This is a genomic window from Prolixibacter sp. NT017, from assembly GCF_009617875.1.
Classification (GTDB): domain Bacteria; phylum Bacteroidota; class Bacteroidia; order Bacteroidales; family Prolixibacteraceae; genus Prolixibacter.
The window spans coordinates 1,384,117-1,499,459 of record NZ_BLAV01000001.1 but is presented as its reverse complement, the minus strand read 5'-3'; the positions used below and the strand labels follow the sequence as shown (position 1 = coordinate 1,499,459).

Sequence of the window (115,343 nt, the reverse complement as noted above, 5' to 3'; positions counted from 1 at the left end):
AAATTCGGGAGGTTGTACAATCGCTCGAAGATGAAGCTTTCCACATGTCCGCTATAAAGAGCCAGGAGATGGAGCAAATGCGGGGAAAAACCTTCAACCAACTGATTTACCTGGGAATTTCAGCGTTAATCATTTTTGCCTTATTCATTCTTTGGGTCAACCGCGATATTTTGCGCAGCCGCCGCTTAAACGATCAGTTACGCTCGTCGAAGGACAAGGTAGACGAATTGCTGAAAGTAAAAGAGCAATTCCTGGCTAACATGAGCCACGAAATCCGCACACCGCTTACCTCTGTCATTGGCTTCGCGGAATTACTTTCTGAAGGATTAGCCGACAAACCTCAGGCTGAAATGGCCAAAACACTACTTAGCTCAGCTCGTCACCTTCACCGGATGGTAAATGAGATTCTCGACTTTTCGAGAATTGAAGCCAACATGGTCAACCTGAGTGAAGATGAGATTGAAGCGAACGAGTTGATGAAAGAAGTCTTCGAAGAGATGAAGCTGGCTGCCCAAAACAAGAAAATTGGTTTCAGTTTCGAAGTCGAAGAAGGATTGCCCGATTTCAGTACCGACCGGATGCGATTAAAACAAGTGCTCATCAACCTGGTTGGAAACGCCATTAAGTTTACACAGGAAGGATACGTCAAATTCGTTGTCAGACGGGAAGATCATAAACTTGCCTTTGCCGTTACCGACACAGGTATTGGTATTCCGGAAGATCAAAAAGAGGAAATTTTCGAAGAATTCTCGCAAGTCGATAACTCGAAAACAAAACAAACCGGAGGCACAGGCTTGGGACTCTCGATTAGCCGCAGACTAATTAAATTAATGGGAGGCGCTATTTGGCTGGAAGGCGAAGAAGGCAAAGGAAGTACGTTCCATTTTACCATTCCGCTGAAAGAAGGTACCGGCAATGAACTGAAGGATGAAGTCATAACGCCCGATTTCCTTACCGGGAAGAAAGTGCTTTGTATTGATGATGACCCATTAGTGCACCAACTGCTGGAAGCACTCATTCGTGATATGAACGGTGAAAAAACTTCGGCCTACACACCTGTTGAAGCCCTGAATTACCTGAAAAAAGAGACTTTCGACCTGATTGTTTCCGACGTACAAATGCCGGATACCGATGGGATTTCGTTAGCCAGAACTATCCGCAAAGAATTCAGTTCGTACACGCCGGTTTTGATTCTTACTGCCAACCTGAGCGAAAGCCGCATGGAAGAGATTTCTCAGATAGAAAATGTGTGGGCCATGCCGAAACCATTTACCCGTATTTCTCTGGCCCAAAAATTCCATTCCATCCTCAACGGAAAAGATATAGAAGACCTTGAGCAAAAAGAGAGGGCGCAAGCAAGTTTCAGCCTCGATGAGATCAAAACCTTTTCAGGCGATGACGATGGATTATTGCGTACCGTAACCGAAACGTTCATCCTCAACGCAGACGAGAGCATTGCATCGCTGAAAAAAATGGAGAAAGAAAATGATGTTCCGGGAATCAGGAAAACAGCTCATAAGATGTTGACCGGCTTCCGGCAATTTGCCATTTCAGATGGAGTCGTTATTTTGAAGCACTTGGAAACAGCGGAAGATGATCCATCCAAGCGGGATACCATACGCGCATCCATTATTGCACTGAGCCAGTTATGGAATGATGTCAGGACAAAGATCAACGAAGAAGTATTGTCTTAGAGCTCGATATCGTACAAATGAAGTTTATTGTACAGCGTTTTTCTGTCAATACCCAGCAATTTGGCTGTCTTGGTTTTGTTGTAACGTGTTTTCTCTAACGCCTGTAAAATCGCCTCTTTCTCGGAAATATTCTTAATCTCTTTCAGGTCGTTAACCGGTTGAGCATTTTCCGGATAGCTTTTCACAGAGTTGTTGCGGTAGATCTCTTCAGGAAGTACTTCGCGGTTGATTCTCTCGTGCTTACAAAGAAGAACAGCTCGTCGAATAACATTCCTCATTTCGCGCAGGTTGCCCGGCCAATCGTATTGATTAAAAATACGTCGAACCTCATCGTCAAATCCAATTATCGACTTCCCGAATTCTGCTACTGCATCTTCCAGGAAGAATGCTGCAAACATCATCAGGTCACCGTCTCTTTCATGCAAAGGCGCTAAAGTCAACGTAAACTCATTCAAACGATGGTATAAATCTTCGCGAAAGCGACCGTCGTCGACAGCTTGTTTCAGATTCTCGTTCGTTGCTGCAATTATCCGTGCCTTTATCGGGAATTCGTTATTTCCACCTACTTTCCGCCCCATTCGTTCCTGAATAGCCCGCAAAAGTTTCATTTGTACATCGTAGGAAAGATTTCCAATCTCATCGAGAAAAATAGTTCCCTCTCCCACTGCTTCGAAGTGACCGGTCTTATCGTTCACAGCCCCTGTAAACGAGCCTTTCACGTGACCAAACAATTCGCTGGCAGCAATATCGGGATGCAATGCTCCACAATCGACCGCTACAAACGGTGCTTTTTTCCGTTTACTCAACTCGTGAATCCGGCGGGCAACATATTCTTTACCTGTGCCACTATCGCCAATAATCAAAACAGAAATGTCGGTCGGCGCAACCACACGGATATGCTCTTCTGTTCTTTTGGATTCTTCACTGCTTCCTACCAGGAATTTTCGCCCATTCTGTACAGGTTCTTTTGTTTTCTTTTCCTGTGTTTCACGCTTTTTCAGTCCCTCTTTAATAACGTGAAAAAGCTCGTCGGAATTAACAGGCTTGGTCACATATTCAAACGCCCCCAGCTTAACAGCTTCGACTGCCACACGTATATCTGAATAGGCAGTAATGAGGATAACGACCGTGGAAGGCGCTAATTTCTTGCTCTCTTTTAACACATCAATGCCAGTTCCATCAGGCAAGCGATAATCGGTTAAAACCAAATCATAAGAATTCTTTGCCAATGATTGACTGGCTTTTTCATAGTCATGTGCTGTATCGGCATCGAAGCCTTTTCGCTTTAAAAACCCCTGCAATAACATGCAGAAGGAGGTATCGTCATCAACAATCAGTAATCGGGGCATGTCCATCAATATCAGGCAAAGATTATCGGTAAAAAAAATCGGTTCTCGAATAAAGATAAAATTTTTAGCTCGAAACCCTTCTATTCAACGCTCAAAAGGTAAATGATAATATACAATTAAAAAATAAAAAAGCGGATTGTTCAAACAACCCGCTTTTATGTGAAAAACTTTAAATCGGTAGGATTCCTGACCTACCTTAGTGAATTCTCTCAAAACCTAATTTATAAGAACGCTTGACGTTACTCTGTTTAAACAATGGGAGCAGAATCGGCAGCCATCCCCCTTTTTTATGGCTGCCTTCATCTTTTCCCGGTCTTTCATGAGCAGTCAATAAACAATTTTGTGCCGTTAGTACCAGGATGAACAACCGGGTAATATCCCACCATTACACCGGAAGTTTTTATATTCCTGTTATTTCCGACACATCTTGCGATAATAAACCTAAACCTAAATTCTGAATGTGTCGTCAATAGAAGCTGCCCCACAGCGGCCAACCGTGCCAGGAAAACCACCCGGGAACAGCTTTGACTAAACAATACAAGTATGAACGGTATTTAGAAATCTACGATTTAAAGTTTGTTCTTGAACAGTAAATGTCCGTCGTGTCTTCACAATTGGTTTTTTATTTATTATTGGAATTTACTGTTCTAAAGCTTACCGGGTTATGATTCCGGCTCATACTTACTACCATCCTCATTGTACATGGCAGTCATGCTCTCTCCATTTAACTGGAGAACAACTTTATATACTTTTGATCCATCTTCAGTGGTTGCAACGAACCCCTGACTGATTTTGGCATCTTTGTAGTCGCTGGCAACAGCTTTAGTCACCGCTTCGGGCAAATCTGCTACATCGACCGAAATAAATTTGAGGTCGGATTGCATTACAAAAGATGAATTCGTCGTTTTTGAGACTGAATTGGCAGCATTAGCAACATAACCAGTGCCAAGCGCAAAAACTAAAACCAATGGAATTAATACTTTTTTCATAACTAACTCGTTTTTAATACAATTGTTAATATTTAGAAATTTGCTGGTGATTTGAGTCTTTTTATTTAATTGATTTGATAACGTGAGCCATCTGCATTAAACATAATCGATTCTTCCTGGCCTTCCACGTTCAAAATCACTTTGTACATTTTTGTTCCATCACTCAAATTAGCTACATAAGCCCCGGTAATCGTTGCATCTTTAAACTGGTCACTTACCGATTCCTTAATTGCCTGAGGCAGTTCGCTGACGCTAATTTGCCTGAAGTCGGGCTTTGCCCAAACATTTGTTATTTCCAGACTACCCGAAAAAACCGGGCTGGCATTTACTGCATATATTGTGGCCATGGAAAAAAGTATGGCTACGGTAAAAAATAACTTCTTCATATCCCCTTTTTAAAATCAATCTCCTCCTCAAAAATTATTTTCTATTGCCCTCATCAAAATTCAACCGTCCCTACCTGGAATATATTTACTTCCATCTTCCTTGTAGTAATTAACTTTAGTGCTTCCTTCTACATTCAGGAACAGCTTGTAAATAACCATTCCGCAGGGAAGACGACTTTTGTATGCCTGTGATATCGACACCTGGCGATATTCACTCTTAACAGCCAGACTGACAAACGCCGGAACGTCTGATAATTCAATACGGCTAAAATCAATTTTGAACTCCATTGCCATTTGCCTTCCGGCAGAATCATTCTGCGCGAAAACCGGCTTACCAGGCATCAGCGAAAAAACAGCAATCAATCCTATGGCGGACAACAATCGCATATTCCTCCTTTTTTATTTAATTCTGCAATTGAGCAACATACCTTTCGCCATCAGCTTTGTAAACTACATTGTTGATGCCTGACGTCGACCTGAAGGTCAATCGGTAAACCAGCATTCCGTTTATTGTTCCTGTAATTACCTGATTTGATAAACGGTATCCGGTCAACTCTTCAGCAACCGATTCCTTCACAGCCATCGGCAAGTCACTCAACCGGATAACCTCAAAAACCACTTGTTCCACCGAAGAGTCATTCGTCGAATGCTCATTTTCTATTTGTCCGGTAATACCAGCTGAGGAAACCGGGAGCAAAAGAAACTCTATGGAAGAGTGATTTTTCATGTTAATTCATTTATTAATTCAAAGTATCTGCTTGTCTTCGGTACTACTTATAGAAAAGGTTGTGCCAAAGTCAGAGAGACAGGAACCATAAATTCTGTAAAACACATTATACTTGTGGATTACACTGAATACATTTTTTTAAGGAAACAATTATGATAACACAAGCTCAAATCAACATGTAGAATCAATTCCACAGTTTGAGTACACAGCTTGTGGATTTAAACTGGTTTGTAAAGGAAGGATATAGTCAAAATAACAGTAAGAGAATAATACACAGCCTTATACATGATTAAAATCAGACTTTTATGCTGCCGTAAAACAGAAATGTTAAAAAACATCTATACGATTCACTTATAACCAGTTAAACACATATCGTTTTGAAAAACTGTCATTTGAAGGCATTAAATCGAAAACTACACCCGTTACATCAACATATATTGATAACTGGAGCCGTATGCTGTATAACCTGTTTGCTTTTTTCTGTTCAGAGTAACATGTAAATTGGCATTACTGAATACCGAATAACACGATGATATTACAAATAAAGTGAACCACCAAACAACAAATTTAAACCCAACTAGAATGAGTAGAACTACAGAATTACAAACAGTTAAATCTTTTCAGGAACAAAAGAGAAGATTTAAGAGCAGGATTGTGAAAGAGATCATCAGTAAAGATGAAAGATTGACGGAAATCAGAGATTTCTGGGGAAAGAGTCCGAAGGCGTTGACCGAAATACTGATTGTCCATGAACTGGATGAGGGAATAACTTTCGACTACACGGATCATTATAAGATCCCGCCGTCAGTCGACGCTGAAATTGAAATGATTTTCAAAGAGATCTTTTTATCATAGGCCGGAATTATCCGGCTTTTTTTGTACTTACACCTACTGAATAGTTTTCAGTTCCGGGAAGATATGCGTCCATCTATTGCCTTTTCATATTAACAGCCCACTAGTGGCCAACTACTTCGTTTGTCCAGTGCTCTTATAAGGTTTCGATAAAAGGTGACGTATCGCCACTCCTGGACGATAAAACAACATCCTGGGGCCCGACCAACGCATTACTTCACGAATTTTTTCGCGCATTGCAAGTTTGTAGCAATGGACCAGACATTGTTTGCAAGCAGGCTTTTCGTCACTAAACACACAATTATCCAATCGTTTTTCTGCATAATCGAGCAGTTCTTGGCAATCAGAACAAATTCCTCCCACTCTATGATTTTTTCGACAATACAATTCAACCATGAGGGTCACAATCTGCTTTTCTTTCACACGTTTTCCGGTCATTAACAAAGCTATTGCTGAAAAGTAAATTCCCACCGAACCAAGTCCGGCGGGAATAAAAACGAATTAACCTCTTAACTACTTCTTGTACTTATAAATTGGTTTTGATCATGGTCAACAGCATTTTAAATGATTCAGTTGCTTCAACGGCATGAGTAATATTGGAAGGAAGAATGATGGCTTCCCCCGTTTCCAACTCTGAATTCTCACCACCAATAGTAATTGTAGCTTTCCCTTCTACAACCTGTACCAGTGCATCGAAAGGTGCAGTATGAGGACTCAGCCCCTGCCCCTTCTCGAAAGCAAATAGCGTAATGGTACCGGTCGGTTCTTTGATGATGGTTTTACTGACCACCGCTCCTTCAGCGTACTCAATGCCGGAAGCAACGTTAAACTGTTTTCCCTTTTCCATAATTTACAAACTCATTTTGATGAGCCCGACCGGCCCCGATTTCTCCGCTATCCAACTCACTATCCATTCCGGGAAACCGATTGAGTCATCATCTTCACTTTTCAATCCAAAAACTGCAGTCCAACCTGCTTTGCTATGCTAAACCAATCAAAAATTGAATATTTCTTTAAAAGGCTTGGTTTTTATAGGCCGGCCGGAGAAAGAATACTCCGACCGGCTTTTATTAGCCAATCAACCTAAACTTAACCCATGAAAACCTCAATATCTTCGTCGACTGTTTTAATTCCTGCAATTCCAAAGTTTTCTACCAGTACATTTGCCACGTTTGGTGAGAGGAATGCCGGAAGTGTCGGGCCGAGATGAATATTCTTTACACCGAGATAGAGCAGCGCCAGCAACACAATCACAGCCTTCTGTTCGTACCACGCTATGTTGTATGCAATCGGCAACTCATTGATGTCATTCAGTTCAAAAACTTCTTTCAGTTTCAACGCGATTACTGCCAATGAATAGGAGTCGTTGCACTGTCCTGCATCCAACACACGAGGAATACCACCGATATCACCCAAAGGCAGCTTGTTATAACGATATTTGGCACAACCGGCAGTCAGAATGACGGTTCCTTCCGGAAGTTTATCGGCAAATTCGGTGTAGTAATCGCGGCTTTTCATGCGACCGTCGCAACCAGCCATTACAAAAAATTTCTTAATAGCACCGGTCTTAACTGCATCAACTACTTTATCAGCCAGCTGCATCACCTGGTTATGCGCAAATCCGCCTACAATCGTTCCGGTTTCCAACTCTGTCGGTGCAGCACATTTTTTCGCATGTTCGATAATTTCAGAAAAATCTTTCGGTTCACCATCTTTCCGGGGTGCAATATGTTTTACTCCGTCGAAACCAGCTGCTCCGGTAGTATAAACCCGGTCTTTGTACGAATCAGCAGGAGGAACCAAACAGTTAGTTGTCAGCAACACCGGTCCGTTGAACGCTTCAAATTCCTCTTTTTGCTTCCACCATGCGTTACCGTAGTTACCGACAAAGTGTTCATACTTCTTGAAAGCCGGATAATAGTTAGCAGGCAACATTTCGCTGTGCGTATAAATATCCACGCCGGTTCCTTCAGTTTGCTTCAACAATTCTTCAAAATCTTTCAAATCGTGACCGCTGACCAAAATGCCGGGATTCTTTTTTACGCCAAGATTTACCTCTGTAATTTCAGGGTTACCATAGCTCTCTGTATTTGCCTGGTCGAGCAATGCCATCACGTCCACTCCGTACTTTCCGGTCTCCATCGTCAGGGCAACTAAATCGTCAGCCGAAAGAGTATCATCGGTAGTTGCGGCCAACGCCTTTTGCATGAAAGCATAGAGCTCTTTTTTCTCGTAACCGAGATTAAAAGCGTGCTCAGCATAAGCGGCCATTCCTTTCACACCATAAACAATCAACTCACGCAACGAACGAACATCAGGATTAGCAGTTGAGAGGATTCCCACATTAGCTGCTTTTTCCTCGAAAGCTTCCAGTGTATCAGCTTCCCATGTTAGTGATTCATGATTCGAAGAAAGTTTTCCACCTTCTGTTTCGAAGCGGTTTTTCAATTCGGCACGCAATTTTAACCCTTCCCGAATTTTCTCTTCGATCTTATTCTTGTCGAAATTAGCGTTGGTAATCGTCATAAACAGGGCATCAAATACAAATCGATTCGCCGGTTCCCATTCAATTCCCATTTGGCGTGCTTCGTGAGCGTATATCGATAATCCTTTGGTAACAAAGACCAGTAAGTCCTGCAAGTTGGCTACATCATCGGTTTTTCCGCAAACACCTTTGATGGTACAACCTTCGCCTTTAGCGGCTTCCTGACATTGAAAACAAAACATACTCATGATAATTCGTTTTAAAGATTAAGTTTTATGATTAACTGTTGATTTAAAATCACTTTTACGTTCTTCTATACCCACTCTTCTTCGAGAACTTCGCCCCGAATACTTACCGTAATGGCTTTTACCGGAACCTTTCGGCTGGCTCGAAGCGTAGCCATTTGAACCAGCTGCTGTAAGCCACCGCAGCAAGGCACCTCCATCATCAGTACAGTGATAGTGTTCACTTTCGCTTCATTAATGAGAGTGATTAACTTCTCCAGATAAATCTCCTTTCCGGAATCCAGTTTGGGACAAGCAATAACCAACGATTTATCTTTCAAATAATTTTGATGGAAATCACCCAGTGTAAAAGCTGTACAATCTGCTGCCACCAGCAAATCGGCACCACGGAAGTAAGGAGCTACCGGGTTGATAAGATGCATCTGCACCGGCCATTGACGGAGTTGAGAAGCCAATGAACCATTCTCGCCTTTAGGTGCCAATTTCAACTCTTCCGGATTAAAAACAACGGTTTGAGAGCTTGGACATCCTCCTCCACAACTGCTTCCGTTTGCCGGCTTCGGCTCGGCGTGAACAGCATCCTTCACCGCCTGAACAGAAAAAGGTAAATTCTCCTCGTTTTCCACCAAATACCCCATTCCCTGTTTCAGAAATCCTGTCTCATTGTGTTCACGCAAATGCTTCAGATGAGCCACCACCGTATTAAAACCTTTGCTCACCATAATCTCTATCACCTTCACCTCATCGTACGGTTGCGCTTCTCGATTTTCAATCGTAATAGCTCCTTCCGGACAGTGTCCGATACAAGCTCCCAAACCATCGCACATCAAATCGCTGATTAGAACTGCCTTCCCGTCAATAATCTGCAATGCACCTTCGTGGCAATTAGGAACACAAAGACCACAACCAGTACATTTCTCTTCGTCTATATGGATGATGTCGCGTTTCATATTTCGTTTTCTTTATTGCTGTTGTTTAAATTTTACACTACAAATGTAGATGGGCCCTTACCGGGAAAGTGTAACAGCTGTTACAAATCGGTATATTTGTATAAAAACTTTTTGAGATGAATACAATCCTGGCGCAATCACCCATATTCAAAGGGCTTCAACCAACAGAAGTAGAAAATCTTTTGGGCGAGGTTCCACATCAGATACGACATTTCCACAAAGATGATTTACTGGCCGTAGCCGGAGAAGAAGTGAAAGCAGCGATGATTCTTTTGGAAGGAAAACTTCAGGGTGAAATGGTTGACTTTAGCGGAAACAGCCTGAAAATAGAAGAACTGCTGCCCCCACAGATGGTTGCAGCCGGTTTCCTTTTTGGAAAAAACAGCCGCTTCCCGGTTAACCTATCGGCCATGGATGATGGCAAAATGCTCATCATTCTGAAGCCCAATTTTACGCGACTACTGAGCCTTGACAATCGAGTATTGAATAACTTCCTGAACATTATCAGCGATAAAGCCCAGTTTCTTTCGAGAAAAATCAGTTTTCTTAATTTTAAAACCATTCGTGAGAAAATCGCCTTCTTCCTGTTACAACATTATAAACCAGGATTCCGGAATATTCCACTGAAGCAAAACCAGCAAAGTCTGGCCGAAATGTTTGGTGTAACCCGACCATCGCTGGCCCGAACCATCGGAGAACTTCAACGTGAAGGGATACTGGAATGGCGGCGTGGTGAAATTGAAATAAAAGATGTAGAAGCACTAAAAAAAATACTGCAGTAAAATCCGACCTCATTATTAGCATATTCACCGATAAACACCATTTATTAGCATATATACCGATAAAAAATTTTTATTGGTGAATTTACCGATATTATATATTTATCAGTATATTTACCAATAAATTGATTAATTAGAACTGAAGAATGCATTAACGAGATGAAAAACAGAGCAACCATTTCATGCGATATCATCTCTTCAACAGCTTTGTCTGCAACGAATCGCGATTTGCTTTCAACAAAGTTGAAGGAGCTAATGACTGACCTTACACAGCACTTCGCAAACCAGGGATTCTATGGTCGAATTCTGAAAGGTGATTACATCGAATGCGCGTTGGATGCTCCGGAAACAGCCCTGCGTGTGGCCCTACTCATCAAGACGTTCATACGGGCAATCGAGTTACCAACATCTAAAGAAGAAAACAAGCGCATAAAATACTTTAAAGAACATGGCGTGCGTGTAGCCATTGCTGTGGCTCCGTTGGAGAACTATCAGCCCCTGAAAGGTATCATGGACGGGGAAGCCATTTACCTGTCGGGAAGAGCGCTAAACCGGAAAGACACACACGACAAGCAAAAGATCATCATCAAACGGACACTATATTTTCTTTCAACCGATTTGGCAGTTCAACGTTTATATGAAACCATGCTCGAGATGCTGGATGTCATTCTGGCGCGTTGCTCGGCCAAACAGTGTGAAGTAGTATTTTATAAATTGCTAAACAAATCAGAAGTGGAAATCGCCAAAATTCTACAAAAGAATCAGTCGACCATCAATCAACATTCTACAGCTGCCGGCTGGAATGCAATTGACCGGGCGGTTTCGTACTTCGAAGAAAACATACACTGACATGATGATTACCCTCCTATTCCTTCAGCTAACAGCACACCTGGTAGCCGATTTCCTTCTTCAGAGCGAACACTGGAGTTTGCAAAAGGAAAAGAAAATAATCAGCAAAATTCATATCTGGCACATTCTCATTGTCTTTGCCTCATCCTGGCTTTTTTCATTGCAATTAGCCTTCTGGTCAGCTGCACTTGCACTTACGGCATTGCATTTCTTTACAGATGTGACGAAGAGTTTTATCAGAATTAAGTGGAACAAAGATTGGTTCTTTATCGACCAGTTTACTCATATCATAATCATTACAGCAATCGTCTGGTTCTATGTTGATTCGGACATAAACCAACTACCAGTTCTCATCACTCCGCGAATAGCTGCCATCATATTTGCTTACACGCTCTGCGTTAAACCATCCAATATTATTATCCGGTATATCTTCAAATACTTTTCGGTGAAAGCGCCTGTTGAAACAGAAGAAGAAAACGGAGGCGGCTTACCCAATGCTGGCAAACTGATCGGTATCACCGAACGTCTTCTTGTACTCACACTAGTCTTATTGCAGCAATATTCAGTAGTTGGATTTATCATTGCTGCCAAATCCATTCTGCGCTTTAGCGATGCTCAAAAGACAGAGTATGTATTAGTCGGAACCTTGTTAAGTTTTGGAATCGCCATATTGATGGGGGTAATGGTCAGTTACTTTTAGCCCCGCGATAGCCCTTCCAGCCAATTTTCAATCATCTGGCGGCCATCCGGCGTCATGATAGATTCAGGATGAAACTGAATACCCCACACAGGATAACTACGATGACGCAAAGCCATAATATTTCCGGTTTCGCCCCGGGCTGTAATTTCCAGTTCTTCCGGGAAACCAACATCATCCACCGCCCATGAATGATAAAGCCCGGTTTCAAAAACAGATGGGATATTCCTAAAAAGCAAATCCGGAATCAATCTTTCTGTCCGGATAACTGTACCGTGATAAATAGCATCTAGATGTTTTAGCTTTCCTCCAAAAGCTTCGGCAATAGCCTGATGCCCCAAACATACACCCAATATTGGAATTCGTGGTCCCAGTTCACGAATAATTTCACTCATCAACGGCGCGTCTTCAGGTAATCCGGGCCCGGGCGAAAAGATGATACCATCAAAGTCAGCTGCCTCGCAAAGGGAAATTTCATCATTTTTTCGGACAACCACATCAGTTCCTCCCGACTGCTTCACCAACTGCGCCAGGTTATAGGTAAACGAATCGTAGTTATCTAAAATCAGCACCAGCATCGGGAAAAGTATTAGTTTTGATACGCAAAACTACACCATTCTTTGGCATGAGTGAACACTTCGCAGAAAAAATGAACAGACTGGCTGTACAACATAAGCCATTTTTATTCGTACACGACTTCGACCTCAAAGCTCCACTAATACTTACACTTCCTGAAGCTGAAAATCGGGGTGTTTTGTTCGAAATTAATGGACAACGCAATTTTCAGCCAGTTTTTCCCGCGAAAAAAGCAGTACAGTTCGAGAAACATCCAATTTCGTTTTCGGATTACCGAAAAGGCTTCGACAATGTAATGCGTCATATCCGGCATGGTAATTCATTTCTCACCAACCTCACCTTTCCCACTTCAGTGGAAACTAATTTGTCTTTCGAAGATATCTTTCACCGGAGTAAAGCGCCTTACAAATTGCTACTTCCCGGGAAATGTGTGGTGTTTTCACCAGAGACTTTTGTCAAAGTCACCAACGGAAAGATTTCCTCTTACCCAATGAAAGGAACCATCGATGCGAGCATTCCCAATGCAGCCAGCCAAATTCTGAACGACAAGAAAGAGACAGCTGAACATAACACCATCGTCGATTTGATTCGAAACGATTTATCGATGGTCGCAAAAAATGTGTATGTTTCCCGCTTTCGATACATCGATGAGGTAAAGACCCACGAAAAAACGCTGCTCCAGGTTAGTTCGGAGATTTCAGGTGAACTCAGTTCTGACTATCATTCCAACATTGGAAACATCATATCTACATTGCTGCCTGCAGGCTCCATATCCGGTGCTCCAAAACAAAAGACAATCGAAATCATTAAGGAATCGGAAATTGATGAGCGCGGATACTACACCGGCGTATTTGGTATTTTTGATGGACAAAATCTGGATTCCGCTGTGATGATTCGTTATATTGAACAAAAAAATAATCAAATGATATTCCGTAGTGGCGGAGGCATCACCGTTTTTAGCGAGCCGGAAAAAGAATACCAGGAAATGATTGACAAAGTGTATGTGCCGATTCATTGAAACCATATGTATCCGAAACGGGGAGCCCGAAAGACTTTCGTGGCACAACACCCGGTTGAACCGAACTCGCAAGGAGGTATTCAACCTGGACGCGGAAATCGATTTAACCAACAATCTGAATATTCCTGCGGAAGCGAAAAATGGCCTGTTCAAATGCCGCGTTACCTACCGGGAAACTATCGAGAAAGTAGAGTTTGAGCCTTATTCAATTCGCCCGGTGCATTCTCTTCGCCTGGAGAATGCCGATGATATTAATTACAGATACAAATATGCTAATCGCGAAAAGCTGCAAGAATTATTTTCTCAGCGCGGTAATGCAGATGACGTACTGTTAGTCAAAAATGGCTTCATTACCGACACGTCATATGCCAATATCATTTTCCGGAAAGGAGACAAATGGTTCACTCCTGATACGCCGCTGCTTCGAGGCACTCGTAGGGCCTGTTACCTAAAAGAAAGTAAAATTGAAGCGATTCCTATTCAGCCGGAAATGTTATCGGAATTTAACGAAGCACGCATCATCAACGCAATGATTTCGATAGAAGAATCGCCCACAATTCCCATGGAAAATATAAAGTGGTAAGTATTTAGCGAAGAATAATTTCACGGATAACCTTACGACCTACGTGGTTGTTCATCGCATCTACAATCTGGTGCCGCATCATGAAGAGTTCGTTGCGCACAATCGAAGAACGGAGATGCACATACAACACGCCATTTTTGATATAAATGTTGGTGGTCGCACGCGCAATCGTTTTTCCAATAATGGTTTCCCAGGAATTAACGGCTTCCACCTCGGCGAGCTTGCCATCCATCCGCGATTCCTTCAGGTATTCCTTAATTACACTACCTAACGATTGTGTCTCACTTCTGCGCATCTGGTTTTCTGTTTTTTTGCAGATATTCTTTATTTCAAAAGTATAAAGGGAAAATCACAATAGCACCTTCGGTCGCTAATTGTTTTCAACAACTTTGGGTTCACCGCCATTATTCCCATTCTCGGTTACGGCTCCATCGGTTACCCTGAAAATACGATAATCGGCTCCTACACGGGGAATAATCTGGTCGAGATGTTCGCGGTTGGTATCGGTAATAAAAATTTGTCCAAATGTGTTTCCGGAAACCAATTTGACAATCTTCTCCACTCGGTCGCCATCGAGTTTATCAAAAATATCATCGAGAAGAAGAATCGGCATGGCTTCATTTACCGAACGAATAAAATCGAATTGTGCGAGCTTCAAAGCGACCAGATACGTCTTTTTCTGGCCCTGCGACCCCATCTTCTTCATGGGAAAATCGCCCAACTTCAGCTCCAAATCGTCTTTATGAATTCCCACGGAAGTGAATTGCAATACTCTATCGCGCTGAAGCGTTTCCTTCAGTTGCCCTTCAAAATTGCCTTCATTCAACTGTGACTGATAATCTAAAGTCACCTGCTCATGCCCGTCCGATATGAAGTCATAATATCTCTGGAAAATAGGTTGCAACTCTCCCAGAAATTCTTGCCGGCGCTTATTAATCTTTTCACCTAACATCACCAGTTGTGCATCCCATACTTCCAGGTTATCAGGCTCAAATACACGATTGGCAGCAAAGTATTTCAGCAAGTTATTACGCTGCAACAATGCCCGGTTGTACCGAATCAACTGATCGAGATACTGGCGATCGTTTTGCGAAATCACACTGTCCATGAACTTACGACGTTCGTCGCTTCCGCCCATAATCAAACTCGTGTCCGATGGAGAAATCATTACCAACGGCAACAAGCCAATGTGCTCTGACAGTCGTTTGTACTCTTTTTTATTGCGACGGAATTTCTTCTTCTGCCCCTTCTGAAATCCACAATAAATATTCTCATCCTCATCCAGACGACTGTACTGTCCCTGCAATACAAAAAACTCTTCCTCGTGACGGATATTCTGCGAATCGACAGAGTTGAAATAGCTTTTGCAGAAGGAAAGATAATAGATCCCATCCAACAGGTTGGTTTTCCCCACACCGTTGTTCCCGATGAAACAATTCAGTTTGTGTGAAAACTCCAACTCTACCTGCTCGAGGTTCTTAAAATTGATGACAGATAATTCCTTTATGTACATGAATGAGTGTGATTGAGGGAAATAATCCGGCTACAAAACTAATAAATAATCGTCCGGAACAGTTGTTTGCCGATTCCGAATTAATATTCAATCTGTTTTTCAATTACTTAATCAGAAATGTCCCAATGAATTTCTTTTGGCACCGACATTATATTTTTATGATCAAAAATATCAATGGTTCCTGAAAAAAATTTATTTTTGCCTTCACGTTTACACGACCTGAAAATAAAGACATAATAAATAAGATGAGTAAAGGAAAAAACAAACACACCGGCGAAAACCTGCAGGAAGTTGAACACGCGTTGACCTCAACTGAACAATTTTTTGAAAAGAATCAGAAAATCATCACTTACATTTTTGGTGCGGGCGTAGTTCTAGCCATTCTCTTTCTGGCTTTCCACCGGTATTATAAAATTCCGCGTGAGAAAAAGGCACAGTCTCAGATGTTTGTTGCCGAACAATATTTCCAGAAAGATTCGTTCAACCTGGCTCTTAACGGCGATGGTAACTATCCCGGATTTCTCGACATTTTAGATGAATATGGAAGTACCTCTTCAGGTCATCTGGCACGTTATTATACCGGAATCTCTTACCTACATCTTGGTAAATACGAGCAGGCCATTGAATATCTTGATGATTTCAGCACCGACGATCCGCTGATTGGCCCGATTGCCAAAGGAGCTACCGGTGATGCATATGCCGAACTGGGTAATAACGACAAAGCAGTTAGCCGCTACATGGACGCTGCCAATATGAACGACAATCAATTCACCACACCTATTTACCTCATGAAAGCAGGCAATCTGTATGAAACCATGGGTAAATATGATGATGCATTGAACGTTTACAAAACGGTAAAAGAAAAGTACCCGGAAAGCAACGAGGGACGTCAGATTGACAAATATATTGCCCGCGTTGAAATCCTGGCGAAAAAATAAAACGAATTAGTTTTCGATAAAGCAATCCCCTTCGTTTGGAACGGAGGGGATTTTTTATCTTTGCAAAAATCCTGAAAAAATGGCTACAAAAGATTTATCTGCATACGACATGGAAAAAGTTCCATCGGCCGAAAATATGAAATTCGGTATCGTAGTATCGGAATGGAACTATGAAGTAACCGGAGCGCTGGCTCGTGGTGCTGTTGAGACATTGAAAAAGCACGGGGCAAAAGACGATAATATTCGGGTAAAACACGTCCCCGGAAGTTTTGAACTAACCCTGGGCGGTCAGCTTTTTGCTGAAAATACCGACGTAGATGCTGTTCTGTTGCTCGGTTGTGTGATACAGGGAGAAACCCGACACTTCGATTTTATTTGCCATGGCGTTTCGCAAGGTGCGACTCATTTGAACATGAAATTCAATTTGCCGGTAATTTTCGGCGTTTTAACCACCGAGAATCAGCAGCAGGCCCTGGACCGTGCCGGCGGCAAACATGGCAATAAAGGCGACGAAGCAGCCGTTACTGCCATTAAGATGGTTGCCTTGCAGCGTGACTTCGAAAATGGCGAATAACAAAACTCAAAAAGATATTGCATTAAAGCTGTTCAGATTGAGCAGCTTTTTTTGTGACATATATTCTGCGTAAGCATAAAGAAAAAAGAGCAGCCCGCTTGGACTGCTCTTGCTATTTTATTGAGAATATCTTCGATTATTTCTTCGGTGCTTCCATACCACGCTGGCGAGCCATATCTTCCAAACGTTTCTGGAATTTCGACTTCTTCGCTGGTTTCTTCTGCTTAGCTGTAATCTGCTTGCGAATCTTATCTTCATCGATAGCCTTCTTGAAGATGAACATCTGCAGGAAGGTCAGCAACAGCGACAGGAAGTAATACAAACTCAAACCTGCTGCGTAGTTGTTGAAGATGAACAGGAACATCACAGGCATCAAGTACATCATTGTTTTCATTCCCGGCATCTGCTGTGTTCCGGCCGCGTTCATCTCGTTATTCATCTTAATGTAGAAGACGTTGGTAACGGTCATCAACAGACAGAACAGACTCACGTGATCACCATAGAATGGAATGGTAAACGGCAAATGGAAAATTGAATCGTACGATGAAAGGTCGTGAGCCCACAAAAAGCTCTGTTGACGTAACTCGATCGATACCGGGAAGAACCGGAACATGGCAATCAGAATCGGGAACTGAAATACCATGGGCAAACAACCTCCCATGGGATTCACCCCGGCTTTCTTGTAAAGCGCCATCGTAGCCTGCTGCGATTCCATCGCCTTATCTTTGCCATACTTGGCCTTGATCTCGTCAATCTCCGGTTTCAATGCACGCATTTTTGCCTGCGATAAGTACGACTTGTATGTAAACGGAGAAATGATGAGCTTGATGTAAATGGTCAGCAACAGAATGATAATTCCAAAATTGTTGATGTATCTGCGAAGGAAATCAAACGCCGGAATCACAATAAATTTGTTAACCCAACCAATAATTGTCCAACCCAGGTTCATCTCCTGATCAAGCTGAAGCTTGTACTGTTTAAGGACATTGTACTGGTTCGGACCAAAGAACATCTTCATCGGAACGTTCTGCGTCTTGGCATTGTCAACCGGAATGGTTACATCGGCCGAGAAATCTGCCAGGTAGTTCGGATTATCTTCAGTTTTGTTGCTTTTAATTTTTGCACTGGTGAAGCTGTTATCGGCAATCAGAATGGAAGAGAAAAACAGCTGCTTAAATCCGATCCACTTCACACTGGTCGTCAAATCCTTACTGTCAGACTTGGAGGAGCTCAGGCTGTTCACCTCATCTTGATGATATTTGTAATAGATAGTGGTGTAACGATCCTCTCCATATTTTGACTTTTTCTCCTGGCGAGGAACGTCAATAGCCCAGTTAAAGCTCATATAAGCATTACCGCCGATCAATTGACTAAGTCCCTGCGAGCGAATATTGAAATCCATCATGTACGAGTTGTACTTGATGGTATAAACATATTCGATGAATTTGCCATTTCCAGCGTTTACACGCATCGTCAATGTTTTCGAACCTCCCGGATGGTCTTCGTTAAAATTGATACGCCCTTCTTTTCCTTTCGGAACTTTCGGGCCGGATGCAACTAAGCTATCAGAGCTTACTGAAGGTGTAAAATACAGTTTGTCAGTTTCAATGCTTCTGTTTTGTGAGAAGAAATTCAAACCGAAACGGTTGGCATCACCACTAAACAATACCAATGGTTTGCCGTCGTATCTTTTATAATTTTTTAATTCTACCGAATAAATCCGTCCCCCTTTCGTGGAGACCTTTACTTTCATCAGGTTATTTTCCAGCGTAACGAACTTCTCAGTTCCGACAGCTGCATCGCCAAAGGCGCCATACTCGTCTTTCCGGTTTTCACTTGCCGGTACAGTCTTCGCTGCTGTTGTTGAATCAGCTTTTTCCTGTGGCTGTTGAGTGGTCGTAGCTTCCTGAGCTTTTTTCTCAGCAATACGTTGTTGTTCGGCCTGAACCTGCTCAATTGAGTCGCGCTTGCGCTTGGCAGCCTCGACTTCTTCCTTCGAAGGTTTATTAAAATAACTGAATGTAATCAGTATGACAAAAATGAGAACAAGTCCGCTAATGGTATTTCTATCCATAGGAGTCTTTTACAACTATTTAATTATTTACTTCTTATTTTTCAATACAGCTGAAACAAACGCAACAAACAACGGGTGCGGTTTCAGAACCGTACTGCTGTATTCAGGATGGAACTGTACACCAACAAACCATGGATGTTCCGGGATTTCCATAACCTCGACCAAACGGGTTTCCGGATTAGTTCCAACAGCCTTCATACCGGCACTTTCAAAATCTTTTAAATATTTATCATTGAACTCATAGCGATGGCGATGACGTTCATGAACTTTTCCTTTATTGTACGCAGCAAAAGCTTTAGAATCTTTTTTTAATTGACAGGAGTAAGCACCGAGTCGCATGGTTCCACCTTTCTCGATAATGCCCTTCTGCTCTTCCATCAGGTCTATAACCGGATACTTGGTGGAAGGGTTCATTTCGCTTGAATCGGCGCCACACATATTGAGTACATTCTGTGCAAACTCAATTACCGCGATTTGCATTCCTAAACAAATACCGAAGAATGGAATTTTGTTTTCCCGTGCATATTGAGTGGCCAGTATTTTTCCTTCAATACCACGATGTCCAAATCCAGGTGCCACCAAAATTCCGTCACATCCTTTCAGCTTACGTTCCAGATTCTCCTGCGTAACGCGCTCCGAATGAATCCAGGCTATATCCACTTCAGCTTCATTTGCAGCGCCTGCATGTATTAATGCTTCGGAAATGGATTTATAGGCGTCATGCAACTCCACGTACTTTCCAACTAGGCCAATCTTTATTTTTTGTTTTGGATTTTTGCAGCGATGCAGAAAATCATTCCAGGCTTCCAGCTGAGGAGAAACACCAAGAGGCAGTCCCAGTTTCTTCAACACGATTTCATCGAGCTGCTCTTCCTTCATCTTAATCGGCACCTCATAAATCGTAGGTACATCAATCGATTCAATCACAGCTTCTTTTTCAACGTTACAGAAGAGTGCCACCTTACGCTTAATATCTGGTGTCAACTGATGTTCTGTACGCAACACCAGCACATCGGGCTGTACTCCGTTTTCAAGCAACATTTTCACAGAGTGTTGAGTGGGCTTTGTTTTCAGCTCGCCAGAAGCAGATAAATAAGGAACGAGCGTAAGATGAACGAAAAGCGCATTCTCACCCAACTCCCATTTCAACTGCCGAACAGCTTCGATATAGGGCAGCGATTCAATGTCACCAACCGTTCCACCAATCTCCGAAATCACAACATCAAATTTCCGCTTCGAGCCGAGATATTTGATATAGCGCTTAATTTCGTCTGTAATATGAGGAATAATCTGAACAGTCTTACCCAAATAATCGCCCCGGCGCTCTTTGTTGATTACTGATTGGTATATACGGCCGGTAGTAACGTTATTGGCTTGCGAAGTAGGTGTATTCAGAAAACGTTCATAATGTCCCAGATCCAAATCGGTTTCTGCACCGTCTTCTGTTACAAAACACTCTCCATGCTCGTACGGATTCAATGTTCCGGGATCGACGTTAATGTATGGATCAAGCTTTTGAATGGTTACCTTGTATCCTCTGGATTGCAATAACTTAGCCAAAGAAGAAGCTATGATCCCTTTCCCCAGCGAAGAGGTTACACCGCCGGTCACAAAAATATACTTCGTTGCTGCCACGTTCCTATGATTTTTTGAGCTTTTTTGAAAGTATGCAAAGTAACGAATAAAATCTGAAGAGGTGAAGTCTAAAATTAAATTTAGGGTAAATCTGAGCATGAAAAAGCCCGTTGCCATTCAGTAACGGGCTCTCTTATACTTTATGTAAATCTACCGGGATTCTTCTTCCAGTCCGTCAATGATTTCAATTTTCGATTTCAGGTAATTGATTTGAGAGGTTATGCGATCAATTTTCGACTGGACATTGTCGGCCAGCGACTGAGCGCCTTCCGAGTCACCAAAGAAGCCAATGTTATTTTGCAATGTTCCCAAATCGCTTTCCAGCTGCTTGATGCGCGAAACATTACGGTCGCGTTCGGTATTGATGCGACTCCATCCGCGCGGAATGGTCATCCAGTGTGCCATCTTGTTCCGGAACTTGTACAGGTTACGTTCCTGTTCGTCCATTTCAATTTTATCGAATTGCTCGTTGATGGCGTCCCGGAACTTCGATTCCACATCATCTTTTCTCCGGAAAGGTACGCGGCCGGTCACCTTCCAGCGTTCCTGAAATTCCGCTAATTTAGCAACATCCGCCTCAACATCTCCGGAAGGCTTGAAATTACCAACCTCCTCGAGCAACGCTTTCTTAGCTTTAAGGTGCTCTTCCTGCTCATCCGTCATGCCAGAGAAATGCGAACCTTTTCGGTTGAAAAACTCGTCACAAGCTGCGCGAAACCGCTTCCAGACAATGTCACTCTGCTTTCTTGGTACCGGTCCAACTGCCTTCCATTTCTTCTGCAAAGCAATCAACTTATCGGTTGTGCCCTTCCAATCAGTACTGTCTTTTATTTCCTCTGCCTGTTCACATATCTCGATTTTCTTCGCCAGGTTCTCGTGAAGTTTTTCCTTGCTCTTGGCCCAGAATTCACGTTTTTTCCTGAAGAAGGTATCGTTGGCAGCACGGAAACGTTCCCAAACTAAGGTGTTATCTTTTCTGGGAGCAAATCCAATGGTTTTCCATTCTTTCTGAAGAGCAATAATTTTCTCAGTCATCTCATTCCATTCACGCGGATTGGTCGAATCGAAAATCGCAAACTCCTCGGCCCTCTCGCAGAGCTCAACCTTTTTCTCCAGATTCTCTTTTTGTTTGCTCCGCTCCTCTTCAAAATATTCCTGATATCGTTTGTTGATAACAGTCGTTGCTGCTTTGAATCGCTCCCACAACTCTTGCTTATTTTCCCGTGGCACAGGTCCAATCTCACGCCACATTTCGTGCAGTTTCTGAAGCTGACGGAACGTTTTTACCGCATTGGATTCGTCTTCAGCTAACAGTTCAGCCTTTTCACATAATCCAATCTTCTTATCCATGTTCTTTTTCAAATCAAGATCACGGAGTTCGCGGTTTATCTTAATGTAGTCGTAAAAATTCTCTACATGATGATGGTAATTCTCCCACAGGTCTTTCACTCTTCCCTGTGGAACCTGGCCCAGCTCACGCCAGCGGGCCTGCAGTGCATTAAATTCCTGAAAAGTCGCATTTATCGACTCTTCCTTATTAATCAACGCTTTCAGCTCTTCTATAATCTCCAACTTCTTCTGATAATTTTCCTCTTTCTGAACCTCTTGCCTGCGATGATATTCGGTTCTAAGATTTTTAAATTCTTTCAGAAGATCTTTCAAGTCGTTCTCATACGGCTCGGACTCAGGATGAAAATCTGATTCATTTCCTCCTTCAGCAATAAAAGCTTTCTTCTGCTCTTCCAGTTCCGTATTATGCAGCTTGTAAAAATTGGCTTTGATAGCTTCTACCTGGGGGCGAATATCCTCACTGATACCATTGGGAAGAATTTTCCGGAAAGTATTGATCAGTTGAACCTTGTTATATCCCGAATAATCGACAGAGGCCTTATCGACAGCCTCTTCGTCACTTTCATCCTCCTCTTCGTCTTCATCAACGTCGTCAGGGTCTTTCTCCAGATCCATCGACTCATCCTCTGAAATACTTTCCGTTTTTTCAGTGCTCTCTTCTTCTTTTGAGGTATTTTCTTCCGACTTTTCTACAACAGGCTCTTCATCTTTTTTGACAGCCTCTCCCTCCTCTTTATTTTCGTCGACCTCGTTCGGCTCCTTCTCCAACTCCATGGATTCATTCTCTGAATTATCCGCAGGCTTTTCGGGAGCTTCTTCCTCATTGGGAGCACCTTCATCCGAGATATCTGCAACAGTTTCGTCGTCAGAGGCTTTTTCATCGATATTTTCCGATGAAGACACAACTTCCTCTTCTGCAAGCTGCTCTTCCGGATCGTCTACCTGCTTCTTCTTTTCGGGTTGCTGTTCATCTGCGTGTTGCTCATTGTCAACCGGCGTTTGTCCCTCTTTCGAGACTTCTTCATTTTCTACCCTCTCGTTCAAATTACGAGATTCGTCGTTGTGCTCTGGCATAGCCGAGTTTTTTAGTTCGTTGGACTCCATCAATAATCGAATTTGACCCAAAACACAAAAGCACTTAAGCCTTTGTTATTCTTACGAAAATATAGAATTGGGGGTTAATCCTCAAAGAAAATAAACATATATTTTGAATTTAGCAAAAAGAAGGGGGCTGCGTGATTATTTCGCAGCCCCCATAATTCAAAACCTAACTTGCTATATTACTGTTAACCAATCTTAATTGTTCGAGGTCCCTTATCAATATTCTCTTCACGTTTCGGCAATCTGATTTCGAGAATACCGTTGTTAAAGCCTGCAGTGATGTTTTCAGTATCAACCGAATCAGGCATCGAGAAACGGCGAACGAAGTCTCCTGCTACAAACTCGCGGGTGGTATAACGTGCCGCTTCCTGTTCTTTTTTTGCAGATCCGCCTTTAATGGTGAGAATTTCTTTCTCAAGATTTATATCGATTTGTTCTTTGGTAAAACCAGGAGCCACCAATTCGATGACAAACTGATCTTTTTCTTCTTTCACATTTGCTTTCGGACGACTTGAAGCAAAGCTGTCGTTCCAAACCGAATCGTTAAACAATCTGTCCAACAAATCATTATTTGATTTCATTTTCGAATGTGCGTTCGGGTAAGTCATTAAGTTCAACATGATATTTTCCTCCTTATTACGTTAATTTTTTCAATGTTTTTTCAATTTCTGACCTACTTTATTCAAACGATATACCATTCCATAAATCTTATCAATTTCAAAACAAACAATGCCACATTGACATCCCTATCGGATTTATTGCGCCATTATGACACAACTACACAAAATCAAGCAGACAAAAAGGGTAATTGAAAAGGAGTATTGAGATACTCAAAGGGGAAATTCTACATTTGTAGAAATTTTTGAGATAATGCGCATAGATATCATCACCGTTTTGCCCGAATTGCTGGAAAGCCCGTTCGGTCACTCTATTCTCAAACGAGCTCAGGACAAGGGATTGGCTGAGATTTACATCCACAACCTGAGAGATTGGTCGACGGATAAGCACCGCCGGGTTGACGATTATGCCTTCAGCAAGGAAGCCGGCATGGTCATGATGGTGGAGCCCATCGAAAAAGCAATTAACGAGTTAAAAAGCCAACGCGAGTACGACGAAATAATTTTCACTTCGCCCGATGGCAAACGTTTCAAGCAAAACGATGCCAACCAGCTTTCGCTGAAAAAGAATATCATCATTCTTTGCGGGCACTACAAAGGCGTCGATCAACGGGTGCGGGACAACTTGATTACCCGTGAAATATCAGTTGGCGATTTTGTCCTTACGGGAGGCGAGCTGGCCGCAGCTATTATTGCAGATGCAGTTGTTCGACTAATTCCCGGCGTACTTTCCGACGAAACTTCCGCCTTAACCGATTCTTTTCAGGACGGATTGCTTAGCCCGCCGGTTTATACGAGACCAGCCGATTATAAAGGTTGGAAAGTTCCGGATGTGCTCTTGTCAGGAAACGACCAGCTGATTGAAGACTGGAAAATGGAGCAGGCTTACGAGAGAACGAAAAAACTCCGCCCCGATTTACTCGAGAAACACGACGACGAATAAAGATTTTCTCCACAGCATCCCGGTTCTAATTCCCTGAACCGGGATTTTTTATCCACGCCGGCAAATATTTTTATAAGGACAATAACGGCAGGTCTCTTCCTTCTCGGTCTGAACAAACGGAATGCTTGTATCGAAGATTTCTTCAAGAAGACCAACTAACTTTTCTTTAAATACATCCTGATGCTCGACATAGTTGACCGGCAAATTCCCCAACTCTTTGCTTGTGACCGTTGGCTGAAAATCTTTTTCAAATATTCTGCGCAAAGCATAAATACCAGTTTGAATAATCCCTTCCGATTTCCTGTTGGCATAAACAACCGAAGCATAAATCAAAGTCTGCAGGGCAGCTTTGTTCCGGTTCGACTTTTCCCGATCGAATAAATCATCCAGCATAGTGAAACTGAGATCGGCCTTTCCTGTTTTGTAATCCAGAATTTCGAGAACTCCATCCCGCTTATCCATCCGGTCAACTTTTCCTCCGACAAGAACCATTCTCTCTCCATCAGTTAAAGGGAAATCAGCTTTGACCTTGTTCTCCAGACCTTCAATGGTAAATGGTGCTCTCTCTTTATCCAACGCAAGCACCTGCCTCACATATTTCTTTACAATTTCTCCTACCAGCCAGTTGCGTCCGCGAAGAACAACGGCCTCGGTATTGTCCCCTCCTTTGAAATAGTTTTTCCGAAACGACTGAAGCAGTAAATCCTGAATTCTCAGTTCATCGTCTATCAAGCCCTGAATATCATCGGCACTCAATTCCTTTCCGAGAAATGGAGTATACAAGGCCTCCATCGTATCGTGAAACAGATTCCCAAAAATCCGGGCGTCAACTTCTTCGGTTACTTCATCCGGTTCCTCCAAACCCGCACTGTAGCGAAAATAGAACTGCAACGAACATGTCAGATACTTATCGATCGCGCTCGGTGAAAGCGCCCTTTCGCCTTTAAGATAAGGCTTCAGTGGAGCCATTACATCTTCTGTCTTCTGAACAACAATCGGCACAGGCGAAAGCGAGGAAACCTCCATCGAAACACTCGTTTCCTTAATATCCAGCGGAGTTTCCATCTGCAACTGGTACAAATATCGGCTCTTCTCACCGACAAAAAGTCCTTCGGTACCCGAATGATAAACGAACGTCACATTCTCAGCCCGTTGAAGCAGCCGGTAAAAATAATAGGCATACATAGCGTTCATTTCTTCAACGGACGGCAGACCAAAACCACGCCTCAGGTTGTAAGGAATGAAAGAAGCTTTCGCTGAAGTTTTGGGCATAACGCCGTCATTCATCGACAGAATGACCAGATTACGGAAATCCAGCGTTCGCGTTTCCAGGATTCCCATCACCTGAAGTCCCTGAAGCGGTTCTCCCTCGAAAGGAACCGTAATGCCTCCCAGATATTGTCCCAGAAAACGGAAATAGGTTTCTCTTGTTAAAAAGTTCTCATCCCCGAGAATTTTCTTACCACCGGTTTCCAGCACATCCTTCAGGCGGTTGACGGCCAAATAGAGCTGGAACAAATATTCTTTATGTAACTGATGCCGGTTTTCGCTTTCATCAGAGGGCAGCTTTGTAAACACCGAGCGAAGAATTTCCAGAAAGTAATCCGAATAGTCATCAATCGTTCGCGGAATTTGAAATATCAATCGCAAGAACGGGGATTGCTGTAACCTCTTCGCCGTAAGGTAAACCATGTTTTGCGAAATAATCTCCTCTGTCAACTTTCGGCTTAATTCCGGCTCGATTCCCGAAACCAACTGGTGGCCCAAAAGCGCCAATACATTTTTATAATAGAAAACCGACTCTTCGTGACGCCGGATATTTCGCTGTAGTTCGATCAACTGATTTACCAAACTATAGGCCGGACTGGCATTCACCGGAAATCCCATTGTCACATTCACCTTGCCAATTTGCTCCGGCAAGGCCCCTAACACGGGTAAAAGCAAACCTTCGTCGCACAACACAACCGCTGCATCATCAAATTGCCGGTCAGGTGTCGGCACTTTCATTAACTGGTTCGACGCTACCTGGGCCTGTCCAACCTGTGAAGGGACGTTGATGATTTCGATTTTGGGCGGATGCTGCATAAAATCAGACTCGCCACCTAACGAGGCCGCCTGCGGGAACTTCTTCAGGTTTTTCCTCATAAACAAACCAGCCTCCTGCTGCGGATCATCCAGATAATAACGGTCGTAGTCCCAAAAAAACTTTGCTTTCCCGGTTTCACGGAAGAAGGAAAACAAGATCTCTTCGCATCGGTTCAGCGCGTTGAAACCGGCCAGAATAATGTCTCCAGCTTGCGCTATCTCCAGCTTCTTTTCCTGAATCTGCCTGGCCGTTTCACGGTAAACCATGCCTTCGTAAGCAATTCCCTCATTCAAAAGCCGCTCTCTGAATTTCTCATAAATAGGGAAAAGCGATTGCCAGATTTGCAGAAATTCCTCTTGATTCGGTGTCTTATCGCGGTTGCTCAAGCTCCGCCAAAATCCGGTGATATGTTCCCGGCTCTCATCATCAAAGTCCTGAAAAAGCAGGTCAATCTCTTTCAAATCGGAAATGTTCTGAAAAAGACCGGCCGCATCGACATTGTACTTGTCAATATCGTCGAAATCGTTCACGAGCATATCGCCCCAGAAATAAAAGTCATCGAATGATTCACTGGAACCTGTAACTTCGCGGTAAATTTCATACAGATGAAACACGAGTGTAAGCGGATCGGCCACGTACCAATCGGTCTGACTGGCGAAGAAATCGCTGATGGTAACAATCTCCGGACTGAAAATCGGTTCGGAGACCAATCTATTCAGATAACTATTGAAAAAAATACCGGCTCTCCGGTTTGGAAAAATGATTGTTTGCTCCGAAATTTTGTCTCCGTAAACCTCATATAAATGGGCAGCCAAACGCGCTAAAAATCCCTGCATAAAATTTTTATCAATTAATTCAGAACTATTTAAATCTTTATTGGTTTTCACTGGGAAAATAAGATGTGGAAGTGTAAAGTTGATACTTTTTTATCAATCCTCACACCTTCCTTAAAAATCATCAACGAAAGTTTAAAATTTTACTGAACATATGTCGGTACATCTTTGTATTATTTTTATCATCAACTTATGAATAACACTAACATGGACAAATTCTCACAGGTTGGCAACCAAGAGATTGGGGCGATAGAGGACCTATACAAAGCGTACCTTGAAGATCCGGAGAATGTGGATGCAAGCTGGAAAGCATTTTTCAAAGGTTTCGAATTCGCCCGGCAATCTTGGGCAGAAGCCGAAACACCTGAGGATTGCAAACACCTGGACAAAGAGTTTAAGATTCTGAACCTTATTCACAATTACCGACAACGAGGACACCTGTTTACCCGAACCAACCCTGTACGGACACGCCGGACTTACTCACCAACATTAGATATTGAAAATTTTGGGTTAAGTGAAGCTGATCTGGACATTGTTTTCCAGGCGGGAAATGAAATTGGCATTGGGCCGGCATCGCTGCGTGATATTGTAGCGCATCTCGAAACAACGTACTGTGAATCAATCGGTGTGGAGTACCTTTTTATGCGAAAACCAGAAGTGGTTAAGTGGCTTCGCGAACGCATGGAAGGGACCAAAAATCAGCAGGAGTTTACCGACGAGAACCGGAAACACATTTTCTACCACCTAAAACTGGCAGTTGGTTTCGAGAACTTCATTCACAAAAAGTTTGTCGGTCAGAAGCGCTTCTCTCTCGAGGGAACCGAAACTCTGATTCCGGCCATGGACGCCATCATCGAGCGCGGCGCAGAGCTGGGAATCGAGGAGTTTGTGATTGGAATGTCGCACCGCGGCCGGTTAAACGTGCTGGCCAATATCGTTGAAAAACCTTACAAGAATATCTTCAAGGAATTTTACGGGACCGAATTCGAAGAAGGAATTGCCCTTGGTGATGTGAAATATCACCTGGGTTACGAAAACGAAGTTACCACTGACCAGGGGCATAAAGTGAAGTTAAATCTTCTTCCCAACCCATCGCATCTGGAAGCGGTGGCACCATTGGTCGAAGGCGTTGCCAGAGCTAAGCTGGATCATGAATATGGTAAAGACTTCAAAAAACTGGCTCCGATTGTCATCCACGGTGATGCCGCGATTGCCGGTCAGGGAGTCGTTTACGAAACGGTACAGATGTCACAGCTTAAAGGCTACAAGACCGGAGGTACCATTCACATGGTACTCAACAACCAGGTTGGTTTTACTACCAACTACCTCGATGCCCGTTCAAGCACATACAGCACCGACGTAGCCAAGGTTACCCGTTCTCCGGTATTCCATGTTAACGGCGATGATGTGGAAGCCCTCATCTTTACCATTAAGCTCGCCATGGAGTTCCGGCAGCAATTTGAATCCGATATTTTCATCGATATACTTTCCTACCGGAAGTACGGACACAACGAAGGTGACGAACCACGTTTTACACAGCCTACACTGTACAAAGCCATTGCCAGTCATCCCAATCCACGTGATCTCTACGCTGAAAAACTGATACAGAAAGGTATCATGACCAAAGAAGAGATCAAGAAGGAAATTGATGATTTCAACCAGGCGCTGGAGGTAAAGTACGAAGAGAGTCAGCACATACAAAAACTTCGTATCGAGCGATTCCTGCTCGATGAATACAAGAATTACCGTTTACCGGAACCGTCCGAATCGGATCACGATACCGACACCGGTTACGATATTGACCAACTGAAGGCGGTTGCCGAAAAGATGAATACCCTTCCGGACGACAAGAGCTTTTTCAGAAAAATTATCAAACTTCTCAACGACCGGAAGAAAGCAGCATCCGAAAACCGGCTCGACTGGGCCATGGGTGAATTGCTCGCCTACGCAGCATTGTTGTTGGAAGGTCATCCCGTTCGCATGGGCGGACAAGACAGCGAACGCGGTACATTTGCCCATCGGCACGCAGCTCTGGTGATGGAAGCAACCGACGAAAAATACTTCCCACTCAAACACATTGGTGAAAATCAGGCTCCATTCCATATTTACAATTCCCCGCTAAACGAATATGCAGCGATGGGATTCGAATATGGCTATGCTCTCGCCTGTCCAAAAGGATTAACCATTTGGGAAGCGCAATTTGGTGATTTCAGCAACGTAGCACAAGTAATCATCGACCAATACATCAGCTCTGCCGGTGAAAAATGGGGAATGATGAATGGTTTGGTACTCATGTTACCACACGGTTACGAAGGTCAGGGCCCGGAACACTCCAGCGGTCGTATTGAGCGTATGCTAGCGCAGGCTGCCGGTAATAACATGCAGGTGATGGTCCCAACCACTCCTGCCAGTTTATTCCATATGTTACGACGCCATGTCAAGTGGGATTTCCGTATACCAATGGTAATTTTCACGCCGAAAAGCCTGTTACGTCATCCCAAAGTCATATCTTCTTTCGAAGATTTGGCAAACGGAAGATTCCAGCCGCTTATCCCGGATGATACGGTTAAACCCGGAAAAGCTTCCAAGCTGGTATTTACTTCCGGAAAGATTTATTACGAGTTGCTGGAACGACGGGAAGAACTGAAGAAAAATGATGTGGCGATTATCCGCATCGAACAACTGTACCCGTTTCCGGCCGAAGCCGTCAGGAGTATCATCTATGAAAATAAAAATGCCAAAGGCAAACTTTGGGTTCAGGATGAACCTGAAAACATGGGAGCCTGGCCATACATTGCCCGCAAATATCCGGGCCTGAATCTTGACGTGATTTCCCGGCCCGAGAGTGCCAGTCCGGCCGGCGGATTGATGGAACAACATAAACGACGCCTCGAACGAATCCTGGAAGCCGTTTTTAAATAAAACCCCAAAACAATCACAATTCATCAAAAAAGTACCAAAAAGATGATCATCGAAATAAAAGTACCGAGTCCGGGTGAATCCATCACCGAAGTGGAAATAGGAAGTTGGCTTGTTTCTGACGGTGATATAGTTGAGAAGGACCAGGAAATAGCAGAGATTGAATCAGATAAAGCCACCCTATCTCTCATTGCAAGCGAAGCGGGAGCAGTGAATATTAAAGCAGAGGAGGGCGATTCCATCGAAGTCGGCGCCGTTGCTTGTACCATCGATACGGACAAAGCGGGAGAAGCTCCGGCTAAGCCAAAAGAAGAACCTAAGGCTGAGGAGAAGAAAGAAGCTCCTGTAAAGGAAAAGAAACCCGAAGCAGAAACGAAGAAACCGGAACCACCCAAAACTGAGAAAAAGTCTGAAACGCCGAAGTCTTCCGGAGACGATGTATCTCATGTGAAAACGACTCCAGCAGCCAAAGCCGTTATGGAAGCCGAAGGTTTATCCGTCGAAGAAGTACTCGAAGGTTTGCGTCGTCTTTCCCGTAAGGATGTGGAAACCGCCGCCGATGCCTTAAAAAACCATCCGGCAATGCAAAAGCCCGAAGCGAGTCGCGAAGAGGACCGGCAAACAATGAGCTCACTGCGTAAAAAGCTCAGTCAGCGTCTCGTTTCCGTTAAAAACGAAACGGCCATGTTGACCACGTTCAACGAGCTGGACATGACTAACGTGATGCAGTTGCGCAAGACTTACCAGGAAAGATTTGTTGAAAAGCACGGCTTCAAGCTGGGATTCATGTCCTTCTTCACCAAAGCGGTCAGCGAAGCGCTGAAGCAGCATCCGGGTGTTAATTCCATGATTGAAGGAGACGAAATTGTCACGCCCCGTTACCACGACGTAGGTATTGCTGTGATGACGCCCAAAGGGTTAATGGTTCCGATTGTCCGCAATGTGGAAACCAAGTCGATTCCGGAAATTGAGCTGGAGATAAAAGAGCTGGCTGCCAAAGCCCGTAACCGGAAACTGACCATCGAAGAAATGACCGGTGGAACGTTTACCATTACCAATGGTGGTGTATTTGGTTCGCTCATGTCTACGCCCATTATCAATCCGCCGCAAAGCGGAATACTGGGAATGCATGCCATTAAAGAGCGGCCTATTGCTGTAAACGGCAAGGTGGAAATCCGTTCAATGATGTACACCGCCCTTTCGTATGACCACCGTGTTATCGATGGAAAAGACTCCGTGGGCTTCCTTGTTCACCTGAAGGAATTCATCGAGAATCCGGAGAAATTGCTCTTCGGCGGAAGCTCGCCCGAAGAATTACTGCTGGACTTGTAAATATTGCAACCACTATATGATGCAAAAAGCGGAACCACAAAATGGCTCCGCTTTTTTATTTGCTGAATCCTTTTTCTATCGGGTAATCGTAATTGGCACACACCTTTCGGACACTTTTCCTTCTATCGTTACCGAAGTCAGCCAAACTTCAAAATCGCCTGTTTCATCACCTGTATCGAACGAAACGTGAACCTTATTGTCTTCATCCGCCGTCAAATCAGAGTTCCAATACAACGTATTTCCCATCATTGGAATATTAGGTGAGCCAGCTCCTTTCACATCAGTTAGCACATGTGAACTGTCAGCTTGATCGAGCGTTTGAAACTCAAGGAAGAAAGAACTTTCCGGCAAATCAATCCCCGCCAAATCGTCTTGTCGCGATTTCATACTGATAATCCCTCCGTAAATCAAATTACCACGCTGGTAGGTAGCATTAACCACATCAATGGATTTGATTCGCTCCGGAGGAATGGAGAGAATATTATTCATATCCGACAAGGGCACTCTATCGAGCAGTACCAGTGGCGGATAGAGGCGCAAATCGGAATGGTCGCCCGCAACGAAGAACCGGGGCACTCCGTGATGACGAACCACTACAACGCTGGGAACCAACTCGTAGAAAACCTCTTCAAGCGTTGGCAGCTTGATGTATTTATCCAGATCAGTATGAAAAACCGGCTTTCCAAAGAAATATTCTTCATTCTTCTTAGCTTTCATTGAATCAGGCTTGGTTCTTAACCTAAAATTATTGGCCAACTGCTGACTGATCATCATCCGCTCCGCCATCTTCCTCTCAGCCGGAGTCAACCGAAATTTCATATTAGGAACCGCCAACCTCCGCTGAATAAAATCATTATCAACCAATAACTTGCAGGGAACACTGTCTTTTTCGACCGACATAAATAATTCCCGGTTACCATACTCATCCAAAATAGCGAAGTGGAAAGTCCCGTCTGAACGACTGTAGGTTCCATGAAATTTGCCTTCGCCACCTAAAACTGAGAGGTTAATCCGGGCGTAAGCCACAGGTTTTCCAGTATTTCGATTTACAACCCTGCCGTTTACACTCACTCCTCGTGTTTCCGGAATGAAGACAATCGTATCCCCGGCTACTTTATCGTAATCCGGATCGCGAACGGCCATCTGTTGATGATAGGGCACGTGACTCCCCTTCCGAACGACGGAAACGGTTGTTGTACAAGTTGGATCATTTGCATCAGGGAGCGACAAAGCAAGCGAAACATCTTGCCTCCTTTTAAATGTTTGATGGGCGGTCGAATCTCTTTCCACCTCCCAATTTCCACCGGCATCGCTCTTCAGGGAATCGTTTCCCGAAACCACTTCTTCTGAATAGGGATTCAGAATTTTCACCATCTTCCAGGCAAATCCGGAAGCAGGAAAATTACGCATCCAGCGAGTATAAGCCATTACGTAATAGTACCCTGAAGGAATTACCTCGGGAATGGTTATTCGACCGTCTGCTCCATTCTCTCCGAATGTAAACTTCTCTCGAACAACCGGATTGGCATTCCCATCGATCAACTCCACATACAAAACCTTGCTCCATTCCAATGCCGCCATCTCCGGATTTGACAAATTGCACGCTTTGAAATACAGGTCCTCGCCGGCCACATAAAAATCGCGATCTGTAACGAAAGCAACCTTTTCATTCTGGGCAGGTTCGTCAGCAGCGCGAAGATACCCGGGAAGAGCAATAACCAAAAGTGCAACGGATATTACCAACTGTTTTATAAAAGTTTTTGTATTCATATTCCCTTTATTTTATTGCCAATAAGAAGGTCTGACATTGGTGCCCCCGCGCTTCAAACAATCAAAACACTGTTGATCCGAAGCCACTTTAATGATTGCTCCCGACGGAAGAATAAAGTTATACATATATACTGGATAAGAAGAAGGTGGGTATGGCATCAGATCATCCCTGATTGATTTAATGGTATCGGAACTACAAGAAATCTGTCTCGCCGGATCAGGTGCAGGACCAACAAAAATTCGCTTCTTGCTAACGCCACTGGCAGCAAAAAACCCGAGCACTATTTTACCCGGATTGGACACGCAGGTTATATTTCCCCGAATCATATATGGTTGACTTTCAAACAGCCCACCTGTTTGCTGCGTTTGTTTTTCCAATCCATTCCAAAACTCATAAGCCTCTGCGGATAGAGAGTATTCTCTGACCAGCAGACTATATCTCCACATCAACCGATCCGATTGCGTTGACACATAGTTCAGCTTATAATTTTTCAATACATCTTCAGCCAAATCGCGTGTCGTAGCAGCGTATATTCCCGGTACTTCCTTTGTCATCCAACAAGTGGACCGGTTGTTCTCAAAATGATAATTCAAATGTAATGTACCATCCCACATGGCTGCGACGGTATAGGGAGAATGATACTCCCAGGTTTCCTGCATACTCCAGCGATAATATTGAGTTTTGCCACTGGGATCACTGGTATTCACATAAAATTGATACCCTTTTAAGCCGTCCGGATTTTCCGCAGTACTTTTCGGCTGATAACTGGCTGTCAAACTATCAATAGGAGGAGCTGGTTGCAGTGTCTGGTAATCGGACTCATATACATCGCCCTTGTTATCGATCACCCGCAACATATAGCTGGTTCCATATCCCAAATCACTATTGGTTATATTGGCAACATATTTGCCTCCTCCTTTCCCTGTGTAACGAATTATGTTGCCCTTATCATCGACAACAGTCACCGAACATCCATTCTCGGGAACGTAGGTAGAGTCGGTGTAGGGAGTCGTCCTGGAAACAGTAATCGTTTGGTCACCCGGCTCATCCGTCAACGTCCCACTGATAACCAATAAATCAGTGTAATTGGTTACCGGTGGATTAAATGGCTCCACACAACGCTGCACAATCACCCCAACTATAGCCACAGCAATCAACATCACATATCTTTTTTTTACCACCATTATCATCTGTTTAAAACCTGTTTTTACATTTCTTAGCAGGAATTGCGCCTTAATTGATTTATTTACCACTAGTTAATCTCGCCAAAAATCCGGTTTCACGTTTGTGCCTCCACGAACCAAACAATCGAAGCAACGCTGATTGGAAGCTATTCTCACTACTCCACCGGAAGGTAAAATAAAGTAATACATATAAATAGGGTAAGCTGTTTGCGGATAAAGCATCAAATCACCCGTTCCTTTTATCGTATCAGAAGAACATACAATATCTGTTACCGGATAGGCAGAAGAACCGACAAAAACTCGTTTTTTACTGACTCCACTCGCGGAAAAAAATCCAAGTGCAATCCTATCCGGATTTGAAATACAAGTAATATTTCCGGTAATCATGTACGGTTGCGTTTCGTATAATCCCCCCGTCTGTTGCGTCTGTTTTTCAAGCCCATTCCAAAACTCATAAGCTTCAGCCGAAAGCGAATATTCCCTTACTAAAAGACTATAACGGAATTTTAGTCGATCGCTCAGCGTGGAAACATAGTTCAACTTAAAATTCCTCAACACATCTCCCTCCATGTCGCGAGTGGTGGCAGTGAAAATACCGGGGACTTCTTTCGTCATCCAGCAAGTTGTTCTATTATCCTTGAAAAAGTAATTATCGTGTAAGACACCGTCCCACATGGCTCCAACTTTGTATATCGAATGGTACTCCCAGGTTTCTTGCATACTCCATCGATAATATCTTGTTTTGCCACTGTGATCGCTTGTATTCACATAAAACTGGCACCCATTCAATCCATCAGGAAATTCAGCCGAATATTTAGGCTCATATCGAGCTGTCACACTATCAATTGTTGGAGGTTGCGTTAATTTTTGGAAATCTGATTCAAATACATCACCACGATTATCGATTACCCTCAACATATAGGACGTTCCAGTTTGTAACTGTTCCTTATTAAGCTCAGCTATATAGTTTCCATTTCCAGCGTCGCTCAAATCATAAATATTTCCTGCATCATCCAAAATGGTTACAGTACAACCGATTTCAGGTATAAATGCCGAATCATTAAGACTCGATGTTCGGGATACCATCACCCTCTGAATCCCGGGTTCATCCGTTAGTGTACCATCGATAACAATCAGATCGGTATACTTTTCTACAGACGGATTAAATGGTTCGACACAATAATGCAATCCTCCCATCATCATAAAGATGACAAGCGCTCCTATCAGGTATTTCTTTCCGGATTGCATCATTTACTATACCACAATTATTTATTATCCATTGGTTTTCTAATACTTCCAAAAATCAGGTTTCACATTCGTCCCTCCTCTTTCGAGACAATCGAAACAGCGTCTTTCGCCTGCTGCCATGTGATACTGACCATTCGGCAAAAGAGTACCTTGAAGATAAACAGGAAAAGAGGAAGCGGGATAACTTTCGATCGGATTTCTTGGGGTTATTTCATCCAAATTGCAAACCATTTCAACAACTGGATCAGGGGCTGGTCCCACAAAAATCCTTTTCTTACTGACTCCACTTACAGAAAAAAAACCCAATGCAACTTGGTTTGGATTAGAAACACAGTTAATATTTCCCCGAATCATGTATGGTTGCGTTTCATAAAAACTACCGGTCTTTTGAGTTTGTTTTTCCAAACCACTCCAAAAATCGTATGCTTCCGCCGAAAGGGAATACTCCGTGACCAATACACTATATCGCCACTTTAATCGTTCACTTTCAGTGGAAACAAAACTTAACTTGACATTCTTTAATATATCCCCAGACATATCACGAGTTGTCCCGGTAAAAATGCCTGGAACTTCCAGCGTTTTCCAACATTTGCTTCTGTCGTTAGGAAAAGAAAAGAAATGCAAAGCTCCATCCCACATAAACGTAACTTCATATGGCGCATGATATTCCCAGGTTTCTTCCATACTCCAGCGATAATAGCGTGTATTGTTGGTCGGGTCACTAGCATTCACATAGAACTGGTATCCTTTCAGGCCGTCATAATTCTCAATGGTAATCTTTGTCTCGTATCGGGCGGTTACACTATCAATTTTGGGTGCCGGTTTCAGCTTCTGGTAATCCGATTCAAAAACTTCTCCATCATTCGCGATTACTCGCAACATATAAGCTCTTCCATATTGCAGATCGCCTTGGTAAAACTCAGCTTCATATTTACCATTACCTTTCCCGGCATAAGAATAGATGTTTCCCTCGTCATCCTGAACCGTGACAGTACATCCATTCTCTGCGATAAACTCAGCATCATTATAGTTAAAACTACGCGAAACAGAAATTACCTGTGTTCCCACCTCATCAGTCAATGTACCATCGACGACTAACAAGTCGGAGTATTTTTTTATTTCAGGGGTAAAAGGCTCCACACATCGCTGAAACAAAGCCCCTCCAACCAATACTGCCAGTAACAATACGTATACCTTATTCACTCGCATAGTTACCCAATTTAAAGTTCCAGGTAAGTGTCAGAATCGGCACACCGAAAATAGATTGTTTGTATCCCTGAATGTTGCCATCCACATTTTTAAAGTACACTGAGTAAGCATTTTTTCTTCCCGTAAGATTATATACACCGACCATCCAGGAACTGTGAGCCAGTTTTTTAGCGACCAGGTTTCCTTCAATATTCAACGAGAGGTCAACACGGAAATAATCGGGTAACCTATATTCGTTCCTGAGAGAGTAGTTCAACACTTTTTTTCCGTCGATGTAATAAATAGCACTCGGGTAGGTTATTGGACGACCGGTGTAATACACCATGTTGCCGGAGAAACTCACGCGGCGGCTCAAGCGGTAATTGGTAACCACATTCACCGAGTGAGGAATATCGTAATTAGCCGGATATTCTTTTCCTGAATTAATCTGATCTTCAGGGAACTTACTATCTACTTTTACCCGGGCATGCGAATAGGTATAGCTGATCCAGCCATTCAGTTTTCCGGCTGTTTTACGCAGCATCAACTCCAATCCGTAAGCATCCTGTTTTCCCTGAACCACGTCGGTTTCAACCCAGCGGTTTCCAATTAAATCAGCACCGTTTTTATATTCAACCAAATGATTCGCCTTCTTGTAATAAGCTTCGATAGAGGTTTCCAAATGCTTATCGGGAAAGTTCCGGTAAAAACCGGCACTAAACTGATCTCCGATCTGAGGACTAATGTGCGAATCAGTCAGCTTCCACTGATCGTTCGGAGATAACGCAACCGTGTTGCTCAGCATGAAAAGATACTGACGCATCCGGTTGTAGGACAGCTTCACTGAGCTGTTTTGTCCCACCAAATAATTCAACGCCAGTCGCCATTCGGGGCCATGATACGATTGAATAATATCACCTGATTTGTAACCTACTGTGTCGACAACCGTGTTCTCATCCAAAGGAGCATCGGGATAATAGTTACGAACTTTATTGGGCCCTAGATAAGCGTAATAGCTGTATCGGATTCCGGCATCCACAGTCAGGTTCGCTCCAATTTTCCATTCATCACTTAGGTAAAGAGCATCCTCTGTTCCATATTCCCTTCCAAGGTTGGTATAATAACGCAGCGATTCATTTCCATAAGGATTCAACGCCCCCCTGTCGAGATCGTAATAAATAGCAGAAAGACCAAAACGTAGCAAATGGTTCGGAGCCACATTGTAATCAAAGTCGCTCTTCATCTCATAATGCCCTATCGAATAGTTCTTCGTATAAGCATTCAACGGATCTTGCTCCTCAGTATTAGCATAGGAATATTCTCCGAAAGCACCACTGAATGTGCCCGTAAAACGTTCGTTGAAAAGGTGTCTCCAAAGTAGTGAGCCTCCTTTATTGCTGTACTTGAAGTGACTGTTGGTAGAAAGCGTAAACCTATCGTGACTATAGTAACCGAAGAGTTGGATATGGTTGTTCCGGTTTGCCTCAAGGCTGAAGTTGGTCGCAATATCGTAAAAACCGGCATTGCTGTTTTTCAAATCAGGGTCTTTCAGCCGTCTTAAAATCCAGTCGGAATAGGTCGAACGCCCACCGATGACAAATGAACCTTTGTTTTTAACCAGCGGCCCCTCCACCGAAAGCCTTCCGGTAATCGGGCTGATTCCGCCACGTGCAGTAAATTTCTTACTGTTGCCTTCGCGGGTCGAAATATCGAAAATGGAAGCCAGACGACCACCAAAACGGGCCGGGATATTACTTTTGTAGAAAGAAAAATCCCTTACTATATCCGGGTTAAACGCCGAGAAAAAACCAAACAAGTGCGAGGTATTAAACACCGGAACCCGGTTAATGTAGAACAGGTTCTGGTCGGCAGGACTTCCACGCACATTCAACCCGGAACTACCTTCACCAACCGATTGAACCCCCGGCAACATACGAGCAACCTCCAGCAAATCGCTTTCGCCCATTACTACCGGAATTTCCTTGATTGCTTTCACATCCAAACGCTGAAATCCCATCTGGGTGCCGCGCACGTTGTGAAATTTATTGGCTTCAATTACCACTTCTTTCAAAGGAATAATGTCCTTCTCGAACTGGAAGTTATAATGGGCATTTTGCCAAATCTGCAGGTTATAAACCTGTTTCTGCATTCCCATGCTACCCAACTGAAGCGTATATTTTCCGGGGGGCACCACCAGACGATAATACCCCTGGGCATCACTGACGACGCCGTCTTTCAATTGTTCCACGTAAAAAGTTGCCCCAACCAATGGTTCTCCACTTTCAGCGTTGGTTACACGTCCGGTAAGATACACCCGCTCGTTTGGCTTTTTAATGTGTTCCCGCCCAAAAACAATCGTCTTATTCTTTTTCTCCTTGCGCCCCTCCAGGTAGCGCTTTTCAACTTCCGTAATGCCTCCTTTTTGGCTTTTACCGCCAGAAGCTTCTATCAACTTGTCGGGTAAAGCTGTAACCATGTCCCTACCTTTCATCACATAAATGTCGCGATAGGCATCGATATAAAAACGAAGATCCGTACCCAGAAAAGCACGGTGCAAAACTTCCCTCATCGACAAGTCCGAACCCGAAGCGTGCTCCAGTTGGATATTCTGCACCCAATCTTTGCGATAATAGAAGTGAACCTCTTGTTGAGATTCAACCTTGGAAACAAATTGTTCAAACGTTAATCCGTTATAATCTCCGGAAAATACGATATCGTTATCCTGGTTTTGCGCCCTGAGTTCAGGCACCAGCATACACATTATTACGATTCCCCAGATAATGCTGGTAATTCTCATGCGTCTTTCAGGATATTAAGCAGGTTATTAAAGTCTTCGTTAGAAATAGCTGAGAATGATTTCCTGTGTGCACGGAAATACTTCTTCAGCTCTTTTTTCTTATCAGGAAAAAGTTTTTTTATGGCTCCCCGGTTCCGGATATCAAATACCTTTCCATCGCGTTCGAAGTAATATTTGCGGTAAGCTTTTGTATAGGCATAGTGATTGGTTTGTGTTCCCTGGGGGATCTTCAGGTATTTAATATACTTGATTAACCAGCGAAATCCTTTGTTCCCGACCACCTGATAAAATGATGCAGGCAACCGATCGTTGTCAATCCACTCAAAAGAATAACCACCTTCAAGAGTAAAACTATGAATAAACTCTCGCCGCAAAACAATCTGACTCACGCCTCCAAATGAATTAATTACTTTCAGCACGAGCTGCTGATCAGCGATATCATATTTCAATTCAACCGGAGAAAAATTATCGTTTTTTACCTTTACGGAACCACGGCGAAATGTATTTTCTCCCATGAACGGGTATCCCGTAGCATTATAATGCAGGTTGATGTACAAAACTCCGTTGACCAGCAGATCATTTAAGCCATACATCTGGTCATACTGCTCATACTGCTTTTTCAGATTATCAACCGAAGCCTTCTGGGCCATTAAATAAAACGGCAGACAAAGCAATAAGAGAGGCAGTACTCTCCTTAAAGAATAAAACAACATTTAGAATCTTTAAATCAGTTAGTTACAATACACACAATATAAAACCTCAGTGGTACAGATTCTCTCCGCTTCCGCTAATTCAATTTATGCGGGAAAAATCGTTTCAGTGTCTGAAATGCTTTTGATAGGCGCATTTTGGATTTATGAAATTAGTGAAACAATTCGTTTAAACAAAGAATTTTCAAAACATAACTAACATAAAATTAAACATAAGGAAAAGATGAATAAAATGGCCGCATACGTTTTATTTATACGGCCATCTTCTAGATATCTCCAAACAATTATTTTATTTCCAACGCACCATCCATTTCTTTATCAATGGCAGGACGACCTGTTTTCATCCATTTCGGTTCTGCAGTTCCTTTCAGGTAATGGTCGAAGAATTGTTTCATCCGGATAGACAAATCCATTCTGTCGCCCCAGCTATCAGCTTTCAGGTTATGCGGCTCGTCATTGTAGCTCAGCATCCAAACCGGCTTATTCAGTCTGCGCAGTGCCACAAAATATTCAATACCTTGATACCACGGAACTGCCGTATCATGATCATTGTGCATCATTAGCAGCGGCGTTTGAACCCTGTCGGCATAGAACAACGGCGAATTCTCGAGGTAGCGCCACGGTTTATCCCACAACGTTCCTCCCAAGCGACTCTGGGTATGCTCGTACTGGAACATTCGGCTTAAACCGCTTCCCCAGCGAATACCGCCATAGGCACTCGTCATGTTGGCCACCGGAGCACCCGCCATGGCAGCAGCAAACAGGTTGGTCTGCGTCACCAGGTAAGCCGTTTGATAACCACCCCAGCTTTGTCCCTGCAAAGCCATGTGCTTCGCATCCACAAACGGGTATCTATCCATCAACGCTTCTACCCCACTCATAATGCAGTTGTAAGCGCTTTGTCCCGGATAACCGACGGTATAAACGATATCGGGAACAAAAACAAGGTAATCGTTGCTGGTGTAAAACGGCTTATTAATGATGGAACGGCTCGGCCCGGGAGTCCAGTAACGATGGAACGAGTCGGAACTCCGTTCATAGAAATAAATCATCATAGGATACTTTTTCGACGGATCGAAATTTTCGGGCTTATACAATATTCCCTGCAACTTCACTCCATTCAGATTGGTCCAACTCACCAGTTCTGCGGAGCCCCACAGATAATTCTTCTGCTGCGGCTCGCCATCCGTTTCTTTCTGGTAGCTGGCAAACCGGTCATCTGTTTTCCAAACATCGGGGTAGTCGGTGAACGATTCCCGCGTGAATATGATTTGCGGGGCATTTTTTGCTTTCTCGGTTTTCCGGAACATGTAATCATCCCAAACCAACATATCGGGCACAGCCTCCTTATTCATCCGTAAGGAAGCATAACCAGCCTGCTTGGTTTCTTCCTGGAAAACCGAAAGCAATGCCGGAATTTTCGTCGAAATATATTCTTCATCCGGATTCAGTTTCACATACCGGAATTCCATCTGATGCTTGCGTCCGTATCCTTCGGTTAGATTAACCGGTTTTTCCTTTCCCGATGGATCAAGACGCCAAATGTCATATCGATCATACACGAAAACATACTTATCATCTTTGCCCCATCCGGCAATCCCATAAGGATAAGCCGGTGTTGGCATATCGTTCAGTTCGTCGTACATCGGCACCTTTACCGACTTCGTCAGCGCCAGTGTTTCCAACGTTTTCGTATTCACTGAATAGTAAGTACTATCCTGGTAATTGTAGTAAACAAAGTAATGCTGAGCCGGTCCCAGGCGTCCCCGCCTAACACCTTTTACCAATAACTTCCTCTCTCCGTTCGCGATATTAACCAGGTAAAAATCCGAGCGCTCCAGGCCAGTCCAGGACATCGCTCTTTCGTAAGGTACAGGGTCGATACCGACCGCATACGCCTCTTCTCCGGTTCTTTTTGTCCGAACCGTTTTCAGCTTTTTGTCCGCCAGCTGGGTAATTGTTTTTTTCTCTACATCGTACACGGCCAGATAGGTGCGCTTCTTCTCGCTTTTCAGCTTAATCTTCTGACGGGGCTGCAATTGCTTATCAGTCCATGACCAGATATCCAGACGGGCCTTTTCGCTTTTCATCAACGTGTCCTTTGGCTCCGGTTCCGGTTTCGGTGCCGAACCAAAATACAGGCGCTTCCCGTCTTTTGAGAAATCCAACTTCCCATTTCCCGAAGGAGCCCAGCCTTCTGGCAAAGTCGCGGTCAACGTATCAGCAATTATCGATGGGGCTGCATCAACTTCTGACAGGTACAAACTATAAGTTTTGTTTTCAACCGTATCTTTCGATAACAGGAAAGCTCCGCGGTCACCGACCTCACTGATGGCAATCTCGCCCGGGAATCCTTTCCCTGAAAAGGCAATGCGCCTTTCTCCACTTTTGGTATCAAAATAGTTAACGGATGCCAGGTTTGCTGTCGAATCTTTCTTTTCTGTCGTAAACATCAGCGTATTTCCGTTTTTCGACCAGGCATACTCTTTTACATCGCGAAAGACCAACGTATCAGTCAGGCCCGGCTTGACAACCACCAGATTGCCCGATTCCTTTTTGTCCTTCTTCTTCTTTTTGTCCCCGTCGGGTTGATCTGCCTTCGTTGAATCAGCCGGACTTTCAATCTTTCCATCCGACATAAATGCCACCCAACCGGCTCCTTCTTCGGGAATTTTAAACGATTCAGCCTTGGGATACTTTACCACCTGATGGGTTTTAAAGGAATAAATCCCGATGGAATCCTGCGGCTGCTTATCCTTCTTGAACTTCTCCACTTCCGCCTCGCGACGGAGCGCCAGCTGAGGTTTAATTTTAAACGTCACGATGGAACTGTTTCCGGACAACTTAGCATCGTATCCCCGGGCAATGGTGTCAATGCGGCCGCTTGTCATATCCTTCACAACGAGATTGCCATCCCCGTGGCCCGGGTTCAGTTCGTAAACCAGGTACTGCCCATTCTCCGATATTTGCGGCTCACGAATGTGCTTCCAGGTATTAAAATTAGCGGTGGTCAATGGTTTCTTCTCTTGCTGAGCATATACGCCGGCAGCAAACCACACGAGAAACAAAGAAAGAAGTAATTTTTTCACAAGTAAAGATTTTTCCAGTTTCAAATTCGAATACACACGTTTCCTTCCCTGCAAGGGAAACAATAAAAATATAAAAATTAGCAGAATCAGGCAGCATACCAACACCCACGCTCTTCACGGATCTCCGGATACAACAAGAGAACCGTCATTTAGATTGATTATGTTATAAAACAATCCTTTTCACCTTAAGCACTTCAAATTAAGCAAGTACCCCTATGCTTCAAATTGATATCTCTCTTTATGCATACAAAACATGCTATAAAACGTATAAAACAATGAACATTATGTGGCTTTACACACTTCTAAGTTTATATAATTCTACGTATCTTGAAGAGAAAAGGCCTCTGTTAGATTCAATTTAAAACAGGCCGCCATAGCGGGATTCACAATAGCATGTAAAACAATACTGAGCTACAACAGAATTGCATTGTATAAACACTTAACCTGACATAACATGAAAAACTATCTTCTCATATCCATCATGGCCCTGGTCGTTTTTGCTGCCTGCAAGCCTGGTCATAAAAAGGAAGCACAGCGAAAAGTTGCCATGGAGACCGACACCGTTATTTCGATTCCGGCCCATACGGTGAATGTATACTACTTTCACGGCGACAAGCCCTGTACAACTTGTCAAACTGTAGGTAACGCTACGAAAGAAACGGTGATGAAATATTTTGCCGATTCGGTAAACGTACATTTCATCGATGTGAACATTAACCGCAGGCCCAACCGAAAACTGGCCCGTTATTACCACATTACGAATACGTCTATCGTTATTGCCGGGCGCGAAGGTTATGACAACCTGACGAAAGAGGCTTTCGATTACGCAGTTAAAGAGCCCGAAAAATTTCAGGGACTTTTAAAAGAAACTATTATGCAACGGGAAGAGTATAACAGATAATAATCGTAACCATACCCATTCATTCCCCTATTGTTTGTTCACAACAAACGGCAGGGGAATTTTTTGAGAAAGACTACAGCCAGCCCTTGCGATGGAAATACCAAAGGGTTAAAACAGAGGATGCCAGCATCAACACAATGGCAAACGGATAACCAAAACTCCAGCTCAGTTCCGGCATAATCCGGAAGTTCATGCCATACATACTGGCAATTAAAGTTGGCGGCATAAATACCACGGCCACCACCGAGAACATCTTGATGATTTTGTTCTGCTCGATGTCAATCAATCCCATCAGGGTGTCCTGCAAAAACTCGAGACGTTCGAAGCTGAACGCCGTGTGTTCCAGCAACGACCCTGTATCCTTCAGCATGATGCGCAAACGTCCCTCCTTCTTGTTCACAAAACGCTCGCTCTTCAGGATAGCCGACATCACCCGCTGCTTGTCCATAATATTCTCACGCAGCAACATGGTAGCTTCCTGCAACTGGGTAATTTGCAGGATGCTCTCTTCGTCCAAATCCCGGTCGATACGGATCTTTTTACTGATTTGATTGATGCTTCGTCCCACGGCCTCCAACAGATCGGCATCATAGTCGATACGCACATCCAACACGAGCAGAAACAAGTCGTATCCGTCCATATCGGTGACCGATTGTGCCTGAAGACGACTGTACACATTCTTGAAAGAGTCGACCTTATCGTAGTGATAGGAAAAGAGGATCTGGTGCTTGATGATGAAGGAAACCGGCATGTAATCGTATCGTCCGTTTTCCATTTTCATGTAATTGGAGTTGGCAATAATGGTATCATCCGTTTCGAAGTAGCGGGAACTACTCTCGATCTCTTCGGCTTTTTGCCAACTCAGCAGCTTGATGTTGTATTGGCTTTCGACTTGTTTTCGTTCCTCAGGAGTCGGGCTTTCCAGATCAATTCCGATAATCTCTTTATCGCCAAAATCCGAAATCGAATCCCGGACTTTCTCCATATGAACTCTTCCATTTTCCTTATACAGGAATGTAATCATAAGCTGCAGGATTTGTTTATTAGACAAATACCCCTTTACATGCCGGCCATCAATCTCCGGAAAAAAACGACATCATAAAACATCATTTTACAGATTCACAGCAGGTCTGAACCGGGCTACACAAAATTAATAAATTCGGCGGGGCGAGCACTACCCTGCCTCTTCCTTTTTCCGTAACCGAAAAAGGTTTACTCGTTGGCAAACCCGTATAACATCGCGATATCTTCGGCCCAGGCTTCCGTGTTAGGCGTCTCCAAAATAATGGGAATATCGTCGAAACGGTCGTCCTGCATCATCCGGCGAAAAGCCTCCTTCCCGATAAAACCTTTGCCGATAGCGTCATGCCGGTCCACACGGCTCCCCAGTTCTGTCTTCGAATCGTTCAGGTGAATGCCTTTCAGATATTTCAATCCGACAGCCTCGTCCAACTTTCGGAAAGTCTCTTCATAGCCTTCATCGGTAATCAAATCGTAGCCGGCAGTAAAGGCATGACAGGTATCAATGCAGACGCCCACGCGGCTTTTGTCTTCCACCTGGTCGATGATTTCCGCCAGCTGCTCAAACGAAAAACCGAGGTTCGTTCCCTGTCCGGCCGTGTTCTCGATTACCGCCGTCACACCCTTCGTTTTCTCCAGCGCCAGGTTAACCGAGCCCGCAATCTTCGACAAACATTCTTTCTCAGAAATCTTTTTCAGGTGACTTCCCGGATGGAAATTCAACAACGACAAGCCCAACTGTTCGCAACGCTGCATCTCGTCCAGAAAGGCATCCTGCGACTTTTTCAAACCTTCCTTTTCGGGATGCCCCAGGTTAATCAGGTAACTATCGTGCGGCAGGATGTGCTTCGGATCGTAGCCGTACTTCTTACAGTTGGCTTTGAAACCGTCGATGTTTTCCTGCGTTAACGGTTTGGCCACCCATTGCCGCTGGTTTTTGGTGAACAAAGCAAAGGCTTTCGCCCCGATGGCATGCGCATTCGCCGGTGTATTCTCCACGCCTCCTGCTGCACTCACATGTGCTCCAATGTATTTCATCAGTTTATCATTTATTTTCAATTGCCTGATGGAACTAGTCCCGACGTTTCGGGACTCGTTTCATATTCTTAATTTTCTCCTTTAACGAAAAACAAAAGACAGCCCACAAGCTATCGTCAAATCTGTTTTTCTTTCATCCTGATAAAGGATTAACAAAATAAAAAGTTCGTTTCTGTTAAACAAAATAATTAACAATGTATGTAAGGTCTTCGCCTGTTGTCTGCTTTACAAAGGCCAGAGACACTCTCGATTTTGTAAATAAAAAGGAAAACACCATCTTGGCGTCATCAAATGATTATTTGAGCAAACCAAGATGAAAAAGAATCTATTCCTGCTTATCCTGCTGACTGCTATTCCGTTTTGGAGCAGTGCACAGCAAAACAATCAACAAAACAACCAGAAAAAAGAGATAAAAACCGGATGGAATATGGGCGCACTACCGGCCATTTCGTTCGACAGCGACCTGGGCTTCCAGTACGGAGCGGTCGTCAACTTCTTCAATTACGGCGACGGCAGCAATTACCCCAACTACAACCATTCGTTGTATTTCGAAGTTTCGCATTATACCAAAGGCAGCGGAACTTACCGTTTCTACTACGATTCGGAAGCATTGATTCCGGGCATCGAGCTGACCACCGACCTGAGTTACCTTCCTGACCAGGCATACGATTTTTACGGCTTCAACGGCTACGAGGCTGTGTACAATAAAAACTGGACCGACGACAAATCACCTGATTACCGTACCCGGATGTTTTACAAATTCCATCAGAAACTCTTCCGGTTCAAAACCGATATCCAGGGCGACTGGGGCGATTCGAATTTCCGCTGGCTGGTCGGTTTCAACCTGCTCAACTTCAACATCAGCTCGGTGGATGTCGATAAACTGAACAAGGGAAAAAAGGAAGCCGACAAACTGCCGCCGGTGAGCGAGCAGCCCGGACTGTACGAAAAATACCAGCAATGGGGAATCATTTCGGCAAAAGAAGCCAACGGAGGATTTGTTCCGATTGTGAAAGCCGGACTGGTGTACGATACCCGCGACAATAAACCGAACCCCATGCACGGCATCTGGGCGGAAGCCGAACTGGCCACCGCACAAAAATTCATGGGTGCCGAAAGCAGCTTTACCAAACTATCGATTACGCAACGCCAATATTTCACTATCGTGAAAAATGACCTGTCGTTTGCCTACCGCATCCAATGGCAGCAAACCATTGGCGGTCACGCGCCCTTTTACTACCAGCCACAAATTATTGCTTCTGCACTCCGTGGCTCATCCTCATCGGGATTAGGAGGTGCCAAAACACTGCGGGGTATACTGAGGAACCGCATCGTGGGCGACGGGTTTGTGATGGGTAATACCGAACTGCGCTGGAAATTCGCCCGGATGGAGAAATTCAAGCAACATTTCTACTGGGGCCTGAACGGATTCCTCGACTTCGGCCGCGTGGTGAAGAAGATGGACATCCAAAACAAGATTTCCAACATGAACGAGCCGATGAACCAGTATTTCAATTTCGGTGCTGAGAAGATGCATTACAGTGTCGGTGGCGGACTGCGCCTGGCCATGAACCAAAACTTCATTGCAGCGCTGGACTACGGTATTGCCCTCGACAAACAGGATGGTGATTCGGGTATTTACATCGGTCTGAATTACCTCTTTTAGAAAAAGCATTTTTACTACGACATACCATGATTGGGTTCGACAACGGCTTGTTCAGGGAACTACGGGTTATCTCGGTTCCGGTCACCAGCATCTCCATTAACCGGGGATACGGGGCCTTTGAGTTTTTTGAAGTCATTAACGGAAAACCGTTTTACGGGGAGCGGCACGTCGAGCGCTTCAAACATTCCCTCCGACTGTTGAAGCTGACAATTGATTTCCTGCCCCGTCTGCCGAAGACTATAGAGGAGATAATCCTGCACAACCGCATGGAACACGGTTACATCAAGATGTTTGCGCTGCCCCATACACCACGCACCGGAGACTTTTATCAGGCTGCCCTGTACATCTTCCCAACGGAAATGCCACAGTACGCACCATCGCTCTATGAGCAGGGAGCCCATCTGGCGTTGAAAGAGTTCAGCCGTTTTCTGCCGGAAGCCAAATCGACCAACTACCTGGCCGGGCAATTCTGGGCCGATGAAGCGACCGACTCCAGAACAGCAGACATTTTGTACCACAATGGTAAAACGGTTCAGGAAACTTCGCGTGGAAATATCTTCACAGTGAAAAACGGAAAGGTTATCACACCCAAAGAGAACATTTTAAAAGGAGTAACCCGAAGCATTGTTTTGGACATTCTCCGGGGACGCAAACTTAGTTATCAGGAGACTGAAATCAGTTTAGAAAATCTGATGACAGCCGATGAAGTGTTTCTGACCAGCACCACCAAACGAATCATGCCCATTGTGCAGATTGACGGAGGAACCATCGGCAACGGGCAGCCGGGAGCCATCACCCGCCAAATCATGGATGAATTTCAGCGGATTAGGAAAGATTACTGATAACCGCGAATGCCGTTTTATGAATACACTGCTATAAGCCGTGCGTTCATGGAGACGCAAAGCATTGCGTCTCTACCATATGCCGATATCACTAGCCGGCTTTCGGTTGAAACGACAACTTTTTCTGCAAAGACGTATACGCAGCCAACTTGTGGCGATACCCCAGATTCAATGGCAATAAAGCCCGGAGAACGGTTCCCGTATGCAGATATCCGGATGCTCTTCTCACCCGCTGGATAATGCGATCGTACCGGTAAAATTGCTGTTGGAGCCAGGCCGTCCCGTTATGCAGCTCCCTCACACTCATGTTCAGTGGCTGGTGTACCACATGGAAGAAATCGTAGTGACTCCAATCCTTGTCGAAGATGCGGCCTTCACTGTCCAGCTGTTCAAAAAGCGGCGTACCCGGAAAAGGTGTCAAACGGGTAGCCTGAAGGACCTCGATATTGGCTTCCAACAGAAAATCGAGGGTATCGGCAAATACATCAGGCCCCTCGTGGTCGCTGCCGAAGATGAACCCTGCAAAAATGCCAATACCGGCCCCATGAAGTTTCTTCACTGCTTCGAGGTAATCCACACGTTTATTGCCCAATTTTCTCCAGCTTTCCAGGCTCTGCCGCGAAAGCGACTCAAAGCCGATAAACAGTCCCCGACAACCGCTCTGAGCCGCCAAACGAATTAATTCCTCGTCTTCGGCAATGCTGATGCCACATTGGCTATGCCACCGCTTTTTCAAAGGAATCATGGCTTTGAATAATTCCCGGGCATATTCCTTGTCGAGCGCAATGTTATCGTCCATGAACAGCACTTCGCGGCCCAGGCCTTTCAACTCTTCCACCACTTCGCCTACCGGCCGGGTACGCAGCTTGTATTGGTTAAAACGTGCCACCGAACAGAACCCGCACCGGTTAAAACATCCGCGTGTGGCCTGCAATGTATTGGTGGTAATGTAGGCCCGCTGGCGGAGCAGGTTCCGGTCGGGTACCGGCAGGCCTGTCAAATCGACCAGCGGACTTCGGTAGAATCGCTTCAACCGGCCATTCATGTAATCTTTCATCATGTGGGGCACGTTGCTTTCGGCTTCACCAATACAAACAGCATCGGCATGCTGAATTGCCTCGTCCGGCATGAACGTAGGATGATAACCACCGAAAATAACGGTCTTGCCTTTTGCCCGGAACCGATCGGCAATTTCGTAAGCCCGGGGTGCATTATAGGTCATGAACGAGATGCCGATGATATCTGCATCGTCATTAAAATCGACCGGCTCCACATCTTCGTCAACAATCTTTGTTTCAACGTACGAAGGCATGGAAGCAGCCACATACAAACTGGCCAGCATGGAAAATCGGAACACGCCGGAATTAGCCGGACGTTGATGGACGCCAATGCGCCACAACGGAGAGGTGGGATTAATCAGGGTAAACTTTATTTGGGATCCCCGATGCATGGCTGTAGGTTTCGTTTCTGTAAAGTTACGGGACTTTCCGACAGGAACAGATACGGGATTCATAAATATTCAGGGTCCATCCAATCGCACGGTCGAATGAGCATGGTCACCTGTCAACCATGCAGCAGAAGAGGCGCAAAGCATTGTGTCTCTACGATGAAGACATTCGGTTTTTTTGTATCTTTCCTCTCTGACAAATAAAGACTAACTCAACTCACCAACCTGTTCTTATGAAAAAGACGTACCGATTCAAGAAAGCGTTTGGTCCGGTAGCCTCCACTTCCGGCATCATTGTTTTTTGGGCGGGAGTAGTGGCCAGTTATTTTTCCCTTACCGGATTAGCCCTGGTATTTATCGGCGCCTTCCTGGGGTTCACCAACACCAGCACCACCATCGATTATTACAACCGGAGAGTAAAATTCAGCAACAACCTGTTTGGACTGATACGCCTGGGAAAATGGCACGACATTTACTGGGACATGCAACTCCACCTTGTAACATCGCGGGAAGTGTTTACCTCATACAGCCGGGGAAACCGCTCGCTGGATACCGAAGTAAAACAGACTTTTGTCGAGCTGTACGACGCCAAAGGGCACTCCCTCCTACCACTGAAAAGCATCGGTAAAAACGAAGACCCGGAGAAGGAACTGGAACGGTTGCGCCTGAGCCTCGGATTAACGACGGAACCAGTGTGACCAGGAAAAAGAAAAATAATGGGTAAACCCAATAAAAGAAACGGCGCCCGAACCAAATTCAGGAATTTCCTGAAAAGGTTAGTTTGGCCCGTCACCCCGATGACGCTAATAACCGTTGGTGCCTTACTGATTACAGCCTGGGCGTGGGTTCTCTATTTTATCGACAAACCATCCGAAGCCATCGTGGTTGCCGTCACCACTACCCTAATGTTTTTGGTTGTGACATTATATGTGGCCGACCGACTATTAACCAGGATTCTCCCCTACAAGAGCCTTGTATTTGGCGAAGTCATACTCGCAGTCATCATTTTCTTCTTCTACTCATTCCAGGGCAGAACCGTCGATATCAACTTTCACACGGACAAAGATTTCATTGTGGTCCTGTTCGATTCGAAAGAAAAGTCCCTTTCGGATTTCCAACGCAGCGGAATTTTCAGCAAAGAGCTGAATGTGCACGACACCCACATTGTGCACCTCGACAGCTCATTGGCTTCCATCAACAACCTGCGCATCAACGAACCGGCCCAATGGAATACTTTTTCACAACATGAAGGCCGAATCGAAATAGGCGGTCAATCCATCCGATACATTTTAAGCTCAGACAATCGCACCAATCCATATCTGCACCGGAACCCGCAACCGCATATCGACAGCCTGCTGAACCTGGCAATTCATGAACTGAAACCGGCTGGAGAAAAAGATTAACCGGTTCTTATACGATGCATTGCAAAAACATGCCGAAGACGCAAAGCATTGCATCTTTACCACATACCACTGTCGCCAACGCAGCAATCGGGGCCGTCCGGGCAGTATTCATCTAACTCTGATACTCATCTTAAAAACTGCAAAACCGCCCCAAATGAAACGCCATCCCTGACAATTTTTTCGCTAACTTAATGGTTGCTAACAGCCTACAAAATGAAAGCAGAAAAAACAATCCTTCATCATCCGATTACCCACGTAAGAGAACAGCCGCAAGTAAATAATTCGGCCGAGTCATCAACATTATTTTTTGACGAATCAACCGAACAGATGCTCTTTCGTCAACCTATTGGAATTGGAAGAACGCCGGCTCATGGAACTGAACGGAAAATAAAAACACCAACCTATGAGCAAAGTCCGGAAAGGTGAGAAGGTCAGAAAGTCTAAATAACGATAAATGCATTTTAATACTCTAACCGGATAGAAAACAAATAGCAATGGACACCATCATTCTAATCGCTTTTTGCTTTGGTTATGCATTAATTGCCCTTGAAAACAAGGTGAAAATCAACAAAGCAGCTATCGCCCTGTTAACAGGAGGCTTCATTTGGACAGCGTATATTCTATTTAATTCTAATTCAGAAAGCATTGTTCAACAGTTGGTTGAACACATTGGGAATATATCACAAATTATTTTTTACCTGATTGGTGCCATGACCATCGTTGAATTAATTGACTCTTATAACGGGTTTGATGTCATCACAAAGCAAATTAAAACAAGTAACGAGAGGCAACTTCTTCTGACCTTAAGCGTTCTTACCTTTTTTCTTTCTTCCGTTCTTGATAACCTAACCACTACGATTGTCATGGTTACCCTTATCCGAAGACTACTAAGCGACCAGAAGGACAGATTGTTGTTTGTTGTCATGATTATCGTCGCGGCAAATTCCGGAGGAGCCTGGACTCCTATCGGTGATGTAACGACAACCATGCTTTGGATTGGTGGTCAGATTACAACCGTTAATATCATGCGCGAATTATTTGTCCCCAGCCTGGTCAGTATGCTCGTCCCGCTATTATTAATCTCGCTTATGGTTAAGGGGCAGTTTAAAAGAATGGATAATACAAATCAACAATCAAGTATTCTGAACTTTGAGAAACGAATCGTCTTTTTTACCGGAATTGCAGCTCTAATTTTTGTCCCCGTTTTTAAATTCATCACCAATTTACCACCATTCATGGGAATGCTGACAGGGCTTTCTGTGTTATGGATTGTAACAGAACTCTTAAACAAAGACAGATCGTATGAACATAAAATAACCGTAACAAATGCATTACGCAAAATAGACATCCCGAGTGTTTTATTCTTTTTGGGAATTCTGCTGGCTGTTGCAGCACTTGAATCGACTGGTTTGCTCTCCAATTTAGCTGCAGCACTTAGTAAATCAATTGGAAATCTTAAAACCATCGCCATTTCCATTGGCATGCTTTCATCTCTGATAGACAACGTCCCCCTGGTAGCAGCATCGATGGGGATGTACGATTTACATTCATTTCCAACCGACCATTATTTTTGGAAACTGATTGCCTACTGTGCCGGTACCGGAGGTAGTATTCTTGTTATTGGCTCAGCAGCTGGTGTTGCTGCCATGGGAATAGAGAAAATTGACTTCTTCTGGTATCTCAAAAAAATAAGTTGGATTGCCCTTATTGGATATTTATCAGGCGCTTTCCTGTATATATTCATGCTTTAATCACAAATGTTATCCTACGCCATTGCTCACAGGGTTGATAACGATTCGGAGGGTAACCTATAACATAGTCTGACCAATACAACTGCTACAATTTTACCACCCCAAAAAAAACGATGCATGATGTTTCTGTCATGATCCCTCATTGTAGTAGCAGCAGCATTTTTTGTGCAGGGCAGAGACGTCATGCAAAGTCTCTACGGCCGAACTTCCGGCTTTTTCGTACCTTCCCTATTCAATTCCGAAAAAACATGCAACCGGGTGTAATAATCCGCGATGTAAGCCACTAAACAAAGAAAAGAGAAAATTTGAGCAGCGATTTTTATACAGCCTACATTCTTCCCTATTCGGCTTTGATCATCAAGATTTGCCGGGCGTATACGAATACGCAGGAAGATTTTGAAGATTATTACCAGGAGGTATGCCTGCAAATCTGGAGGACGCGGGAAAAATTCCGCAGGGAGTCGGAATGGAGCACCTGGGTCTACCGGATATCGCTGAATGTTTGTTTGACTTTGCTGAAGAAGAAGAAAAACAACACGCAGCATTTTGCTTCCGATTATGTACCCGAAGAACAGACAGAGGATAGCCGCGCTTTTGCTGACGAGAATCTGAATGTGCTGTACGATGCCATCAGGCGGTTCTCGGAAGTGGATCGAGGCGTTATTTTACTCTACCTGGAGGAAAAATCTTACCAGGAAATCGCGGATATCATGGGTACGAATACCAACAACATTGGCGTACGCATTAACCGGATTAAAGAACGATTAAAAAAATTGTTAGATGGAAAAGTCAATTGAAACCATTTGGAAAGAAGGCTTTTTAGAAGCCAATGCGTTGGTGGCCCCCAAATTAAATAACCTGTACACGCAGAAATCGATACACATCGTCGAGAAGTTCAAACGTATGTTTCAAACCAACTTACGGGCCATTGTGATTGGGGGCGTTGTCATTTTGGGCGCTTCTTTTGTTGTCGGGATACCCGTCATGGGCATCATGGTGTTTTTGATTGCCGGTGCCGTCGTATTGGTCAACCGCATCTTACAGAAAAGGCTTATGGAAATCGAGCCGAATGTGAGCAGCTACGAGTACGTCAAATCGTTTGACCATTGGTTGAAAGAGCAGATTGACATCAACGCCAGGATGGCCCGGTTTTACTACCCATTCTTCTTCCTGTCGATGGTTTTGGGCTTTTGGTTCTCCGACTACCTTCCGTTGGTAACGAGACATCTTCCTTCCATTTATTTCGTGAACGGAATCCCGGTATTTTGGTTGTTGGGTGTGCTCATCATCATGGGGATACTCTACGCTGTTGGCGGACGGCTTTACAAATGGGACCTGCAGATTGTGTATGGCCGGGTATTGAAAAAACTGGACGAAATCCTTTCGGATATGGATAAACTGAGGGAGTAATTTTGTCGGGTTAAACGCTACCTCAGAAGCGCTCAAGCCTACCAGAGAAGTCATCAACGCTACTTCAGAAATGCTCAAGCCTACCGGATAAGTCGTCAACACAAACCCGGAAACGCTCAACACTGCCTAAGAAGTGCTCAACACTGGTCAGGAACTCGTCAACACCACTTCGGAAACGCTCAACGCTACCTGAAAAATGCTCAACACTAATCAAAAAGCGCTCAACACCGATTGGGAAGCCGTCAACGCTACTTAAGAAGAGCTCAACACTAGTCAAAAAGTGTTCAACACTGCCGGCGCAGCCTTTGTTGTTTGCCTTGAAGGCTGCTACCGGCGTGTTGACGACTTTTTCGCTTATCATGACAACTTCTCTCCCAGCCTTTAGCATTTCTTTACCTTCCTTGAAAGCTTCTGATGTTGTGTTGACGATTTCTCCGGTAGCCTTGAAGTCTTTCCAACCTCTCCTAACGACTTTCCCTCCTGCCCTGACGGTTTCGCTTCCGCTCCCAAACGCTTTTTAGGTTGTCCTTAAACCTTCGCATGTTCTCCTGAAGACTTCTCCAGGTGTCCTGACGAGTTCCCGGGTACTCCTAAATGCTTCGGAAGTTGTCCCAACCAATTACCCGGTTGCACCAAGAACATATTCATGACTGAATAATTTTTTGTTAACTTGGGTGAGCCATAACAACAACTCATCAATTGATATGAGAGAATCAAAAACGATATCGATACATATTAATAAGCTGCAAATGTAAAATAGCGACGACATTCCAAGATAACAGTTAATTAGGATAAATGGACTTTAGAAAAACAGAAGATGTAATAAACGAGATTAAATCACTCATATATTCCAAGGGATACATTTATACCCTTTGCATGATAATATATGAGGACTTCCATATTATTCTGCAAGAAATTCACAAAGTAGATTTTAGGTCTCGACTAAATAAAAATGAGGTTTCTTTACTAATTGGCTTTTTAATACAGAAGCAAATTGATTTTACCTTACCTGATAGCCCTCTTGATGTAATAAAATTGAAAGAAAAGACATATGAACTTATGAACGAACTTCATATGTCCCTTATGACTCCATTCTTTGAGAAAATGCAAAATGCTCCTCAAGAAAAATCAGAAAACATAAATCTTAGAGCAGCAATGAAATCATTTTACGGTGATGACAACATGTTCATTGAGCCTATTTTTTATGCAAATGATGGAGTGTACGATTTCCAATATACAGATTTCTTAGAGAGAAAATATCGCTATGATAAGCAATGGCTAATAGAAAATAGAAGCTTTGATTTTAATAAAACCAAAGTAATACTGCAAAGAATAAAAGATGTACTTCAAAAGAAATCCAAAAAAGTTAATTTTTTCAGTTTAAAAGAAAATCTGCCTGAGATAATAGAAAAAATAAAAGAAGATAATCCATCCGAAAATATAGAAGAGCATTTAAAACAAGTATTACCTGCATATGAATTTTATCAATATGTCAACTTGTTTTTTGATTCGTCCGAACATGATTCATCAGTTGATTTTAGCTCTTTACCAGATGATGCGTGGAAGACATTTTATGAAAACCTAATTGAGTTATTTGTTATTCGTAGAGAAGACTTTGACCACGAAGTAAATATCAATTCATTTTTAAATAACTTTTCTATTAAAATTAATAAAGAAAAGACAAACACTCAATTTAAGCAAATAGGCGATTTCAATCTTTTTAATGCTCAGCCAATTCTACAAATAGATAGTGAAAGATTTTTTGTTCCAATAACCTTTAGTGTATTCGAGGCATGTTATGAAAGTCCTTACTATTGGATGCTCCAAGACAAAACTTATAAGGACATTCTTGCGGAAAACAGAGGGAAAAGTGGTGAGGAGATTTCATTTGAATTCTTGTCAAACGTATTTGGGAAAGAAAGAACTTATAAGTCTGTTAAGATAATTACGAAAAAAGGGAACGATGATACAGATATTGATGTGCTATGTATTCTTGGAAGTAAAGCTTTATGCGTACAAGTAAAATCAAAAAAACTAACGGAGTTTTCGAAAAAAGGAAGCTTTGCACATTTACAAAAAGATTTTAAAGGAGCTGTACAAGATGCCTATGAACAAGGTATTGTTTCGCGTAGCAAAATTTTGGCAAGGGAATCAAAATTTTACGACGAAAATGGGTCGGTAATCGAATTATCTGAGAGCATTGATGAAGTTTATATCATGGGTGTTACATCTGAGAATTATCCTTCACTAACTCATCAAGCCCATACTCTTCTAGAAAAAAAAGATGATGAACCTTTCCCTTTATTCTTGACTGTTTTTGACCTAGAATTAGTCACACATTATCTAAGTAATCCATATGACCTTCTTTATTACGTTAGACAAAGAATTGACCTAATGGATTATTTTAGAGCTGAAAGCGAAATGATTTATTTGGGTTACCATTTAGAGAATAAACTATGGAAATTACCAAATAATGATTTTGTATCGCTTGATGCCGATTTTGGTGGTGCAATTGATAGAAACTATTATCCTTTAAGATTAGGTGTTGATATCACAGACGAAGGTGATTCTATAAAAAATAGATGGAAAAATAAGGATTTTGAAATATTGTGTAATCTGCTTGCTAAAGCAAATGAGCCTAAGGTAACCGATATTATTTTTGCATTGTTAGATTGGGATGGACCATCAAGAGATAATTTAACGAAATATATTCGCCAAATTAAATCGAAAACAATTCAAGACAATAGATGGCATAATTTTTCAATGCTTTCAAATAATAAAAATGGAGCAAATTCTGGAGTCACATATGTATCTTGGGAAAATGACAATCCCGATGAACTGTTTGACCGTCTATTAACACTTAGCAAAGCTCGAAAATATAAAAGTAAAGGAGATATATGGATCGGATTTGGAAGTCTAAGAAACAGCCCACAAATAATTGATACATTTATCTTTAACAACTACAAATGGCAATTTGACAAAGACCTAGAAGAGGCAACAAATATTTTATTTAAGGAAAAAGGACAAGGGACTGTATTTAACCTTGACAAGAAAATAGGTAGAAATGATAAATGTTATTGCGGAAGTGGATTAAAGTATAAAAAATGCTGTGGTAAACTTAAACAATAGTGTCCCAATAGATAACATTTTATATTTGCAATGGCAGGAAAAGTAATAAATTTTAAAATTTATAGCCCACTCAAACATCATCACCTTTTAACAACTGAATCTTCACACGCATGAAAAACTTCGAAGGAAAAACAGCATTGATTACTGGTGGAGCATCCGGTATCGGGAAGCTGATGGCGGGCATCCTGTTGGAACAAAAGGCCAGGGTCATCATCTGGGACCTCAACCCCGAAGGAATTGATGAAACCATTGGGGAGTTGTCTGCCCGCGGTTCCATTACCGGCTACCGGGTGGATGTGGCCAACGTGGAGCAGGTAAAAGAGACCGCTCAAAAGGTTAAGCAGGAACACGGTGTGGTGGATGTACTCATCAACAATGCCGGTATCGTTGTCGGGAAGTATTTTCATGAACACACCACCAGCGACATCCTGAAAACCATGGAGGTCAATACCAACGCCCCCATGCTGGTTACCCGTGAGTTCCTGGGTGATATGATGAAGCAAAACTCGGGACACATCTGCAACATTGCCTCTTCGGCCGGGATTGTCTCCAACCCCAAAATGGCCGTGTATGCCGCCAGTAAATGGGCCGTTACCGGTTGGTCCGACAGTCTGCGCCTGGAAATGAAACAGCTCAAAAAGAATATCGGCGTGACCACCATTATGCCCTACTACATCAACACCGGCATGTTCGACGGAGTGCAATCGAGAATCCCGATTCTGAAGCCCGAACCGACGGCCCGCCGAATTATCAAAGCCATGAGAAAAGGGAAAAAGATGGTTACCTTCCCGCGTTACATTTACCCGCTCACCCGCGTCAGTCAGGGGCTGTTTTCGACCAACGGCTTTGACTGGCTGGCCAGCCATGTATTTGGAATTTATACAACCATGGAACATTTTAAGGGACGCAAATCATAACGTTTTGAGTAAAACACGATGAACGATACAGCTGAACAGATCATTGTTGAGAAACTGGAGAGCCAGCGGGCTTATTTCTCCACCCACGAAACGCGGGATATCCGTTTCCGGTTAACGCAGTTACGCAAGCTCAGGCAAGCCATCGGGCAATACCGGGAGAAAATAGAACAGGCATTGTGGGACGATTTGCACAAGTCGCCCGAGGAAGCCTTTCTGACCGAAATCAGCATTGTGACGGGCGAAATCGATAACCACATCAGGCACTTGAAGAAGTGGGCCAAACCGAAAAGGGTTCCCACACCTATTCAGTTGTTACCATCGTCGGGTAAAATCATTTACGAACCGCTGGGAGTAGCCTTAATCGTGGCCCCGTGGAACTACCCGTTTCAGTTGTTGATCAATTCGCTGGTGGGCGCCATTTCAGCCGGCTGTTGCAGTATATTAAAGCCATCGCCCGATGCGCCAACCATTGCCCGCGTGATGGAAGAGATGATTCACGAGCATTTTGCCCCGGAATATGTGAGTGTTGTTCAGGGAGGAAGAGAAACCAACACCCGCCTGTTTGCCCAACGATTCGACATCATCTTCTTCACCGGCAGTCCCAAAGTGGGGAAAGTGGTGATGGAAGCCGCGGCCAAACACTTAACGCCGGTGGTGCTGGAACTGGGCGGCAAAAGTCCCTGCATCGTTGACGCCGACGCGAATATTGATATCGCCGCCAAACGCATCGCCTGGGGAAAGTTGATCAATGCCGGGCAAACCTGTATCGCTCCTGATTACCTGCTGGCCCACCAATCGGTGAAAGACGAGTTGATGGACAAGATAGCCGAAAACATCCGGTCGATGTATGGCCCCGACATTCAACAGAGCCGGTTCTATCCCCGCATCGTCAGCCAACGGGCCATGGAACGGCTGACCGGACTATTGGAGCAGGGAACCATTCATACCGGCGGCGAAGTGGATGCCAGCGAAAAATACATCGCTCCCACCATCATCGATGATGTGTCGCCTGATTTCATGGTGATGCAGGATGAAATCTTCGGCCCCATCCTTCCGGTGATGACATTCGAACACATCGACGAAGCCATCGGATACGTGAATAAAAACGAAAAGCCCCTCGCCTTCTACTATTTCGGCAAGAATAAACAGGCCAAAGAAGTTTTGTCCAAAACCACGTCCGGCGGAGGCTGCATCAACGACACCCTGCTGCACATTGCCAATCATCATATGCCCTTTGGCGGCGTTGGCAACAGCGGTACCGGTAACTACCACGGCCGGGAGAGCTTTTTAGCATTCAGTAATCAGCGGTCCATCGTCACCTCGCCTACGTGGATTGACTTGCCCTTCAAATATGTGCCATTCAAATACTTCTGGGTGCTGAAGAGGATATTGAAGTGAGAACTTTTACTGAGTAAATAAAAAAGCACCAAAGAGGCTCTTTGAAAACCCGTTTGGTGCTTTTCCCGCAACTGATGTTGCCTATTATTTTTTGGGCGCCAGCAATTTCTTCGAGAGAGGTTTTACCCAGAGCGTTTCGAGCAGTACCGAAATCAACACGGTCATAATCGTGGCCGAGAGAATTATGTCGCCCCAGTAAATCAGCGTTTGGTCATGACTCATAAATCCGATATTGAGGGGAATTGCCGCCAAAGCTGCCGGAACCACTCCCCTGGGGCCTTCCAGTGAAATAAACAAATATTCTTTCCAGTTCCATTTTTTCAACGGCACGATAGCTAAGGCAGCAATGGGACGGGCAATAAAAACAACCCCTAAAGCAATGATAGCGCCTTTTAGCAAGGTTTCGTTGAGAACGGAAATATTAACAGTGGCACCAAACAAAATAAAGATAAACACACTGGCCAGGTCCGAGATAATTTCGTTAAAGTGCATCTCCTCATCAACGAATTTATTGAATCCTTCGTGTTCGTTCCATTTCTTAAACAGGATGGCGTGGTTTCCGAAGACAATCCCTATGATGGTGGCCACCAGGTATCCCGATGACTGAGCAGCTTCACCGACCAGGAAACCTCCGAATGCGATGGAAATACCAAAAATCTGAGGAAACAGTCCCGGTTTCAGCCAACGGATGAGCCAGTATCCGAGCACTCCCATTCCCAGTCCCAGCGCCAGGGATGAAATAATCACATAGAGGAAGTAAATCACTCCGGCCGGATAAATGGAGGTGTACTGTGCGATATTTTCGATGAGATGCGCCTGGTCGGCATGCGGAGCCACCATGGCAATGGCCAGGGTACTCAACACAATCGCCAGCGGATCGTTGAAAATGGATTCGGTGACAATCACGGTTTTGATGTTCTCATCCACCTTGTTCTGCTTGAACAGGGGAATCAACGTAGCCGGGTCGGTGGCCGCCACAACGGTTCCGAAAAGCATTCCGGCTCCAAAAGGAAGGTTGAACAGATAAGAGAACAAGAAGCCACTGACGGCGGCTGTTAGAATCATCCCGACGGTAGCCATTATCCCAATGGTTGCAATGTGCTTTTTAATCATGGACCACTTCAGGTTATGCCCCTCTGTATATAAGATGAGGACCAATCCTAACACACGGGCATAGTTAAAAATGGTGTGTCCCTGGTCGTTCGGTATCAATCCAAAAACAGGTCCAAATAAGAAGCCCAGAACAATCAGTATCGGAATAGAGGAAATATGCACTTTTTCACTCAGCAAAAACGCAAAAAATCCGAGCGTCATGACGGAGATAATGGTTAAGTCAATAAGATCTGTATGCGACATTTTATGGTTCTTTAATCTGGTTATTTTACAATTATAGAATCATCCGATTCCGGTATTTGTTATAACAATTGTCAACTCAAAAAATCAGGGTACAAATATAAAAAAGCTCGTAGATTGTTTCTAAATAAGATGGCTATTTTAAGCAAAAATGTTTTTAAGCACAGTGCATACTCCCCAACCTACAGGTTTGTTAACCGAAATACATTAAATTTTAGGTTTCTGAATTGAATAGCGAACCTTACTTGAAACAAAAAAAAGTGTTTCCCTAAAAAAATGGTTCCCAATATTATCAGGCAAGTGGTAGCGTAAACCAGAACTCCGAGCCCTTGCCTTCTACACTGCTTACATGAATTTCGCCACCATGCATTTCCACGAACTCTTTGCACAGGAACAGTCCCAGGCCGGTTCCTTTTTCGTTACCAGTACCAGGAAGGCTATCGATGGTCCGGCTTTTGAAGAGCTCGGCCATTCGTTCCGGAGAAATACCAACACCGTTGTCTTTCACCGAAACTTTCACCTGCTTCTCCTTCATTTCGATTGACAGATCGATGGTTCCGTTGGGGTTGGTAAACTTCAATGCATTGTTCAGCAAATTGACCAGCACGATCTGGAGCAGATTCTTATCGGCATTTACCATCACCTCTGCACCGGCGTTAACGCGGAATTGAATCTCTTTCATCCGGGCCTGGTTGTCGAACATCGATTTCACATCGGTCAGCAATCCGCTCAAATCGAACTCTTCCTTGTACAATCGAATGGTATGTTGCTGTGAGCGGGCCCAGGTCAGCAAATTGGAGATGAAACGATAGGTCTCTTCCGAGGTTCGGCGAATCAATCGTCCGTTACTCTTAGCTCGTGCCACATCTCCTTCGTCCAGGTCCTCTATCAACAGTTCGCTTGTTCCCAACAGCGCATTGAACGAACTGACCAGATCATGTGAAACAATGGAGAGGATTTTATCTTTCGATTGGTTCGACTGCAACAGCTCGGCGCTTAACCGGGAGACGGTCCGGTGCCGCAGAACGAGAACAAGCGAAAGTACCAACAACAATACGATGATTATTATGGCATAAATCTGGTCCTTCTGTTTTGCCTTTAAATCCTGATGAACACGATTTAGCTGCTCTGTCATCTGAAAACGGTCCTTAATTTCGGACAAAGTTTGATACTGCAAAGCCGAAAACAACGAATCGTACGTGGCAACATAGTTTTGATAGTTCCCCGATGACTTACGAAACTCTTTTAACTGATGATAGAATTCGCCCTTGGCTTTGTATACCTTCAGAATATTTGGGGTAAGTTTCGATTTCCGGGCATTGACCAGGGCCTCATCCAGAATTTGTTCCCCTTCTTTCTCTTTTCCGGTTTTCGCCAACACCTTCGCCATTCCCAATTGGCTATCAATCTCACCCGTTGGATTTTTCCTTTCCCGGCATAACTTCAATGCCTCCTTAAAATAAACATAGGCCGAATCGTACTGAGCTTTGCGCAGAAAAACATCGCCCATTCCCTGCATGGAATAAGCCATGTAGTTCTTGTTCTTAATTTGCTCGTGCTTTTCCAGCGACCGGCGGAAATAATACATGGCCGAATCGGTCTGCCCTTTCAGGAACAATGTCCGCGCAATCTCCAGGTTGGCTGAGGCAATCCCGGTGGAATCGTTAAAGGTTTGCCGAAGAGCAATTGCCTTCCGGAAGTAATCAAGCGCCGTATTGTATTTCTCGTTAATACGGCTCAACTCCCCCATGTTGATGTAGCTGTATGCAATACCGGGTGCATTATGCAAACGCTCGAATATGGCCATCGATTTCTTGGCATACTCGAACGCCAGCGGAATATTTCCAATCTTGTAAAACGCATCGCCCAGGTTGTTGTACACATAAGCAATTTCCACCGAATCCTTCACCTGCAAACTAAGAGGCAATCCCAGATCGTAATACGATATCCCTTTCTGAATTTCGTACTTGTAATGCTGATACAGAACACCGAGGTAATTGTAGAGCGTGGCCAACTCTTTATCGTAGCCTTCCGCTTTGGCAATCTTTATCGCCTTCAGTCCATACTGAATAGCCTCGTCGGTATTCTTTTCCCGGTTCTTCCAACACCACGCCGAAAGCATCTTCACCTGTTCCAGCTTGGGCAGAGAATCAAGTTTTTTCAATTCACCGGACGAAATGGTTTGCCCGTAAAGTTGCGCACTAAATGCAAATGCCAGAATGTATATAGTGAAATACAACAGTTTCCTGTTCATAATCATGCTCCTAATTTACGGTAAAGATAAAAATTAAAGTTGTTCAATTAAACGGGATTCCTCTTAGCTATATTGCTGAATGAAAGTCTTTATACTAAAAAAACTTTCATCCGGATAAGGGTACAAAAAAAGGGATTATTGCTGTATTATCAGAATAATCCCTTTTAATCAACTACTTAAAGTTTCTTACCGATATAAAAAACATAGCCGTAATAGGCTTTGTATTTGTGGTACAACTGAATCTCGTGCCGTTGGTTGGCAATGAATTCTTCTGCCGCCTTATTTCCAGCGTTTTTCGTCAGAAAAGTTTCATGCGCTGTCTCCTGCGGCCGATAGAAATGTTCCGTCCAACAGCTTTCCGGAAGAATAAAGGTAGCTACCGGAACGTACCCGGCTTGTTGCATTTGGGCCACCTTACGGGGAATCGTGTCAATCTCCGGGTATGCATCCTGCCAGAATTCATCAATCTCAGTTGGACGTTCGTCGGTAAACCACGACGCCTCGGAAACGGCAAGGTATCCACCTTTCTTTAGAAATTGCCGCCATTCATTCAGTCCGCGCTCGAAGCCGATGTTATAGATAGCGCCTTCCGACCAAATCAAATCCAGTTCTTCTTCCTGAAAAGGAAGATCATCCATGGAACCAACGATGCCTTTTACCCGATTCTGAAGATTCAGTTTACGTGCATTGGCATTGAACAAGTCCACAAACCCTGGAAACAGGTCGATACCGGTAATTTGTCCGGGGGCATACTGTGCCAATACCATCGTCTGGCCGCCTGTTCCACAACCAAGGTCCACAATGCGGGATTCGTCCGTCAGATTGTCGACAAAGCTCAACGCCTTTGTTGTTATTTCAGGACTGCCGGGTCCTTGTCGTTCAACGGTGGCAAAATACTCGCAGATTAAATTCACGTCGAATTCGTGAATGGATTTATTTTCGTTACTCATGATGTTTAAATTTAAGATACCTGAAACCTCCGCACAAGAGAACAAATCTCATCTGCAGAGCATCAGAAAATGATTTATTATACAGACATGAAAATAACTCCGGCAGGAATGTGCCTGAGTCGTTTAAGGGATAACCCCGGCAGAACGCCTAAGGTTATTTACTTCACCAAATCCGTTTTTAGTTTAAACATCCAATGGTTTTAGACGAGATAAAGGTAAGGATTTTCCAACTATTGATTATCAACTCGATGTAGTTTATTCCCTCTTTTTCCCGGGAAAATGTAACGATTCGCCAATTGTAAGTCTAATCAAACAGAAACCGTGATTTAAAAAGTAAACTGATGAAAAAACCGATACGCTTCCTGCTCTTCCTAACCTTTGGTGTTGGCAACCTGCTTCTTCTTTTTAGCCGAATATTCAGTGACAACCTGAATGATTTTCTGTTGGGATTTTTAGAGGGGATTTCCATTGTACTCATTATCAATGGAGCAATATACCTTACCCGTTGTGCCATCAAGCGGAAACATCCGCTGAAGACCGACAAATGAGGTAAAACGAGAAGAAGGTTACCAGTTCTTCAGCAACTCGGCAATTACAAAGCCGAGGTAGTTACCTATGGCGTAGCCGATAATACCAACGGTCAGGCCGGGAACCACAATGCGGCGGTTGTGAAGCGCTCCGGCGACAACCGGAACAAAGGGCGGACTGCAAATCAATGCCGTGCTGGTGATGATTACTGTATCGGTGTCGATTTTGAAAATGCGTGACAGGATGACCTGCAAAACGAGCGAACCGAAAATTACCATCGAGACGTAGTAAAAAAGCGTTGGTGCGCCGTTAATCAGGTCGGGGATACTCACCATGGAAGCGACCACCACGCTAAACACCAGCACCAGGTACATGCCCAGCTCAAACGATTTCTCGATGCGGTTAAACGCTGGCACAAACGAAGCAGCCAGTCCCAACGTCGTAATCAGCAACATCACCACCGGCACCTGGTAGCTCTCCGGAAACAGGAAAGACGCACCTCCTGCTACCGCGAAAATAGCAACAGCCAACGCAAATGCCTTCAGCAACGGAATGTACTTATCACGCTTCAGCATGCCCCAGTAAGGGTCGGTTCCATCCAAATCGTTGAAATCACCATCGATAGCAGCGACTTTCGGGGTAACCGGCAACACCCAGTTAAAAACACGCTGCCCAACCGAAATCAGGAAAAAGAAATAGGCTCCCGAAATAATCAAGTCGCTGGTGTGCGTAATGAGATAATGCGTATCGTCTACTCCCAACATAAATTTCAGGGAAGCGAGGTTCGGCGTGCCCCCGGTATAAACGCCAATCAACATGCCGGCAATCTTCCACAAATCGTCCTCTTGTCCCCGTAACGTCAGGTAACCAATGACCACAACCACCGTCACGCTGAAAATACCAATTATCATCGCAATCATGGTACGCCGGGCCAAATGCATTGCATCCCTCAAATTGGAGGAAAAAAGCATCAGCGGAATGGCCAGCGGAATAACGATAGCTGTGATGGTATCCTGAATCGCATGGCTTCCTTCAGGTAAAATCGGCAGGTTACCCAGTAACAATCCGACGAGGTAAGCCACGACCACCGCACCAAGCTTATTGACAAACTTGTATCGATGATTCAGGTGCAGAACCAACAGCGGAGAAAATAAATAAAAGATAACCAACAGAATTTGTTTCAGGAGCAACATAAGCTTAAGTTTATGTACAGCAAAGTGGCCGTAAAAATAGGATAATATCCGCACTTCGCCTATTTCAAAAAGTCGCCGGGGAGTTGGCAGTGAACCTCCGGAGACATTTTCTGTTTATGGGAAGCACCTGGATATTATCGGTTATCAATTCTTTATCAGCAAAAAATTAACGTTCAAACCATCATGAGAACAGCAGTTATTGCCGGAGCATCCGGCCTGGTAGGTAAAGAACTTGTTTATTATCTTTCCGGTTCGCCGGAATATAGCCGTATTCATTTATTGGTTCGTCGCCAAATGGAAACTCCGGGCGATAAAATCATCGAACACCTGATTGATTTTGAACAGCTGGTGGATTTCTCCCTGGAAGAGCGCATCGACGACGTGTATTGTGCGCTGGGCACGACTATGAAAAAAGCCGGCAGCAAAGACGCTTTCCGGAGAGTGGACCTCGAATACGTCGTCACGCTGGCCAAAAGAGCCAAAGAACTGGGTGCACACCGCTTCCTGGTCGTCAGTTCCATGGGAGCCGATCCTAAATCGATGTTTTTCTACAACCGCATTAAAGGAAAAATGGAGAAGGCCATCCGGAAAGTCGGAATGGAGACCACGGTTATCGTCCGTCCTTCCCTTTTATTAGGCGACCGTAAGGAGAAACGGTTTGGCGAAGAGTTCAGTGCCGTGTTGATGAAAATTCTTCGCCCGCTCATTCCGAAGAAATACCGTGCCGTATCAGCCGGGAAAGTAGCCGGAAGCATGTATCACATGGCGCTAACTGCCAGTCCGGGATTGCACATTCTGGAATCGAACGAAATTCAGGATATGGAATAAGTTTCCAACGAAAAGAATCAGAAAGAATCAGGTTTTATAGAAAGACGGTGTGAAGATGGCCAGTACCGAAAGAATCTCCAGACGGCCCAGTATCATATTAAACGAAAGGTAGTATTTCCCAAAATCGGTTATTCCGGAAAAGTTGTTGGCGGGTCCCACCTTGCCCAGTCCCGGACCAATTCCGCCCAGCGTGGTAATCACACTACTTAACGCCGATTTATAGTCGAGGCCTGTGCTCATCATGATGATGGAACCAATCAGGAAGGTCAGGAAATAAATGAAAACAAAGGAATAGATGCTCAGGATCACACGCTCGCTAACCACCTGTTTATTGTACCGAACCTGGACTACGGAGTGGCGGCTTATCATTTTATGAAAGATACGTCGCGCATTCTTAAACATGATCAAATGTCGTGCGACCTTAATTCCTCCACCGGTCGACCCCACGCTGGCCCCGATAAACATGATAAAGAAGATCACCAGGATGGCCATGGGCGGCCACTGACTGTAATCAGCCGACGAAAATCCGGTTGCGGTAATGATGGAGACTACCTGGAAGAGCGATTGCCGGAAAGCTTCTTCCAGGTCGCCATGGTAAAAATGACGTACTTCATTCGCCAGAAAAAGAGAAACCAGGATGAGAATTCCCCAGTACAAGCGGAACTCTTCGTTTTTAAACACGGCTTTCCACTTTTTATGGAAGAAGAAATAGTGCAGTGAGAAATTCATTCCCGAAAGGGCCATAAAAACAATCAGCACATACTGAATGTACGGCGAAAACTGCATGGCACTGGTGTTCTTCGTAGAAAAACCACCGGTAGCCACCGTCGCAAAAGAGTGGCACACCGAATCGAACCAATCCATGCCGCCTGCCATTAGTAAAATGGTTTCGGCCACCGTCAGCACGAGGTAGATAAACCACAAACGCTTGGCCACATCGATGAAGCGGGGCTTGATTTTGTCGACACCGAAAAAGGAACCTTCAGCAATCATCAAATGCTGTCCTCCCACCCTGAAATAAGGCATGATGGCAATTACCAGCACAATAATTCCCATACCACCAATCCAGTGCGTTTCGGCACGCCAGAACAGAATGCCTTTCGACAATCCTTCGATGTCGACCAGAATAGATGAACCAGTTGTGGTGAATCCCGAAACCGTCTCGAAAAATGCATCGACAAAGCGGGGAATCGACTGACTCAGCAGGTAGGGCAATGTTCCAAACAATGCAATGAAAATCCAAACCAGCACCACCACCAGGAAGCTGTCCCGCAAACCGGGCTCTTTCACAAGGTTACGATAGGTCGACAGCACCATTGTACCGCCTGCTGCCAGCGTAATCAGAAATGACCAGGCAATAGCATACACATTGGTACCTCCATACAAAAGCGAGATGGGAATATCGACAAGCATGAACATGCTTTCAAAAATCAAAGCAATGCCCAGCGTATTGGTTACCAGTTTAAAGTTTATATCCTTCATTCAAATGTTTGCGATGAGTTGCCTGCCCGCTTAAATCAGCTTACTCCGATTAAAACAAAATTGATTAGAAAAAGCTTAATATTCTTGTTTTAACAATCGGGAGGCGATGAATCGGATAAATGCAAAGGGATATAATGATCTTTCCGGGGGCGAGAAGAGGCGAAACAAAACACACGATCGAACGCCAAACATCGCTCTGCCCCGACGGGAAGTGCAAAAGCGAGAGCATGCTGCTTCACTTCCTGAGTCACTTCGGTTGGGTTACCTGCGGTATCACCCAACAGCGCCCAAACCATAGCAGATTTCGCAGACTCTTTTTTTCCGTCAGATTGTCCTGAAAATTGAACATACATTTTAACTGTCACCTGCAAAACACAGATAAACATGACGAAAACAATACTATGTCGAATGAGCCTGCTTTTCATTTTAACGGCGCAAAAATAGAATATTTCCTTCCTATTCAAAGCCATCCATCTGCCTAATTTAACACTTAAATGGGTAAGATAAGATTAATTAAACATTGATTTAAGATTCAACTTCGTCAACACAATAAGCATAATGTTCGTTGCCTCCGAAAGAAATAACGAAGATATCCGCTCAATTTGTTCCGCGCATCAATAATTGGTAACTTCAAGGTTTATGTGAAACATGGATAAATGGAAAGAGCATGTTGTTCCATTTGCTGTTTTGTATCGACCATCTGATAATGAACGAATTTAATTTCCACATATGACAACAGAAACGGGTGAATCATTTGCCCTTTTGACCGGTGCCAGTCAAGGACTGGGGAAACACATGGCTTTAGAGCTGGCCAAAAGACAATTTAATACCATTCTGGTAGCATTACCCAACGAAAACATCCAAAGCATTGCCAAACAGTGCAGAGCTCTTGGGGTGAAAGCTTATTATTATGAAACAGACCTGACGAAGAAGGAGAATCTTTTGGCGCTCACCCACTGGCTTAATGAAAATTTCAACATCAGTATTCTCATCAACAATGCTGGTTTGGGAGGAACGGAAAGTTTCCATGAAACCAACGTCGATTTTGTCGACCGCATCATTCAGCTGAATATTCGCGCCACCGCCATGATTACCCACCAGTTGCTACCCAATATGATGCAGCAAAAGCAAGCCTATATCCTCAACGTCTCCAGTATGGCTTCGTTTTGTCCGATGGCTTACAAAGCCGTTTATTCAGCATCCAAACGCTTCATTCAACACTTTTCCCGCAGCCTCCATCAGGAGCTAAAACATAGTCATGTATTCGTCAGTGTTGTTCACCCCGGCCCGATGAAAACCAACAACGACGTCACGCAACGTATCAAACGACAAGGAATACTGGGAAAAATCGGACTGCTTTCGCCGGAAGAAGTTGCCAGAAGAAGCATTCATCAGTTGCTGAAGAAGAAATCGTTTATTCTGTTGGGCTGGAGCAATCGTCTGAGCTGGCTTTTCATGCGCTTTGTCCCGACGTGGATCAAGTTTCCCATGCTGAACCGGGCTTTCCGGCGCGAATCGAAATTTCAAATTGAATAGGAAGATGTATGCCAACCATATTAGTCACCGGTGCCAATGGTCTGTTGGCCACCCACATTATCATCGAATTACTTGAGAACGGGTACCAGGTAAAAGGCTTGTTGCGTAACCGCCGAAAGTTTCAATACCCCGCTCACCCGAATCTCGAGCTCATCGAGAGCGATATCACCGACTCTCCTTCCGTAAGAAATGCTTTAGCAGGATGCGAGTCAGTCATTCATGTGGCAGCGCTAACGGCTCAAAACTTCCTCCGTTATGATGCTTATGAAAAAGTGAATGTTCAGGCTTCCGAAGAGCTCGTCAAGCTGGCAATCGAAGCAAAAATCAAACGGTTCGTTTACGTCAGTTCAGCCAATGCGTTTGGTTACGGAAGCAAGGAAAATCCCGGAAACGAAACGACTCCCATGAAAGCCCCATTTACTTCCTCTTTCTACGCAAAAAGCAAACAGGAAGCACAAATGCGGGTTTTGACCTACCGGGATCAAATGGAAGTTGTAGTCGTCAACCCGACATTTATGCTAGGCGCTTACGACGGAAAACCCAGCTCCGGACAAATCATTTTCATGGGCTACCACAAACCGGTCATTTTTTATCCGCCGGGAGGGAAAAACTTCGTACATGTAGCCGACGTGTCCGAAGGAACCGTACGGGCACTGGAAAATGGAATTGCCGGCGAAGCATACCTCCTGGCCAATGAAAACCTCTCCTACCGGGAATTCTTTCGTCAACTGGCAGAACTCACCGAACGCAACCCAGTTCTGATACCGATTCCCAAATTCATGTTAATCGCAGCAGGATATCTTGGCGATCTGCTTCGTTTTGTCAACTACCCGGTCAGTTTCTCGTCCGTCAATATGCGGAGCCTTTGCTTACACAATTACTACAACAACGAGAAAGCGAGCAAACAACTGGGCATGACCTTTCGTCCGGTTAAGCAGGCAATAAAAGAAGCGGTCCAATGGTTCCGGAGTAAGGACATGCTCAGTTAATCCATTCAAATCCCAAACTGACCGGTTTCCACCCAGGCCATATTCAGTAACGACCAGAAATCGGTGGCCAGTTTATTCGTCACATAATCATAGGGCATCCAGCCGTAGCCTTGCTCACCCCAGGTTGCTCCCCACGAGTTCCGGATGAGTAGCGCACCCGTCGTGGTTTTATTGCACTTTGTATTCTTCAGTTTCTTGCTGTCGTCGTAACCAACCGCTACAATGGCATGTCCCCATTCTGCCTGTTCTCCCGGACACGGATATGGAATTCCACCAACTACATCACACGAATCAAACGAGGCAAATCCCCAGAAGCCAAACATCGAAGGGATTCCCGCCGCCAGGTATTTCTTCACACCAAGCAAGACATCATCCCCCTGAATATTAGCACCCTGCGGATCGTGGCAGAAATATTTCATCGCTTTGTAATCATCGGCAATGGCATACACAAAACTACCCGGCTCTTTATCGAACTCCGGTTTAGCATCCGTATAAGGCCAGAATTTCTCGTCCGGGACACCGCAAAGAACCAGCGCCCCCATGGTGTTTCGCAACCAGGCTCCGGTATCGCCCGTTACTTGCATCAGGTTTCGCGTAGTTTTATAAATAAACAGCCTCGATGCGTCGATATATTTATTGTTCGCTTTTTTCTCGAAATATTCAATAATTCCGGCTGCCGCATGTGCCGTGCATGCCCCCAGATTTTTCTGGTTTTCCACCGGAGAGCACCATTCCCGCAAATCAACTTTAGCAGGAAGCGCTTTCAACTCTTTTCCTTTCGGCAGTTTCAGCTTTTTAGCCATAGCAGCTATTTCCGGTTTCTTTTCGGTATAGTCCCGCAGATCGGGCAACGGCGGCAACCATCCGGTGCCAACCAACTGATTGGTCTCAGCTAATTTCACTTGTTTGTACGTTGCATACATTTTTCCTTCCTCCTCTTATCTGGTTATTTAATAGGGTGGATATAAACAGCTTAAAAAAAATCAGACTGTCCTCTGGTAAAAGGTTGAGAGAATGGAAAAGAATGTGGGATGAACAGTAAATATACAATTTATCGTACCCGATACCAATAAGATACAAAACAAACGATCGATATTCACTTATCCTTTATACTTTTATTCCAGACAAAAAGTTAACTGATGCTTCGATTCAAAACGGCCCGATTAAACATTCGCGATGTAGAAGAAAGTGACTTCAACGACCTTCTTCGCATCTACAACCGGAAGGAAAACATGCAATATGTTTCCGATGGCAACTATCGCTGGTCGAAAGAACAGCTTTCCAGGAAGTATCGAAAATTCAACCAACACATAAAAAATGGCTACGGCATATTCGCGGTAGAATTAAAAGATACCAACCAAATCATCGGTGAGGCTGGTCTGTTTAATTCCTTCGACAATTTATCGGTACTGGAGCTGGGCTACATCATCGACTTCGCTTTTTGGCAACAAGGTTACGGGACGGAGATTTGCCAGGGCTTAATCGATTATGCTTTTAGTACCCTGAAAACAGAACGCTTAATTGCCCGGATGTATGCAGCCAATCAAGCTTCGGTTCTCGTTTCCGAGAAATGTGGCATGAAGAGGGTCAAAATCGGGTTTACTTCGGATGGACAGGAGTTTCTAGAGTATGCTATCAAATGTTAGTTCAGTTTGAAACTCATTTCCCGCCTGTAATTTCACTCATCACATCCTGGCGGTGTTCAAGTCCCCACTCCACCATTACATCCAACACATTTTTAAAGCGGCGGCCCGATTCAGTCAATTCATACTCCACCGTTACCGGGATGGTGTTGTGCACTGTTCGTTTCACAATGCTGTTCATCTCCAGATCCTTTAACTCTTTCGAAAGCATGCGGGGTGTTATTTTTGCGATATCCCGCTCCAACTCTTTGAATCGTTTTTTTCCATAAAGCAATGAACCGATAATCGGCAGTTTCCATTTGCCACTGATGACATTCATCGTGTCGTTCACTGCCATCACATAGTTGCCGGAACACAATTTCACCTCGGCTAATACTGATGCATCACATGCCATAACCACTGAATTTATTGACACTATACTTCGGTATACCGGTATACTTTAGTATAGTAGTTACTTTTCGATAGCAAACATAGTGTATTTTTGCCTTTGTTTTTAATTGGTCTAAAAAAAATTACCATGAATTTAAATGATAACCTGAAATGGCGTTATGCCACCAAGAAAATGAATGGCAAAGCCGTTCCTGAAGAAAAACTACAATATATCCTGGAAGCCGCCCAGTTGGCGCCGTCTTCCTCAGGGCTGCAACCCTACTCGGTTTTGGTGATTAGCAATAAAGAACTGAAAGAGAAGATGAAACCGATTGCCTGGGACCAAAGTCAACTTACCGATGCATCACATGTTTTGGTTTTTGCCGCCTGGGAAAATTATACCGAAGAGAAAATCAAAGAGGTATTCAGCCGTACGATTAAAGAACGTGGTTTGCCCGAGACAGCGATGGATGCCTACCGGGAACGGCTGTGGGGCATGTACTCACAAATGCCGGAAGAGTGGCACTTCCACCACGCTGCCAAGCAGGCATATATCGCCTTTGGATTGGCCATTGCTGCTGCCGCTGAACAAAAAGTAGATGCCACTCCGATGGAAGGTTTCGACGCTGCTGCCATGGATGAGTTGCTCAACCTGAAAGAAAAAGGATTGCGCAGTGTAACAATTCTGCCGCTGGGTTACCGCGACGAAAACAACGACTGGCTGGTGAATATGAAAAAGGTACGTACGCCGAAAGACCAGCTATTTATCGAGCTGAATTAGAAAAACTTCGGGATGGTCGGATTATTTGCCAAACAGAATTATTCATCTTAATCCTTTGTATAGATATGAAAACAAACAAGATTATTTACTGGATTTCGACGGCTTTTTTGAGTCTGTTCATGCTCTTTAGTGCATACAGTTATTTGACCAACCCAGATATGAAAGCCGCGTTTGTGCACCTCGGTTTTCCTGGTTATTTCCGTGTGGAATTAGCAATTGCCAAGATTCTCGGTTCACTCGTACTACTTGTCCCGATGATTCCCGCATTGTTCAAGCAATTTGCCTACGCCGGATTTACCATCACGTTCGTGTCGGCTTTTGTCGCTCACACATCCAGTGGTGACCCGAGCTCGGTAGCCATTATGCCGGTTATTGCGTTGGCTATTCTGGCGGTTTCCTATTTGTTCTACCGGAAAACGCAGTTAAAAACTGCATTGAGCTAGTATCTTTTCGCAACATACGTTCAACCTTACAGGTTAGTACCTGAGGATTATTCATGTTACGGATGGAAAGCTTCGGCTTTTCATCCGTTTTTTATGACAGATGCACAAAAGAAGTAGCCACCATTCGTAATTTAAGACATTACAATATTGCATTTTGTTCCTTCGCTGTAGCTTCGTCGTTCCTTCGTTCTAGCTCCGTCCAAGCATTACGAGGCTGTCCCAAAAGTAAAATTGGACAGCCTCTTTTAATCTCTTAAAAACGTCACTATTTCAGAGTCATTATCCCGTCGTTCCCAATGCATTGGCAATGGCATTCACACACTGAAGGAGCGCGAAGAGGTACTGGTCTTCATCCGGAAGGTTGTCCTTTTTAGCAGCCCGCCATTTGCTGAGCAGCTCAATCTGCGCATCATGTAGGTGTGCCAGGGCTTCTGCACGAAGCATGGTGGAATAATAGTGATTCTTCCGGCGTTCATGAATGGGGATTTTCAACAGATCAGAAAGCATATTTTGGGTCAACTCGAACTCGGTTACCATCTTAGTCATCATCCGTTCCCGGACATCGGCATCTTCTACCAGGGCAGCATATTTCGCCATGATACGTTCATCGGTCGAGGCCAGACTCGAGTCGAGATTGGTCATTACATACCGCACGAAGGGATCGTATTTTACTAACTCACACAGTTTCGCATACTCCTCCTTATCGTTGGTCTGCATCTCTTTCAGCGTAGAGCCCACCCCAAACCAGCTGGTAATATTGAATCGCGACTGCGCCCAGCTGAATACCCACGGGATGGCCCGCAAATCCTCGATGGAACGCTTACCCGTACGACGGGCCGGTCGCGAGCCAATCTTACTCGATTCAATCACATCAATGGGAGTAGCCTGCGAGAAGAATTGAATGAAATCAGGATCCGAAATCAACTCATGGTAATAATACTGTCCGCGCTCTCCCAACTTGCGGAACAAACCGGCCACATCTCCATTCCCGGAAGGAAGAAACTTGTGCAACGCTGTCTGTGCAGTGACACTCGCCAGCATCAACTCGAGGTTGTAAGCCGCGTTAACCAGGTTGGCATATTTCCGCTCGATGGTCTCGCCCTGTTCGGTTACCCGGAATTGTCCGTTAATGGAACCGTATGGCAAGGTTTTGATGAACCAGTGCAACGGCCCTGAACCACGACTGATACTTCCTCCCTTACCGTGGAAAAACCGGACGATCACTCCATGCTTCTTTCCCACTTCTGTGAGATGGCGCTGGGCTTCATTCAAAAACCACGAGCTGGCCAAAATACCACCATCTTTGTTACTGTCGCTGTACCCGACCATCACGTCCTGATAGAGGGCATTGGCTTTAGTACGTTCGCGCTGCAGCTCCAGACTGTTCTTCACCACCGGATGGCTCAGATAGTCGTCCAGAATCTGCGGGCTGGCCTTCAGGTCACCGATGGTTTCGAAAAGCGGTACCACCGGCAGTTTGGCTGCCAGCGCATTGTTGTATTCAATCGTGAGTCCAGCTTCGCGCATGAAGAGGTAAACCGTGAGCAAATCTTCGGCATTTCGGGTCATACTGATGATGAGCTTACCAATGGAGCGTGAGCTATAGCGACCGATGTGATTCTTCACGACCTGTAGTGTCTCGACGACATTGCGTGCCTCGTTGCCGGTTCCAGAATGTTCCAGCAAAAACGGGCGATTCATCTTCAATTCTGCATCCAAAAACTGACGTTTGTCTTTTTGTTCAGCAAGTGATTCTGACCCGACATCCACGCCCAAAGACGCAGCAACTAACTGTTCCAGCGCTTTTTCATGGTACTGACTATTCTGACGAATATCGAGCTGCGCCAGATGAAAACCGAATACATTGAGCAGTCGCTTGCATCGTCCTACATCGACGTGTGCAATTTCGGGAATGCCGAAACTTTCCAGTTCCTGTGAGAGAATGTCTAAATCAACGACCAGTTGTTCGGAGGAGCGATACCGGTTTTCAGCATCTTCCAGTGCCATGTTGTATTCCTGTGTAACATCGATAGGCAACTTGTGCAGCAACAACATGACGTATGCTTTGAATATCTCGTTTTGGTTTTCCTTCAGCACCTTTTCTCCTGACGCCCCCAAATCTGAAACCAACTGCCCTAACCGTGTGGCAAACACTTCGCCGGCTCCGTGCAAACTGATATAAATACTCAGCTTTTGGGCCAGTGTGAGCAGCTCTTTCTTGACAATCACAAAGGCATGAATACGCAGTTTATTCAGCGTCATCCGGGTAATTTCGGGCGTTACCAGCGGATGGCCGTCACGGTCACCTCCTACCCAGTTTCCAAACGACAATCCCGGAAACAAATCAGTATCATTCAGCTTAGCTACATCAAATCCGGATTCTCGCCAGGCCTGCCGCAACCGCTTATCCAGAAATACCACGACGTCTGGGAAAACATTCGTGAAGTAGTGCAGAATATTATCGAGCTCCGACTCCAACCGGGGCTTTTCGATATAAATCTCATCGATGTTCCACAACCGGTGCAGAATTTGTTTGATCTCATCGCGGATATCCTCCCGTTCGATGTGGGTGTACATCTTGTTTTCACGACGAACCAACAACAGGTACAACCGGCGGTATTCCTGTAACACTACGGTCCGTTTTGCCTCAGTAGGATGTGCTGTCAATACAGGCTCGACCAGCACATTGGGCAATACTTCCAGAATTTGGTCTTCCGTGACTCCTTTTTCCTTCAGCAATTTGAAATTCGCTGACCATAATCCGTTAACCGAACTCATATCCCGATCTTCCCTGGCTCGCCGGCTTTGAACAGCTCCATTCACTTCAACCAGGTTAACCAGTTGAAAGCTCATTGAAAGCATGTGAATGTAATCGTTACTCAGAAGTACTTCTTCGGGAGGTTGTTCATCGGAACTAATCCAGGGAATGTAAGGAACAATATCCTGTTTGCCGCTCTCTTCGAGCACTTCGCGAAAGCAAATCAGCAAAAAATCCAAATCTTCATAAGGCCTTCCCAGCGCGTTCCTCACTTCGGTGAATACAGTTTTCATAGTCATCACAATTTACTACCGAACTAAACATCCGAAATAATGAACAGTTCAATACAAATTGAAAATAGAGTCTACAAAAAGCTGAATTAATGTAAGCAATATCACCACGACAGGTTCAATTTATCACTTATTTACAGCTAATTCGGTGTTTCAGGGTATGACAATAAAAGCAGGACACCAAAAACATTCGTTTTAGCAAAACATAAAAATGAATACCTTTGGTATTACTGAAAAAACAGACCATGGAGAGTCGTATTTACATCTGGCTAAACCGAAGATTTCCGCAAAATTATATTCTGAAATATCCTCTCAGAGGATTTCTGATACTCGTTTTATTTACGTTCCTTTTTGCACTCATTTATCAGCCACTTCGCTCCCACGGCACAGGAAATTTGACCTATGGGGAGACCATGGCCATTTACAGCGTGGTGGCAGCCCTGGGAGCCACACTGTGCATATGGCTACTAAAGGTTTTTCGGTATTTTTCAGGTATCGAAGAGTGGACACTCTTCAAAGAGTTGGTAGCCATTTTCCTAGTTGTGCTGGGCATGGGTGTCAGCATCTATTTGTTTGCCTTTGTCATTGAGCCAGCTGCTCCCCGATGGAATTTGGCCACCTTCTGGAATTCAGTAAAAAGTGCTTTTCTGGTGGGCATTCTACCCTTCTCCTTTTTCACGATCATTCACCTGAACCAGCTTCCCGGAAGAAAATCATCCCTGTATGGCTCCCCCACCGAAACATCCAAGCCTGAAACAACGGAGGAGCAAATTGAAATTGAATCGAAATTGAAAAAAGAAAAACTGGCTTTTTATCCCAGTCAGTTTTTGTATGCCGAAGCAGATGGTAATTATGTAGTTTTCTATCTTCAGGATGAAAAGGAAATTCGGAAAAAGATCATCCGTAATTCTATTGGCCAGATAGAAGAACAGTTGGCCAATCAACCTCGTTTCTTCCGTACACATCGCTCGTTCATTGTTCATCTGGATAAAGTATTCCAGAAGCAGGGAAATGCTTCGGGTTACCGACTAAAGTTCCATGGCGTAAAAGATGAAATACCGGTATCCAGACAAAACACGGCCCGGTTTGATGAAGTCTGGAAAAGCCCGAATGAGTGAGCCATCTTTGGTCTAAAACAAAATTCAATATCTTTGGGAGCAGAAGAAATCCGACGAATCCCTGTTTGAATGGAAAGGCGCTTTTATCATCGGCTCACTGGAAAATTTCCGAAGAATTACCTCATAAAATATCCACTCAGTGGAGCCATTGTCCTTGCGAGCTTCTCCTTCCTTTTTACCCTGATGTATGATCCACTTGAATTCCACGGCACACAACTCTATACATATCCTCAATTAATGGGACTCTACTGTGCTACAGCTGGTTTTGCCGATTTCTCGTTTGTCAGACTGATTCGATTGTTTCCCTATTTTAGTAATGAACAGGAATGGACACTCATCAAGGAGTTTACCGCGGTGGTATTCATATTACTGGGCGTCAGCATTGGAATTTTCGTTATTCAGTTTTTTATTGACCCCCAAATTCCGCAGTGGACATTCAGAAATTTTCTTGGTTCTGTGAAAAACGCTTATCTAATTGGCAGCCTCCCCTTCCTGTTTTCTATGATTATCAACATTTCAAATAAAATTCATCACGATAGTGAGATAAGTTTTTCTGCTTCCGGAACAAGTACTCCCTCACCTGACGCAGCGGAAGAGCTGATTCAAATTGAATCAAAACTGAAAAAAGAAACACTGGAATTTTATCCCAGCCAGTTTCTGTATGCCGAATCGGATGGTAATTACGTAGTGTTTTACCTACAGGAAAAAAATGAAATAAAGAAGAAAATCATTCGTAACTCAATTAGTCAGATAGAAAACCAGTTAACATCTCAAACGCGTTTCTTCCGGACACACCGATCTTTCATCGTCAATCTGGAAAAGGTTACCGGGAAGGATGGAAACACCTCGGGCTACCGCATAACTGTCGAAGGCCTTTCCACTGAAATCCCGGTATCGCGTCAGAATGTGGCCAAATTCGATGAACTTTACCCGTTCAAAGGCTAATTCAACTGTTTCCATTGGTCACAAAATTTTGTCACTCATCACACATTTCAACTGATTTAACAGGCCTTTCCGACCACTTGTCACAAATTCTTGCTGTGTACCCCAACTCTTTGGAAGGTGAAAAGGAGTTTCCTCAATTTGCATGAAGAATAACACGCAAAATTTCAAAAACCAGGAAACCATGACACAATTCATTATCTCCGAAAAGAGCAAAAAAGTCGTCTATCTTATGCTCATCCTGATGATCAGTTTTCAGAACCTATGGGCCCATTCCATCACTGGTCAGGTGAAGGATGGCAAAAGCGAGCAATCGATACCGTATGCTACCATATCGCTCTACACCACCAGCGATTCATCATTAATAACCGGAACCGTGAGCGGAACCGATGGGCACTTTGCACTCAGGCAGGTAGCTTCGGGCAAATACAACCTTCGCGTTAGCTTCATGGGGTATCAAACCGTAAACCGTACGATTGTTCTAACGAACCAGGAAGACTATCACGCGGGAACCATTCTCTTGCGGGAAATCGCCGTCAAATTAGGAGAAGGAGAAGCAGTAGCAATCGGCGAACGCATCAAAGCCAAAACCGAACCGGATAAAACGACCTATTTCATCAATAAGAAGATGGAAGATGCATCGAACACCGGCCTTGATGTGCTGAAATATGTTCCGGGCGTACAACTTGATTTCAGTCAAAATCTTTCTCTTGAAGGAAACCAGAACATTCTGTTGCTTGTCGACGGCAAAGAGCGCGATACGGGATTCATCCGGCAACTCGACGCCAGCCAGATCGATAAAGTTGAAGTAACCACCATGCCCGGCTCGAAGTATGATGCCAGCGTCTCCGGCGTCATCAACATCATTTTGAAACACAGGGAAACCGGCATTAATGGTTACGTGCACGGCGAAATACCGACTTCCCAAAATGTCGTCTATATCTTCCCGGGATACGGACTCAATTACGGTGGCAAAAAATTCAGCCTGCAAACATCTTACAGCGGACAGGTCAGTAATTTCCCCATCGTTAATAACAGCTACCGTGAAATTAGTAAGCCACAGCAAACAACTACCATTACCTCGCAGCAGGACGTAATGCAAAACAACTGGTCGCACCGGTTTAATTTCGGCATCGACTATTTCATGAACAAACAAAACCAGTTCAACCTCTATACCTTTTACAACCCCTATTCCAGTGAGCACAACGGCACAATGACCTTACAGTCGCAGATAAACCAAACACAGGATCGTTACTGGCAAGCGAAGAAAACCGACAACGACCGGAATCATAAGCTGTTTGGCTCCCTTTATTACAAACACCTGTTCCATCAGCCCAACCAGGAACTGACTGTTGATGCCAGCTATTACTACCTCACGGCACACAACGCCACGACCTACGCTTATGATTCATCTTCCGAAGGTGGTGCCTCAAAGCAAACCAATATCGTCAGGCCCCGGCAGCAGAACGCCAGCATAAAAATAGATTTCACCACTCCGCTTACCGAATATTTTAAGCTGGAAACCGGAATGAAAGATATATTAAAATCGATGACCGACCGGCAATCTGACTCGTTCCGCTACCGCGAAAACATTCTTGCAGGATACGGCTCGCTTTCTTTCGCGAAAAATAACGTTCAACTTAACGCCGGGTTGCGTGCCGAACACTCGACCAATGATTTCATCGACCATTTCACGCGTCACTTCTGGGCGTGGTTGCCTTCAGCTTCATTGAACTATCAACTCTCAAAAACAAAGAGTCTCAAAATCTCTTACCGGCGCTCCATTTATCGCCCCAATATCTATCAGCTGAATCCATATGTGTCACAAAACGATCCCTTTAGTTTACAGAGTGGAAATCCCTGGTTGAAACCGCAATTCAGTCAGGATCTCTTCCTCGATTATTCGATGAGGTTGGGAAATAATTTCCTTTCGACCCGCCTGTTTTACAACCAATCAACTCGTGTCATCAATTCACTGACTTTCGTGAATGATTCGAATCTGTTTGAAACAAACATTTACAACGCGGGAGAAGTCGAACAACTCGGGCTACAAATCAGCAGCGCACTAAAGCTGGGCAAGACCTTCGCACTTAATCCCTACCTGAAGGTATTCAGTAATTGGACGCACCCCAATGTAATTGCCAGGCAATACCAAACCGTAGCCAAACAGGAACTTAGCTATGAGGTGGGGTTATCAGCCATCGCATCCTTCAAACACGACTGGACTGCAGCTTTCCGGATGCAGTATTACCATCCCACCACCGATATCCAGACAATTCGTAACATGTCCGATGCTCTCTACTTTATTTCGGTTGAGAAAACCATCAAAAAGAAGATTAAGTTAGGTATCGTTAGTGGTTTGCCCTTCAAACGCTCCTTCGCCTATCACGGAGAGAAAACCCAGGGACCAAATTTCTATCAACGTTCTGTAGGAAGTGTTATTCTTCCGTCTGTTCCGGTTTGGTTTTCCATCCGCTACCAGTTTAGTTCCGGCAAAAAAGTACACACCATTCAACGGGAAACAGAAAAACTTGACCAGATTCCGAAGAAAGGATTCTAATTAACTGAAACGTTAAGAATTGAAAAATCATCCGGGAGGCAACGAATATTAGAAAAAGATAACTCTGCCTTCCGGGCCACTTTCCCCTAAACAATCCTTTCATTCCATTCGTTACCTTTACGCCAATCCAAACCAAAACCTGTCAAGCTTAAATCCATATTTTACAAAAACTAATAAACACCATAAACAAGAAAGCCACAGGTAATGAAAAAAATCTTGCTTCTCCCGATGCTGATTGCAGGCATCGTATTGACCTTAAAAGGACAACCTCCAACAGAACAACTCACGTCATTTGTCGATCCGTTTATTGGAACGGAAGGTGCGGGTAATGTATTCCCGGGCGCTTCGCTGCCGTTCGGAATGGTCAAGCTAGGCCCTGATTGCGGCGATAAAAGTTCCAATTCCGGTTATGTTCCCGGAGGCGTGATTCATGGTTTCAGCCATGTTCACGTAAGTGGAACCGGCGGAGGTCCGAAATACGGAAACATTCTGGTAATGCCCTTCACCGGGCCGTTTCAACCAGAAAAAATTCAATCACAACCAGCCAATGAACAGGCCAGTCCGGGTTATTTTGCCGTTGATCTGACTAATTATGACATCAAAGCCGAGATGACCGTCAGCAGGCGCGTCGGTTTTAACCGGTACACGTTCAGTGACACAAACGAACGCGGTATTCTCGTCGATGCTGGCAGCATGCTGGGCGAACACCATTGTTGCGGTGAAGCCCAACAGCTTATTGGCTCAGAAATCAATGTCGTTTCCGATACACTGATTCAGGGGTACACCCGCGTAAGAGGCGGATGGAACAAAGGTGGGGAATACACCGTTTTCTTCTCCGCCGTTTTCGATACGCCAGCCAAATCATACGGGACATGGAAAGGAGACGTGGCGTCCCCTGAAAAGGCATCAGAATACGATAGCGGAGAAAAAACGGGTGCCTGGTTCTTTTTTGGGAATGGAAGTAAAAAAGCCATTCAGGTGAAAGTAGGCATCTCTTTCATCAGTTGCGGAAAAGCACTGGCCAATCTGCGACAAGAAGTTCCGGGATGGGATTTTGAAAAAGTACATCAGGATGCTGTTCAAACCTGGAATAAGGTGTTGAATACAATTCATGTGGAAGGCGCTTCGGATGATATGAAAAAAGTTTTCTACACTGCAATGTACCACGCGATGCTGATGCCGGTTGACCGGACCGGAGAGAATCCGAAATGGCACTCCGATGAGCCATATTACGACGATTTCTACGCCATCTGGGATACCTTCAGAGCAACGAATCCCTTGCTGACACTCATTCAACCCAACCGGGAGAGAGATATCGTTCGCTCGCTGATTGACATTTACCGTTACGAAGGCTACATGCCCGATTCGCGAAGCGGCAATCAGACCGGACGTACCCAGGGCGGTAGCAACTGCGACATGGTTGTTGCTGATGCGTTCCTAAAAGGACTGAAAGGCATCGACTATCAAACAGGTTACGAAGCGATGGTAGAAGATGCTGAAATTCCACCCGGTGGCGACCAGCAAACCGATGGTCGCGGCGGCATTAACGAATATATCAAGTTGGGGTATGTACCCGCCGAATACGAACCGAAAGGGAAATCTCCGACACTACATACGCCCAAACTCTATGATCGGGCCGGAACGCGTACTGTAGAATATTCTGCTAACGATTGGGCCATTGCCCAAGTGGCTAAAGGACTTGGCAAAGAAGCCGACTATGAAAAATACCGTAAACGGGCGTCCAACTGGGCCAATTTATGGCAACGACAAGTGAACGATAGCGGCGTAAGCGGTTTCATCTGGCCCAGGCGAAGAGACGGTTCGTGGGTCGAGAATTTCTCTACAACGAAAGCTGGCAGCTGGGGCAATTTCTTCTATGAAGCCGATGCATGGGAATATTCTTTTTACGTCCCACAAGACGCACAGGCACTGATTGACAGTTGCGGTGGCCCGGAAACGTTCGTCAAAAGGCTGGATACTTTCTTTACCGGCCCAAACTACCGCGTCGACAACGAACCAAGTTTCTTTACTCCCTGCTTGTACACCTATGCCGGTTACCAATACAAAAGCAGCGACCGCATTCGCGATATCATCCAAAAGCATTACACTTCTGCTCGCGATGGGATTCCCGGTAATGACGACTCCGGTTCCATGTCTGCCTGGCTGGTTTTCAACGCCGTTGGTTTCTACCCTAACGCAGGACAGGATGTATACCTCATCACAGCTCCACATTTTCATCGTGCTGTACTTGATTTAGGTGATGGCAAACAACTGGAAATCATTGCCTCCAACCTTTCGGAGAAGAACCGTTACATCCAATCGGCAACACTGAACGGTCAACCGCTCAAAAGAGCCTGGTTCCGCCACAGTGAAATTGCCGACGGAGGAAAACTTCGGTTTGTTATGGGGCCCCAACCTTCGGACTTTGGGAAAGAACATTTACCTCCTTCCCTTTCCGATCCGGAATAGGCAAAAACTCTGACAACAATGCATAAAAAAGTCCCGCCAAAAGCGGGACTTTAAAATTTTAAATGTCTGAAATTTTCAGACTATGCTAGTTTCACATTGACTGCATTTAAACCTTTTTTGCCCTCCTGCAATTCAAACGTTACTTCATCATCCTCGCGAATCTGGTCAATCAATCCGGTTGAATGCACGAAATATTCTTTTGACGAATTTTCGTCTTTAATGAACCCAAAACCTTTGGCTTCATTAAAAAATTTTACTGTTCCTTTGTTCATGATAATTAAATTAATTCGGTGTAAGTTACGGCTAATAGTTGAGCCCACGCCCAATTTGGATATCAATCTCGAAACTTATTTTCCTGACATCATACAATCAGCTGGTTCACAAATTATTTTACACCCATTACCAATCAAAAAAAACATCAAAGCGAGGCAATCATTTTCTCCAGCTCTTTGCGGGTAAGTTTCAACTTCACCGCCAGAATTTTAAAAAAGTCATCCTTGGTCTCATGCCTCCACATAAGGTCTGCATTGGTCAATTGAGGATATTTCCTTTTCAGATCCATCTGAATGCTATTCCACTTATTGATATCAAAATCTTTACTCATTATTGTTCTTGTTTAAATAAATAAATTCCTGAAGGGATAAATCATGAAGGTTTTTCCGATGAGATTTAATAGAATCTGCCTCTTTCGGTAGGCAGATTCTGTTGACGGAAGCTGATCAAACAAATGATTTGATTTGCAAAGATACGTTAATCAGCCCAGAAATGTGATATCTATCCCACGTTATTCATTGATTCATCTCAACTTGCCAGTGAACATCAGCAAAAAAATTCCAGAGAATGAGCGCCTTCAATGCCAACTTATTGCTCCAGGGCTTTATTTATTTTTTCCACATCTTCGTTGGCCGGAATGAAGTTCCAGCTCATAAAATCAATTAACCAGCCATGATGAGAGTGGGTGCATTGTGAAATCAGCCTCAACTGCATGTGTGCACTGAATTGTTTAATAACAAATTGCTCTAGTACCAGAGCAGACTGACCATTTTGTCCAATTCTTACTTCCCGCCTCTGAATCGGGTATTCAAGAATATTCATTTCTTCAACGGTCTGATTCACCATATCGCCAAATTCCTTCTTGCCCATAAACTCGCCAGGGTCCGTACCACAGTAGAGTCCATCTTCCGCCATCAATTTCATCATGGCCTTTATGTTCTTCGCCATCAGTTCTGCATGGAAATTTTCCATCAAACGGGTGACATCATGCTTAATAACTGCCACATCCGCAGTTGTCAGTTCCTTAGTTTTCATTTCACCATTTTTAAATACCAGTTGAAAATGTCTTGTCTTTCAGCAATCCGGTTAGTACCCAACTATAGGTGGTGAGATTTGCTCCTTCTTTGTTCAATAAATCAGAAAAAGAAATCAGTTGCCTTAATGACGTTACACAACTGTTATTTAAAATTAATCCAAAGAAGAAGCAATCGCAATGTTGTCCGACAGGCAGGAGTATTCTGCCCAACTTTTTTCTTAATACTCACAATCGTCTCCAAACGTTGTATTCATTATCTGCTATCTTTAAAATCGCCATTTAACCCAATTCTGATTTTAATCTCAGCATACCATGAAACCAATTCGCATTCACTACCTGCAACACGTTTCGTTCGAAGGCCTGGGTTGCATCGAACAATGGATAACGCGAAACCACCATACTTTAACTGTCACCCGCTTCTTCGAAAACGATGAGCTTCCCTCCCCTTCCGATTTCGATATGCTCATCATCATGGGCGGCCCAATGGGAATATACGACGATGAAAAATATCCATGGTTAACCGAAGAAAGACTGTTCATCCGACAGGCCATCGATGCAAATAAAACAGTTCTGGGCATCTGTCTCGGTTCTCAATTCATTGCCGACGCGATGGGCGCCAAAGTCTATCCTAACCGGGAAAAAGAAATTGGTTGGTTCGATATCTCTTTAACCGATGATGGCCGTCAATCCAGGTTACTGAACGGATTTGATGAAACTTTTCCCGTTTTTCACTGGCATGGAGATACTTTCGAACTGCCATCAGGCGCAATGCATCTTTTTCAATCAGAAGGCTGCCTGAACCAGGCATTCCTTCGCGACAATGTGCTGGGACTGCAGTTTCACTTTGAAGTCACTTTGGAAAGCTTAACGGAAATGGTAAAACACGGGAAAGAAGAACTGACTGCGGGAAAATATATCCAAAGCGCAGAAGAAATTCTGGCTCACCAACAGCTCATTCCACAGAATAATGAATTGATGTTTACCATTCTCGATCGAATAACGCGGCATATCAACTAATTTCCATAAGATATCCGTACTTTCTCGTCTTTCTGCTAATCTGAATTTCGTAGCAGCAACATTCCATATCCATCAGTACACAACCACATGTAGTGAACGACACCTCAACACTTCACTTACTCAACTTTATTAAACCTATATTCAATTTTATTTATTTAAAAATAAAATATTTTCATATATTTGTTGAAATACTTTATTACAAATGGAGAAAAAGCTACCCATCGTTTGTCCGAGCTGTGAATCGGAGTTAAAAGTGAACAGCATGCACTGCGAATCCTGTTCGACCACCATCAGCGGGATGTTTGAACTCCCCCTGTTGCTGAAACTAAGCCGGAAAGAACAGGATTTTATTCTCGACTTTGTGAAAGCTAGCGGAAGCCTGAAAATCATGGCGGGAAAATTGGGTCTGAGTTACCCCACGGTCCGCAATATGCTGGATGATCTGATTGGTAAGATTGAGAAACTTCAAAACACACCGCAATCATGAACAAATTCCTCAATCCATTCCGATACATCGCCGGTGGCAAGTCATTACTGGCAGGAATAGTTGTTCTTTTACTGACAGCCATCACAGGATATTTCAGCCATACGCATTTTCCTGACCTAATTTCCATTAAACTTTCCCCTGCATTTCCCCTTTGGTATTTCGTAGCGCAGGTTTTCACCAACTGGCTGGTCATTTCTGTAGTGTTGTATCTACTGGCGCTTATTTTCTCATCATCCTCCGTGCGGATGGTTGATATCTTCGGAACCCAGGCATTGGCGCGTGCTCCATACTTTTTGGCTGCTGTCACCGGCTTTTTTAGTGTCATGCACAAATTTGGCCGCTACATCTTATACACCCGTTTTCACCAGGGAGAACCTATAGATTTAACTTCCACCGATGTCGTTTTGGTTGTATTCCTAATGATACTATCTCTTTTTCTTTCCATTTGGACCATTATCCTCATGTACAATGCTTTCAGAGTTTCAGCCAATGTGAAAGGAGGAAAAGCCGTGCCACTTTTCATTGTTGCTGTCATCATTTCGACGGTCGCAACCTTATTTCTTTCGAGATATTATCTCAGCCTGGTCACCAGATAATACACGATGTAAACCAATAGCCCTTAAAACATACATTACCATGAAAAAGAAAAGACGAGAAGACGAATACCTCAACACCATGAGCAAAGACCCGAACAATTGGAGAGGTCCGTTTTATGTCAATCGAAAAGACCCGCGACTTGTTGTTCCCAAGTACAATCCCGCACGAGGATACACGTTTAATTTTGCCAGTCCCTACGCCTATATCATCATTGTCGCCGTCATCCTGATTATGGTGGCAGCAAGCTATCTAAAATAATCGAACGCCATGAAAAAACTACTCCCTCTGCTTATTCTAACCTTAGCATATACTGGTTCTTTTGCACAAAGCAAAGCTGATACTTCCGAATCGGAAATGATACTAAGAACATCCACCGGGAATATTGCCGGAACCCTGACCGTACCTCAACAGGAAAAACCGATGCCGGTCGTTATTATCATTCCCGGTTCCGGCCCTACCGACCGGAATGGCAACTCGCCAATTGGCCTTCATACGGATGTCTACAAAATGTTGGCTGAAGGACTGGCAAAAAATAAGATTGCTTCGCTGCGTTACGACAAACGGGGAATCGGCGAAAGCAAAGCTGCCATGCCTGATGAGAATTCCATCCGGTTCGACACCTATGTGCAGGATGTGGTTGATTGGATAACGGAACTAAAAGCAGATAAGCGTTTCTCGAAGATTTATTTGCTCGGACACAGCGAGGGTTCCCTGATTGGCATGTTGGCCGCCGAAAAAAACAAGGTCGCCGGATACATCTCTGTTTCGGGACCGGGCCGCCCAATGGACGAAATTCTGCGCGAACAACTGTCCAACAAGTTACCTCCTCAGTTGCTCAGCGAATCGGATAATATCCTCGACAGTCTGAAAGCGGGCAAAACTGTTGCCAATGTTCCCCCGGCGCTGAATACACTTTACAGGCCCTCAGTTCAGCCATATATGATTTCCCACATGAAATACAATCCGGCTAAAGAAATTGCGAAACTGAAAATGCCCGTGCTGATTATCCAGGGAACCACCGACCTGCAGGTTCCGGTGAGCGATGCCCGGTTATTAAAAGCCGCCAAACCGGATGCCCAACTGGATATCATCGACAACATGAACCATGTGCTGAAGGAATCGGACAACGATCAGCAACATAACCTGGCTACTTACCGGAGTCCGGATTTCCCGTTGAAAGCAGGTTTGATGAACGACCTGGTGCAGTTCATTAAGCACTGACGAGTATAGCCCGTTTGTTTTTCCGGCTTTTCGAATTCATTGCTTCTTTGCGTGTAATTTCGCCCGAAGCATTGTAACTTAACTGTTTGGTTTCATAACCGAAGAGAATAAAAAACCAACAGTCATGGCCGGTGTTCGTAAAAGCAATCATTTTGTCAACCTGAATCTGAATGTTCGGGGATTAAATCAATCTGCTACCCTGCTCATCAACGAGCGCAGTAACGACCTCATCAAACAGGGCTCCACCGTTTACAAACTGGGATTGGGCCAATCGCCATTCCCTGTTCCTGAAAGAGTTCAGGAAGCCTTACGGCGGAATGCTCACCAGAAGGATTACCTCCCTGTAAGAGGCCTGATGAAACTCCGCGAGGCCGTTGCGGAATTCAATTTCAAACACCAGCGCATCCAATGCTCGCCGGAAGATATTATCGTCGGGCCGGGCTCGAAAGAATTGATTTTCATCCTGCAATTAGTTTACTATGGCGAACTCATCATCCCAACGCCCAGCTGGGTTTCCTATTCGCCCCAGGCACGAATTGTCGGACGCCATGTGAGCTGGATTCCTACCTCCGAAGTGAATGACTGGCGTTTAAGTCCCGAAAAGCTCGACCTGATTTGCCGGAACGATCCAGACCGGCCGCGCGTGGTTATCCTGAATTATCCCTCCAACCCGACCGGATCGACTTATCCGGTTACACGTTTAAAGAAACTGGCTGAAGTAGCCCGCAAATACAACATCATCCTCGTATCGGACGAGATTTACGGCTTACTCGACCATTCGGGCAATCATGTTTCCATTGCCCAATTCTATCCCGAAGGAACCATTGTCAGTAGCGGACTGAGTAAATGGGCCGGAGCCGGCGGGTGGCGTCTGGGAACCTTTACTTTTCCAGAGAATCTGCGGTGGCTGCAGGATGCCATGGCCATTGTCGCCAGCGAAACCTTCACGTCCACCAGTGCACCGATTCAATACGCCGCGATTACCGCTTTCCAGGACCACCCGGAAATTGACGAATACCTCCATCATTCGCGAAGGATTCTGAAAACCCTGGGCAATTATATGGCCGACCGGCTCAAAGCCAAACACATTACCATGCCTTCACCGAAAGGGGCTTTTTACCTGTTTCCCAACTTTAATTACTACCGTGAAAAGCTGGCGGTAAAAGGAATCCTCACCTCGTTCGAATTATGTGAAGCCCTGTTGCAGGAAACCGGCATCGCTATCCTGCCGGGAATCGATTTCGGGCGGCAAACCGAGGAACTCACCTGCCGGATGGCTTATGTCGATTTTGACGGCGAGTTGGTGCTTAACAAAGCGATGATTGAATACCACGATAAAGAACTCGACGAGGCCTTCCTCCGCACCTACTGCAGCAAGATGATGAAAGCGATCGACTCGTTGGAAGAGTGGTTCGACAAACTGTAGTTAATTTCGGGTTGCGAAAATCGGGCAAAAAGAATGTCCCCTGATGCAAACCTGATGTTCCATAACACCAATATCGCTGCAACCAATTAAGTCCTCTAGTCATCTGCCCCATATATAACCTGACCGATGAACCATGAAACGAACCACGCTAAAAATCCTCCTGCCGCTTTTCCTTTTAAGCATGATTTGGGCAGGATGTGATAAAAACAACGAACCGGAAAAACTTCCCTTGAATCATGCTAAAGGAACCATTATCGATGTTACCACCCAATGTTATGGCGAAGTTGTTTTAATAGAAGTAGACAATCCACAGGGAATCGGAACAGCAGGAACATTCAACACATTAGAGGAAGACACGAAACCATTGACCTATCAAAATGCAATTGGCGTACCATATTTCTCTAAAATCGGTATTCCCGATTCTGTTCCTCAAACCATCGGAACGAAACTATATTTTACCTACCGAGAATTAACAGAAGAGGAAAGACAAGATCCCTATCTGTTTTCGCCGAATCCTCCTGCACCTTGCTACACTCTTGTTGGCCCACCATCGGCCAAGCGTTATATCATTACCAAAATCATCAGTTACCAATGAAAACAACACTAGCAAAAATCAGTCTCTTGCTTTTTCTGTTGAGCATCATAAACACCGGATGTGAAAAGAGTCATAACAACGGAGATGAAAAAAGCGACACGGCATATTCCGGGCCTGTAACCGGATACATCGTCGGGTCATTTATTTGTGACGAAACAGATATCGAAAACGGACAGGCAACGGGGAACCAAACCGCCAGGGCTTATTGCATTTTGCTTGAGAACAGCGGGAATGCCAATTCGGAATGGCCAATGGATTTTTATACCTTTGGGTTATCCGACAGCCTGTATGCGATCCCCGAAGAACTTCTTTCCCCGGATTATGACGGGAGCAACTGTGGACCACACTTTTTTCCCGATAGCTTGAAATATTCCTATAAAATCAGCTTCAAATTCCAAAAGAACGATTCCGTTCATTTTGTTTGCGGCCCTTGTACGGCTATGGAGCTAAGTTTTCCGTGGGACGATTTTGACCAGATATTGGTGAGGGATGTAAGCAAAGAATAGTTTTTCTAAAAATCGCCCTCAATACGCTGACAGGTCTGTCGACGCTGTCAGGCTATCGAAATACAGGCTGAAAGCCTGGCATTCCAAAACTTGGGGCAACGCCCCAAGGACAGGCGCCATAGCGGTATCACCAGCCTGTAGGGCTGGCACACTTCATGATTGCAATCCAATGGGAAAAATGATAGTCGAAGCCCTTCAGGCTTCGTTCTTGTTTCGCATGAACATTTGACTTGGGGCGTTGCCCCAAGCTATAGAATTGGAGCCTTACAGGCTCATTGGAATCGCTGCAGTCGAATACCACTGTCGGGGTTTCCAACCACCGACAGGGTCACAAAAAAAAACCTGCCAGGTTTATTATCCCTGGCAGGTTTGCCTGCGGCCCATTTTCCAAATTCCCAACTGGATTGCCGGTTCGTTTATTCCGTTTCGGTAGTTTCGTCAGAGGCATCTCCATCGTCGCTTTTCCGGCCGTTCAGCTCGGCATAGGTCTTCCGGAGCTCGTCCATTTGTCCAAACAACTTTGTCAGCACATCCGAGGGGGTGAAGTTCACCGCCTGCTCAATAGCCGTACAAAACTGCTCGTAGCTCTTGGCTGCCGCGCTCTTCAAACTGGTAGCCGACGGCCCGTTTTCGGCATCCACGTCGTCGCGGTCTTCATAAAGCGTGTTGAATGCCGTGTTAGCTGTTTCCAGGCCGGTGAGCATATCGGCTATCCCGATGGTAGCCGCATCGGCTTTGAGGGCCTCGTTGGCGTTGTATTTCTCCAGCATTTCCATGAATACACCGGTTTCGGTGTTCATCGGCTTTGTATTGACATTCCAGTAAGGCTTAAAAAAGCTCTTCAGGTTTTGAGCCGCCGTCTTTTTCGCTTCATCGCGGCCCTTCAGAGCGGTGGAAATGTTTCGCTTGATTTCGGCAAACCGGTCGTCGCGGTCGGCATCCAGGTTAGCCAGTTGCTTGCTCACATCGTTCTGGCCCGATTTATTCATCTGTGCGCCCATCGCGGCGTTATTGGTTTCAAGTTTGGTAAAAGCAGCCGCGGCCACGGCACCAAAACCTGCTGCTACGAGTCTGGCACGCCCGATGGTCGAATTGTTGAGCGAATACAGGTCGTTAATCTTCAAACGGGCAACATACAATGTCGAAAACTGTTTTTCATCCATAATTTTAGCGTTTTAGAAAAGTGATATAGTTTGTTTAGTGTTTATTTTTTGTTGTTGAAATTTTCAGGAGGTCCCCACGTCGCCATTTCATGCTGTTGAAATTTTCAATTGGGTAATTTCTGACCGATTCATGTCGCTGAAATTTTCAATTGGGTAATTTCTGACGATTTCATGCCGTTGAAATTTTCAATTCGCTCTTTTGTGGCCATTTCACCTCGCTGAAATTTTCAACGGGTCCATTTGGCGCCATTTCTTGTCGTTGAAATTTTCAACAGCCCCTTTTTTCGATGCCGAAGCGGATATTCGATTTCATCCGGACGCCGCGAAACCGCAGTATAGCCGGGCAAAGTGCCAACATGCAGCTTATCCGTTCCGGGGTTGGCCGGTCAATGAACGCTGTAACGGTTCATCCATCCCGCGTTTCATTCTCCACTAAATTCCTGCTGATTTTATCTGTCTCCGCAAAACCGTGTACTGAATATAAATTAGAAAATTAACCTATCCCAATTTTTTTGACGAACATGCCGATCTTTTTGATGAACGTACGGATCTGGTATGTGAACGGTCGGATCTGATATGCGAACGGAAATTGGGCAACCTCATTTCCAGCTGTTTTGGAACAGCCCAAAATACGATTTCGAAAGAAATTAATTACATTGGAAACACTAAAATGACCGACAAATGAAAACGACTTTCTCCTGGTTAATTTTAAACATCAGATACCAAAGGTGCACATAACACTCCCGTATGGGAAATATATGGTAGTTTTAGTAGACATATAAACTAGTTAGCGCTAATATTGGAAAAATGAAACAACTGTCTCTCATAATTATAATAATCTCATTCTCTGTCATTAGTCATGCAAACGAGAAATTTGAGTTTAATTTTTCAATTAATCAGCAAACAGAAACTGACACTTTGAGAAATCCAGACAATTTCTATTATTTATCAGACTTGCCGATAAAACAAGTTGGAGAATTAATTTTAAATGACAGCATTTATCCTTCTGACAATTTTGTAACGTTCGCCTTGTTAGATACGATTTCTAGATGTAAAGAAAATGACCTTGAATTCTTTTTAAAGGTATCTGAGAAAATAATCAATGACGCTGACGGAGCACTCGCAGAAACAGTAGGTTCATATACAAGGAAATTCATTGAAAAGAGACCGACTGAATTTATAAATCACATTGACAAATTAAGCGAGGAACAAATCCGAAAATGGGCTGACTTTACTTTTTATGACATGTATTTCGCTTATTCCGAGGATGAACTCAAAACAAATTGCAAAAAGTTGGTTGATAGTTTGAAAAAAATCAGCACTACAAAAAGTGTCGCTTATTTCGAAAAGGAATTGAATACAAGAATTAAAAATGGAATATAAAATACTAGCGCTAACATTTTGTAATATGGCAGGCGGGGGTTTTAGCGGTCTGACAAGTCAGACCTCGTGCCCACTTTCCTGCGGGTCTGACAGGATTTCTGTTGGAAATCCCGCCCGACCACATACAAGTGACCGTTAGCGGTTATTAAAAAACAGAGTGTGTTAACAGGCAAAAACGATGAGTAAAAAGATTTGCATATTAATATTCTCTTTGATTCCATTACTATCAATGGGACAAAAGACTATTTCTGATTGGATAAACTTTGCCGATTTTAAAAATACAGAAATCAAAACCATCAAGCTTTTTGTACTTAAAAACGACAAAAAAATTCTTGTAGAAAAAATCGACTTAAATAATAAAGGCTTAGTTCTTAGAAAAGTGGAATATTGCAATTTTCTTTATGACCCATTAGACGATATTGAAAAAGAAATTTTTGAATATGATATTTCTGACACACTGCTAATCAGTCGGCGATATGAAAATGAGAATGGTGATACATTGAGGCTTTTCAAGTATACTTATGATTTTGATTCAATAGGCAGATTATCAAGCAAAGGAACTGAGGATTTTACTTATAACGAATTTGAACGTGAAAAATACTCCTACAATGATTTAGGATTAATAAGTAAAGAGAGAATCAATTTTTATAACACATCAAAAGATTCAATTAGACATTTTATTGATTGGGATTACTTATATGACAAATCAGGAAATCGTGTTAAAGTAACATTTGCTCCAAATGGGATTGCTGAATTTGAAAGGATTTATAAATACGATTCTTTAAATAATCTGACAAACTATGAAACGGAAGGCATTCATCAATGCGGAGACGATATTGACCGATATAAAATAACTTACAACTCAGATTCAAAAAAGATTCTAAAAGAGATTTGGAATGCATCTGGTGATAACTGGGCTTATGGTTATGAATATGACAAATCTGGAAAACTGATTGGCGAAGTAAGAAAATCAAGAAATGTGAAGCGAAAATACCGGAAAAATAAAGGTTCAGAACTACCACCTCCGCCTCCAATGTATACTCAAAAAATGCTTGAGAAAAACTATACAAACGAGTACAAATACAAGTTCTATTATGATTCTAAGGAACGATTGATTAAGGTGTCTGAAACTTTTTTAAAATATAATTTAATGACTGATTATCTAATTGAATATAAATAACAACCGCTAACATATTGTCATATGGCAGGCGGGGGTTTTAGCGGTCTGACAAGTCAGACCTTGTGCCCACTCTCCTGCGGGTCTGACACGATTTCTTCCAGAAATCCCGCCCGACCATATACAAGTGACCGTTGAATAAATAGCCAAAACATAAATGAATTAACCATGACCGACCAACAAATAAGCACAACCATTAAAATACTTTATGTGGCAGCATCAGTCATCATTATCGGGGGAGCGATTCTTCGGATTCAACATTATCCGCATGGAATGTTGATATCGCTCATCGGATTATTGCTCGGAACCATAGCACAAATTTTTGACAGAAGCAGAGCAAAAAGAAGAACCAAAGAGCTGGAAGAACAACTCAAACAACAGAAATGAAAATGTGTGGTAGCATACAGCAGAACTTCTGCCTGGCATCACGCTACGTCACATACAAATGACCATTAGCTTCGCATTAAAGATGAAACAAACCCTAATCATATGCTTACTCATTGGCAGTATTCATTCTGCGAATGCGCAATCTGCCAATAACAATGCAATTTATTCAACAAGCGGGTTGAGTTTCGGAAATTACATGGGAGGCGAAGTAAACCTGAATTATGTGTACCGGGAAAAATATTCTTACCGGGTTGGATACAGCGATTATCTGCGAAAACCCAAATCGCAACCGGTGGATTATTCATCGGGTTTGGCAAAAGCAATCATTTTCGGCACGGAGAATCCTCATGACCAAATAGAGAATTACCAAATCGCTGTCGGCGGGATATACAAACTAAATGAAACGGGTACCATACGAGCCAATTTATCCATTGGAATAGGTTATACCATCATAAAAGAACCTGAAAATTGGCAAAAGGTAGAAGGAACATCTTTGGTGGCGGAGAATTATACCTGGGATTATCATCGGCAAAACACGGTAAGCCTAATCATCAATCCCCAAATAGAATTTCCATTTACCAACATTTATGGCTTGACCATTTCACCCATGCTGCAACTCAATAAAGACAGAAACTACGTTGGAATTGGCATTGGTCAAATGATTGGAATATTAAGAAAACGAACAGAATAAGCGCGTAACACAATATCATTATATATTTCCTCAGAAGCAACCACAAATATGCTGAAACACATCTAACGTACAACTAAACTAACGAGCTATGAAAACACAAGTATCCTTCTTCCTGACCATTTTGCTCGTTGGCATGATGAGTTGCCAAAAGGACGACAAATCAGCTGCCAATGCTGGCATACACTTTACAAAGAATGAAAAGGTTTCGGATGTCATCGTGAGCTACGACGAGATTGTAGGCTACGATTCGACGCGGTACATTTTCCAGGTGACACCAACAGCCTGGAACCGGTTGAAAAAGGAAATCTCTCCCAGCTATCCCGACCCGCATTTCGCCTTTGGTGTGGCGCTCCATCAACAACTCATATATTCGGCGAAATATGTTCCGGGCTATTATTCATCGAGTCAACGCGACGTTATCACCTTCCTGCTGGTGGAGCCGGACCTGATTTATCTTAAGCTGGGTTACCCGTCCTCTCCCGGCCTTTTTACCGGGGAAGATTCACGGAATGATTCGAGGTTAATCGGGCAATTGAAGAAAGACGATAAATTGACGGAGATTGGGAATTGATGTGCAACTCCGACGGAGTCGAATAGATTTCCACATGGCCTTTCTTCTAAAAATATGTGACTCCTCCGGAGTCGCATCCGGTAAAACAACGTCGCGAAATTTCCCGGACAGGAAACAATATTCTTCACCATCGGTTTCATCGGCCACAGGCTGAAAGCCTGAAAGGACAAAGCCTGGGGCAACGCCCCAGGTATCCATCGAGAAAATCTTACAACCAGCCTGAAGGGCTGGCACCTATCCGTTCCGATATTGAACAAAAAAAAATAGTTTTATAAACGTTGAAGCCCTTCAGGCTTCATTCCTATTTCGCAGGGACCTTTGACTTGGGACGTTGCCCCAAGCTCTGGCATATGAGCCTTAAAGGCTCGAAGAAACATGGCTGAAGCCATTGGCAATTCAGAAAGGTGAACCCGTCAAACAAACTCTCCCGTCATTTGTTTGCATACAAAACTTCCACTCTTACCACCCTAAGAAACCGTTTATCAACTTTTATCGTAATCAAGTCATCAGGCTCGTGGTAAGTCTGTTTTCAAATTTAACGTTAGCGTGTTGCTTTACAGATTGTGAACAATTCAATACAAGAAGAATAGCATATGAGCCTGTTAAAAACCTTCAGAGTGGACCAAACTCAACCGGTACACCCCATCACTTTTATGTTCCTGTACATGCCATTTGGAATTTTCAATGGCTTCATCAGCGTGACCATGGGATTTCTTTTAACCAAGGCGGGCGTTTCGCTGGCCGGCGTTGCCTCGATTGTTTCCCTCCCTTATTTGCCCAACATTCTCAAATTTCTGTGGGCGCCGCTGGTCGATACTACCCTTACGGTGAAAACCTGGTACCGTATCGCCAATGTGGTGACCGTAATTGGTATTTTGGCAACGAGCGTCATCCCCCATAGTTCGCACTTCCTGCCCTTGTTGATGGTCGTCGTTTTTCTGACCGCCGTAGCCAATACCAACATTGCCATGACGACCGAGAGTTTAATTGCGCAGGAGGTACCCGATGAGCATAAAGGGCGCGCCGGTGGTTGGTTGCAAGCCGGAAACCTGGGCGGATTTGGGCTGGGAGGCGGTGCCGGAATCTGGCTGGCAGAAAGAATGCCGGCTCACTGGATTTCCGGAGCCATCATTGCGCTCGTCAGTTTGCTATGCGGGCTGGGTTTACTATTTCTGAAAGACCCGGCTCCGTTCAAGCGGGAAGAAACGTATGTGAAGACGATTGGGACGCTTGGCAAAGAGATTTGGGTGCTGGTGAAGTCACGGGGCGGGTTCTTAGCACTTGTCCTCTGTTTCCTGCCCGTAGGTTCCGGTGCGGCTTCGAATTTATGGTCGTCCATTTCCGGCGATTGGCATGCTTCGCCGGATGCGGTTGCCCTTGCCGTGGGAATTGTCGGCGGTGTTGCTTCCGCCATCGGTAGTTTATTAGGCGGATGGATTGCCGACAAGATGGATCGAAAGAAAGCCTATATTTTATTTGGATTGCTGGAAGGAGGCGCTGCACTCCTGATGGCGCTGAGTCCCCGCACACAACTGATGTTCATGATTTGGACGACCATTTATGCTATCACGGTAGGTTTAGCCTTTGCCGGATTTAGTGCGTTTGTTCTGGAAGCTATCGGAAAAGTAGGTGCAGCCACCAAGTACAACTTCTTTGCCGCCCTTTCGAATATTCCCATCTATTCGATGATATTTGTGGATGAATGGGCGCACAACAAATGGAGTTCAACCGGTATTTTGACGGCGGAAACCGTGATGCCGGTCCTGGGAGCCATCATATTCATATCGGTGTTATTTTTTGCCAGAATGAAGCCGGAGACCGTGAGCAAAGATTGATGAAGACAATTATTCAACCCACTTCGGGGTTGATGCGATAACGCGAATTCCCAATCCCCCAATTTCATTGGGGGTGATGAATGTGTATCCGGCGTTGCCGGAAAAGGTATCGATTGTAAAAATAAGCTGACAGGTTTATCTACTCATCCCAACCCTTCTCTAACATAGAGAAGGGCCAAAGACGCAGCAAATGAACGACAATCATCCGGGAGGGATAGACTATTCCTCAATTCCATCAGGCTTCTTTCCCAACATCGCCACCAGGCGATAAGAGCGCGGGCCGGTCAAAGTAGGCCGGGTCGGAGAGAGCGGGAATGGTTTTGCGAGGGAATTCAGGGATGTGTGCCCGAAAGGCAAAACCATGAAGCGGGCGGAAGGATCACTTTGACTTGCCTTTTTGGTTCTTTTGTGGTAAGACAAAAGGACAGAAACAAGACAATCACTTAACCCGCTTCGGGGGTGATGCAATAACGCGAATTCCTAATCCCCCAATTTCATTGGGGTTGATGAATATTTATCCGGCGTTGCCGGAAGAAATAAGGAGCAAGAATTAGGCTAAAGCCTATATAACCTTGTCCCTTGTCACCCATGGCTGAAGCCATGGGCAATTCAGGTACTCTTTGCATTCATCCCAGCTGGATGACATGTTGTTAGAAAATAAAATCCTCAATCGAACGTACGCCCCCGGCCGGGGTCGAATGGATTTCCCCCAGCCGCGTTCTAACAATATTTGACTCCTCCGGAGTCTTTTGCACAAAAACAACCTGAGATTATCCCGGAGGGATAGAATATTCTTCTCCGCCGGTGAAACCGGTGGTGTAGCAACGAACAAAGCAACAACTCCGGAGGAGTTGAATTAGGATGCTTATTCAACCTTCTTCGACATTCCCGGAAGAAATATCGAAAATATTAGGCTAAAGCCATGGGCAATTATAATTTATTCACCGCCACTTTGTAATGCGGATCTTCCAGTACGTTGACGTCGATGATTTGCTCGGCGTTTTTCAACAGGATTTTGCAATCGGGGCTCAGGTGTTTCAGGTGGATCTTCTTCCCTACTTTCAGGTAGCGTTCCGTCATCTTGTTCAGCGCCTCAATAGCCGACATGTCGACCACCCGGCTTTCGGCAAAGTCGATAATCACCTCATCAGGGTCGTTCAGTACATCAAACTTTTCGTTGAAAGCAGTGACTGAACCGAAGAACAGCGGACCGTAAATCTCGTAATGCTTTACGCCATTGTCATCGGTGTATTTCCGTGCCCGGATGCGCTTGGCATTGTCCCACGCAAACACCAGTGCCGCGATGATGACACCAATCAGAACCGCTACGGCCAGGTTATGGAAGACAACCGTCACCAGCGTCACCATCACCATCACTAAGATATCAGACTTCGGCATTTTGTTGAAGGTTTTCAAACTAGCCCATTCGAACGTACCGATAGCGACCATAATCATCAGTCCCGTAAGCGCTGCCATGGGTAGCTTTTCAATCAAACCTGCACCAAACATGATAAACACGAGCAACATCACCGCTGCCACAATACCCGACAAACGAGCACGGGCTCCGGAAGAGATGTTAATCAAACTCTGGCCGATCATGGCACATCCGCCCATTCCGGAGAAGAGACCGGTCAGGAAATTGGCCGTTCCCTGCGCAATGGCTTCCTTGTTACCGGAACCACGTGTCTCAGTAATCTCGTCGATAATATTTAGCGTCAGCAAACTTTCAATCAGGCCTACACCGGCCACAATGGCTGCATAAGGGAAAATGATGGAAAGCGTTTCGAGGTTAAGCGGAACCTCCGGCAGATGGAACGGAGGAAAACCTCCCTGAATGGAAGCGATATCGCCCACGGTACGAGTATCAATGCCCAACGCGGCTACAATTCCGAAAACGACCAGAATAGCCGTCAATGGCGCCGGAATGGCTTTGGTGAGTTTCGGCAAAAGCCAAATGACCAGCATGGTGACGAAAACCAGCCCCAACATGGTGTAAAGCGGCATTCCGGTAAGCCAGTGCCCCGTGCTGTCTTTAAACTGGTGCAATTGCGACATGAAGATGATAATCGCCAGTCCGTTGACGAAGCCGAAAATCACTGGATGTGGAACGAGACGCATCAGTTTTCCCAGCTTCAATACACCGGCCAATATCTGTATAATCCCGGCAAGGATAACCGTCGCCAACACATACTCCGGGCCATGTGTTTTGGCCAGCGCCACAATCACAACAGCAACAGCTCCGGTGGCACCGGAAATCATCCCGGGCCGTCCGCCCAGAATCGATGTAACGATGCCCATAATAAAGGCCGAATAGAGCCCGGTGAGCGGAGACAATCCCGCGATAATGGCAAATGCCAGTGCTTCCGGTATTAAAGCCAATGCCACCGTCAGTCCGGACAGGACTTCGTTTTTATAATTTACTTTTTGCGTTAATCCAAACAGATTAAGATACTTCTCCATGTCAAACTTTTAATCATACATTTCCTTGCCGGAGCCATTCAGCCCGGGACCGATTTCTACGTAAGTGCATGGATTTAATTCGTTAGATGGTGATCAGGTCAGGTTCCTTTCTTATTTAGAACGCGCAAAAATAAGAATATCCCACTCATTCACAACAAGCGGGATATTATGTAACGGTAAAGGTTTCCTTCGTTTTTCGTTACCGGAAATAAAAAAGCCGGCACTCAACGAGTTACCGGCTCCATATCTTAATTCTTGTATATCTTCGGCGGTCGCTTTAGTGCGCGAACCACCAATATTATTCCGGCCAAGACAAACGGGATACTGAGCAGCTGTCCCATATTCAGCAACATATGTGCTTCGAACGGCTCCTGGTCCTGTTTGATGAATTCGATGAAGAAACGGGCGGTGAACACACAAATAAAGAATACGCCCAACAAGAAGCCGGGACGATTCCGCTTGTCATCCGTTTTAAAATACATTCGCCACAGCAAGATAAAAGTTCCCAGGTAACAGAGTGCCTCATAAATCTGTGTCGGATGTTTGGCAACGGTTTCGCCGTTCCGCTCAAAGATGAATCCCCAGGGCAGTGAAGTCTGTACTCCGTAAATCTCTGAGTTCATCAGGTTACCGGTACGAATTAAAACGGCCACCAGCGCTACCGGCACCACGAGGCGATCCAATGTCCAGAGCATCGAACGTTTGGTAACAAACCGTGAATAGAGCCAGATGGCAATCAGGATACCGATGGCCCCGCCGTGACTGGCCAGACCGCCGTGCCAAACCTTCAGAATTTCCCACGGATGCTGTGAATAATAGTCCCATCCATAAAAGAAAACATGTCCCAAACGCGCGCCGACAACCGTGGCGATAATCACGTACATAAACAGACTGTCGAGCCACTTTTCGTTGGCATTTTCAAACTTGAACATCTTCTCCATGATGTAATATCCCAACAAAAACCCGGTGGCAAACAAAAGTCCGTACCAACGAACTGACAACGGGCCGAGATGGAAAATCTCCGGATTTACATTCCAATGGATGAACAGGAACTCATTCATAGTATGTGCACATTAAAAGTAAAAGCAGCAGGTTGCCCCTGCTGCCATATGAAGAACTAATTTATTTTCGTTTACACAACACCACGCCCGTGACATTGTTTATATTTCTTTCCACTTCCACACGGACACGGGTCATTTCGTCCGATTTTCGGCCCGTGGCGAACCGGTTCCATTTTCTTCTGTGGTTGCTGCTCTCCACCTTGTCCTCCGCCGGAACTCAGGCCGCCGGCTTCGCTCTTCTCTTCCTGGTACTGTGACCGATCGGTGTGTTGTACCGCCTGCGCTTCCTGCACCTGGTTCGGGTCGCTAATCGGAATATGTCCTTTCATCAGGGTAGAAACAACATTTCGGTTCAGCTTGTCCATCATTGACTTGAAAAGGTTGAACGATTCAAGCTTGTATATCAATAACGGGTCTTTCTGCTCGTAACTGGCGTTCTGCACTGATGTACGCAGGTCGTCCAGTTCGCGCAGGTGTTCCTTCCACTCATCGTCAATCGAAGCAAGGTTTACCTGCTTGGTATACGATTTCACCAGGTCCTGTGCCTCTGTTTTATACGATTTCTCGAGGTTGGTAACAATCTGGTAAACCTTCTGCCCATCGCTGATAGGAACAACAATGTTATTGTATATGTGCGATTTGTGTTCGTATACATCTTTAATGACCGGCCATGCCTGTTTCGAAATGATCTGCACCTTACGGGAATAATTGTCGATCATTGCTTTGTAAATCCGATCGGTAATTTCTTCCGGATTCTGGCTGATGAATTCCTCCTTCGTCACCGAAGTGTCGATGGAGAGCAGACGCATGGTCTCGAGACGGAATTCTTCGTAGCCATCCTGTCCCATCGGATGGAAATCGGCTACCAGTGCTTCCACCGAGTCATACATCATATTCAGCACATCCACTTCCAGGCGTTCGCCGAAGAGTGCGTGTTTACGTTTCTTGTAAATCACCTCACGCTGCGAGTTCATCACATCATCATATTCCAGCAAACGCTTACGAATACCGAAGTTGTTCTCCTCGACTTTCTTCTGTGCCCGCTCAATGGATTTGGAAATCATGGAGTGCTGAATCACTTCGCCTTCTTCCAGTCCCAAACGGTCCATAATACCGGCAATCCGGTCGGAAGAGAAGAGACGCATCAGATCATCTTCCAGCGACACAAAGAACTGTGATGAACCCGGGTCACCCTGACGACCGGAACGTCCGCGCAACTGACGGTCGACACGACGTGATTCGTGACGCTCGGTACCGATGATAGCCAAACCACCGGCTTCTTTTGTTTCCGGTGTCAATTTGATGTCGGTACCACGACCGGCCATGTTGGTTGCAATGGTTACCGTTCCTGGCTTACCGGCTTCCGCCACAATGTCGGCCTCACGCTGGTGCAACTTCGCGTTCAGCACCTGGTGATCGATACCCCGCATTTTCAGCATGCGGCTCAGCAATTCCGATATTTCCACGGAAGTGGTACCTACCAGCACCGGCCGTTCCTGCTTATGCAGTTTGGTAATCTCTTCAATAATGGCGTTGTATTTCTCTTTCTTGGTTTTGTATACCAAGTCTTCCTGGTCCTTACGGACAATGGGTTTGTTGGTCGGGATGACCACTACTTCCAGTTTGTAGATGTCCCACAATTCGCCTGCCTCCGTCTCTGCAGTACCGGTCATACCGGCCAGTTTGTGGTACATCCGGAAGTAATTCTGAAGCGTAATCGTCGCGAACGTCTGCGTAGCCGCTTCCACGGTCACCCGCTCTTTCGCCTCGATGGCCTGGTGCAATCCGTCGGAGTAACGGCGACCTTCCATGATACGACCGGTTTGCTCATCCACGATTTTCACCTTGTTGTCCATCACCACGTACTCCACATCCTTTTCGAACATGGTGTAGGCGCGCAACAGCTGGTTAATGGTGTGCACACGCTCCGATTTCACCGCATAACTCTGAATCAGCTCGTCTTTCTTTTCCAGCTTGGCCTGGTCTTCCAACGACTGGTCGTTTTCGATCTCAGCAATCTCTGCACCAATATCTGGCAAAATAAAGAAGTTGGGGTCTTCGTTGTCTTGCGACAGCACATCGATACCCTTATCGGTCAACTCAATTGAGTTCAGTTTCTCATCGATTACGAAATAAAGCGGGTCGGTAACAACATGCATGTTCTTGCTATTGTCCTGCATGTAGTAGTTCTCCGACTTCTGCATCTTAGCTTTGATACCCTCTTCACTCAGGTAACGAATGATCGCTTTATTCTTAGGAAGACCTTTGAATGAACGATACAATAACAATGCACCTTCATCACGCTCTTTCGAATCTTCCGATTTTATCTTTCTCTTGGCTTCCGCCAGAATTTGCGCTACCAGGTCACGCTGCAGTTTTACCAAACGCTCAATCGGCGCTTTCAGCTCTTCGAATAACTGGTCATCACCCTTCGGAATCGGACCCGAAATGATCAACGGCGTACGAGCATCGTCAATCAAAACCGAGTCGACCTCATCGACGATGGCGTAGTGGTGTTTCCGCTGCACCAAATCGGATGGGTTGATGGCCATGTTGTCACGCAGGTAATCGAAACCAAACTCGTTGTTCGTTCCGTACGTGATATGCGCATTGTAAGCAGCACGTCGTTCGGCCGAGTTGGGCTGATGCTTGTCGATACAATCAACAGACATGCCATGGAATTCGAAAATCGGTCCCATCCACTCCGAGTCACGACGAGCCAGGTAATCGTTCACTGTTACCAGGTGAACGCCTCTACCGGCCAACGCATTCAGGAACACCGGCAACGTTGCCACCAGCGTCTTACCTTCACCGGTCGCCATCTCAGCGATTTTACCTTCGTGAAGCACAATACCACCGATGAGCTGAACATCGTAGTGAATCATATTCCACTTCTGATCCGAACCGCCCGCTTCCCAGTGATTGGCATAAACGGCTTTATCACCTTTCATGTCCACATAATCTTTCGCGGCAGCCAAATCACGGTCGAAATCGTTGGCCGTCACTTCCAGCTGTTCGTTTTCAGCAAAACGACGGGCGGTATCTTTTACGATGGCAAAAGCGGTGGGCAATACTTCATTCAATACCTCTTCAATCTTCGTATCGATCACCTCTTCCAGTTTGTCGACCCGATCGTAGAGTTTTTCACTCTCTTCCAAAGGCACAGAACCACTTTCAGCCTGTTCCTTCAATGAAGCTATTTCGTCTTCTTCAGCCTTGATATACTCTTTAATCCTGGCTTTTAGTTTTTCTGTCTCAGCTCTAAGCTCGTCGTTGGTAAATCCGGTTACGCGCTCAAATTCACTTTTCACGCGTTCCAATACCGGCAAAATCCCTTTGATATCCCTTTCGGATTTATTACCAAAGACTTGTGTTAGAAATTTTGTTACAAATGCCATTATATCTTGTTCTGTTATTTTTTATGTTTACTTCTATCGCGAATCACTCACAAATTAAACTAAAAGTTGCAAGTATTGAAAACAATCCTTGCTTTTTTCAGCGAGTGAAATTCCCCAATTTTTTGCCATCACAGAACAAAAAAAGGAGAATACCGCCAAGGGCACTCTCCTCTTTACGAAATCAATATTTTCGGATGTAAAATCGCGATCTGATCAATTTCCCGCAAGATGGCAGAATTGCCTGGCGGGAATTGTTTATCAAGAACTATGCCCCGGCTGTCGGATCTGTAAATGAACGGTTGCCCATCTCCCGATCCATCATCAGCAAGCCTTGTCCTTCGCCATTGATCATCTTCAAATTATTCAAAATCTGATCAACCGTATTCTCCTCTTCAACCTGTTCGTCGAGGAACCATTGAAGGAAGCTTTTGGTTGCATGATCGGATTCAGCGATAGCTATATCCATCAGTTTATTAATGCGTTCCGTAACGCTTTGCTCGTGAGCCAGCGTCTTTTCATACACATCGATTACATTATCGAACTCAGCCGGAACTTCAGCAATCGGGTCTAAAATCACCCGTGCCCCCCGGTCGTTCACGTAATCGAAAAATTTCTGTGCGTGCGCCAACTCCTCCTTGTATTGAACCTTCATCCAATTGGCAAAACCTGACAAACCGACAGCTTCGAAATAAGCCGACATGGACAAATAGAGGTAAGCCGAATGAAATTCAGCGTTAATTTGCTCGTTTATTGCTTTATTAACTGCTTCTTTCAACATGATTAATTGATTTAAGGTTTATATATCCGAACCCAAATATACAAATAATCAGGCGGGCGCCCAGCCACGTTGGGAACGCATTTATTAACTCAACCGAGCCTTCAAGCCTTCAGCAAGTGCATTCAGGAACTGCTCGGTTGTCAGATAGTGTTCCGGTTTCAGATCTTTTCCGTGAATAGCCAGAGCCAGGTCTTTTGTCATTTTACCTGATTCAACCGTATCAACACAAACTTCTTCCAGTGTATGACTGAATTTGATCAACTCTTCGTTGTTATCCAGACGTCCGCGAAATGCCAGACCACGTGTCCAGGCATAAATCGAGGCAATCGGGTTGGTTGAAGTCGGGTTGCCTTTCTGGTGTTCACGATAGTGACGGGTAACCGTTCCGTGAGCAGCTTCTGCTTCCAGAATATCACCATCGGGAGTCATTAGTACAGAAGTCATCAGACCGAGTGAACCAAATCCCTGCGCTACGGTGTCCGACTGTACGTCGCCATCGTAGTTTTTACATGCCCAGATGAAGTTACCGTTCCATTTCAGTGCCGATGCCACCATGTCATCAATCAGACGGTGCTCGTAGGTGATGCCAGCTTCTTCGAACTGTTTCTGGTAATCTTTCTCATAAATATCCTGGAAGATATCTTTAAAGAAACCGTCGTATTTCTTGAGGATGGTATTCTTGGTTGACAGGTAAAGCGGCCATTTTTTCTGCAGGGCCATTTTAAAACAGCTGTGTGCAAACCCGCGGATAGATTCTTCGGTGTTGTACATCGACATTGCCACACCAGCTCCTTCGAAGTCATAAACTTCGTGAGTTACGGGTTCTGAACCATCTTCCGGAGTGAAAGTCATGGTCAGCTTACCAGGACGATCAACAACCATATCCGTTGCACGATACTGATCACCAAATGCGTGACGTCCGATAACAATCGGGCCGGTCCATTGCGGGACCAGACGCGGTACATTTTTCACGAAAATGGGTTCGCGGAAAATCGTTCCACCAATGATGTTACGAATGGTACCATTCGGTGATTTGTACATCCGCTTAAGGCCAAACTCTTCCACCCGCTTTTCGTCCGGGGTAATGGTTGCACATTTAATCCCTACTTTGTACTGCTTGATGGCGTTAGCTGCATCAACAGTCACCTGGTCGTTGGTAGCATCGCGGTGCTCAATGCCCAGGTCAAAATACTTGATATCAAGGTTCAAATACGGCAGAATAAGCTGATCCTTAATCATCTGCCAGATAATCCTGGTCATTTCATCGCCGTCAAGTTCTACTACGGGATTGGAAACATTAATTTTGTCCATGCCTGAATAATTTTTAATAGAGTAAATTAGATGTTTTACTTAACAAGAATTGACTTCTTTGGTTTGAATGTCACTCACATCTCAGGTTACGGTACATATATCTTTCAAGCTTCTCTTAACTGTCAAAATCGAGTCCGAACATCTTCTTAAACAGTGCCAGCGAAGGATTTTCCTCTACCATGGCCTGCCATTTTTCCGTGTCGGAATAAGGCTTACGCGGTAACGCATCATCACCTTCCGCAATCTGAAACTCCACTTCAATCCGTTCGTTCCGCAATGTTCTTCTCAGGAATCCCAGCAATTTGGGCTTCACTTCCAAAACCAGCCTTTCGCGCTGCGTCTCGTTGTCGAGCATGTAATTCACTGTCCAATCGTCGCCCAACGAGGGTTCGCGCGTCGATAACGCTGCATTCAACTGACGTGCCTCTACCCGCACCACAAACTCTTTCCACGCAGCCACCAACTGTTCTCCGGTAAACGGATGTTCTTCCGGCTCAGCCGCCTGCGTTGTCTTCTGTACCACCTCTTTTTTGTACTCACCGGAAGAAGTATTTCCCTTCAGCGCATTGGCAATCGAAGGCGTCGAAATACTGTCCCTCCGTGCTACCCGCCGGGTCTTTACCTTCCCGGGTGGAGTAACCGTCGGTGCGCTCGCCGGTCTGCTTGCTCCTGCTGGATTATTACCGACCGCTCCGTTTTGTGTTGCTGTACTCTGTTGCGGCTTCGCAGCTTTTTTGGCTGCCGGTGCCGAAAATATGGGTAAAAGTATCGTTGAAGCTACGCGTTCGTCAGCTCTTTTTTTTTTAATGCCTCTTCAAGCTGTGCAATACGGATGAGTGCGAGTTCCACCAGGAAGCGCTTGTTGGAGGAAGACTTGTATTGCATGTCACACTCGCTGGCCAGCCTCAAGCCTTCCACCAGAAATGGTAAATCACATGCTTTCGCCTGCTGGCTGTATTTCTCTTTGATATCGCCACCGACTTCGAGCAGTTCCACCGTCACCTGATCTTTGCAAACCAGCAAATCGCGGAAATGCTGACACAATCCGGCCACAAAATGGTGTCCGTTAAATCCCTTATCCAGGATTTCGTTGAAAATCATTAACACACCCGACACGTCTCCTTTCTGAAATCCGTCAATCAACCGGAAGTAGTAGTCGTAATCCAACACGTTCAGGTTGGCAATGGTATCCTGGTAAGTAATATTACTTCCTGAAAAACTCACCACCTGGTCGAAAATGGAAAGAGCGTCGCGCATCGCGCCGTCTGCTTTTTGAGCAATGATGTTCAATGCTTCCGGCTCAAAAGTGATTTGCTCTTTTTCGGCTACTGAAGCCAAATGCTTTTCGATATCCGTAATGCCAATCCGGTTGAAATCGAAGATTTGACAACGGGAAAGAATGGTTGGCAGTATTTTATGTTTCTCGGTAGTTGCCAGCACGAAAATGGCGTGCGTCGGCGGCTCTTCCAGGGTTTTCAGGAATGCATTGAAGGCGGCCTGCGACAACATGTGCACCTCATCGATGATGTACACACTGTATTTTCCAATCTGCGGGGGAATCCGAACTTGGTCAACCAAGGTACGAATGTCGTCCACCGAGTTGTTGGAAGCCGCATCCAGTTCGTGAATGTTGTAGGAGCGATTTTCATTGAACGCCATACATGACTCACAGGTATTGCATGGCTCTGTTTCAGCGGTAATATTCTGGCAATTGATGGTTTTGGCGAAAATACGGGCCGAGGTCGTCTTCCCTACTCCACGGGGGCCGCAAAACAGGTAGGCGTGCGCCAGATGACTGTTCCGGATCGCATTCTTTAGCGTGGCTGTAATAGAGGGTTGCCCAATTACTGAGCTGAACGTAAAAGGTCTGTATTTTCTTGCTGAAACAATATAATTCTCCATAAAAATTCCTCGGGTGCCAGATTTGAAATCCAAATATAGTATAAAATGGGAAACCATTTGTGTCCCGTTTTCGCATAAGTTATCAACGACTAAAACAAGCTTCTGGTTTACTGCCAGATGAAAATTACCGGAAGCAACTTTTTACCTGAGTTTATTGTTATTAAATCCGAAATAAAAACTGACAGGTTATGAAAAAATTCTTTTTGCTAATTTCCATCCTGACGATGACGCTCACCACATTTGCGCAGGAAAAAACCATTTACGATTTCAAGGTTACAGATATTGATGGACACCCATTTGATATGGCATCACTGAAAGGCAAGAAAGTGCTGATCGTGAATACTGCTTCCAAATGTGGATTCACGCCACAGTACAAACAACTCGAAGCCATTTACAGGAAATACGGACCCGACAAGTTTGTCATCGTTGGCTTTCCGGCCAATAACTTTATGCACCAGGAACCGGGTACCAATGCGCAGATTAAAACATTCTGTACCGAAAATTACGATGTCACATTCCCGATGATGTCAAAAATCTCCGTGAAAGGTGATGACATGGCCCCACTCTATCAATGGCTCACAGAAAAATCAAAGAACGGTGTGATGGACGCACCGATCAAATGGAACTTCCAGAAATTCATGATTGATAAAACAGGACACCTTGTCGGGGTTGCCTGGCCGCAGGATAAACCCGATTCAAAGAAGATTGTAAGCTGGATTGAAGGCAAAAACTAAGCTTTCGCTTTTACTGCTTCAGCATAACGTGTAAGTGCCCGTTCGCGGGCTTCGGCATGGACGACAATGGGTTTCGGATAGGACATGGTTCCATATTCCGGGACCCATTTTACAATGTACTCACCTTTTGGATCGAATTTCTTGGCCTGCAATTCCGGGTTAAACACCCGAAAATAAGGTGCCGCGTCATTTCCTGAACCGGCAGCCCATTGCCAGCCACCATTATTCGAAGCCAGATCATAATCGAGCAACTTACTGGCAAAATACGCTTCGCCCCAGCGCCAATCGATTAGCAAGTGCTTGCAAAGGAAACTGGCAACAACCATCCGCACGCGGTTGTGCATGTAACCTGTAGCGTTCAGTTCACGCATCCCGGCATCGACCAACGGGTAGCCGGTTCGTCCTTCACACCAGGCCTCGAACTGCTCTTTTTTGTTCTCCCAAACGATATCATCATAAGCCGGTTTGAAAGATCGGTGAACGACCTCCGGGAAGAACCACAAAATAACGCTGTAGAAATTTCGCCAAATCAATTCGCTCAGAAATGTATCGGAATGCTGCATAGCCAATGCGGTTACTTTGCGGATACTAACCGTTCCAAACCGCAAATGGACACTCAAATGTGACGTTCCGTTCCGTGCCGGAAAATCCCGCTCCGACTCATAACTTTTCAGCAATTCGGCAGGTAATTTACGGGGAGGAATCGGCACGTCCACCCGCGAATATTTCATTTCTTCCAACGATGGCATCGGTATTGGCATCGTCCTGAAAAAGTTATGGGCATACTTGGAAATGGGGGCGGGCACAACCATCGATTGATTCAGCTTTCGCAGAAACCGTTGCTTGTAGGCAGTGAAAACCGTATACGGCTCACCATTATCTTTTACTATTTCGTCTTTTTCAAATAAAACATGATCCTTATAGGTATGAAACTCCACCTCATGTTGGTTCAAAAAAGAAGCTATTTCTTCATCCCGCTGAAGCGTGTAGGGTTCATATTCCCGGTTGGCATAAACACTAAATATGTGATACGTTTCCATCAACGTTTTGAAAACGTCAAGAGGTTTTCCTGCGGCGACATAAAGATCGGAACCAAGGGTTTCCAGTTTTTCCTTAATACTCAGCAATGCATCATAAACAAAACCTACCTGGACATTTCGGTTCTTTTGATCCCGCTGAAATATTTCCGGATCGAAAATAAACACTGGCAACACATTTTCCCTGGTTTTCAGGGCATGCATGAGACCGATGTTGTCTTCCAGCCGCAAGTCGCGCCGAAACCAGAAAATACTAACGACAGCTTTCTCTTTTTTTCTCATCTCAAAACCTTTACCAAGTTATCACCCATAATAGCAGTGAAAAAATGGCCATCCGGTTTGGATAACCACTAAAATCAATACTTCCGTGCATTTGAAAATACGACAATTTAATCTAAAAAGAAACATATTTTTGTGCAGAATAGTTAATATCGTAACTTCAAACCGGTACAAAAACCGAGCGATCACAGGAGTAACACCTGAAAGTTTAATTTAAAAATAAGATTGATACATGACACATGAAAGGGGCTTTGCCAGCGACAATAATTCCGGGATTCACCCCGATATTCTGAAAGCAATGGCAGAAGCCAACCAGGGCCATGCTGTCGGCTATGGCGGCGACAAATGGACCGAGCAAGCCACTCAACTTTTTAAGAAAGAGTTTGGCAACGATACCGAAGTATTTTTTGTATTCAATGGCACTGGTGCCAATATTCTCAGTTTAAAATCAGCTTCCCGCTCATTCAATTCCATCATCTGTGCCGAAACAGCACACATCCAGGTGGACGAATGCGGTGCCCCGGAAAAATTCACCGGCTGCAAACTGATTCCCATCAAAACATCCGACGGTAAGCTGCGCCCGGACGACATCAAACCGGAACTGCATGGCTTTGGTTTCGAACATCATGCTCAGCCCGGAGTCATCAGCATCACACAGGCAACCGAACTGGGAACCGTATATAAAAAGGAAGAGATTCAAGCGCTAGCCGAATTAGCCCACGAACACGGTATGTACCTGCACATGGATGGCGCCCGTTTAGCCAATGCCGCTGTCGCACTCGACATGAACTTCCGCGAATTCACCCGCGATGCCGGAGTCGATATTCTCTCTTTCGGCGGTACCAAAAATGGAATGATGATGGGTGAAGCTGTTGTTTTCTTCCGTCCTGAGCTGGCTACTTTAACGAAATATTTCCGAAAACAGGCAGCACAGTTGAGTTCCAAGATGCGCTTCATCAGTGCCCAGTTTATTCCTTATCTGGGAAATGGCTTGTGGAAGGAAAACGCCACACACTCCAACCGTATGGCAAAATTACTCGAAGAAGAAATTCGCTCCATCGAAGGTGTTGAAATCACCCAACCAGTAGATGCCAACGGCGTATTTGCTATCATTCCCGGCGAATTGATTCCTGAGTTACAAAAAGAATTTTTCTTTTATACCTGGGATGAGCAACGCAACGAGGTGCGTTGGATGACTTCGTTCGACACCACCGAAGAAGACATTCATACGTTTGGAAATCTACTACGGCAAAAAATGAAAAAATGAGCATATTCCGGTACATTCCGGGCAATAATTACACCGAAGAGCAACGACAACTGGACAAGCGGATTTTCAGGCACAGCCTGTTCTTTCCTACTTTCCTTGTTGTCTTGCTTTGGCTAATCAGGTTATTCGAATCAGAATTTCATCTTGATTTGGTCCAGGGAGGAATCTATCCTCTTCATGTGAAAGGCCTGCTCGGAATCATTACCGCTCCTTTGGTTCACGGTAGCTTCAGCCACCTGATGGCTAATACCGTCCCACTATTTATCCTCACCGTCGCGCTTTTATTCTTCTACCGTGATCTGGCCTATCGCATCTTTTTCCTTATTTGGATTTTGTCGGGAACATTCGTTTGGCTGGGAGCACGGGAAGCCTGGCATATTGGCGCCAGCGGTGTCATATACGGACTCGCTGCCTTCCTTTTTATGAGTGGTGTCGTTCGCAACAATGTTCGCCTGCTCACCATTTCCATTATTGTGGTCTTCCTATATGGAGGACTGTTTTGGGGAATCTTTCCCATGAAACCGGAAATCTCATGGGAAGGTCATCTCCGGGGAGGCATATCGGGATTGGTTTTGGCAGTCGTCTACCGAAAAAAAGGCCCGCCTGAAGAGCAGCATCACTGGGAAGAAGATGATGATGAATTCGTTTCAACAGAGGAGAAGGTTGAAGAAAACACCATTTCGCCCGATTCAGCACAAAGTTTCGATGAGCAAGAACGTCCATCCTGAGCCTATCGGTATACGGCTCAATATCAATAAATAGTAAATAAAACAACGAACGTCAACCGAATTGGTCTGTACATCCAATAAATGTTGTATTTTTGCCCTCGTAACAATTAGCAATAGGAAATCTAATAAAAAGAAAGTTCTTACCCGATTATGATTAGCCGTAGGATCATCCGCACCAAAGTATTGCAGATTCTGTATGCCCACTTTACCACACCGGGAAAAACCATTAACCAATCAGAATCAGAACTAAACTTCAGCATCCGTAAAACATACGACCTTTATCACTTACTGTTTGCTCTGCTCATCGAAGTTCGCGATTTTGCCGAAGAACGACAGACTGCCGGAAAGCGTAAAAACATTCCGTCGTGGGATGATCTTCACCCCAATACCCGCTTTATCGACAACCGGATTATCAACCGGCTGAAAGAGAACGAAGCGTTGAATAAATACATCGAGGACAACAAAATCAGCTGGAAGAACAATCCGGAACTCATTCGAAAGCTCTACCTTGAGCTGGCAGAAGCGGAATTTTAC

At 44.5% G+C, this 115,343-nt stretch carries 102 protein-coding genes (2 of these 102 only partly in view); 53 read left to right on the top strand and 49 right to left on the bottom strand.

The window, feature by feature from the left end:
* A protein-coding gene (locus tag GJU87_RS06140; protein ID WP_153638721.1) for an ATP-binding protein crosses the window boundary here: on the top strand, positions 1-1,694 show its 3' portion. The gene continues 778 nt to the left of window position 1, outside the view; the window shows 1,694 of its 2,472 coding nt (coding positions 779-2,472); the start codon falls outside the window, past its left edge; the stop codon is at positions 1,692-1,694.
* On the opposite strand, the gene GJU87_RS06135 is transcribed toward GJU87_RS06140, so the two are convergent.
* The 5 genes from GJU87_RS06135 to GJU87_RS06115 all read right to left on the bottom strand — a co-directional run bounded on the left by GJU87_RS06135 (position 1,691) and on the right by GJU87_RS06115 (position 5,145).
* On the bottom strand, positions 1,691-3,043 hold the full coding sequence (locus tag GJU87_RS06135) for a sigma-54 dependent transcriptional regulator (protein ID WP_153638720.1): 1,353 nt from the start codon (positions 3,041-3,043) through the stop codon (positions 1,691-1,693). The two genes, GJU87_RS06140 and GJU87_RS06135, sit on opposite strands and share 4 nt — an antisense overlap.
* Before the next feature lie 662 nt (positions 3,044-3,705).
* Complete coding sequence (locus tag GJU87_RS06130) at positions 3,706-4,032, bottom strand: hypothetical protein (protein WP_153638719.1); 327 nt, start codon at positions 4,030-4,032, stop codon at positions 3,706-3,708.
* Positions 4,033-4,097: 65 nt separating this feature from the next.
* A complete protein-coding gene (locus tag GJU87_RS06125) occupies positions 4,098-4,418 on the bottom strand; it encodes a hypothetical protein (RefSeq protein ID WP_153638718.1) in 321 nt (106 codons plus the stop codon).
* A 60-nt stretch (positions 4,419-4,478) separates the two neighbouring features.
* Complete coding sequence (locus GJU87_RS06120) at positions 4,479-4,805, bottom strand: hypothetical protein (protein ID WP_153638717.1); 327 nt, start codon at positions 4,803-4,805, stop codon at positions 4,479-4,481.
* 16 nt (positions 4,806-4,821) lie between these two features.
* Positions 4,822-5,145, bottom strand: a complete 324-nt coding sequence (locus tag GJU87_RS06115) for a hypothetical protein (RefSeq protein WP_153638716.1) — start codon at positions 5,143-5,145, stop codon at positions 4,822-4,824.
* A gap of 582 nt (positions 5,146-5,727) precedes the next feature.
* Between GJU87_RS06115 and GJU87_RS06110 the strand changes: the two genes are divergently transcribed.
* Positions 5,728-6,000: a hypothetical protein gene (locus GJU87_RS06110; protein WP_153638715.1), complete on the top strand. Its 273-nt coding sequence runs from the start codon at positions 5,728-5,730 to the stop codon at positions 5,998-6,000.
* 111 nt (positions 6,001-6,111) lie between these two features.
* Here the strand turns inward: GJU87_RS06110 and GJU87_RS21790 are convergent, their stop codons facing one another.
* The 4 genes from GJU87_RS21790 to GJU87_RS06090 all read right to left on the bottom strand — a co-directional run bounded on the left by GJU87_RS21790 (position 6,112) and on the right by GJU87_RS06090 (position 9,677).
* Entirely contained in the window at positions 6,112-6,435 is a 324-nt protein-coding gene (locus GJU87_RS21790) for a nitrous oxide-stimulated promoter family protein (protein WP_153638714.1), read from the bottom strand.
* Between the two features lie 88 nt (positions 6,436-6,523).
* Entirely contained in the window at positions 6,524-6,844 is a 321-nt protein-coding gene (locus GJU87_RS06100; protein WP_106543386.1) for a cupin domain-containing protein, read from the bottom strand.
* Positions 6,845-7,086: 242 nt separating this feature from the next.
* Positions 7,087-8,730: a hydroxylamine reductase gene (gene hcp, locus GJU87_RS06095; protein WP_153638713.1), complete on the bottom strand. Its 1,644-nt coding sequence runs from the start codon at positions 8,728-8,730 to the stop codon at positions 7,087-7,089.
* A gap of 65 nt (positions 8,731-8,795) precedes the next feature.
* Positions 8,796-9,677: an ATP-binding protein gene (locus GJU87_RS06090; RefSeq protein WP_153638712.1), complete on the bottom strand. Its 882-nt coding sequence runs from the start codon at positions 9,675-9,677 to the stop codon at positions 8,796-8,798.
* A 116-nt stretch (positions 9,678-9,793) separates the two neighbouring features.
* Between GJU87_RS06090 and GJU87_RS06085 the strand changes: the two genes are divergently transcribed.
* The 3 genes from GJU87_RS06085 (at position 9,794) to GJU87_RS06075 (ending at position 12,005) form a co-directional block, all read left to right on the top strand.
* Entirely contained in the window at positions 9,794-10,459 is a 666-nt protein-coding gene (locus GJU87_RS06085) for a Crp/Fnr family transcriptional regulator (protein WP_153638711.1), read from the top strand.
* A gap of 156 nt (positions 10,460-10,615) precedes the next feature.
* Entirely contained in the window at positions 10,616-11,305 is a 690-nt protein-coding gene (locus GJU87_RS06080) for a fumarate hydratase (protein WP_153638710.1), read from the top strand.
* A gap of 1 nt (position 11,306) precedes the next feature.
* The gene (locus GJU87_RS06075) at positions 11,307-12,005 is read left to right on the top strand and encodes a DUF3307 domain-containing protein (protein ID WP_194831460.1); all 699 of its coding nucleotides are present in this window, start codon (positions 11,307-11,309) and stop codon (positions 12,003-12,005) included.
* Here GJU87_RS06075 and GJU87_RS06070 read toward each other — a convergent pair.
* Positions 12,002-12,580 (bottom strand): aminodeoxychorismate/anthranilate synthase component II, encoded by a 579-nt coding sequence (locus GJU87_RS06070; RefSeq protein WP_153638708.1) that lies wholly within the window; start codon positions 12,578-12,580, stop codon positions 12,002-12,004. The two genes, GJU87_RS06075 and GJU87_RS06070, sit on opposite strands and share 4 nt — an antisense overlap.
* A 71-nt stretch (positions 12,581-12,651) precedes the next feature.
* On the opposite strand from GJU87_RS06070, the gene GJU87_RS06065 reads away from it, so the two are divergent.
* Positions 12,652-13,596, top strand: a complete 945-nt coding sequence (locus tag GJU87_RS06065) for an aminodeoxychorismate synthase component I (protein ID WP_255454175.1) — start codon at positions 12,652-12,654, stop codon at positions 13,594-13,596.
* Complete coding sequence (locus tag GJU87_RS06060; protein ID WP_228491873.1) at positions 13,580-14,179, top strand: aminotransferase class IV; 600 nt, start codon at positions 13,580-13,582, stop codon at positions 14,177-14,179. Before GJU87_RS06065 ends, GJU87_RS06060 begins: the two co-directional genes overlap by 17 nt.
* Before the next feature lie 4 nt (positions 14,180-14,183).
* Here the strand turns inward: GJU87_RS06060 and GJU87_RS06055 are convergent, their stop codons facing one another.
* Together GJU87_RS06055 and recF are read right to left on the bottom strand one after the other, a co-directional pair.
* Positions 14,184-14,474 carry a DUF721 domain-containing protein gene (locus GJU87_RS06055; RefSeq protein WP_153638705.1) on the bottom strand — a complete coding sequence of 97 codons (291 nt, stop codon included), beginning with the start codon at positions 14,472-14,474 and terminating at the stop codon, positions 14,184-14,186.
* Between the two features lie 75 nt (positions 14,475-14,549).
* Positions 14,550-15,692, bottom strand: coding sequence for a DNA replication/repair protein RecF (gene recF / locus GJU87_RS06050; RefSeq protein WP_153638704.1), 1,143 nt, complete (start codon positions 15,690-15,692; stop codon positions 14,550-14,552).
* A 245-nt stretch (positions 15,693-15,937) separates the two neighbouring features.
* Between recF and GJU87_RS06045 the strand changes: the two genes are divergently transcribed.
* Positions 15,938-16,630, top strand: coding sequence for a tetratricopeptide repeat protein (locus tag GJU87_RS06045; RefSeq protein WP_153638703.1), 693 nt, complete (start codon positions 15,938-15,940; stop codon positions 16,628-16,630).
* Between the two features lie 79 nt (positions 16,631-16,709).
* The gene (gene ribH / locus GJU87_RS06040; RefSeq protein ID WP_153638702.1) at positions 16,710-17,204 is read left to right on the top strand and encodes a 6,7-dimethyl-8-ribityllumazine synthase; all 495 of its coding nucleotides are present in this window, start codon (positions 16,710-16,712) and stop codon (positions 17,202-17,204) included.
* 136 nt (positions 17,205-17,340) lie between these two features.
* Here the strand turns inward: ribH and yidC are convergent, their stop codons facing one another.
* From yidC to GJU87_RS06020, 4 genes are all read right to left on the bottom strand, one after another.
* On the bottom strand, positions 17,341-19,278 hold the full coding sequence (gene yidC / locus GJU87_RS06035) for a membrane protein insertase YidC (protein ID WP_153638701.1): 1,938 nt from the start codon (positions 19,276-19,278) through the stop codon (positions 17,341-17,343).
* A gap of 27 nt (positions 19,279-19,305) precedes the next feature.
* Positions 19,306-20,913 carry a CTP synthase gene (locus GJU87_RS06030; protein WP_228491872.1) on the bottom strand — a complete coding sequence of 536 codons (1,608 nt, stop codon included), beginning with the start codon at positions 20,911-20,913 and terminating at the stop codon, positions 19,306-19,308.
* A 150-nt stretch (positions 20,914-21,063) separates the two neighbouring features.
* A complete protein-coding gene (locus tag GJU87_RS06025; protein ID WP_194831459.1) occupies positions 21,064-23,337 on the bottom strand; it encodes a DUF349 domain-containing protein in 2,274 nt (757 codons plus the stop codon).
* A gap of 212 nt (positions 23,338-23,549) precedes the next feature.
* Positions 23,550-23,945, bottom strand: coding sequence for an Hsp20/alpha crystallin family protein (locus GJU87_RS06020; RefSeq protein WP_194831458.1), 396 nt, complete (start codon positions 23,943-23,945; stop codon positions 23,550-23,552).
* 289 nt (positions 23,946-24,234) lie between these two features.
* Here GJU87_RS06020 and trmD point away from each other — a divergent pair, with 289 nt between their 5' ends.
* Positions 24,235-24,924 carry a tRNA (guanosine(37)-N1)-methyltransferase TrmD gene (trmD, locus tag GJU87_RS06015; protein ID WP_153638697.1) on the top strand — a complete coding sequence of 230 codons (690 nt, stop codon included), beginning with the start codon at positions 24,235-24,237 and terminating at the stop codon, positions 24,922-24,924.
* Positions 24,925-24,972: 48 nt separating this feature from the next.
* On the opposite strand, the gene GJU87_RS06010 is transcribed toward trmD, so the two are convergent.
* Complete coding sequence (locus tag GJU87_RS06010; protein WP_153638696.1) at positions 24,973-27,846, bottom strand: PD-(D/E)XK nuclease family protein; 2,874 nt, start codon at positions 27,844-27,846, stop codon at positions 24,973-24,975.
* Between the two features lie 204 nt (positions 27,847-28,050).
* Here GJU87_RS06010 and GJU87_RS06005 point away from each other — a divergent pair, with 204 nt between their 5' ends.
* On the top strand, positions 28,051-30,765 hold the full coding sequence (locus tag GJU87_RS06005) for a 2-oxoglutarate dehydrogenase E1 component (RefSeq protein ID WP_153638695.1): 2,715 nt from the start codon (positions 28,051-28,053) through the stop codon (positions 30,763-30,765).
* Positions 30,766-30,807: 42 nt separating this feature from the next.
* The gene (gene odhB / locus GJU87_RS06000; RefSeq protein ID WP_153638694.1) at positions 30,808-32,094 is read left to right on the top strand and encodes a 2-oxoglutarate dehydrogenase complex dihydrolipoyllysine-residue succinyltransferase; all 1,287 of its coding nucleotides are present in this window, start codon (positions 30,808-30,810) and stop codon (positions 32,092-32,094) included.
* Positions 32,095-32,169: 75 nt separating this feature from the next.
* Here the strand turns inward: odhB and GJU87_RS05995 are convergent, their stop codons facing one another.
* From GJU87_RS05995 to GJU87_RS05965, 7 genes are all read right to left on the bottom strand, one after another.
* Positions 32,170-33,864, bottom strand: coding sequence for a hypothetical protein (locus GJU87_RS05995; RefSeq protein ID WP_153638693.1), 1,695 nt, complete (start codon positions 33,862-33,864; stop codon positions 32,170-32,172).
* A gap of 12 nt (positions 33,865-33,876) precedes the next feature.
* Positions 33,877-35,049 carry a DUF4249 domain-containing protein gene (locus tag GJU87_RS05990; protein ID WP_194831457.1) on the bottom strand — a complete coding sequence of 391 codons (1,173 nt, stop codon included), beginning with the start codon at positions 35,047-35,049 and terminating at the stop codon, positions 33,877-33,879.
* Positions 35,050-35,121: 72 nt separating this feature from the next.
* Positions 35,122-36,300 (bottom strand): DUF4249 domain-containing protein, encoded by a 1,179-nt coding sequence (locus GJU87_RS05985; protein WP_153638691.1) that lies wholly within the window; start codon positions 36,298-36,300, stop codon positions 35,122-35,124.
* Between the two features lie 36 nt (positions 36,301-36,336).
* Positions 36,337-37,506, bottom strand: a complete 1,170-nt coding sequence (locus GJU87_RS05980) for a DUF4249 domain-containing protein (protein ID WP_153638690.1) — start codon at positions 37,504-37,506, stop codon at positions 36,337-36,339.
* A complete protein-coding gene (locus GJU87_RS05975) occupies positions 37,493-40,282 on the bottom strand; it encodes a TonB-dependent receptor (RefSeq protein ID WP_153638689.1) in 2,790 nt (929 codons plus the stop codon). Before GJU87_RS05975 ends, GJU87_RS05980 begins: the two co-directional genes overlap by 14 nt.
* On the bottom strand, positions 40,279-40,932 hold the full coding sequence (locus tag GJU87_RS05970) for a hypothetical protein (protein ID WP_153638688.1): 654 nt from the start codon (positions 40,930-40,932) through the stop codon (positions 40,279-40,281). The genes GJU87_RS05975 and GJU87_RS05970 overlap by 4 nt, the downstream gene beginning before the upstream one ends.
* 344 nt (positions 40,933-41,276) lie before the next feature.
* Positions 41,277-44,081: a prolyl oligopeptidase family serine peptidase gene (locus GJU87_RS05965; protein ID WP_153638687.1), complete on the bottom strand. Its 2,805-nt coding sequence runs from the start codon at positions 44,079-44,081 to the stop codon at positions 41,277-41,279.
* A 454-nt stretch (positions 44,082-44,535) separates the two neighbouring features.
* On the opposite strand from GJU87_RS05965, the gene GJU87_RS05960 reads away from it, so the two are divergent.
* Positions 44,536-44,982, top strand: coding sequence for a nitrophenyl compound nitroreductase subunit ArsF family protein (locus GJU87_RS05960; RefSeq protein ID WP_153638686.1), 447 nt, complete (start codon positions 44,536-44,538; stop codon positions 44,980-44,982).
* Between the two features lie 73 nt (positions 44,983-45,055).
* Here GJU87_RS05960 and corA read toward each other — a convergent pair whose 3' ends face one another.
* Positions 45,056-46,006, bottom strand: a complete 951-nt coding sequence (corA, locus tag GJU87_RS05955; protein WP_153638685.1) for a magnesium/cobalt transporter CorA — start codon at positions 46,004-46,006, stop codon at positions 45,056-45,058.
* Positions 46,007-46,194: 188 nt separating this feature from the next.
* A complete protein-coding gene (gene nfo, locus GJU87_RS05950; protein ID WP_153638684.1) occupies positions 46,195-47,040 on the bottom strand; it encodes a deoxyribonuclease IV in 846 nt (281 codons plus the stop codon).
* Positions 47,041-47,353: 313 nt separating this feature from the next.
* Here nfo and GJU87_RS05945 point away from each other — a divergent pair, with 313 nt between their 5' ends.
* On the top strand, positions 47,354-48,706 hold the full coding sequence (locus GJU87_RS05945; protein WP_153638683.1) for a BamA/TamA family outer membrane protein: 1,353 nt from the start codon (positions 47,354-47,356) through the stop codon (positions 48,704-48,706).
* Positions 48,707-48,732: 26 nt separating this feature from the next.
* On the top strand, positions 48,733-49,548 hold the full coding sequence (locus GJU87_RS05940) for an aminotransferase class IV (RefSeq protein ID WP_153638682.1): 816 nt from the start codon (positions 48,733-48,735) through the stop codon (positions 49,546-49,548).
* A gap of 91 nt (positions 49,549-49,639) precedes the next feature.
* On the opposite strand, the gene GJU87_RS05935 is transcribed toward GJU87_RS05940, so the two are convergent.
* Positions 49,640-50,998: a B12-binding domain-containing radical SAM protein gene (locus GJU87_RS05935; protein ID WP_194831456.1), complete on the bottom strand. Its 1,359-nt coding sequence runs from the start codon at positions 50,996-50,998 to the stop codon at positions 49,640-49,642.
* Positions 50,999-51,228: 230 nt separating this feature from the next.
* Between GJU87_RS05935 and GJU87_RS05930 the strand changes: the two genes are divergently transcribed.
* The 6 genes from GJU87_RS05930 to GJU87_RS05905 all read left to right on the top strand — a co-directional run bounded on the left by GJU87_RS05930 (position 51,229) and on the right by GJU87_RS05905 (position 55,559).
* A complete protein-coding gene (locus GJU87_RS05930) occupies positions 51,229-51,693 on the top strand; it encodes a hypothetical protein (protein WP_153638680.1) in 465 nt (154 codons plus the stop codon).
* A gap of 18 nt (positions 51,694-51,711) precedes the next feature.
* A complete protein-coding gene (locus GJU87_RS05925) occupies positions 51,712-52,398 on the top strand; it encodes a hypothetical protein (protein WP_153638679.1) in 687 nt (228 codons plus the stop codon).
* Between the two features lie 213 nt (positions 52,399-52,611).
* Entirely contained in the window at positions 52,612-52,824 is a 213-nt protein-coding gene (locus GJU87_RS05920) for a hypothetical protein (RefSeq protein WP_153638678.1), read from the top strand.
* Positions 52,825-52,892: 68 nt separating this feature from the next.
* Complete coding sequence (nhaD, locus tag GJU87_RS05915) at positions 52,893-54,149, top strand: sodium:proton antiporter NhaD (protein ID WP_153638677.1); 1,257 nt, start codon at positions 52,893-52,895, stop codon at positions 54,147-54,149.
* A 305-nt stretch (positions 54,150-54,454) separates the two neighbouring features.
* On the top strand, positions 54,455-54,946 hold the full coding sequence (locus GJU87_RS05910) for an RNA polymerase sigma factor (protein ID WP_153638676.1): 492 nt from the start codon (positions 54,455-54,457) through the stop codon (positions 54,944-54,946).
* Positions 54,930-55,559 carry a hypothetical protein gene (locus GJU87_RS05905; protein ID WP_153638675.1) on the top strand — a complete coding sequence of 210 codons (630 nt, stop codon included), beginning with the start codon at positions 54,930-54,932 and terminating at the stop codon, positions 55,557-55,559. The genes GJU87_RS05910 and GJU87_RS05905 overlap by 17 nt, the downstream gene beginning before the upstream one ends.
* A gap of 64 nt (positions 55,560-55,623) precedes the next feature.
* On the opposite strand, the gene GJU87_RS05900 is transcribed toward GJU87_RS05905, so the two are convergent.
* Complete coding sequence (locus GJU87_RS05900) at positions 55,624-55,920, bottom strand: hypothetical protein (protein WP_153638674.1); 297 nt, start codon at positions 55,918-55,920, stop codon at positions 55,624-55,626.
* Between the two features lie 434 nt (positions 55,921-56,354).
* Here GJU87_RS05900 and GJU87_RS05895 point away from each other — a divergent pair, with 434 nt between their 5' ends.
* The 3 genes from GJU87_RS05895 (at position 56,355) to GJU87_RS05885 (ending at position 61,003) form a co-directional block, all read left to right on the top strand.
* Complete coding sequence (locus tag GJU87_RS05895) at positions 56,355-58,688, top strand: YecA family protein (protein WP_153638673.1); 2,334 nt, start codon at positions 56,355-56,357, stop codon at positions 58,686-58,688.
* Positions 58,689-58,798: 110 nt separating this feature from the next.
* Positions 58,799-59,605, top strand: coding sequence for an SDR family oxidoreductase (locus tag GJU87_RS05890; protein ID WP_153638672.1), 807 nt, complete (start codon positions 58,799-58,801; stop codon positions 59,603-59,605).
* An 18-nt stretch (positions 59,606-59,623) separates the two neighbouring features.
* Positions 59,624-61,003 (top strand): aldehyde dehydrogenase, encoded by a 1,380-nt coding sequence (locus GJU87_RS05885; protein ID WP_153638671.1) that lies wholly within the window; start codon positions 59,624-59,626, stop codon positions 61,001-61,003.
* Positions 61,004-61,087: 84 nt separating this feature from the next.
* Here GJU87_RS05885 and GJU87_RS05880 read toward each other — a convergent pair whose 3' ends face one another.
* The 3 genes from GJU87_RS05880 to GJU87_RS05870 all read right to left on the bottom strand — a co-directional run bounded on the left by GJU87_RS05880 (position 61,088) and on the right by GJU87_RS05870 (position 65,560).
* The gene (locus tag GJU87_RS05880) at positions 61,088-62,359 is read right to left on the bottom strand and encodes a sodium:proton antiporter (protein WP_153638670.1); all 1,272 of its coding nucleotides are present in this window, start codon (positions 62,357-62,359) and stop codon (positions 61,088-61,090) included.
* A gap of 289 nt (positions 62,360-62,648) precedes the next feature.
* Positions 62,649-64,610 carry a tetratricopeptide repeat-containing sensor histidine kinase gene (locus tag GJU87_RS05875; RefSeq protein WP_194831455.1) on the bottom strand — a complete coding sequence of 654 codons (1,962 nt, stop codon included), beginning with the start codon at positions 64,608-64,610 and terminating at the stop codon, positions 62,649-62,651.
* Positions 64,611-64,786: 176 nt separating this feature from the next.
* Positions 64,787-65,560, bottom strand: coding sequence for a class I SAM-dependent methyltransferase (locus tag GJU87_RS05870; protein ID WP_153638668.1), 774 nt, complete (start codon positions 65,558-65,560; stop codon positions 64,787-64,789).
* Between the two features lie 341 nt (positions 65,561-65,901).
* Between GJU87_RS05870 and GJU87_RS05865 the strand changes: the two genes are divergently transcribed.
* Entirely contained in the window at positions 65,902-66,108 is a 207-nt protein-coding gene (locus tag GJU87_RS05865) for a hypothetical protein (protein WP_153638667.1), read from the top strand.
* Positions 66,109-66,126: 18 nt separating this feature from the next.
* Here GJU87_RS05865 and GJU87_RS05860 read toward each other — a convergent pair whose 3' ends face one another.
* On the bottom strand, positions 66,127-67,281 hold the full coding sequence (locus GJU87_RS05860; protein WP_153638666.1) for a DUF819 family protein: 1,155 nt from the start codon (positions 67,279-67,281) through the stop codon (positions 66,127-66,129).
* Positions 67,282-67,464: 183 nt separating this feature from the next.
* Here GJU87_RS05860 and GJU87_RS05855 point away from each other — a divergent pair, with 183 nt between their 5' ends.
* Positions 67,465-68,109 carry an oxidoreductase gene (locus GJU87_RS05855; RefSeq protein WP_153638665.1) on the top strand — a complete coding sequence of 215 codons (645 nt, stop codon included), beginning with the start codon at positions 67,465-67,467 and terminating at the stop codon, positions 68,107-68,109.
* A 27-nt stretch (positions 68,110-68,136) separates the two neighbouring features.
* Here GJU87_RS05855 and GJU87_RS05850 read toward each other — a convergent pair whose 3' ends face one another.
* Both GJU87_RS05850 and GJU87_RS05845 read right to left on the bottom strand, forming a co-directional pair.
* Positions 68,137-69,591: a TrkH family potassium uptake protein gene (locus GJU87_RS05850; protein WP_153638664.1), complete on the bottom strand. Its 1,455-nt coding sequence runs from the start codon at positions 69,589-69,591 to the stop codon at positions 68,137-68,139.
* A gap of 89 nt (positions 69,592-69,680) precedes the next feature.
* Positions 69,681-70,061, bottom strand: a complete 381-nt coding sequence (locus GJU87_RS05845; protein WP_153638663.1) for a hypothetical protein — start codon at positions 70,059-70,061, stop codon at positions 69,681-69,683.
* A gap of 259 nt (positions 70,062-70,320) precedes the next feature.
* On the opposite strand from GJU87_RS05845, the gene GJU87_RS05840 reads away from it, so the two are divergent.
* Both GJU87_RS05840 and GJU87_RS05835 read left to right on the top strand, forming a co-directional pair.
* Positions 70,321-71,127, top strand: coding sequence for an SDR family oxidoreductase (locus GJU87_RS05840; protein WP_153638662.1), 807 nt, complete (start codon positions 70,321-70,323; stop codon positions 71,125-71,127).
* An 8-nt stretch (positions 71,128-71,135) separates the two neighbouring features.
* Complete coding sequence (locus tag GJU87_RS05835; RefSeq protein WP_153638661.1) at positions 71,136-72,116, top strand: NAD-dependent epimerase/dehydratase family protein; 981 nt, start codon at positions 71,136-71,138, stop codon at positions 72,114-72,116.
* 5 nt (positions 72,117-72,121) lie between these two features.
* On the opposite strand, the gene GJU87_RS05830 is transcribed toward GJU87_RS05835, so the two are convergent.
* Entirely contained in the window at positions 72,122-73,018 is an 897-nt protein-coding gene (locus GJU87_RS05830; RefSeq protein ID WP_228491870.1) for a C1 family peptidase, read from the bottom strand.
* Positions 73,019-73,255: 237 nt separating this feature from the next.
* On the opposite strand from GJU87_RS05830, the gene GJU87_RS05825 reads away from it, so the two are divergent.
* The gene (locus GJU87_RS05825; protein ID WP_153638659.1) at positions 73,256-73,762 is read left to right on the top strand and encodes a GNAT family N-acetyltransferase; all 507 of its coding nucleotides are present in this window, start codon (positions 73,256-73,258) and stop codon (positions 73,760-73,762) included.
* 13 nt (positions 73,763-73,775) lie between these two features.
* Here the strand turns inward: GJU87_RS05825 and GJU87_RS05820 are convergent, their stop codons facing one another.
* The gene (locus GJU87_RS05820) at positions 73,776-74,153 is read right to left on the bottom strand and encodes a helix-turn-helix domain-containing protein (RefSeq protein WP_228491869.1); all 378 of its coding nucleotides are present in this window, start codon (positions 74,151-74,153) and stop codon (positions 73,776-73,778) included.
* 123 nt (positions 74,154-74,276) lie between these two features.
* Between GJU87_RS05820 and GJU87_RS05815 the strand changes: the two genes are divergently transcribed.
* A complete protein-coding gene (locus tag GJU87_RS05815; RefSeq protein WP_153638658.1) occupies positions 74,277-74,909 on the top strand; it encodes an NAD(P)H-dependent oxidoreductase in 633 nt (210 codons plus the stop codon).
* A gap of 65 nt (positions 74,910-74,974) precedes the next feature.
* Entirely contained in the window at positions 74,975-75,352 is a 378-nt protein-coding gene (locus GJU87_RS05810; protein ID WP_153638657.1) for a DoxX family protein, read from the top strand.
* Between the two features lie 279 nt (positions 75,353-75,631).
* On the opposite strand, the gene GJU87_RS05805 is transcribed toward GJU87_RS05810, so the two are convergent.
* Entirely contained in the window at positions 75,632-78,403 is a 2,772-nt protein-coding gene (locus GJU87_RS05805; RefSeq protein ID WP_153638656.1) for a phosphoenolpyruvate carboxylase, read from the bottom strand.
* A gap of 242 nt (positions 78,404-78,645) precedes the next feature.
* Here GJU87_RS05805 and GJU87_RS05800 point away from each other — a divergent pair, with 242 nt between their 5' ends.
* The 4 genes from GJU87_RS05800 (at position 78,646) to GJU87_RS05785 (ending at position 85,489) form a co-directional block, all read left to right on the top strand.
* Positions 78,646-79,518 (top strand): LytTR family DNA-binding domain-containing protein, encoded by an 873-nt coding sequence (locus tag GJU87_RS05800; RefSeq protein WP_153638655.1) that lies wholly within the window; start codon positions 78,646-78,648, stop codon positions 79,516-79,518.
* A 69-nt stretch (positions 79,519-79,587) separates the two neighbouring features.
* Positions 79,588-80,463, top strand: a complete 876-nt coding sequence (locus tag GJU87_RS05795) for a LytTR family DNA-binding domain-containing protein (RefSeq protein ID WP_153638654.1) — start codon at positions 79,588-79,590, stop codon at positions 80,461-80,463.
* Between the two features lie 181 nt (positions 80,464-80,644).
* Positions 80,645-83,020, top strand: coding sequence for a TonB-dependent receptor domain-containing protein (locus GJU87_RS05790; protein ID WP_194831454.1), 2,376 nt, complete (start codon positions 80,645-80,647; stop codon positions 83,018-83,020).
* A 204-nt stretch (positions 83,021-83,224) separates the two neighbouring features.
* Positions 83,225-85,489: a GH92 family glycosyl hydrolase gene (locus tag GJU87_RS05785; RefSeq protein ID WP_153638652.1), complete on the top strand. Its 2,265-nt coding sequence runs from the start codon at positions 83,225-83,227 to the stop codon at positions 85,487-85,489.
* An 80-nt stretch (positions 85,490-85,569) separates the two neighbouring features.
* Here GJU87_RS05785 and GJU87_RS05780 read toward each other — a convergent pair whose 3' ends face one another.
* The 3 genes from GJU87_RS05780 to GJU87_RS05770 all read right to left on the bottom strand — a co-directional run bounded on the left by GJU87_RS05780 (position 85,570) and on the right by GJU87_RS05770 (position 86,797).
* The gene (locus GJU87_RS05780) at positions 85,570-85,761 is read right to left on the bottom strand and encodes a cold-shock protein (RefSeq protein ID WP_153638651.1); all 192 of its coding nucleotides are present in this window, start codon (positions 85,759-85,761) and stop codon (positions 85,570-85,572) included.
* Positions 85,762-85,907: 146 nt separating this feature from the next.
* On the bottom strand, positions 85,908-86,093 hold the full coding sequence (locus tag GJU87_RS05775) for a hypothetical protein (protein ID WP_153638650.1): 186 nt from the start codon (positions 86,091-86,093) through the stop codon (positions 85,908-85,910).
* A 257-nt stretch (positions 86,094-86,350) separates the two neighbouring features.
* Positions 86,351-86,797 carry a nuclear transport factor 2 family protein gene (locus GJU87_RS05770; protein WP_153638649.1) on the bottom strand — a complete coding sequence of 149 codons (447 nt, stop codon included), beginning with the start codon at positions 86,795-86,797 and terminating at the stop codon, positions 86,351-86,353.
* Positions 86,798-87,110: 313 nt separating this feature from the next.
* Between GJU87_RS05770 and GJU87_RS05765 the strand changes: the two genes are divergently transcribed.
* The 8 genes from GJU87_RS05765 to GJU87_RS05730 all read left to right on the top strand — a co-directional run bounded on the left by GJU87_RS05765 (position 87,111) and on the right by GJU87_RS05730 (position 92,647).
* The gene (locus tag GJU87_RS05765; protein WP_153638648.1) at positions 87,111-87,815 is read left to right on the top strand and encodes a type 1 glutamine amidotransferase; all 705 of its coding nucleotides are present in this window, start codon (positions 87,111-87,113) and stop codon (positions 87,813-87,815) included.
* A 202-nt stretch (positions 87,816-88,017) separates the two neighbouring features.
* On the top strand, positions 88,018-88,302 hold the full coding sequence (locus GJU87_RS05760; protein WP_153638647.1) for a DUF2089 family protein: 285 nt from the start codon (positions 88,018-88,020) through the stop codon (positions 88,300-88,302).
* Positions 88,299-88,898: a YIP1 family protein gene (locus GJU87_RS05755; RefSeq protein WP_153638646.1), complete on the top strand. Its 600-nt coding sequence runs from the start codon at positions 88,299-88,301 to the stop codon at positions 88,896-88,898. Before GJU87_RS05760 ends, GJU87_RS05755 begins: the two co-directional genes overlap by 4 nt.
* A 40-nt stretch (positions 88,899-88,938) precedes the next feature.
* Positions 88,939-89,157 carry a hypothetical protein gene (locus tag GJU87_RS05750; protein ID WP_153638645.1) on the top strand — a complete coding sequence of 73 codons (219 nt, stop codon included), beginning with the start codon at positions 88,939-88,941 and terminating at the stop codon, positions 89,155-89,157.
* Between the two features lie 9 nt (positions 89,158-89,166).
* Positions 89,167-90,120: an alpha/beta hydrolase gene (locus tag GJU87_RS05745; protein ID WP_153638644.1), complete on the top strand. Its 954-nt coding sequence runs from the start codon at positions 89,167-89,169 to the stop codon at positions 90,118-90,120.
* A gap of 124 nt (positions 90,121-90,244) precedes the next feature.
* Complete coding sequence (locus GJU87_RS05740; protein ID WP_153638643.1) at positions 90,245-91,546, top strand: pyridoxal phosphate-dependent aminotransferase; 1,302 nt, start codon at positions 90,245-90,247, stop codon at positions 91,544-91,546.
* Positions 91,547-91,679: 133 nt separating this feature from the next.
* Positions 91,680-92,141, top strand: coding sequence for a hypothetical protein (locus GJU87_RS05735; protein WP_153638642.1), 462 nt, complete (start codon positions 91,680-91,682; stop codon positions 92,139-92,141).
* Positions 92,138-92,647, top strand: a complete 510-nt coding sequence (locus GJU87_RS05730; protein ID WP_153638641.1) for a hypothetical protein — start codon at positions 92,138-92,140, stop codon at positions 92,645-92,647. Before GJU87_RS05735 ends, GJU87_RS05730 begins: the two co-directional genes overlap by 4 nt.
* 416 nt (positions 92,648-93,063) lie before the next feature.
* On the opposite strand, the gene GJU87_RS05725 is transcribed toward GJU87_RS05730, so the two are convergent.
* Positions 93,064-93,810 (bottom strand): DUF6261 family protein, encoded by a 747-nt coding sequence (locus GJU87_RS05725; RefSeq protein WP_153638640.1) that lies wholly within the window; start codon positions 93,808-93,810, stop codon positions 93,064-93,066.
* A gap of 807 nt (positions 93,811-94,617) precedes the next feature.
* Here GJU87_RS05725 and GJU87_RS05720 point away from each other — a divergent pair.
* The 6 genes from GJU87_RS05720 to GJU87_RS05695 all read left to right on the top strand — a co-directional run bounded on the left by GJU87_RS05720 (position 94,618) and on the right by GJU87_RS05695 (position 99,854).
* On the top strand, positions 94,618-95,193 hold the full coding sequence (locus GJU87_RS05720) for a hypothetical protein (protein WP_153638639.1): 576 nt from the start codon (positions 94,618-94,620) through the stop codon (positions 95,191-95,193).
* A gap of 178 nt (positions 95,194-95,371) precedes the next feature.
* Positions 95,372-96,373 carry a hypothetical protein gene (locus GJU87_RS05715; RefSeq protein ID WP_153638638.1) on the top strand — a complete coding sequence of 334 codons (1,002 nt, stop codon included), beginning with the start codon at positions 95,372-95,374 and terminating at the stop codon, positions 96,371-96,373.
* Positions 96,374-96,538: 165 nt separating this feature from the next.
* Entirely contained in the window at positions 96,539-96,757 is a 219-nt protein-coding gene (locus GJU87_RS05710; protein ID WP_153638637.1) for a hypothetical protein, read from the top strand.
* Between the two features lie 82 nt (positions 96,758-96,839).
* Positions 96,840-97,448, top strand: a complete 609-nt coding sequence (locus tag GJU87_RS05705) for a hypothetical protein (RefSeq protein WP_153638636.1) — start codon at positions 96,840-96,842, stop codon at positions 97,446-97,448.
* An 88-nt stretch (positions 97,449-97,536) separates the two neighbouring features.
* Positions 97,537-98,019 (top strand): hypothetical protein, encoded by a 483-nt coding sequence (locus GJU87_RS05700; protein ID WP_153638635.1) that lies wholly within the window; start codon positions 97,537-97,539, stop codon positions 98,017-98,019.
* Positions 98,020-98,636: 617 nt separating this feature from the next.
* Positions 98,637-99,854: an MFS transporter gene (locus GJU87_RS05695; RefSeq protein WP_194831453.1), complete on the top strand. Its 1,218-nt coding sequence runs from the start codon at positions 98,637-98,639 to the stop codon at positions 99,852-99,854.
* A 930-nt stretch (positions 99,855-100,784) separates the two neighbouring features.
* Here the strand turns inward: GJU87_RS05695 and GJU87_RS05690 are convergent.
* The 7 genes from GJU87_RS05690 to GJU87_RS05660 form a co-directional block, all read right to left on the bottom strand.
* Positions 100,785-102,314, bottom strand: a complete 1,530-nt coding sequence (locus tag GJU87_RS05690; protein ID WP_153638633.1) for a SulP family inorganic anion transporter — start codon at positions 102,312-102,314, stop codon at positions 100,785-100,787.
* Between the two features lie 248 nt (positions 102,315-102,562).
* Entirely contained in the window at positions 102,563-103,375 is an 813-nt protein-coding gene (gene lgt / locus GJU87_RS05685) for a prolipoprotein diacylglyceryl transferase (RefSeq protein WP_153638632.1), read from the bottom strand.
* A 71-nt stretch (positions 103,376-103,446) separates the two neighbouring features.
* A complete protein-coding gene (secA, locus tag GJU87_RS05680) occupies positions 103,447-106,773 on the bottom strand; it encodes a preprotein translocase subunit SecA (protein ID WP_153638631.1) in 3,327 nt (1,108 codons plus the stop codon).
* Between the two features lie 265 nt (positions 106,774-107,038).
* Positions 107,039-107,551 carry a ferritin gene (locus GJU87_RS05675; protein WP_106543730.1) on the bottom strand — a complete coding sequence of 171 codons (513 nt, stop codon included), beginning with the start codon at positions 107,549-107,551 and terminating at the stop codon, positions 107,039-107,041.
* Between the two features lie 84 nt (positions 107,552-107,635).
* Positions 107,636-108,862, bottom strand: coding sequence for an NADP-dependent isocitrate dehydrogenase (locus tag GJU87_RS05670; RefSeq protein WP_153638630.1), 1,227 nt, complete (start codon positions 108,860-108,862; stop codon positions 107,636-107,638).
* Positions 108,863-108,977: 115 nt separating this feature from the next.
* Positions 108,978-109,385, bottom strand: a complete 408-nt coding sequence (locus GJU87_RS05665) for a hypothetical protein (protein ID WP_153638629.1) — start codon at positions 109,383-109,385, stop codon at positions 108,978-108,980.
* Between the two features lie 254 nt (positions 109,386-109,639).
* Positions 109,640-110,764: a DNA polymerase III subunit gamma/tau gene (locus GJU87_RS05660; RefSeq protein WP_153638628.1), complete on the bottom strand. Its 1,125-nt coding sequence runs from the start codon at positions 110,762-110,764 to the stop codon at positions 109,640-109,642.
* A gap of 224 nt (positions 110,765-110,988) precedes the next feature.
* On the opposite strand from GJU87_RS05660, the gene GJU87_RS05655 reads away from it, so the two are divergent.
* Positions 110,989-111,498 carry a glutathione peroxidase gene (locus GJU87_RS05655; RefSeq protein ID WP_373921485.1) on the top strand — a complete coding sequence of 170 codons (510 nt, stop codon included), beginning with the start codon at positions 110,989-110,991 and terminating at the stop codon, positions 111,496-111,498.
* On the opposite strand, the gene GJU87_RS05650 is transcribed toward GJU87_RS05655, so the two are convergent.
* Positions 111,495-112,817 (bottom strand): deoxyribodipyrimidine photo-lyase, encoded by a 1,323-nt coding sequence (locus tag GJU87_RS05650; protein ID WP_153638626.1) that lies wholly within the window; start codon positions 112,815-112,817, stop codon positions 111,495-111,497. The two genes, GJU87_RS05655 and GJU87_RS05650, sit on opposite strands and share 4 nt — an antisense overlap.
* A gap of 229 nt (positions 112,818-113,046) precedes the next feature.
* Here GJU87_RS05650 and GJU87_RS05645 point away from each other — a divergent pair, with 229 nt between their 5' ends.
* From GJU87_RS05645 to nusB, 3 genes are all read left to right on the top strand, one after another.
* Positions 113,047-114,081, top strand: a complete 1,035-nt coding sequence (locus GJU87_RS05645; RefSeq protein WP_153638625.1) for a low specificity L-threonine aldolase — start codon at positions 113,047-113,049, stop codon at positions 114,079-114,081.
* The gene (locus GJU87_RS05640) at positions 114,078-114,809 is read left to right on the top strand and encodes a rhomboid family intramembrane serine protease (RefSeq protein ID WP_153638624.1); all 732 of its coding nucleotides are present in this window, start codon (positions 114,078-114,080) and stop codon (positions 114,807-114,809) included. The genes GJU87_RS05645 and GJU87_RS05640 overlap by 4 nt, the downstream gene beginning before the upstream one ends.
* A 150-nt stretch (positions 114,810-114,959) precedes the next feature.
* Positions 114,960-115,343 carry the start of a transcription antitermination factor NusB gene (nusB, locus tag GJU87_RS05635; RefSeq protein ID WP_153638623.1) on the top strand. 567 nt of this gene lie beyond the right edge of the window, so only the first 384 of its 951 coding nucleotides appear in the window; the start codon lies at positions 114,960-114,962; its stop codon lies off the right edge, out of view.

Excerpts from the sequence above, each read along its gene's own strand:
- GJU87_RS06135 (WP_153638720.1), bottom strand. The coding sequence starts at position 3,043 with ATGCCCCGATTACTGATTGTTGATGACGATACCTCCTTCTGCATGTTA.
- GJU87_RS06130 (WP_153638719.1), bottom strand. The coding sequence starts at position 4,032 with ATGAAAAAAGTATTAATTCCATTGGTTTTAGTTTTTGCGCTTGGCACT.
- GJU87_RS06125 (WP_153638718.1), bottom strand. The coding sequence starts at position 4,418 with ATGAAGAAGTTATTTTTTACCGTAGCCATACTTTTTTCCATGGCCACA.
- GJU87_RS06120 (WP_153638717.1), bottom strand. The coding sequence starts at position 4,805 with ATGCGATTGTTGTCCGCCATAGGATTGATTGCTGTTTTTTCGCTGATG.
- GJU87_RS06115 (WP_153638716.1), bottom strand. The coding sequence starts at position 5,145 with ATGAAAAATCACTCTTCCATAGAGTTTCTTTTGCTCCCGGTTTCCTCA.
- GJU87_RS06110 (WP_153638715.1), top strand. The coding sequence starts at position 5,728 with ATGAGTAGAACTACAGAATTACAAACAGTTAAATCTTTTCAGGAACAA.
- GJU87_RS21790 (WP_153638714.1), bottom strand. The coding sequence starts at position 6,435 with ATGACCGGAAAACGTGTGAAAGAAAAGCAGATTGTGACCCTCATGGTT.
- GJU87_RS06100 (WP_106543386.1), bottom strand. The coding sequence starts at position 6,844 with ATGGAAAAGGGAAAACAGTTTAACGTTGCTTCCGGCATTGAGTACGCT.
- hcp (WP_153638713.1), bottom strand. The coding sequence starts at position 8,730 with ATGAGTATGTTTTGTTTTCAATGTCAGGAAGCCGCTAAAGGCGAAGGT.
- GJU87_RS06090 (WP_153638712.1), bottom strand. The coding sequence starts at position 9,677 with ATGAAACGCGACATCATCCATATAGACGAAGAGAAATGTACTGGTTGT.
- GJU87_RS06085 (WP_153638711.1), top strand. The coding sequence starts at position 9,794 with ATGAATACAATCCTGGCGCAATCACCCATATTCAAAGGGCTTCAACCA.
- GJU87_RS06080 (WP_153638710.1), top strand. The coding sequence starts at position 10,616 with ATGAAAAACAGAGCAACCATTTCATGCGATATCATCTCTTCAACAGCT.
- GJU87_RS06075 (WP_194831460.1), top strand. The coding sequence starts at position 11,307 with ATGATGATTACCCTCCTATTCCTTCAGCTAACAGCACACCTGGTAGCC.
- GJU87_RS06070 (WP_153638708.1), bottom strand. The coding sequence starts at position 12,580 with ATGCTGGTGCTGATTTTAGATAACTACGATTCGTTTACCTATAACCTG.
- GJU87_RS06065 (WP_255454175.1), top strand. The coding sequence starts at position 12,652 with ATGAACAGACTGGCTGTACAACATAAGCCATTTTTATTCGTACACGAC.
- GJU87_RS06060 (WP_228491873.1), top strand. The coding sequence starts at position 13,580 with ATGTGCCGATTCATTGAAACCATATGTATCCGAAACGGGGAGCCCGAA.
- GJU87_RS06055 (WP_153638705.1), bottom strand. The coding sequence starts at position 14,474 with ATGCGCAGAAGTGAGACACAATCGTTAGGTAGTGTAATTAAGGAATAC.
- recF (WP_153638704.1), bottom strand. The coding sequence starts at position 15,692 with ATGTACATAAAGGAATTATCTGTCATCAATTTTAAGAACCTCGAGCAG.
- GJU87_RS06045 (WP_153638703.1), top strand. The coding sequence starts at position 15,938 with ATGAGTAAAGGAAAAAACAAACACACCGGCGAAAACCTGCAGGAAGTT.
- ribH (WP_153638702.1), top strand. The coding sequence starts at position 16,710 with ATGGCTACAAAAGATTTATCTGCATACGACATGGAAAAAGTTCCATCG.
- yidC (WP_153638701.1), bottom strand. The coding sequence starts at position 19,278 with ATGGATAGAAATACCATTAGCGGACTTGTTCTCATTTTTGTCATACTG.
- GJU87_RS06025 (WP_194831459.1), bottom strand. The coding sequence starts at position 23,337 with ATGCCAGAGCACAACGACGAATCTCGTAATTTGAACGAGAGGGTAGAA.
- GJU87_RS06020 (WP_194831458.1), bottom strand. The coding sequence starts at position 23,945 with ATGAAATCAAATAATGATTTGTTGGACAGATTGTTTAACGATTCGGTT.
- trmD (WP_153638697.1), top strand. The coding sequence starts at position 24,235 with ATGCGCATAGATATCATCACCGTTTTGCCCGAATTGCTGGAAAGCCCG.
- GJU87_RS06010 (WP_153638696.1), bottom strand. The coding sequence starts at position 27,846 with ATGCAGGGATTTTTAGCGCGTTTGGCTGCCCATTTATATGAGGTTTAC.
- GJU87_RS06005 (WP_153638695.1), top strand. The coding sequence starts at position 28,051 with ATGGACAAATTCTCACAGGTTGGCAACCAAGAGATTGGGGCGATAGAG.
- odhB (WP_153638694.1), top strand. The coding sequence starts at position 30,808 with ATGATCATCGAAATAAAAGTACCGAGTCCGGGTGAATCCATCACCGAA.
- GJU87_RS05995 (WP_153638693.1), bottom strand. The coding sequence starts at position 33,864 with ATGAATACAAAAACTTTTATAAAACAGTTGGTAATATCCGTTGCACTT.
- GJU87_RS05990 (WP_194831457.1), bottom strand. The coding sequence starts at position 35,049 with ATGGTGGTAAAAAAAAGATATGTGATGTTGATTGCTGTGGCTATAGTT.
- GJU87_RS05985 (WP_153638691.1), bottom strand. The coding sequence starts at position 36,300 with ATGATGCAATCCGGAAAGAAATACCTGATAGGAGCGCTTGTCATCTTT.
- GJU87_RS05980 (WP_153638690.1), bottom strand. The coding sequence starts at position 37,506 with ATGCGAGTGAATAAGGTATACGTATTGTTACTGGCAGTATTGGTTGGA.
- GJU87_RS05975 (WP_153638689.1), bottom strand. The coding sequence starts at position 40,282 with ATGAGAATTACCAGCATTATCTGGGGAATCGTAATAATGTGTATGCTG.
- GJU87_RS05970 (WP_153638688.1), bottom strand. The coding sequence starts at position 40,932 with ATGGCCCAGAAGGCTTCGGTTGATAATCTGAAAAAGCAGTATGAGCAG.
- GJU87_RS05960 (WP_153638686.1), top strand. The coding sequence starts at position 44,536 with ATGAAAAACTATCTTCTCATATCCATCATGGCCCTGGTCGTTTTTGCT.
- corA (WP_153638685.1), bottom strand. The coding sequence starts at position 46,006 with ATGATTACATTCCTGTATAAGGAAAATGGAAGAGTTCATATGGAGAAA.
- nfo (WP_153638684.1), bottom strand. The coding sequence starts at position 47,040 with ATGAAATACATTGGAGCACATGTGAGTGCAGCAGGAGGCGTGGAGAAT.
- GJU87_RS05945 (WP_153638683.1), top strand. The coding sequence starts at position 47,354 with ATGAAAAAGAATCTATTCCTGCTTATCCTGCTGACTGCTATTCCGTTT.
- GJU87_RS05940 (WP_153638682.1), top strand. The coding sequence starts at position 48,733 with ATGATTGGGTTCGACAACGGCTTGTTCAGGGAACTACGGGTTATCTCG.
- GJU87_RS05935 (WP_194831456.1), bottom strand. The coding sequence starts at position 50,998 with ATGCATCGGGGATCCCAAATAAAGTTTACCCTGATTAATCCCACCTCT.
- GJU87_RS05930 (WP_153638680.1), top strand. The coding sequence starts at position 51,229 with ATGAAAAAGACGTACCGATTCAAGAAAGCGTTTGGTCCGGTAGCCTCC.
- GJU87_RS05925 (WP_153638679.1), top strand. The coding sequence starts at position 51,712 with ATGGGTAAACCCAATAAAAGAAACGGCGCCCGAACCAAATTCAGGAAT.
- GJU87_RS05920 (WP_153638678.1), top strand. The coding sequence starts at position 52,612 with ATGAAAGCAGAAAAAACAATCCTTCATCATCCGATTACCCACGTAAGA.
- nhaD (WP_153638677.1), top strand. The coding sequence starts at position 52,893 with ATGGACACCATCATTCTAATCGCTTTTTGCTTTGGTTATGCATTAATT.
- GJU87_RS05905 (WP_153638675.1), top strand. The coding sequence starts at position 54,930 with ATGGAAAAGTCAATTGAAACCATTTGGAAAGAAGGCTTTTTAGAAGCC.
- GJU87_RS05900 (WP_153638674.1), bottom strand. The coding sequence starts at position 55,920 with ATGATAAGCGAAAAAGTCGTCAACACGCCGGTAGCAGCCTTCAAGGCA.
- GJU87_RS05895 (WP_153638673.1), top strand. The coding sequence starts at position 56,355 with ATGGACTTTAGAAAAACAGAAGATGTAATAAACGAGATTAAATCACTC.
- GJU87_RS05890 (WP_153638672.1), top strand. The coding sequence starts at position 58,799 with ATGAAAAACTTCGAAGGAAAAACAGCATTGATTACTGGTGGAGCATCC.
- GJU87_RS05885 (WP_153638671.1), top strand. The coding sequence starts at position 59,624 with ATGAACGATACAGCTGAACAGATCATTGTTGAGAAACTGGAGAGCCAG.
- GJU87_RS05880 (WP_153638670.1), bottom strand. The coding sequence starts at position 62,359 with ATGTCGCATACAGATCTTATTGACTTAACCATTATCTCCGTCATGACG.
- GJU87_RS05875 (WP_194831455.1), bottom strand. The coding sequence starts at position 64,610 with ATGAACAGGAAACTGTTGTATTTCACTATATACATTCTGGCATTTGCA.
- GJU87_RS05870 (WP_153638668.1), bottom strand. The coding sequence starts at position 65,560 with ATGAGTAACGAAAATAAATCCATTCACGAATTCGACGTGAATTTAATC.
- GJU87_RS05865 (WP_153638667.1), top strand. The coding sequence starts at position 65,902 with ATGAAAAAACCGATACGCTTCCTGCTCTTCCTAACCTTTGGTGTTGGC.
- GJU87_RS05860 (WP_153638666.1), bottom strand. The coding sequence starts at position 67,281 with ATGTTGCTCCTGAAACAAATTCTGTTGGTTATCTTTTATTTATTTTCT.
- GJU87_RS05855 (WP_153638665.1), top strand. The coding sequence starts at position 67,465 with ATGAGAACAGCAGTTATTGCCGGAGCATCCGGCCTGGTAGGTAAAGAA.
- GJU87_RS05850 (WP_153638664.1), bottom strand. The coding sequence starts at position 69,591 with ATGAAGGATATAAACTTTAAACTGGTAACCAATACGCTGGGCATTGCT.
- GJU87_RS05845 (WP_153638663.1), bottom strand. The coding sequence starts at position 70,061 with ATGGCTTTGAATAGGAAGGAAATATTCTATTTTTGCGCCGTTAAAATG.
- GJU87_RS05840 (WP_153638662.1), top strand. The coding sequence starts at position 70,321 with ATGACAACAGAAACGGGTGAATCATTTGCCCTTTTGACCGGTGCCAGT.
- GJU87_RS05835 (WP_153638661.1), top strand. The coding sequence starts at position 71,136 with ATGCCAACCATATTAGTCACCGGTGCCAATGGTCTGTTGGCCACCCAC.
- GJU87_RS05825 (WP_153638659.1), top strand. The coding sequence starts at position 73,256 with ATGCTTCGATTCAAAACGGCCCGATTAAACATTCGCGATGTAGAAGAA.
- GJU87_RS05820 (WP_228491869.1), bottom strand. The coding sequence starts at position 74,153 with ATGGCATGTGATGCATCAGTATTAGCCGAGGTGAAATTGTGTTCCGGC.
- GJU87_RS05815 (WP_153638658.1), top strand. The coding sequence starts at position 74,277 with ATGAATTTAAATGATAACCTGAAATGGCGTTATGCCACCAAGAAAATG.
- GJU87_RS05810 (WP_153638657.1), top strand. The coding sequence starts at position 74,975 with ATGAAAACAAACAAGATTATTTACTGGATTTCGACGGCTTTTTTGAGT.
- GJU87_RS05805 (WP_153638656.1), bottom strand. The coding sequence starts at position 78,403 with ATGAAAACTGTATTCACCGAAGTGAGGAACGCGCTGGGAAGGCCTTAT.
- GJU87_RS05800 (WP_153638655.1), top strand. The coding sequence starts at position 78,646 with ATGGAGAGTCGTATTTACATCTGGCTAAACCGAAGATTTCCGCAAAAT.
- GJU87_RS05795 (WP_153638654.1), top strand. The coding sequence starts at position 79,588 with ATGGAAAGGCGCTTTTATCATCGGCTCACTGGAAAATTTCCGAAGAAT.
- GJU87_RS05790 (WP_194831454.1), top strand. The coding sequence starts at position 80,645 with ATGACACAATTCATTATCTCCGAAAAGAGCAAAAAAGTCGTCTATCTT.
- GJU87_RS05785 (WP_153638652.1), top strand. The coding sequence starts at position 83,225 with ATGAAAAAAATCTTGCTTCTCCCGATGCTGATTGCAGGCATCGTATTG.
- GJU87_RS05780 (WP_153638651.1), bottom strand. The coding sequence starts at position 85,761 with ATGAACAAAGGAACAGTAAAATTTTTTAATGAAGCCAAAGGTTTTGGG.
- GJU87_RS05775 (WP_153638650.1), bottom strand. The coding sequence starts at position 86,093 with ATGAGTAAAGATTTTGATATCAATAAGTGGAATAGCATTCAGATGGAT.
- GJU87_RS05770 (WP_153638649.1), bottom strand. The coding sequence starts at position 86,797 with ATGAAAACTAAGGAACTGACAACTGCGGATGTGGCAGTTATTAAGCAT.
- GJU87_RS05765 (WP_153638648.1), top strand. The coding sequence starts at position 87,111 with ATGAAACCAATTCGCATTCACTACCTGCAACACGTTTCGTTCGAAGGC.
- GJU87_RS05760 (WP_153638647.1), top strand. The coding sequence starts at position 88,018 with ATGGAGAAAAAGCTACCCATCGTTTGTCCGAGCTGTGAATCGGAGTTA.
- GJU87_RS05755 (WP_153638646.1), top strand. The coding sequence starts at position 88,299 with ATGAACAAATTCCTCAATCCATTCCGATACATCGCCGGTGGCAAGTCA.
- GJU87_RS05750 (WP_153638645.1), top strand. The coding sequence starts at position 88,939 with ATGAAAAAGAAAAGACGAGAAGACGAATACCTCAACACCATGAGCAAA.
- GJU87_RS05745 (WP_153638644.1), top strand. The coding sequence starts at position 89,167 with ATGAAAAAACTACTCCCTCTGCTTATTCTAACCTTAGCATATACTGGT.
- GJU87_RS05740 (WP_153638643.1), top strand. The coding sequence starts at position 90,245 with ATGGCCGGTGTTCGTAAAAGCAATCATTTTGTCAACCTGAATCTGAAT.
- GJU87_RS05735 (WP_153638642.1), top strand. The coding sequence starts at position 91,680 with ATGAAACGAACCACGCTAAAAATCCTCCTGCCGCTTTTCCTTTTAAGC.
- GJU87_RS05730 (WP_153638641.1), top strand. The coding sequence starts at position 92,138 with ATGAAAACAACACTAGCAAAAATCAGTCTCTTGCTTTTTCTGTTGAGC.
- GJU87_RS05725 (WP_153638640.1), bottom strand. The coding sequence starts at position 93,810 with ATGGATGAAAAACAGTTTTCGACATTGTATGTTGCCCGTTTGAAGATT.
- GJU87_RS05720 (WP_153638639.1), top strand. The coding sequence starts at position 94,618 with ATGAAACAACTGTCTCTCATAATTATAATAATCTCATTCTCTGTCATT.
- GJU87_RS05715 (WP_153638638.1), top strand. The coding sequence starts at position 95,372 with ATGAGTAAAAAGATTTGCATATTAATATTCTCTTTGATTCCATTACTA.
- GJU87_RS05710 (WP_153638637.1), top strand. The coding sequence starts at position 96,539 with ATGACCGACCAACAAATAAGCACAACCATTAAAATACTTTATGTGGCA.
- GJU87_RS05705 (WP_153638636.1), top strand. The coding sequence starts at position 96,840 with ATGAAACAAACCCTAATCATATGCTTACTCATTGGCAGTATTCATTCT.
- GJU87_RS05700 (WP_153638635.1), top strand. The coding sequence starts at position 97,537 with ATGAAAACACAAGTATCCTTCTTCCTGACCATTTTGCTCGTTGGCATG.
- GJU87_RS05690 (WP_153638633.1), bottom strand. The coding sequence starts at position 102,314 with ATGGAGAAGTATCTTAATCTGTTTGGATTAACGCAAAAAGTAAATTAT.
- lgt (WP_153638632.1), bottom strand. The coding sequence starts at position 103,375 with ATGAATGAGTTCCTGTTCATCCATTGGAATGTAAATCCGGAGATTTTC.
- secA (WP_153638631.1), bottom strand. The coding sequence starts at position 106,773 with ATGGCATTTGTAACAAAATTTCTAACACAAGTCTTTGGTAATAAATCC.
- GJU87_RS05675 (WP_106543730.1), bottom strand. The coding sequence starts at position 107,551 with ATGTTGAAAGAAGCAGTTAATAAAGCAATAAACGAGCAAATTAACGCT.
- GJU87_RS05670 (WP_153638630.1), bottom strand. The coding sequence starts at position 108,862 with ATGGACAAAATTAATGTTTCCAATCCCGTAGTAGAACTTGACGGCGAT.
- GJU87_RS05660 (WP_153638628.1), bottom strand. The coding sequence starts at position 110,764 with ATGGAGAATTATATTGTTTCAGCAAGAAAATACAGACCTTTTACGTTC.
- GJU87_RS05655 (WP_373921485.1), top strand. The coding sequence starts at position 110,989 with ATGACGCTCACCACATTTGCGCAGGAAAAAACCATTTACGATTTCAAG.
- GJU87_RS05650 (WP_153638626.1), bottom strand. The coding sequence starts at position 112,817 with ATGAGAAAAAAAGAGAAAGCTGTCGTTAGTATTTTCTGGTTTCGGCGC.
- GJU87_RS05645 (WP_153638625.1), top strand. The coding sequence starts at position 113,047 with ATGACACATGAAAGGGGCTTTGCCAGCGACAATAATTCCGGGATTCAC.
- GJU87_RS05640 (WP_153638624.1), top strand. The coding sequence starts at position 114,078 with ATGAGCATATTCCGGTACATTCCGGGCAATAATTACACCGAAGAGCAA.